Genomic DNA, 115343 nt, shown 5'->3' on the forward strand with positions numbered 1-115343 from the left:
TTCTGAAGTTCGAAAATATTGTATTCCTTGCTGATCCCGATATGATTTTCAATAATGGTTCCGTCCAGCACCTCATCTTCCTTAAGGATGATTTTCAGCTTGTTCAGTTCATTTGCAATTCTGGAAAGATCGTTTCCTAAATATTCCGCCAATAGATGGGAAATATTGGGTGCCGTTTTAATCTTAAGCTTTGTACATTCATCGGCAATCCATTTCGGAAGATTACTTTCCTTTACCGATTCACTCAGAAAAAGGGCTTTTGCCTTTTCCAGGGCTTTGGTTGCTTTTTTCCTGCTGTCCAGCTTTTTATGCTTATGGGCAAAAACCAATACTGTAGAAGGGACAGCATTTTCTACATAGGACTCAAGAATTCTGTTTTCCTCCTCATTGAATTTAAGATCCTGAGCTTCTTTAACGATGATTACCTGCTTGTCTCCCATCATTGGAAACTGCCTTGCCAGAGACAGAACCTCCTGATAAGAAGTATCTTTTCCATAAGTAACGGTTTGGTTGAAGGCTTTTTCATCTTCTTCCAAAAAGTTGTGTTCAAGGGCTTTTACAGCGACATCAATAAAGTAGGCTTCTTCTCCGTGGAAAAAATAAATCGGTAAAACTTCTTTATTTTTAATATTTTTGAGGATTAAATCTAATTCTTTCATCTTATTAATGGAACTTCCAAAACTGAATTTTCAGGAAACTTTTGATTTTAAATTCAAGAAAGACAAAGATAAGTTTTTTATTTATGATTTGGTTCGTAAAACTTATCTTCTGCTCACTCCCGAGGAATGGGTCAGACAGCATTGGATTCATTATTATCTTACGGTAAAATCCTATTCTACTTCGGCACTGATCACCGAAAAAAAAATTGTTCTGAATGGTTTGACCAAAAGAATCGACCTTCTGATCACTGAAAAAACAGAGCCCGTAATCCTGATCGAATGCAAAGCACCCCAGATCAAACTGACGGAAAAAACCTTCGAACAAACCGCCAGGTATAACTCCATCATCGGAGCCAGAGAGATTATTCTGACGAATGGTCTCCAGCATATCAATGCATATTATGAAAATGGACAGTATCAGTTTTATAGACCTGAGTAAAGGCTAAGATTAAGACTGAGCAAAAAATTCTGTTTCACAAATATTACAGTTGAAGAGATGATAATTTTCCGCCACAAAAGGATGATAAAACAAAGATTTAACGGAGTAGTTTACTAAACAACAGGTAAATTCAACACAACAATACATATGAAAATAAAAAACATCATTTTCGACTTCGGAGGTGTACTGATGGACTGGAATCCGAGATATTTTTTCAAAGATTATTTCAACGATGATGAGAAAATGGAATATTTCCTTGAAAATATCGCACAGGATGAATGGAATATTGAACAGGACAGAGGAAGGGCCCTTACAGAAGGAACCGAAATCCAGGTGAAAAAATTTCCTGAATGGGAAAAAGAGATCAGGGCCTATTATGACAACTGGACGGTAATGCTGAAAAGTGATATCCCTCAGAATGTAGAAGTCCTGAGAAAGCTTAAAAATACGGATTATCAGTTATTCGGGCTGACTAACTGGTCTGCAGAAACGTTTCCTTATGCTTTGGAAAATTATGATTTTTTTCAAATTTTCGATGGTAAAATTGTCGTTTCGGGAACAGAAAAACTGATCAAGCCCGATCCTAAAATATGGCATGTATTATTAGACCGGTACAACATACAGGCAGATGAATCTGTTTTCATTGATGATAATCCCAAGAATATTGAGATCGCTCAGTCCTTAGGTTTTGAGACGATTCATGTGACACCGGATACCAATCTGGAGCAGGAACTCGCCGGTTTAGGGATTAAGATATAAGATATTCCAAATAAAAATATAAATCTCCTCAATTAAGTTATTTTTAATTAATTTAGTTGAGGATTTTTTGGTTGACAGGAGGAAAATTTTTCTTTTACCGGTTTTCGCAGATGACAAAAACTAATTGGAGGCTGTGATCACGTCAGCAGAAAATGATTTAAAACCATTACCCAATAGAATATGATACGTTCAATCTTATTAACCACATTGATTATGGCTTCAGGAGCTCTTTCCAGTCAAAAACTTAAAACAGTATCCTATCAGGACGGTTCTCAAAAGCTGAATGGCCTGATCACTTCCAATGCCGGGAAAAAACTTCCGGGAGTTTTGATCCTTCCGGCATGGAAAGGAATAGACGAAGAGGCAAAAACTGCAGCCATTGAACTTGAAAAGCAAGGGTATATTGCTTTTATCGCTGATATTTACGGTAAAGGAAAGATTCCGGCTGACAATGAAGCGGCTTCCAAAAGTTCAGGCTATTATAAACAGAACTATCAGGAATACCAGAAACGGATTTCCTTAGCGTTGGAGCAATTGAAAAAAAATGGAGCAATCTCTGATAAAACGGCAGTCATTGGCTATTGTTTTGGAGGTACCGGAGCATTGGAATCCGCAAGAGGAAATTTACCTGTAGCCGGCGTTGTATCTATTCATGGAAGCCTTGCCAAAGACCAAAGCAGAAAAAATGAAAAAATAACCGCTAAAATCCTGGTTGAAAATCCTGCTGATGACAGAAGTGTCACGCCTGAAGATTACAACAACCTGATCAAAGAAATGAATGAAGGAAATGCAGACTGGCAGATTATTACTTATGCTCATTCCAAACATACCTTCACCGATCCGAAATCACCGGATTATAATGAAGTAATGGCTAAAAGAGCATGGAATCACACGCTGATGTTCCTGAATGAAATTTTGAAATAATAATTCAATGTAACAGTGTATCAATATACCAATGTACCAATCCGGAATCATTGGTACATTGGTATATCGTCTGATTGTTATATTATATTAATCCATTCCTTCTTCCTCTCTGTTTACCAGTTCCATAGAAAACGCAGGAAGACAAATGGCAAGATATTCACAAGGTTCTGAAAACGGATTGCTGTAGCGGATTCTGGCTCCTTTTTCAACAAGGATGCTCTGTCCTTTTTCCAGGACTATCGTCTCACCATCTATTTCAAACTGCTTTTTTCCTGAAATGATGTAGGTAAATTCATCAAACTCTGGCGTCTGATGGGGCTCACTCCAGTCCGGAGGAGCTACCATATGAGCGATCGAAACATTGGAATTTCCTGTAGAATTTCCCCAATGTTCCTCAATAAACTTCCCGTCATGAGTAGGCACTACAAACGGAGACTGCTGAATTCTATATTTTTTCATACCCAATCTTCTTTTTTGATTTCATATACAAAGTTGGTCCGTGTAGGTTCTCCGAAATAAGCCACTTCTTCTTCAGCAATCTTATTCCCACCAAGCCTCTCCAAAGCCGTTTGTGAGCGGAAATTTTCTTTCCCGATATGAAAATGAACCTTATCGACAAACTGGAAAATATAATCCAGCATCAGTTTTTTAACTTTTGGATTGATCCCTTTTCCCCAGGATTTTGTTCCGTAAAAAGTATACCCAATGAAAATATGATGGTCATCTTCATCGAAATTATAATAACGGCTGCTTCCCAATACATCACCGGTAGCTTTCTCTACAATTTTAAAAGCTCCCCCACTCTCCATGGCGCCTTTGAAAAAAATCTCAAAAACCTCTCTTTTATACCGGTCTTTATTAGGATGCTGCTCCCATACCTCAGGGTCCGACGCCACCTCATATAAAGATTCAAAATCCCCTTGCTGTAAGGGGATTAATTGATAGTCTTCATTCTCTAAAACAGGCTGAACAGAAAAATTCATTTTAGCTTTTTTTAGTAGAGTCTGATTCTATTTTTTTGATTTCTTTCAATTTATCAGAAATCTTGATCACCGTATCCAGCTTGGATGGCTTCAATGGGACTTCGGCCTGGGCCATATCCCACTTGATCACTAAGTTTCCTGAGTTTTCATCTGTAGGGTTAAGGGTAATTTCAAACCACTCCTGCTTGTCTGCCAGTTTACTAACCGGTACGGTAACATCTACCACATCCTGCTTAGGATCATAAGTATAAGCTCCCCACTGCTGGAAATCTTTATTCAAAATAACCTTCCATTCTTTTTCCGTAGGCACAATGAATAGTCCATACGTTCCTGCCGGAACCGTTTTTCCTCCGAAATTAACGGCCTGCCCGAATGTGATTTTTGTAGATGAGTTCGCTCCTGCTCTCCAAACCTGGCCATAAGGAACCAACTCTCCAAAGATTTTACGCCCCTTCACTCCCGGTCTTCCGTAATCGATCGTAATCTTGGACATTGAAAACTGCTGCTCCACTTTCTGGCGCGGACTTGCTGCCGGTACAGAATAGTCCTGTGCAAAACTGAATGCTGAAACTGAAATGCAAACTGCTGCTAATAACTTTTTCACGTGTAAATTTTTGCTTAAAATTACAAAAATCAAAACAAAATAGCTTTCTCTAATTCCAATAATTTTTGCTTTCTCCAGATTCCACCCGCATATCCTACGAGATCTCCATTGGAACCAATCACACGGTGACAGGGTATTAAAATGGCTATTTTATTAATTCCATTAGCTGTTCCTACGGCCCGGATCGCTTTCGGATTTCCTAAAAATTCAGACTGCTGCTTATATGTTCTGGTTTCCCCCATCGGAATTTCACGAAGGAGCTGCCATACTTTTTCCTGAAACTCAGTGCCGGTAGTATATAACGGTACATGAAACTGTTCTCTATTTCCTTCAAAGTATTCTTTAAGCTCATCTTCCAGCTGTCTGAAATGGATATGCTCTTCTGCTACAATTTCCGCATTCAAGGCTTTTGATAAAGATCTGAACTGCTTTTCAACATCTTTCCGGTCTGTAAATTCAAGCAGACAGATTCCCTTATCCACCGCACAAGCTATCATTTCTCCCAGTGGAGTCTGTATCGTTTTTTGATATATAGTTTCCATTAGATTAAAATTAAGCTTTTTTTGGAAATCGGATCTGCTTTTTATCGGTTGGCCCAAACTCTTTTCACTTGTTCTATATGTCTTGCATTATGATAAATTATAAAACGGAGAGTATCCCCGAGTTTAAGCTTGATGAGTTTTGAGATGCTGATGCCTGTTTTTGTCTTTTCCAGATCAACATTTCCTGCCTTTTCCAGTAGCTCAAGCAATTGCTTTTGTTGTATGATAAATTCTTCTATCACATTTCGGTTCAATTGGCTATGAATAGGGTTCATGGCTTTCAGGGTTTTCATCTTGTTGAGCTTTCCCTTTGGAAGCATGCTTTTAGCAAAGTAGTTCCCTAGAATTCCAGGCTTGAAGAAAGGCTGTGAAGCTGTTCCGGAACCTGATATTTTATTGGTGAGTTCCGGAATATAGAAGTCTCCGTAGCGGTTAAGATGTTCCAGGCATTCCAATGCACTCCAGCTGTCCGGTGAAATTCTGAAGTTCAGATCATTCTCCGGCTTATGTAAGAGAGTCCCGGCATATTGCATGTGCTCCCGGGTTCTGTTTTTTAATTCATCTAACAAATCTGAGGTTGAAATTTTCATCTGTTTATTATATTTTTAAAGTCAGATCAAACTTCACATGTCATTCCCAATACAGGAAATTGATCATGCTGTGTTTCATTACACTTCTTTGATGCAAAGTTCCTGATCTGTTTACTTTTAAATATTGACTGAACTCAAGATTTTTTAAGTCTCGATAAAGTTTCCGGTGACATTCGCAGATAATTGGCAATGTATTTATTGGGAACTTCCTGAAACAGCTTAGGACTCCGCTTTAAAACACGTTTATAACGTTCTCCCGGAACATTGATCAGCAGATCCTTTTCTCTTTCCAGCTGTTGAAGCACCAGGTCCTCCAGAACATTCATCCAAAATTTCATCTGCTCTTCACCGGATCGGATGAATTCATAAAAATCTTTTTTAGCAGCCACTCTCACAGTTGTTTTCTTGATAGCCTGAATATAAAGATCTGAAGGTTTTCCGGAAAGGAAAGAATCCAGAGCAACAATAATATTCCCGGTATATCCGAAGCGGATAATCCTTTCTTCGTTTTCATCCGTCATAAAGATCCTTACGCTGCCCTTTTCTATAAAATAAATATGTGTATCCGTGCTTCCTGAGATCTTCAGGAACTCATACCTTCTGAATTCTTTCTTTTCCCAATGAATGCCGCTTTGAAGCAATTTTTCAACCATTTCATTTTATTATTTGCTGTTCCAAAGATAATGGGTAATTTTAAAGGGATAAACACGAATCACTATAATGCTCAAAAAAACAGTTCTTTTTCTTCTTTCTGCCGGGTTTTCCGGAGTGAAAGCGCAGCAAACAATTCCTTTCAGGATCACAAAACATAATAGAAAGCTTATGAAGATCAACACAGCCATAGCGCTTTTATTATTTCCACTGGCTATTCTCAGCTGCCGGAAAGAAGAAAAAAAGACCGTTGAAAGTCCTGCAAAACCTGCTACAGATTCTGTCAGAACCACAAAAGTTGAAGATAAAATAGACTACAGTAATTTTAATATTTACAGCATCGGCCTCATTTCTTCTGCACAGAAAGACGCCCTGTCAGATGTCTTTATTTCCGTATCGGATATCTATAATGATCCTCATTCTATACAGGAAGACATCTTTAAGAAACAGAAGAGCATTCCTTTTGATCAGCTGCAGTATCTGGAACTCGACCCAAAGCACAGAAAAAAGATGCTGGATGGTCTTCATCTTACTGAAAGAGATTCACTCTATCTCTTCAATTATGAATTCAACAAACTTCAGAAACTTCCATTAAATAAGCTGAAAGCGGTTGCGTATTTAGATCCTTATTCTATGGAGGGTGAAGATTTGGATCCGGGGTATTACATGCTGGGATTTCAGCTTGAAGCTCAACAAAGCAATGAGGTCTATGACAAATATAATAATGCAATTGCTTATTTTGGAAATAAAAATCCTTTCATTGAGGGTAAAATGCAGGCTATCGCATGGAAAAAAGCAGGCGCTGATATTGCAAAAAAGTACTTTACCCATTCAAAGCTGAAACCCGGAAATACCTACCAGGCCCAATATGAGAATCAGACCTATTATATGCAGGACTACCTTGAAAATGAAATCATTATGGAGCGTAAACTGGTGATCGTCAATGACCATAATGAAAAGACATTTGAAAAAACAATCACAACGGCCGGAGGTGATGGTGCGGAATTCACTCCACTTAACGGAATAGAAACTGATGCTGCCAATGCAATGCAGTGGACAGGTTATCTTTTCAAGGGGAAACCTCCTGTAATATTTGGATTTATCAGCCATTCATTCGGATGCCCTTCTATTACATTTTTGGGTAAAGATCAGAAAGATATGCCGATTAATTGTGATAACAGACATTAAGGGGCAAAAGAGCGAAATTGCAAAAAGGCGAAATGGGTTAATCTGCGTAATCAGCAAAATCTGCGAGAATATATAATTCAATAGCAATAGTCTTTAGCCCGTTTTTATTTTATAAACTATCCATTGGGTTTAGCCAAAATTTATTATAAGGTAACAAGAAATTCAGTACTTAAAAACCTATAGTTTTCATTGCTGACTTTAACTTAACATCTAAACCTAACAGGTTTTAAAAACCTGTTAGGTTTGCTACCTTAAACACCCTTAAGAACATTAAACAAGTTCTCTATCTAAAAATAACAAAACCATAAACAATCTGAAGTTTATGGTTTTAATTATATAGAGAGTAATGATTGATGCTATGAAAACGGTTTTGCCTTGGGATACAACCTGTTTTTCATATTGATGAAATAGGTCTCGGATTCTTTAAAGTCATTTCCTTTCATAAATTTAAGAACAACATTCAGATAGGTTTCCGAAGGGATGAAGTCTGTACCCATTTTATCAGAAAATTGTTTATAATCCTCTTCAAGCAGCTTTGGATTTTTGGCAAGCTGTTTTATATCTGTCCGGAAGCCTTTAAATATAAACTTCAGTGCTTCATAATTTCCGGGATATGAAACTGTTCCATGTACTTCCCCTTCAAAAAAACGATGCTTATAATTCAATGAACCGTTTTTCTCAACGACGGCTTTAAATTCATCGATCGCCTGTGTCATATCAGAATTCCAGTTTTTCTGCTGTTCTTCATTATCTGCCTGGGAAACATACAGAGATTTCTTTGCCGGAAAAGATTTATTTTTCGCTAAATAGTCTTTTGTTTTGGAAATCAGAACCTTGTTGTCCCACCATAAGCTTGGATCATTGGCAACATAAGCGTTGAAATATTCCGGATGAGTAAGAAAAGTATGGATTGAAAACAGTCCTCCGAAGGAATGCCCTACCAAAACAGAGTAATCCTGAGCTCTGTAATTCTTTCCAACAAAAGGTTTCAGCTCTTCCTGTATAAATTTTACAAAATTTTCACTTCCGCCACTGTCCGCAAAAAGAGTGAGACCCGGGTTTACCGGACTTTTCTTTTGAGATTTTGTGGGAGTAAGATCCCTCGTTCTTTCTGTATTTTTAATTCCTACCACAATACATTCCGGAATATCCGCATATGGAGCTTTCGACAGGAAATCCGTCATTCCCGCATAATATTCAAAATTGATCTCCCCGTCTAAAAGATAAATAACCGGATATTTCGCAGGATTGATGCTGCTATCGTGATATGTTTTGGGAAGATGTACCCAGATTTCCCTGTTTTCATTTAAAACCTTTGAAAACAAAGTCTGCTTTTCTCCTATCGTTACCTTTTCCTGGGCATTATTTGGTATAAAAACCAAAAGCAGGGAAAAACATAAAAATTTAAACCAATTGTTCATGATGCTCTTCTTTTCTGTGCTGATGAATATTTTTAATTTCTTTTGTCTTTTTAGGTGACTTGTTTCTTCTGCCCCACCATATCAGGAACCCTGTAACCGGGAGGCTTGTACAGATGATCCCGATAACGAAAGTAAAGATCTTACCGAACATTCCACCCCAATAGCCCACATGCAGATCAAAATTCATATGCTCGATGACTTCATGCATCTGAACTTCCTTCGGATATTCGATCTCATTTCCTGTATACTTATTGGTTTCCATGCGTTTTCCGTTGACAAGGCTTTTCAGTCCGATAAATTGAGCCGCCACCATATGATATACTGTTGCAGAGTCATTTCTCGGAATGCTCATCCTGAGCTGCTTGGCATCAGGGAATTCTTTGAACTTCCTATCTGCAAAATCAGCATATGACAACGCCTTTTTATCAGGATCAAACTTTGGTTCATATTTTTCAGCGATCTTATGGGCATCCGGGGTTCCTCCGAAAGCCTCCTGGGTAAGATCCGTCAAAATTTCATAAGCCATAATAAGCCCGGTAACCGTTATAAATACAGCCGGTAATAAGGAATAAAACCCGAACACATTATGGAAATCATAATTTTTTCTGCGCCATTTGGTTCCTGATTTTATTTTAAATGCTGCGGTTCTTGTGGTTTTGTTCCACTTTTTCGGCCACCAAAGGATCAGACCACCTATCAGCTGAACAAAAAATATAATGGAAGCGACACCTACCACTGTTTTCCCGAATTTTCCTGCCAGCAATTGGGCATGAATGTGGGCAACCACATAGAAAAATTCATAGCTTTTGGTGGAGCCCATTACTTTTCCGCTGTAAGGATCCAGATAATGATAGGCAAATACTCCCCTGGGGCCTCTTCCTTTAGGCTTTCCGGCTTTTTCAGCACTTTTATCTTTAGGGGGTTGGGTGGCAGAAGCTACCCGGAAGCTCCGGTCCGCTTCTTTATAAGTATCGAAGTAAAATGCTTTTCTGTCCGGCACCTGCTGATGGAAATGTACCAGCAGTTCTTCGGGTGTCATCTTCTTTGCATGGGCTGGTGCCTGAACGTATTTTGCATTTCCCCCACACAGATCGATAATTTCGTCGCAGAAGACAAATACGGTCCCGGAAAGCGTCACAGTCAGGACAATAATCCCGGAAACAAGTCCGAGCCAGAGATGCAGCCATCCTGTGATTCTTTTGGTCAGGGATTTTCCCTGCTTTTTCTTTTGATTAGCTTTTTTATTATCCATATCTCATAGTGTAAGGCTGTCTCTAAGGTCATCGTTGTTGGAGAACACAAACCTTAGAGACAGCCTGTTTTTGTCTTTTAAAAAGTTTTAGAATTTAAATGCGAAATTGGCCAGAATTTCTCTTGGCTTCTGTGGCTGTCCGTAGAAATTCCAGTAAGTTGCATTCAATGCGTTATTCATCTTCAGGCCGATTCTGTATTTTTTCTTGTCATAGAATACAGTAGCTCCAACGGTTGTATAGGAAGGTGCCAGGAAATGATTGGTGATATTGATATAGGTTTTATCGACAAAGTTGAATCCTGCTCCGAAGCCAATCCCTTCATAGGCTCCGTCCATGATTTTATAGCTGGTCCAGAAATTAGCCACATGCTTGGGAGACCATGCGCTTCTTTTTCCGGCATCTTTGCTTCTATCATCAAATTTATTGTCATTATAGCCATAACCTGCAACGATATTCCAGCCTTTCACCGGGTTGGCTACTACATCCACTTCCAATCCCTGATTTTTAATATTCCCATCCTGAATATAAAGCCCGGTAATACCTGACGGGTCAGGCATCAGACGGTTTTTAATCTTCATATTGTAATAGCTTACGGTCGTCAGGAGCTTTTTACCAAACAAGTCTAATTTAAATCCTGCTTCAAACTGATTTCCCTGCTCCGGCTTGTATTCGATATAGGTATTTCTGCTTGAATCTCTTGGGTCCACCGTTGGGGCTACGTTCTTAAAGCCGTTGACATAATTGGCAAAGAATGAAACTTCATTTTTGATGATCTCGTACACCAATCCGAATTTCGGGGCAAATTGAGTCTGTGTATACTTTCCTTTCCCTTCCACACCATTGGTAATGATATTATCATTTTTATAATTATCCATTCTTAAGCTCGCCATTACCAACAGATTGTCCGTAATATTGAGGACATCGGAAGCATATACACTGAATGTTCTGAACTGTGTAATCTCATAGTTTGTCGGCTTTACATTACTATCCGGATTATTGGGAATTCTTTCCAGGTTTTCTACAAGGCTCCTGGATATCGGCTGCCAGGGAGAAGATTCATTTAGCTTAATTATATCATAGGGAGCAAAAACGGACCCCTTAGTATCATCTTTTGAGGTCTTAAACATCCCATACTGGTTTTTTGTAGTTTGCTGATAATAATCCAAGCCCACAACCAACCTGTTTCTAAGATTTCCTATTTTAAAGTCACCGATAAGGTTCTGTTGTATGTTATCCGTTGTTATCTTAAAATTATCAAAAGGGCGGATACTTCTGCTTATAGAGTTATTATTTAAATAGTTAAGCACTAAAAATATGGATTCATTTTCATTTGCCATTCCTCTTTGGTAGGATGTTCTGGAAATCCATTGGTCATTAAATCTGTGCGTGACTTCAGCCATGGTCACAAAATTGGTTCTTTTTGAACCGATATCGTTACTTGTAAATGACCTGTCATGAGCTCCTGCAAGATCTTTCATGGAATGAAGCGTTAATTTTTCCGACTGTCTTACATAAGCATTCAACGTCTTTTCCGGAGCATGGAACTCAGTGTCCAATGTTACTGTCGTTTTATCATTGACTTTATATAAAATACTTCCTGAGAAAAATAATCCTTTATTATAACCTGCATCCTGAAAGGAATCCTGGGAATACGCTGCTATGTTAAATCTGGCCAGAGCGGTTTTTTCTTTATTCATCGGCGCATTAATATCAGCTGTAATTCTGTTCATTCCCCAGCTTCCGGTGGTATAATTGATGATCCCCCCAAAGGTTTCCTGTGGTTTTTTGGTCACCACATTAACGACTCCTCCATAGTTGGCCAACGTTCCTCCAAATAAAGTTCCGGATGGCCCTTTGATAACTTCTACTCTTTCAATATTGGCGATTTCAGACTGTACCCTTGGATTCTGCAGCAATCCGTTTCTGAAATTGGCAGAAGAGCTGAATCCTCTCAGGAAAATATCATTCCCACTATCATTGACACTGTTATTCACCACCACTCCCGGAGCTGAAGCCATTGCCGTATTAAAATCTATGGCATTCATTTCACTGATGATCTCTTTGGGAACAAGATTATAAACTGTTGGGTTTTCAAGGTTTTCCAATGGAAGCCTCGCTACGGATTCTGATTTCTTCGTTCTGTAATTATGGGTCCCCTGAAGGGATACTGACTGGATTTCTGAAACTTTAAGAGTGTCTTTTTCTTGTGCACTGAGCATGGTAACGACCAATACAGATGCAGAAATAATAGTTTTTTTCATTTTTATAAGTAAGCTTAGTAATGCGAAATTACTTTATTTTTATTGATTCTAAATAAATATATGATAGAAATCATAAAATTTATTCGATGAAATAGCCCATAAATAAAGGGTTTCCGATAATCGGAAACCCTTTATACTAAACTGAACACTTTGTATTCTGTTTACTTATTTTTTACAATGGTACTTTCATTACTTCTCTACACTATGGCAGCCATCATCATAGACATATAATAATTGGCACAGTGTAGTGCATTGATCAATAGTATTTCCTTATGAGAAAAGGTCTCAAATTTTTCAGAAGTAATGATCTGATATTCATAATTCATGGAACTCCACTTCAAATGAGGCTTCATCACGAAAAGTTCAGCTCCCTGCTGGTCTGCAAGGACAAATGATTCTTTAAATATTCCCCGATGCTTAAAAAGAAAACCCTCCTTTACGCCATCAAAGTAGGTCTGTATTACAATTTCCCCATTCCAGTTCATGCGGAATTTAAGCAATACTCTTTCATGGTCTTTCAACTCAATGGTCGTTCCCCAAAATCCCTTAGGTTCAATCTGATAAAAACGGTTTAAAGTCTCTACTTCAGCATTAAATTGAAACCAATTCTTATAGATAAGTTTTCCTATAAACTGATCGTCCTTAGTGACTTCAAAAGACAAAGAATTGTTTGATTTTGCGTAATATTCTGCCATGGTCGTTTTTAGTTTGGTGAAGTTTTATCTATTTTTTTGATACGCTCAACAGCTTTTATTTGTAACGCTCTAATTTATAAATAAATCCGCAAAAAACATTTATTTTCTAATTCACTGAAACAAAAACCTACAGCACTAAATCTTAAACTATATTTTTAGTCAGTTTCTTCATTTACTTTATTCTTTTCCAGTCTCTGTCATAAAGTTTTTTCAGTTTATCCTTCAACTCAGATTGGAAAACTTCTTTTGGCGTTTCTGATTGGTTCAATACAATCTCAAAAGTTAAGATTTCATCTTTATCATCAAATGCGTTATTGTTATTGCTGTCTTTTGTCGCGGTCATAACGACTTTGTTTGATGCCTGAATATATTTCCAGGTATTCAGATTATAATTCGAAGGTGAGATTTGTCTCAGATTTTTTCCCAATTTGTCAGAAACAAACAGATAAACCGGGTCTTTTTCATTGAGCAGCTTATCCTTATTATAATCCAGGCTTCTTACATTATAAAAAATGTGATCTGTTTTTTTGGAAAGATTAATGCCTTCTTCAGAATTGTATTTGTAATTATAGTCCAGTATCAGAATTTTCTGTTCTGTAAGTAAATGATATTCATTTGTTTTTGAATTCAGGAAAATGATATTCCAATATCCATTATTAGGCATCTCTTTGTAGGAATAACTTCCATCTTTTCCAGGATTTTGCCCCATTTTCAAGGGAAACATCAGGACACCCGTACTGTCTATTTCAGTAAAGGAGTCTGTCTGAATGTTTAAATTTTCAATGGGAGCTGAATTTCCCGGAGTATCTGATGAGCTTTCAAAGCTTTCAGGATTTTTTTTACAGGAAAATAAACATAAGAGTAATGCTGGAAATAATGCAGTTTTTTTCATGGAATATTTTTGTTAATGATTACACAAATATGCACAAAAAAGAGAAAAGTGTACAAACCATTTTTCTCTTTTTAATCAGAGCTAAATTTTAATTGGTAGCAGTCTTAAGACTAGCTTTTGCTCATAATTCGCAATTCTCTATTGAACAGATAGATAATAATTTTAAATAATCTTTCAAAAAATCTTATTTCGAAGCTTATAGAGGGAAAAATACAGACAGCTATAATACTTTAGTTGGTATTATTTGCTTCCAAACCAATAATCCCATTTTTCGTTATCAATACCAAGTCTGCAAACTGCACAAATCTGTTCATTGGGTTCCGGACTCGCTATTGTTTTAAGTAAAATTTTTATTGCCTTTTGTCTATCTTCTAGCACTGATTATTAAAATATTTCTTATAAAACCATTGGTAATACCATGGTTAATTACATTGATTTCAATCATAATGTCCAACCTTCTTTTGAACAGATTTAATATAATTATTTTCAAATATAATTAAATAATGGTCTCCCGTTGTCATAGAATACTCTGCAAAAGGGTTTCCTAAAATTTCTGCCCTGAGGGAGTCATTTTTGATTTCTGAAAAATAAATATAACGTAAGGGACCATGAAATCTTTTTAATTCATCAAACGTTAATATTTTATATTTCCTGTCTATTCTCCAATTCGCCTTTGTATATTTTTTGGAAACTTTTTTTATTGTAGGATTTGAAAAGGAATTTTCATTTTTGAAATACTCACTTCTATAAACTGAATAGTTCTTAATTCTATAAATTTTAGGAATGATTTTCACTCCGGAAGCATCAGAATGATATTCTTCCCAATATGGTTTTCCCTGATTTAATTTATGAGTAATAGCATGATAGGCTATTTCATATTTTCTAAGCTCTGCATCATTCTGAGGATCATTTTTTGCAGTACAGGAACAAATAAAAATCAATATAAAAAATAAAATATTAAATCTCATATACAGCTATATTATACAAACCTAACAGGTTTTAAAAACCTGTTAGGTTTACTACCTGAAATATCACTAAATATAAATAAAATAATTTCCATAAAGTAAAAACGCACCTTATTTTTAAGGTGCGTTTTCAAAAATATTTTAGTCGAAATTACATCGTCTCCATTTTGAAGCTCATGCTTTCGATCACTTTTAAAATAGCTTCAACCGTATCCATCGACGTCAGACAAGGAACACCGTTTTCCACACTCATCCTTCTGATCTGGAATCCGTCTCTTTCAGCTTGTTTTCCTTTTGTAGTCGTATTGACAACATACTGAACTTTCCCTTTCTGGATCAGGTCGATAAGGTTTACACTTTCTTCTCCGATCTTGTAGCCGATCTTGCAAGGGATTCCTTTTTCTTCGAAGAATTTTGCAGTTCCTTCAGTGGCCCAGATTCTGAAACCTACTTCATGGAATCTTGCCGCCAGATCAGCAGCTTCCTGCTTGTGCTTATCCGCTACTGTGAATAAGATAGAACCATGCATAGGAACTTTTCTTCCTGCGGCCACCAATCCTTTGTAAAGGGCTTTTTCAAGAGTTGTATCTTTACCCATAACCTCTCCTGTAGACTTCATTTCCGGTCCCAGGGAGATATCTACCTTAGTCAGCTTGGAGAAAGAGAATACCGGAACTTTTACAAAGACTCCTTCTTTGTTTGGAACCAGTCCGTTCTCATAGCCTAAATCTTTCAGTTTTTGTCCTAAGATCGCCTTTGTTGCAAGGTTAGCCATCGGAACCTCCGTGATTTTGGATAAGAAAGGAACTGTTCTTGAAGAACGTGGGTTTACCTCGATCACATAGACATTTCCTTCGAAAAGAACGTACTGGATATTCATCAATCCGATAACGTTCAGTCCTTTAGCCAATCTCTTTGTATAGTCTACCAAAGTTTCAATTTCGCTTTGGGAAATATTCTGTGGCGGATAGACTGCGATAGAGTCTCCGGAGTGAACTCCGGCTCTTTCAATGTGCTCCATAATTCCGGGAATCACCACTGTTTCACCGTCGCAGATGGCATCCACTTCGATTTCTTTTCCTACCATATACTTGTCAACCAAAACAGGGTGCTCAGGGCTTGCATCTACCGCATGCTCCATATAATGTGCTAATTCTGCTTCAGCATATACGATTTCCATGGCTCTGCCTCCCAAAACGTAGCTTGGACGAACCAATACCGGATAACCGATCTCATTGGCAATTTTTATCGCTTCTTCTTTTGAAGTGGATGTTCTTCCTTTCGGCTGAGGAATACCAAGTTCCTGAAGGGCTTTTTCAAATTTATCTCTGTTTTCCGCTCTGTCAAGGTCTTCCAATGAAGTTCCTAAAATCTGTACTCCGTGAGAAGCCAGTTTGTCTGCAAGGTTGATTGCGGTCTGCCCACCGAACTGTACGACTACTCCTTTAGGTTTTTCAAGCTCTATGATGTTCATTACATCTTCTTCTGTAAGGGGCTCGAAGTATAGTTTATCAGAGATTGAAAAATCTGTAGAAACCGTTTCAGGGTTGTTGTTGATAATGATCGCTTCGTACCCCATTTCCTTGATCGCCCAAACTGAGTGAACCGTTGCATAGTCAAACTCAACTCCCTGTCCGATTCTGATAGGTCCTGACCCCAGTACGATGATCTTTTCCTTATCTGAAACGACACTTTCATTCTCTTCTTCATACGTTCCGTAGAAGTATGGCGTTTCACTTTCAAATTCAGCAGCACAGGTGTCTACCATTTTGTACACCGGCATCACCCCGTTTTCTTTTCTGAAGTTGAAAACTTCACGCTCCGTTACATCCCAGAGAACAGCAATATTGATATCTGCGAAGCCTAGTTTTTTAGCTTCAATCAAAGTTTCTTTATCAAATTTATTCTCAGCGATTATTTTTTCGAAATCAACCAGTTTTTTAAGCTTCCAGATGAAGAATTTATCGATCTTACTCCATTCTACGATCTGTTCCCAGTCGTACCCCCTTCTTAAAGCATCCCCGATGATGAATAATCTCTCATCGTCACACACTCTGATTCTTCTTTCGATTTCCTCAGCGGTAAGTGCCTGAGCCTGTTTTGTTTTTAATCCTAAGTGCTTGATTCCTGTTTCCAACGAACGGATCGCTTTCTGTAAAGATTCTTCAAGGTTTCTTCCGATCGCCATAACTTCTCCTGTAGCTTTCATCTGGGTAGAAAGTCTTCTGTCCGCTGTTTCGAATTTATCGAACGGGAATCTTGGGAATTTTGTCACCACATAATCCAGCGCAGGCTCGAAACATGCGTATGTTTTTCCTGTTACCGGATTCATGATTTTATCCAATGTCAGCCCTACAGCGATTTTTGCAGCAATTTTTGCAATCGGATAGCCTGTTGCCTTACTTGCCAATGCTGATGAACGGGAAACTCTGGGGTTTACCTCGATGATATAGTAGTTGAATGAATGTGGATCCAATGCCAGCTGTACGTTACATCCTCCTTCGATTCCCAATGCTCTGATGATCTTTAAAGAAGCGTTTCTCAGCAACTGATATTCTCTGTCTGAAAGCGTCTGAGAAGGTGCCACTACAATTGAATCTCCGGTGTGAACTCCTACCGGATCTATATTTTCCATGTTACAAACCACAATAGCATTGTCGTTTGCATCACGCATTACCTCATATTCTATTTCTTTGAAGCCGGCAATCGATTTTTCAATAAGACATTGTGTAACCGGACTGTGCTTTAATCCTAATTCAGCGATTTCTTTCAATTCAGCCTCTGTGGCAGCGATACCACCTCCTGTTCCTCCCATGGTAAAGGCAGGACGAACAATCACAGGGTATCCGATCTCATCGGCAAAAGCCAATGCTCCTTCTACCGTGTTGACAATATCAGATTCAGGAACCGGTTCATTCAATTCTCTCATCAGCTCACGGAAAAGGTCCCTGTCTTCTGCTCTGTTGATTGCAGAAAGCTTGGTTCCCAATACTTCTACTTTGCATTCTTCAAGAATTCCTGATTTTTCCAGTTCTACCGCCATGTTCAGACCGGTCTGGCCTCCAAGCGTCGGTAATAACGCATCCGGACGTTCTTTTCTGATAATGTGGCTTACAAACTGTAATGAAATCGGCTCGATATATACTTTATCTGCGATTTCCACATCCGTCATGATCGTCGCAGGGTTCGAGTTGATCAAAATTACCTTATAGCCTTCTTCCTTTAAAGACAGACAAGCCTGCGTTCCTGCATAATCAAATTCAGCTGCCTGACCAATGATGATAGGTCCTGAACCGATTACTAAAATTGTTTTTATATCTGTACGTTTTGCCATTTTTCTTTTTTATTAGAGTCAAGAATCAAGAGCCAAGAGCCAAGATTTCCAGACTTTATTTTAAATTATTTTTAAATGAGTAAATCATTCTTTGAATTTCAGATACTTCGCTAAGCAAAGTATTTACTTTTTCTTCTGATAAAAGACTCAGCTCTTTCACCAAAATCAATTGAGTTTGCAATTCAAATGCAGAGCCTAAAGCAATAGCAAGAAAATGATTAAATTCTTTACTGCTATTTCTCCCGGAACCTTCAGCAATATTAGACGGAATAGAAACGACACATCTTTTAATCTGAGAAATTAAACCATACTTTTCATCATCGCTGATCTCTTGACAAATAATGTAAATATTTTTTGCCAATACTATGGATTTTTGCCAGAAAAATAGTTTTTCAAAGTTGTGCATTTGTATACTTTTTCGTTTTAAGTCTTGACTCTTGGTTCCTGGCTCTTGATTCTTACCTATTAAAGTCCTCCATCATTTGAATAAACTCATCAAACAGGTAGTTTGCATCTTCCGGGCCTGGGCTTGCTTCCGGGTGGTACTGAACGGAGAAGCAAGGGTGGATTTTGTGTCTTAAACCTTCGTTTGTCCTGTCGTTCAGTGCGATATGGGTTTCGATAAGGTCTGTTCCTTTCAAACTTTCCTGATCTACTGCATAGCCGTGGTTTTGAGAAGTAATGGCTACTTTGTTTTTCTCCAGGTCCAATACCGGGTGGTTTCCTCCTCGGTGACCGAACTTTAGTTTGAACGTTTTTGCTCCACAGGCAAGACCAATTAGCTGATGTCCTAAGCAGATACCGAAGATCGGAACTTTTCCTAATAATCCCCGGATCATATCCAAAGCATGCGGTACATCTTCCGGATCGCCAGGACCGTTGGATAACATGATTCCATCAGGATTCATCAACAGGATATCTTCAGCTGTGGTATCCTGGGAAACTACGATGATGTCACAGTTTCTTTGAGACAGTTCTCTGATAATTCCCAGTTTTGCTCCGAAATCTACCAACACTACTTTGAAACCTCTGTTTGGATTCGCATACGGTGTTTTTGTAGAAACCGATTCTACCTGATTGATCGGGAAGCTTGTTGATTTTAGTTCTGCAACTATGGCTGCGTCATCAGCATCAGCATTCACGATCTTTCCTTTCACTACTCCATGGTTACGAAGGATTCTTGTCAGCTTTCTGGTGTCGATCCCTGAAATCCCTGAAAGGTTTTTCTTTTTAAATAATTCATCTAAAGTAATCTGAGTACGGAAATTGGAAGGAAGATCGCAAAGCTCTTTTACGATAAGCCCTTTGATTGCCGGCTCGATACTTTCATAATCATCACGGTTAATACCATAATTCCCGATAAGCGGATAGGTCATACAAACTATCTGACCACAATAGGATGGGTCTGAGATCAATTCCTGATACCCTGTCATTCCGGTATTGAAAACTACTTCTCCCGCAGTCTCCAACTCTGCCCCGAAACCTTCTCCATGAAACACTTCACCGGACTCCAGTATTAATTTTTTCTTCATTTTTAAAATTAGATTTTCTATTATTCTTTTTTGTACAATGTATTCACGTATTAATGTATTCATGAATACTTTTTACATTTTACTTTTTACAATTTATTTAAAGGTAAACCCTTTCTCTTCCAATGCATCCTTTAAAATGGCCATTCTGGCGAAGACTCCGTTTTGCATCTGTTTGAAGACTCTTGATCTTTCACATTCCACCAGATCTGAATCTATTTCCACTCCTCTGTTGATAGGTGCCGGGTGCATGATGATCGCTTCTTTTTTCATAGCCCGCTCTCTTTCTTTGGTCAGTCCGTATCTTTTATGATATTCTGAGGCAGAGAAGCTCATAGCGGCGTCATGTCTTTCGTGCTGTATTCTTAATAACATCAGAACATCCACTTCAGCGATCAGCTCATCAACCGAAAGGTAGGTTCCGTTGATCAGAGCTCCTTCATCAAACCATTGTTCAGGTCCTGAAAAATATACCTTAGCGCCCAGCCTTCTCAACGCTTCCGCATTTGAATTGGCAACACGGCTGTGTTTTACATCTCCTACAATTCCTACTTTCAGCCCTTCAAACTTTCCAAATTCCTGATAGATCGTCATCAGATCCAGCATACATTGTGAAGGATGGTTTCCCGTTCCGTCGCCTCCGTTGATCACAGGAATATGTATGTTTTTTAATTCTTCAAAGTATCTGTCCTTTTTATCCCGGATCACAACCAGGTTTACTCCTAAGCTTTCAATGGTCTTCACCGTGTCATAAAGACTCTCTCCTTTATTTACAGAACTGTGTGACGCATCAAAAGGAACTACCTGAAGTCCTAATTTTCTTTCTGCAATATCAAAACTTGTTTTTGTTCTCGTACTGTCTTCGAAGAAAAGGTTTGAGCAAAAAACTTCTCCTTCAATCTTAGCAGTTTTACCGTTTGCAAAAGCCAATGCTTCTGCCAGTAGACTGTTGATTCTCTCATTGCTTAGTTCTGTAATCGTAAACATAATTCTTATTTTTAGGCATAAAAAAAAGCGAAGACAACTATCTTCGCTTAATAACAATAAATATCGTAAAGGGCGCTTTCGCCCGGTAAATCTAATGATATAAATGCTTTTTTATTCATTAGGTGCAAAGATACAAAAATTTTACGAACCTACAAAAACAAAGTTTTAAATAAATTTAAAACCCCAGTACTTCTTTATTCTCACTTAAAATTAATATTTTTGTTAAAACTCAAATTTATCCTATGGATCTAAAAGACAAAATGATTCTCAGCATTATACAGGAAGACTCCACTTTATCCGTTAAGGAAATTTCAGAAAGGATCGGTCTTACCTTTACTCCTACGTATGAAAGAATCAAACAGCTGGAGAAACAGGGGATCATTCAGAAATATGTTGGCCTTTTAAACCGTGAAAAACTGGGTTTGAATATTGTAGTCTACTGTAATGTGCGCCTTAAGGAACAATCCAAGAAAGTATTGGAAACCTTTGAGAAGAACATCGGGAAGTATGATGAAGTACAGGAAATCATCAGTCTTTCCGGAGAGTATGACTATATGCTGAAGATCATTGCCAAAGATATCAATTCTTATAATGAATTTGCGGTCAATGTCATTTCAAACATTCCCAATATCGGGCAGTACCACAGTTCTATTGTACTTCATGAAGTGAAAAAATCCACTAAATTCAAGATTGATCTTGAATAATCCTTTTAGCTTTATGCCATTGCAGATATTCTGAATTTATCTTAAAACCTTTATATTCCTGAATAGTCCAAACCTTCCGTCAAATTTCCGAATAAAACAAAACCATTAAGGAAGCTTAAGCACTCAAGATTAAAGATCCGCAAACGAAACATAAGGCAGTACTAAAATAATTTTAGATTTTATATCTGCTTAAACTTTTGTATCCTTAATGGTTTATATTTTATTCTAACCCAATAATTTGTTTTTCAGCTTATTGAACTGATATTCTATTTTATCCAGGCAAAGATTGCCTATGCTTCCCTGGTGGGTATGGTCCAGATTTCCAGGTTCAAAATCAAATTCATTGTTCTCAATCTCCTGTCCTACTTTTACATAAGCATCACGGAATGAACTTCCGCTTTTCACTTCTTCATTGATCTTTTCCACACTGAACAGGTATTTATACTTTTCATCTTCCAGGATTCCATCTTTCACCTGAATGTTGGGCAGGGTATAGCTTAGAATCTCCAGACATTCTTTCAGCGAATCGATCGCAGGGAAAAGAATTTCCTTAGTCAGCTGAACATCCCGGTGGTATCCTGAAGGCAGATTATTCGTCAGCAAAATGAGCTCATTCGGAAGAGACTGGATTCTGTTGCATCGTGCACGTACCAGCTCAAAGATATCCGGATTCTTTTTATGCGGCATGATGCTGCTTCCCGTAGTAAATTCCTTTGGAAAGCTGATAAAATTAAAGTTCTGATTCAGGTACAGACATACATCATAAGCAAATTTCCCCAGCGTTCCCGCTAAAGCAGCCATTGCCATCGCCAGTAATTTTTCAGATTTGCCACGGGTCATCTGAGCGTATACCGAATTATAATTCATTGACTGGAACCCTAAGTTGTAAGTCGTACTTTCACGATTGATCGGAAAAGAAGAACCATATCCCGCTGCCGAACCTAATGGATTTTTATTAATGATATTCTTTACCGAAAACAGCATTTCAACATCATCCAAAAGGGCTTCTGCATAAGCTCCGAACCATAATCCGAAAGAGGAAGGCATAGCGATCTGCAAATGGGTATAGCCCGGAAGCAGAATATTTTTATGCTGATCTGCCAATTGAATCAGGATCTGGAAAAACTCATCGGTAAGCACCGTAATCTCACGGATCTCATCCAGCAGATACAGTTTAATATCCAGCAAAACCTGATCGTTTCTGGATCTTGCCGTATGAATTTTCTTTCCTGTATCGCCCAGTTCTGCAATTAATATCGCTTCTACCTGAGAATGGATATCCTCAGCTTCTTTATCAATTTCAAAAGTCCCATTCTCAATAGTATTTAAAATATCGTTTAGAACAGACAGCATCTGCTCTGATTCTTCCCGGGAGATAATTCCGGTTTCTGCAAGCATCTTGCAGTGTGCCATCGAACCCTTGACGTCGTATTTTGCCAGACGCTCATCAAAATCGAGATCCTTCCCGACCGTAAAATTATTGACTAATATATTGGTGGCAAGGTCATCCTTCTGCCATATCTTTTTCATATGTAATTATCTATTTTTTCTAAGGTCATATGCAATCACCACTTCCATCTGTTTGTGTACCAGAAAAATTCGTTGATGGTAATTTCATACAATCTGATTTAAATATTGATTGGTTTTGACATGCTCAGCAAAGCATTTCTTATTATTAACTATAAAAAAACATTTCCTTTAAAAGTCTTCATTTCTAATCTTCTTTTTTGCATAAATCCTTATTAAAAACTAAACTTTACTGCCTGCTGAGCAGAGCCAAAACCTATTTTGCAGAGGTTAGAGATCAGATGTTAGAAGTTATTCTTGATCTTTCGGTAATTTTTCCGTTTCTAACTTCTAATTTCTCCCTTCTAACTTCTCTTTTATAACACTTTTTCCAAAATCCGGATATAGATCTCAATCCCCTCCTCTATTTCATTAATATAGATGAATTCATCCGCAGTGTGAGAGCGCCTGCTGTCTCCAGGGCCTATTTTCACTGATGTACATGGAATAATGGCCTGATCTGAGGAAGTTGGTGAGCCGTACGTTGTCCTTCCTATTTCCAAACCGGCCTGAACAAACGGATGATCCATTTCGATTTTTGAAGAGTTCAGCCTGAAAGATCTTGCCCTAAGTGTAGATTCCATCTGAGATTGTATGATTTCAAAAGCTTCTTTATTGGAATATTCATCCGTTACCCTTACGTCCAGCGTGAAATTACAGGACTCAGGGACTACATTATGCTGAACTCCGGCATGAATTCCCGATAAAGTCACCTTAACTTCTCCCAGGTATTCCGAAACTTTTGGAAATTTAAAGTTCAAAATATTCTGCAGGTCCCGCATACATTTTACAATTGAGTTATCATCATTAGGATGAGCAGCATGAGAAGGAGTCCCTTTCATTTCCCCGTCTATCACAAGCAGCCCTTTTTCTGCAATCGCCAGATTCATCTGCGTGGGTTCTCCTACAATGGCGAGCTCTATATTGGGAAGCTGTGGAAACAGAGCCTCAATTCCGTCAAAACCTGAAATCTCCTCCTCTGCCGTCAAAGCAATAACTAAATTATACTGTAAATCTTCTTTATCATAAAAATGTAAAAACACCTGCGCCATAGAAACCAGTGAAGCTCCCGCATCATTACTTCCCAATCCATACAGCTTACCGTCTTTCTCAATCGGTACAAACGGATCCAGCGTATAGGCTTTATTAGGCTTTACCGTATCATGATGGGTATTCAACAGAACAGACGGCTTAAACACATCAAAGTTTTTATTGACCGCCCAGATGTTGTTTTTAAAACGCTTGGTCGGGATCTGATGCCTCCTGAAGAAATTCTCGATTTCCACCGATGTATTGAATTCATCTTTACTGAATGAAGGAATTTCAATCAGACTTTTAAGCAATCCAACCGCATTATTCAGCAATTCTTCTTTATTATAAACAGATTTCAGTTCCTGCATGATGATTCTCTATATGGTTTTTCAGTTCGGTTTCTTTGATCAGAAACACTTTATTTACATTATTTTTTATCGCACCGAGCGCATTTTCCAATTTGGGCAATATCCCTTTATGCAGTTTTCCTTCTTGTTTCAATACGGTAAATTCTTCTTCGGAAACGCTTTTGATCACTGATTCAGGATTATTTACATCTTCTAAAACACCTTCTTTATCAAAACAGTACAGCAGCTCAACTTCATACTTCTCTGATAAGGCCTGTGCCATCACTGACGCAATAGTATCCGCATTGGTATTGAAAAGATTTCCCTTCCTGTCATGTGTGATGGCAGAAAATACAGGAACAAGATCAAGCTTCATCAGCTTTGAAACCAGCTTTCTGTTCACACTTTTCTTATTGATATCCCCAACAAATCCGAAATCTATTTCAGGATGCTCTCTTTTTTTAGCCTTAATTAAATTCCCATCTGCTCCGGAAAATCCGATGGCATTACATTTTTTCTGCTGCAGCTTTTCAACAATATTCTTATTGATCCCGCCGGCATAAACCATTGTTACAATATCCAATGTATCTTTATCCGTAATCCTCCTTCCATTGACCATCTTCTGCTCTATACCGAGTTTATCAGCCAATGTAGTAGCCAGCTTACCCCCGCCGTGAACAAGAATTTTCTTTTCTTTTATTTCTGAAAACTGTTCCAGGAACTGATCCAGTAACCGTTCATCATCAATGAGCGCTCCGCCTATTTTTATGATGTATAATTTGTTTTTCATTAAAAGATTAAAGGATTTAGAGATTAAAAATCATATATTGCCTGTTCTTGTAAAATTTTATCGGATAGAAACCTGTTAGGTTTATTGCTATTTAAGATCCAATTCATTTAAAATTTCTGAAAAAACCGCTTGCGCTGAAAAAATACGGTTCTTTGCCTGTTGGTAGATGATGGAATTTTCTCCGTCCATTACCTCATCGCTTAGCTCTACATTACGACGAACAGGTAAGCAGTGCATTACTTTTGCCTGATTGGTGTTCGCTAATTTCTCATTCGTCAGCATCCAGTCTCCTTTCACTTCGGGCATCGCTGCATAATCATCAAAAGAAGCCCAGTTTTTCACATAGATAAAATCAGCATCTTTCAAAGCTTCGTCTTGGTCATGGATTACTTTCACATCCTTTGTGAAATTCTGATCCAGATCATATCCTTCAGGATTGGTGATCACAAAGTCTACATCCATTTCCTGCATCCATTCTGCAAAAGAGTTTCCAACAGCATGAGCAATGGGTTTGATGTGCGGAGCCCAGGTCAATACTACTTTTGGCTTATGGTCTTTCTTCCAGTTTTCTGTAATAGTAATACAGTCTGCCAGGCTTTGCAGCGGATGACGTGTCGCAGATTCCAGGGAAACAACGGGGACTTTTGCATGTTGCTCAAATTGGCTCAGAATACTTTCATTAACATCGTCCTCTTTGCTTTTCATTCCGGCAAAGCAACGTACTGCAATCACATCACAATATTGATTCAGCACTTCAATAGCATCTTTGATATGCTCTACAGTATCTCCGTTCATCACCGCTCCATCAGCAAATTCAAGGTTCCAGGCTTCCTGCGCGGCATTTAAAGTCAAAACATTTAAGCCTAAGTTTTGTGCGGCAATCTGGCTGCTCAAACGGGTTCTTAAGCTTGAATTTAAAAATACAAGGCCAATGGTCTTTCCTTTCCCTTTTTCAGGTTCTGAAAGTGGGTTTTCTTTGATCTGTAGCGCTTTTTTTATGATATCCTGTAAGTTTTCTACATCACTTACAGAGGTGAATTTTTTCATTTTGAATTAATTTTAAAGATTTTGTTTACCCATTAAGGTTGTTTTTTAACGCAGCGAACACTAAGTTTTCTTTTAATCATTTTTTCGTTCGCAAAGGCGTCTCACTCAGCAATGAAATAGTATTTTTACCATTACGCAGCTTTGCGATTTTACCTTTTCGCCTTTTAAATATTCCCCAATACCTCTTTCAGAGCATTGATAAAAATATCCGTTTCCTCTTTCCTTATATTAAGTGCCGGAAGAATCCTTAATACACTTTTATCATTTGAGTTTCCTGTAAAGATATGATGGTCATACAACAGGCTTTTCCTCACCTCCGAACAGTCTCTGTCGAGTTCTATTCCGATCATCAACCCTTTCCTTCGGATTGACTGAATAGGCGGTAAATCTTTAATTTCATTTTCTATATAGTCTCCCATTTCCCGGGCATTTGCGATAAGATTTTCATCTTTCATCACATCCAAAACTGCGATTGCCGCTGCACAGGCTAAATGATTCCCGCCAAATGTGGTTCCCAACAGACCGTTGCTTGCTTCAAATTTAGGATGGATCAATACGCCTCCCACCGGAAAACCGTTCCCCATTCCTTTTGCCGTTGTGATGATATCCGCTTCAACTCCAAATTCCTGATGGGCAAAGAAATACCCGCTTCTTCCATATCCGGACTGCACTTCATCCAAAATCAGCACAGTATTATATTTCTCACACAACTCTTTAATCTTGGATAAAAATTCCGGTGTTGGAATCATAATTCCTCCTACTCCCTGAATTCCTTCGATGATTACTGATGAGATTTCATTTCCATAGCTCTCAAAGGTCTCTTCAAGCTGCTTTACATCATTCCACGCTGATTTGATAAATCTTTCCGAAAAGTTTACAGGAGCAACAATCTTTGGGTTATCGGTTACTGAAACCGCCGCGGATGTCCTTCCATGGAATGAACCTGAGAAATAAAGCACCTTATTTTTCCCGTTATGAAAAGATGCCAGCTTCAAAGCGTTTTCATTGGCTTCGGCTCCGGAATTACACAGGAAAAGGTTGTAATCTTCATATCCTGAAAGTTGTCCTAGTTTCTCAGCCAGCTCAGTCTGCAATTCATTCTGAACAGAATTGGAATAAAAAGATATTTTTTCCAGCTGATCTTTTAATTTATTTTGATAATACGGATGATTGTGCCCGATGGAGATCACCGCATGACCACCGTAAAAGTCAAGGTACTGTTCTCCTTTGTCATCCCAAAGAAAAGATCCCTGAGCTTTAACCGGATTTATATTGAATAATGGATATACGTTGAATAAATTCATTGTTAGTTGCTAATTGTTAGTTGATGGCTGGAAGCTTACAGGTTCAAATAGTTATTCTTCATACTACCTGCAACCTATCATCTGCGACCTTCTACCTCATAAATACATTTTACTTTTTACATTAATACATTTAAAACGCTACCGGCTTCAAATCCAGTCCTGCATTTTCTTCCCATCCCATTGCGATATTCATATTTTGTACCGCCTGCCCTGAGGCTCCTTTCAACAAATTGTCAATCGCTGAGTGAATGACCGCTACATTTCCACTTTTTTCAATCTGAATCACACAGCGATTGGTATTGACAACCTGCTTTAAATCAATTGCTTTTTCACTTACCCTCACAAAAGGCGCCTCCGCATAAAAATCCTGATACAACTGATAGATGTCAGAAAGTCCCAAATCTGTTTTCACCGTAGAACTTGTAAAAATCCCTCTTGTAAAATCTCCTCTCCATGGTACAAAATTCAGGCTGACCTCTTTATGATTAAATCTAACTATATGTTTTAAAATTTCGTCTACATGCTGATGGGTCAGTGTTTTATAGGCCGACACATTATCATTCCTCCAGGTAAAATGCGTCGTTGCCTGTAATGACTGCCCGGCTCCCGTAGATCCGGTAATTCCTGTTGTAAAAACCTCATCCAGCATTCCTTTTTCAGCCAAAGGCAAAAGGCCCAACTGAATAGCTGTTGCAAAACACCCGGGATTGGCAATGCTCTTCGATCCCAACAATTGTTTTTTATTGATTTCAGGCAATCCGTAGATAAAATTTCTGTTTCCAAAATTCTCTTCCAGGCGGAAATCATTTCCAAGATCGATCACCAGGGTTTCCTTGTTAACAGGATTTTGGGTCAACCAATTCCGGCTTTCCTTATGCGGAAGACATAGAAAAAGAATATCCGCCGCTCCAGGCTGATCTGTTAAAACCTGATCACAAACCGCCGTTAAATCCGGGTACAAATCTGATATTCTTGTCCCCGAATTCGAACGGCTATATAAAAAACTCAATGTCACATGGGGATGAAATGCCAGCAAGCGTATCAACTCACTTCCTGTATAACCGTTTGCTCCTACAATTCCTACTGTTTTCTTCATATTTAAATCGATAGAATCGAATCCTACCTTTAGTTAAATCGTTCCTTCGGAACTTTAGTTGATATTTTGGTTGATCTGGTGATATATGTTTAAAGAATTGCTTACAATTTTCGTGTATCCTTTCACATCTTCCCCGGTCCAGGCTCTGTTGGCCTCACCATAGCTTCCGAATTTATCGGACATCAGATCATGATCGGATTCAATTCCGTTTAAAATAAATCTGTAAGGATGAAGGGTAACAAAGACCTTTCCGCTCACTGTTTTCTGAGAATCCGTCAAGAAAGACTCAATATTCCTCATCACAGGATCCAGAAAAAGTGCTTCATGAAGCCAGTTCCCGTACCAATCTGACAGTTGGGACTTCATCATCTGCTGATATTTTGAAAGGGTATGCTTTTCCAGTAAATGATGCGCTTTAATGATCACAGAGGCTGCCGCCGCTTCAAATCCTACTCTTCCTTTAATTCCCACAATGGTATCCCCTACGTGAATATCACGTCCAATTCCATAAGCAGAAGCCAATTTTTCTATTTTCTGAATCGCATAAACAGGATGATCGAAACTTTCACCATTAACTGCTACAATTTCACCGTTCTTAAATTTTACTTCCAGTTCAGAAGGCTGAGTTTCCTGTATTTGTGACGGAAAGGCTTCTTCAGGTAAATAGTTTCTGGATGTCAGGGTTTCCTTACCTCCTACAGAAGTTCCCCAAAGCCCTTTATTCACAGAATACTGCGCTTTATGAAACTCCATTTCATAGCCATGATTTTTCAAAAATTCTATTTCTTCTTCACGGGACAAAGCCATATCACGGATCGGAGTAATAATCTCAACCTCAGGACACATCACCTGAAAAATCAGATCAAAACGCACCTGATCATTTCCAGCCCCTGTACTTCCGTGGGCAATTGCATCTGCATTCACCTCAATCGCATATTTTGCAATTTCCTGAGCCTGGATGGTACGTTCAGCACTTACGGAAAGCGGATATGTATTATTTTTCAATACATTCCCAAAGATCAAATACTTCACGCAAGAATTATAATAGTCTTCCTGAGCGTCTACGCACCTGTACTCTTTCACTCCAAGGTTTAAAGCTTTTCTTTCCAACTCTTTTTCTTCTTCTTTTGAAAAACCTCCGGTATTTACAGTGACCGCATACACATCATATCCTAGTGTTTCACTAAGATATTTAGCACAGTAGGAAGTATCCAAACCTCCGCTAAACGCTAAGATGACTTTCTTTTTCATTGTTATATTTAATTTCTGGCTGCTTATTCGCAACACCGTTTACTTTATTATTTTCATTATTTTCAGGCTGGTCATTCACAGCCTTAGTTTCTTTTATATTTTCCGGAACAAACAACATCGCCGTACACAGGCAGTTCTTACGTTCTTTTTTCATCAGGATCTCATAGTTGACACAGTTCTTACATCCGTTCCAGAATTCTTCGTCCTGAGTCAGTTCTGAATAGATCACCGGCTTATACCCCAGATCGCTGTTGATTTTCATCACGGCAAGACCTGTTGTCAGTCCAAATACTTTCGCATCCGGATATTTTTCTCTAGATAACTGGAAAACCTTATGCTTAATCTGAGTAGCAACACCTCCGTTCCTGAATTTCGGGGAAACGATCAGTCCCGAATTGGCCACAAACTTCCCATGCGACCAGGTCTCTATATAGCAGAAACCCACCCACTCTCCGTTTTCAGTGGCCACCACAGCATTGCCCTCTGAAATCTTCTTACTCAAATATTCGATGGAACGTTTTGCGATCCCCGTTCCTCTACGCTGTGCAGAATCATACATTTCCTGCTGTATTTCACTCACATACATCAGATGCTCGCATGAGGAAATTTCTATTTCCATTTATTTATCTAAATTTTTTGGCAAATTTAAAATATAATTTCTTTAAAAACCAAATTAAAAAGATATTTTTTTTGTTTTAAAAATTTATACAGGTAAAATTATCTTTATGCAAAAATATATATTTGCTAATTTATTATATATTTGCTAAAAAACTATAGTTATGGAAAATACATGCCCTAAATGCAAGGGTAATAAAGTAGTAAAAAGCGGTATTATCAACGAGAAACAGCGTTTCCACTGCAAAAGCTGCAACTATTATTTCACTGTCAAAAAGCTGGGTAAACAAATTGATGATTACTATGTAACAAAATCGCTTCAGCTTTATCTTGAAGGGCTAAGCTATCGTGAAATAGAACGGATCATCGGAGTTTCTCACGTCACGATCAGCTCCTGGATCAAAAAATACAACATTACAAGACCTCCTCATTCAGAATTCCATCCGGTCTATAAAATCCTGAAACAAAATGAGCTGATCGAATACATTGCCCAGGAGGAAAACATTAAGAATTCAGGAATCATCATCACCCAGTTCGCTGATAAGTATATGCTGATCAAGTGGGAAAGGTTTAAGAAGTAGATGAGAGAGTCAGAGTCAAGAATCAAGAACCAAGAGACAGGACTTTCGGTGACGGTCAATAACTCATAAACCGGCATCTTTTAATTAGGTAACTATATTATTACCACTAATATATATTAAATTTTCGTAAATAAATTATTAATTCCAATTTGGCATTCATAAAAAACAACGCCAAAAATTGATAATTTATGAAGAAATTACTCACATTCATTGGAGCAGCCCTAATCAGCAGTTCTCTATATTCACAAGGTTCTCCTGATTACGGCAGCGGCTTAAAAGTAAACCTCAATCCTGAGGGAGACAAATTCGTCAGATTTATCTTATGGGACCAGCTCTGGCTGAGAAATACCTCCATGAATCCCGGTACGATGGTCGGCGGAGAACCCACAGACAATTCCTGGAATATGGGAAACAGGAGATTACGTGCTTTAGCGTATGCTCAGGTTTCTAAAAGATATATGATTCTCCTCCATTTTGGGATCAACAACCAGACATTCATCAATGGCGGTGCTACAGGCACTTCAGGAACAGGAGGGTATGGAAATGGAAAGAAAACACAGCTGTTTTTCCATGATGCCTGGAATGAATATTCCGTTCTTTTACCTGGAGAAGCGGGAAAATTCAGTTTATCTTTAGGGGCAGGGCTTCATTATTATATGGGGCTTTCCCGTATGACCATGGCTTCTACTTTAAATTTCCTTACTCTGGACTCCCCGGTTTTCTCATGGCCTTTGATCGACAACTCTGACCAGTTCGCAAGGCAACTAGGGATGTTTGCCAAAGGAAAATATGGAAAATTAGAATATCGTTTCAGCTTAAATAAACCTTTTGCAACCGATCTGACTCCGGTAGATGTTACTGATCCATCCAAAGCGGTTGCCGTTGACAATAACGGAAACCCGAGTTTTTCAAAAGCTGGATATCTTGAATATCAGTTCCTTGATGAAGAATCCAACACGCTTCCTTTCAAAGTGGGGTCTTACCTGGGAACCAAAAAAGTATTTAACGTAGGAGCCGGCTTTTATCATCAGGCAGACGGAACGAGAACTTCCGTGAATTCAACTGTTGAAAAGCACGACATTACTCTTTTGGCAGTGGATGCATTCGCAGACATTCCATTGGGAGAAGCTAAAAACAAAATGGCGGTTTCTGCCTATGCCGGATATTACAATTATAATTTCGGCCCCAACTACGTAAGAAACCTTGGAACCATGAATATTGGTGCTAACGATCCTAATTTTATCGGTAATAAAGCGATCGCAGGCCCGGGAAATCTGCAGCCAACCATCGGAACAGGTAATATTATCTACGCGCAGGCCGGTTTATTACTACCTAGCCAGGCAGAAAAGCCCAAAATCAGAATACAGCCTTTTGCAGCTTATACCCACAAAAGCTTTGAAGCATTTGAGAAGTCTTCCTCACAATTTGATGTAGGCGCCAACTGGTTCATAGACGGACATCATGCTAAAATCACCACACAGTATTCAACCAGACCTGTTTATACAAATCCTACAGAAAGTCCATCTTCAAAAGGGGAATTCATCGTACAGTTCCAGATCTACTTATAAATTTCTGTTTAATAGATAAAAAAACAATAAGCCATTAAGCATAATGAAGGCATTAAGATAAGGTAAGCCCATCAAAGACGGACTTCAGCAATGATCTTAACACTTCTTAAATCCTTTTAAAATCTCTTAATGGGTAAGAATCAATCTTCAAACCAGTAAAAATTTTGGATGAATTAATATCATTTTTCATTAACATCAAAACTAATCAATATGAGCGAAAATCACCACGAAAGCTACGAGAATATGACCGACAGGCAGAAAAACCGCACCATTTGGAGCGTTATCACAGCCTCATCACTCGGAACCCTGATAGAATGGTATGACTTCTATATTTTCGGAAGTCTTGCCGTTGTTCTGGCTACTAAATTTTTCCCTGCCGATAATCCTACCGCGGCATTTTTATCTACGCTGGCCACCTTCGCGGCCGGATTCGTGGTAAGACCTTTTGGCGCTTTATTCTTTGGAAGGCTGGGAGATCTTATCGGAAGAAAATATACCTTCCTTGTGACTCTACTGATCATGGGATTCTCCACTTTTCTTATCGGATGTATTCCCAGCTATGAAACCATTGGATTCCTCGCGCCAGTTCTGGTTTTAATTCTAAGACTATTGCAGGGGCTTGCACTTGGAGGGGAATATGGAGGTGCCGCCACTTATGTTGCTGAATACGCACAACCTCACAGAAGGGGTTACTGGACTTCGTGGATCCAAACAACCGCAACAGCAGGACTTTTCATTTCACTGATCGTTATCCTGATCACTAAAACGTCTCTTTCTCCTGAAGAGTTTGATGGCTGGGGATGGAGGGTGCCTTTCTGGATCTCTATTTTAATGGTGGGAGTATCCTACATCATCAGAAAGAACATGAAAGAGTCTCCGCTTTTCGCCAAGGCTAAAAGTGAAGGAAAAACTTCAAAAAATCCATTAAAGGAAAGTTTCGGAAATAAGTATAACTTCAAATTTGTATTGCTTGCCTTATTCGGGGCAGCTATGGGACAAGGGGTAATCTGGTATACAGGACAATTCTACGCCATGAGCTTCCTTCAAAAGGTAATGAATGTAGAATCAGCCCAGGTTGACTCCCTGATGGCTACCGCCCTGTTCTTAGGCACTCCTTTCTTTGTCTTTTTCGGATGGCTGTCTGATAAGATCGGACGAAAGGCCGTAATGATGACAGGAATGCTGGTGGCTATTTTAGCTTACCGACCTATCTATGACAGCATGTTTAAAAGCGTAAGCCTTGACAACAAAACGGTTGCAGCTGACGGAATTTCAGAAAAAAGAACAGCAAAGATCCACGCCGACATCGCAACCGACAGCCTGGTTACCTTCCACAAAGAAACTGTTTATACAGACGGAACGCTTATTAAAAAAGACAGCACGGTTCACTGGTCTGCTGCAGGTCCTGTCATGAAAGAAGGAAAAGCTGAAGAAGCCAAAGTCTCACAATCTTTAAGACTGAGCGATGACACCAAATGGTACATTATCTTCCTTGTGTTTATCCAGGTGATATTTGTAACTATGGTATATGGACCTATTGCCGCATTCCTTGTTGAAATGTTCCCGGTAAGAATCCGGTACACCTCTATGTCACTTCCTTATCATATCGGAAACGGGGTATTTGGAGGGCTTCTTCCTGCCGTAGCAACATATCTTGTAACAGTGGGTAAAGATGCGGGCCATCCTACATGGTATCTTCAGGGACTCTGGTACCCGATCGGGGTTGCTGCTGTCTGTCTGATCATAGGATTGTTCTATCTTAAAAATAAGAACAATAATCTTCACGATTAAGCATTGAATCACTCAAATTTTTATTAATTTTAAAACTACTAAAATGAACGGACTAAAAAAAATATTAGGTGTACTCTGGATCGCAATAGCCTTAGTTGTGGGATATTTCGGAATTACAGTTCTTGGAATTCCAAAGATCACCTCAGGAAAGCAGGAGGATCTGGTTTTCGGAATCATCATTCTGTTTGTACTGATGCCGATCATCTCCGGAGGAATGGCTGTTTTCGGATATTATGCATTAACAGGAGAATATTCTGACGATAAAATATAAAAACAAAAATAATATGGATAATTGATGAATGCGGCATTCATCAATTATCTTTTATCAATCATGATTTATGAAAAAGAGACACGAGCAAAAACTGATCATTCTGAGCATCGGATTAATGATTGCTTTCAGCATCCCTATTTCACTTCTTTTCAACAGTGAAAAAGAAGTTTTAGGCTATCCCATGATCCTGATCTACCTGTTCGCGGTCTGGATGGTTTCCATCGTGATCTCGTTTGTAATTGTAAAAAGGTATGATGAGTAGTTTTGCATTATTTTTCGTAGTCCTGTTTTATCTGGCTCTCCTTTTCTTAGTTGCCCACCTGGCAGAGAAGAAAAGAAGCAAGCTCTGGATCAACAATCCTTACATCTATGCATTATCTCTGGCTGTGTATTGCACGGCATGGACCTATTACGGAAGCATTGGTGTAGCAGCCACCAGCGGATTGAACTACCTGCCGATCTATATCGGTCCTATTATGATCATTCCTGCCTGGATCTACATCAACACAAGAATTGTACGAATTTCCAGGGTCAACAAAATAAGCAGCCTTGCCGATTTCATCGCTTTACGATACGGAAACAGCAGAAGTCTGAGCGCTATCATTACCATAGTCTGCCTTCTCGCCATCGTTCCTTACATCGGACTGCAGATCAAAGCGATTTCTGAAACTTTTCATTTGGTGACAGAAACATCAATGTCAAAAGATATCCTGACGGACAACGCGACATTTGTAGTTGTTCTGATCGCTTTATTCTCATCCTATTATGGTACCAGGTATGTAGATGCATCAGAAAAACGTCTGGGGATCATCTCTGCCATTGCCTTAGAAAGTTTTTTAAAGCTTTTCTTTATTATCATACTGGGACTTTTTGTGATCTATTATGTATTCGACGGGTTTTCGGATATCTATCAGCAGGCCAGCAAGTTTGAAGATTTCAAAGAGAAAAATACATTTAACGGGGTTGAAGGTGCCATGAACTGGATGATTCTGTGTATGATCTCCGCTACAGCGATCTGCATATTGCCAAGGCAGTTTCACACCGCCATCGTTGAAAACAGACAGGAAAAGCATATCAGGACAGCGATCTGGTTTTTCCCGCTTTACCTTTTGATATTCACCGTATTTATTTTTCCGATCGCCTGGGGAGGCCGGTTAATTTTTGACGGGCAAAAGGTCAATCCTGAGTTCTACTCTATTTTAATCCCTCAACATTTTGATAATACCCTAATTACGGTTTTGGTATTTCTTGGAGGACTGAGCTCATGTATCTCCATGATCATCATCTCCGCCATTACCTTATCCATTATGCTTTCCAACAACCTCATCATTCCTTACGGGCTGCTTGGAAAATTGAAATCTGAAAATGAAGAGCAAAATACAAGAATCATTACCAATATCAGGAAATTCAGCATTTTCGGCTTAATTATCATGGCCTATGTTTTCTATAAGTACTTTATTCTGAAAACATCGCTTGATTCCGTAGGCTTGATCTCATTTGTTGTGATCGCCCAGCTCGCTCCTGCATTTTTTGGGGCTCTATTCTGGAGAAGGGGAAGCTACAAAGGAGCTGTTGCCGGGCTGGCTGCCGGATTAGCGGTCTGCTACTTCGGACTCATCATCCCTCAATATTACTTTTCTTACAATCAGGAATTCAAGGGAGTTTTGAGAGAGATGTATGATGCTTTCGGATTCTTTACCATTCCTTACTTAGGAAGAATTCCTCAGATATTTTTCTGGTCAATTCTGATCAATACAGGATTGTTTACTATTATTTCAGTAAGCATCAAAGGGAATTACCGTGAAAGAAATTTCGCAGAACTGTATGTAGATATTGACAAATACATTCAAAACCATGAAAATGCCTTTATCTGGCGTGGAACAGCCTATATTTCGGATATTCAGAATATTCTTGAAAGGTTTTTAGGCAAAAATAAAACCGAGCAAGCCCTCAGGATCTTCAATTTAAAATACAATATCGACTCTAAAACTGAAACTGCTGATTCAAGGTTCATTAAATTTTCAGAAAACCTTTTAGCAGGAAGAATCGGAACCGCATCTGCCAAAATTTTAATTGAAGGTGTAACAAAAGAGGATAAAATATCTTTAAAGGAAGTTCTCAATATCCTTGAAGAGTCTAAAGAAAATATAAGCTTAAATAAGAGGCTTACCGAACAGTCTGAAGAACTGCAAAAACTTTCTGACGACCTCAGAACCGCCAATGAAAGCCTGATCATCAAGGATCGCCAGAAAGATGATTTCCTGGATTCCGTAGCCCATGAGCTGAGAACCCCCATCACTGCCATCCGCTCTGCCGGGGAAATTTTAGCAGATGATGACGATATTCCTTTTGAGATCAAACAGGAGTTTTTAAATAATATCATCACAGAGTCTGACCGATTAAGTGAGATCATCAACGATATCCTGTACCTGGATAAGCTTCAGCATGGTGAAATTTCCTTACATATTCAGCAGAATAATATTATTGAAACCTATAAAAAAGCATTAAACCCGCTCCTCCATCTGATACAGCAGAAAAACATCCATTTAAGCGAGGTCAATCTTCTGAATCAGGTTATCTTTGAATATGATGAAGCGAGAATGATCCAATTGTTTCAGAATATCTGGGGAAATGCCTTAAAATTCACAGATGAACAGGGAACGATACAGACAAAGCTCTTTGAAAAAGACCGTCAATTGATGATTTCCATCTTTAATACAGGGAAGCACATCCCTGAAGAAGATCTGGAAATGATCTTTGATAAGTTTTATCAGTCTAAAAACCAAAACATTTTAAAACCTACAGGAAGCGGGCTCGGGCTGGCTATTTCCAAAAAGATCATCCAGGCCCACGGAGGGAGCATAAAAGCGGAAAATAGTGGATTAGGCGTAACTTTTACGATAAGCATTCCCGAAAAAACTATAAAAGAGACTAAAAATGAAGTTGAACACCATTAAAACCCATTTATGAGAAAGATAATCATTGCAGATGATGAGCACAAGATATTAATGTCGCTGGAATACAGTTTTAAGAAGAACGGTTATGATGTGTATATCGCACGGGACGGAACAGAAGTTCTGGAATTTTTAAAAACCATGGTTCCGGATGTCATCTTACTGGATATCATGATGCCTAATCTGGACGGATACAGCACACTGGACATCATCAAACAGGATGAAAAGCTGAAAGACACTAAAGTCATCTTCCTCAGCGCCAAAAACAATCCGAGAGACATTGAAAAAGGCCTGGAAATGGGAGCCGATGCCTATGTAACGAAGCCTTATTCGATCAGAAAGCTGATGCAGCAGATTGAGGAGATGTTTTAGGAGTAGAGCCAGGAATCAAGAGCCAAGAGCCAAGAATCAAGAATCAAGATATAAGACTTTAGATTTGAGACAGTAAAAATCAGAATAAAGAGAAAAAGAATAAAGACTAATGACCAGCTGTTATTGTAAGTAAAGGGAAGTCAGATGAAGCATATGGCCAGGCTTATTATTCTTAAAAGCTAATTTAATCCTAATGGTTCAAAATCTAAACTTAAACCATTAAGATCAGTTAACAAGGTTAAGATGATGAACAGGCTGCTTCGTCGCTTTCGCTCCTCGCATGATATTACACAAAAAAATTAAAACAGGAAACACAATTATTGATATGGATGCAGATATGTTATTTAAACAAAGTATAGACAATAAAGAAGAATTCTGGAAGGAACAGGCAGAGGCAATACAATGGTTTGAGTTCCCAAAGCAGATCCTTTCGAAAGATAAAAATGGTTACCCTGAATGGTATTCTGACGGGCAGCTGAACATGTGCTATTTATGCATTGACCAGCATATTGAAGACGGCTTTGGCGATCAGACGGCCATAGTTTACGATTCACCTGTTACCAACCAAAAGAAGACTTACACATTCAGGCAGGCTCAGGAAGAGATTTCCAAATTAGCAGGAGGCTTGACTTCTCTGGGCTTACAAAAAGGAGATACAGCCGTTATCTATATGCCAATGATCCCGCAGACTCTTTTTGCCATGCTTGCCTGTGCCAGAATCGGGGTTATCCATAATGTGGTATTCGGAGGCTTTGCTCCTCATGAACTGGTGGTGAGAATCGACGACTGCAAGCCCAAGGTCCTGATCACAGCAACAGCAGGAATAGAAATCGCCAAAAGAATCCCTTATCTCCCATTGGTAGAAAAGGCAATCGAACTGGCACAGGATAAAGTAGACCATATCATTGTTTACAACAGAAGACTTGTTGACAATCAGCATGAAATGTTTGACGGGCTGACCGACTACGAAGAACTCATTCAAAAGTCCGAACCCGCTGATTGTGTATCTGTAGAATCCACTCACCCACTCTATCTGCTTTATACTTCAGGAACCACAGGAAAGCCTAAAGGAATAGTCCGTGATACCGGAGGCTATGCCACAGCCCTGAAGTTTTCTATGAAATATGTATATGGAGTGAAGCCCGGAGAAACCTATTGGGCGGCTTCGGATTTCGGCTGGGCTGTAGGACATAGCTTTTCTGTCTATGGACCTTTAATTAACAGAAATACCACGATTATTTTTGAAGGCAAACCTATCATGACTCCTGATGCCGGAACCTTCTGGAGGATTATTTCAGAATATAAGGTCTCTGTCATGTTCACTGCTCCTACAGCTATAAGAGCGATCAAAAAAGAAGATCCCAACGGTGAGCTGGTAAAGAAATATGACCTGTCTCATTTCAGAAAACAGTTTCTCGCCGGCGAAAGGTGCGACGTAGCGACGTTAGACTGGTTCGCAGAACATATCGGAGTTCCCGCCATCGATCACTGGTGGCAAACGGAATCCGGATGGCCGATGCTGGGCTTAATGACCTTTGATGATCAGTATAAGATCAAAAGAGCCTCTGCCGGAAAGCCGATTCCCGGATATGACATTAAAATATTCGATGAAAACGGACTGGAACTCGATCCGCATCACGAAGGATACCTGGTGATCAGACTTCCTCTTCCGCCGGGAGCCATGCTGGGAATCTGGAATGACTATGAGCGTTTCCAAAGCAGCTACCTGTCCCAATACAATGGATATTATTTCTCAGGAGATGGTGCTATACAGGATGAGGACGGTTATATTTTCATCACAGGAAGGGTGGATGATGTGATCAATGTGGCAGGACACAGGCTCTCCACTTCCGAAATGGAAGAGATCGTCTCATCACACCCTGATGTTGCTGAATGTGCGGTCGTAGGCATTGATGATGATCTGAAAGGACAGGTTCCTTTTGCTACGGTTGTTTTGAAAAACGGAACGCTCATTTCTGAGGAACAAATTGAAAAAGATATCATCCGGATGGTACGGGAAAAGATCGGGGCAGTCGCCTTCTTAAAAAATGCAATGGTTGTCAAACGATTACCTAAAACCCGGTCCGGAAAAATTTTAAGAAAGCTTATCAGAACATTACTGGATGGAAAAGATTTTCAGATTCCGTCAACGATAGATGATGAAAAGATCATTGACGAAATCCAGGAAAAAATCAGGATTTATAAGGCTTAACCCAGAAATTAAACATATATTTAAGTATCATTTTTAAGCACTTTCAGCTACTTCTAAGCACAACTTAATGCATGAAAGCTCCCAAAGTATTAAAATCAGATATTTTCAATATAAAACCTGCTCAATCTGCATAATCTGCGAGAGCAAAACATGAATAAGACATAAACAATTATCAAATAAAATTTCAAAAAAACGAAAGGGATATGAGAAATTACTTAATAGAAGATTTACCCCATTATTTTGAGGAATATAAAAAATCGATCAAAAACCCTAAAAAATTCTGGGACAATGTAGCCGATCAGAACTTTGTGTGGTACCAAAGATGGAGCAAGGTTGTTAAGTACGACATGAACGAAGCGAAGATCACGTGGTTTAAAAACGCAAAACTTAATATTACCAAAAACTGTCTCGACAGGCATCTTGCGATCAGAGGAGACAAAACAGCCATCATCTGGGAACCGAATGATCCCAAAGAAGAAGCTCAGCATATTTCCTACAACGAATTATACATCCGTGTTAACAAAACCGCCAACATTCTGCGTGACATGGGAATCGAAAAAGGAGACAGGGTCTGTATCTATCTTCCGATGATCCCCGAGCTGGCCGTTACCATGCTGGCCTGTGCTAAACTTGGGGCTGTACATTCCGTGATTTTTGCCGGATTCTCTGCTGCTGCTGTTTCTTCAAGAGTTAATGACTGTGAGGCTAAAATGGTAATCACTTCAGACGGAAGCTACAGGGGAAGTAAAGTTCTTGACTTAAAGAGCATCGTTGACGAAGCCCTGGAAAAGAGCCCAACTGTTGAAAAAGTATTGGTCGTAAAAAGAACCCGCAACGAGATCAAAATGAAAGAAGGGAGAGATTACTGGATGACTGATCTCTATGAAAAAGCGTCTCCGGATTTTGTAACCGTTATCATGGATTCTGAAGATCCTCTTTTCATTCTGTATACTTCTGGATCTACAGGAAAACCTAAGGGAATGCTTCATACCTGTGCAGGATATATGGTGTATACAGCTTACACCTTTAAAAATGTCTTCAATTATAAGGAAAACGATATCTATTGGTGCACTGCCGACATCGGATGGATCACAGGACACTCTTATATTCTATACGGACCACTGCTGAACGGTGCTACTACGGTCATATTCGAAGGCGTTCCAACCTATCCGGAACCGGACCGTTTCTGGGAGGTCATTGAAAAGCATAAGATCACTCAGTTCTATACCGCTCCTACCGCTATCCGTTCCTTAGCAAAAGAAAGCACTGACTGGGTAGACAGACATGATCTGAGTACATTAAAGGTAATCGGGTCTGTAGGTGAGCCTATCAATGACGAGGCATGGCACTGGTTTAATGACCATGTCGGAAAGAAAAAATGTCCGATCGTAGATACATGGTGGCAGACGGAAACAGGAGGAATTATGATTTCACCTCTTCCTTTCGTTACCCCTACAAAACCAACCTATGCAACCCTTCCTTTACCGGGAATACAGCCCGTTCTGATGGATGACAAGCGTAATGAAATTACAGGAAATCAGGTAACCGGAAATCTTTGCATCCGTTTTCCATGGCCGGGAATTGCAAGGACCATCTGGGGAGACCACCAAAGATATAAAGAAACCTATTTCACTGCTTTTCCAGGGAAATATTTTACAGGAGACGGTGCGTTGAGAGACGAGGTAGGTTACTATAGAATCACCGGTCGTGTGGATGATGTGATCATTGTTTCCGGCCACAATCTGGGGACTGCACCTATCGAAGACAGCATCAACCAGCACCCTGCCGTAGCAGAGTCTGCAATTGTAGGCTATCCGCACGATATCAAAGGAAATGCCCTGTATGGCTATGTTACCCTTAAAGAAACAGGAGAAAGCCGTGATAAAGAAAACCTTAAGAAAGAAATCAACCAGCTGATCTCAGATCAGATCGGGCCTATTGCCAAGCTGGATAAGATACAGTTTGTTTCCGGACTTCCTAAAACGCGTTCAGGAAAGATTATGCGTAGAATATTGAGAAAAATAGCAGAAGGTGACTTCAGTAATTTCGGAGATATCAGCACCCTATTGAATCCTGAAATTGTAGAGGAAATCAAGAATGAAAGAATTTAATTAAGATTTAAAATCTATAACAGAACTTGTTTAAAGTTTCCTAAAAATTTTAAGGATATTTGAGGTAGTAAACCTAACAGGTTTTAAAAACCTGTTAGGTTTATATGTTAAGTTAGAATTTTTAAGCTGCCATTTACTTTAAACAAGTTCACACAATAAAAACCTTAGAAGCAACTTATTTCTAAGGTTTTTATTTTTCATGTGCTTATCAAGCCTGCTTTAAAAAAGTTAGACGCAAAATCTTTGAATATTAGTGTTTCATTTAAGTCGATAAAGATAAGCCGATTAAGGTTTAAAAAGAATCAATGCAGCAGATTCTGTCTTCACAGCCTTTAAAATAACCGGATCAAATTCTAATTTTTAACACTGAACAGCTAATTACAGTCAATTTTTTAATCTATTATTGAATAAACTATAGCCGGCTTTTATCTTTATAGGAAATCACAAGATCCCTATTGGTTTAGCCAAACCGGCAACATCAAAAAATTAGAGTTAAATAAAAAGGTCATTCCTGCTTCTTTTTAAAATAAAGACATTTAGAAGATCTGATTTTCTAAATTACAGATTTTATTTTTTTATTATATCATAAAAACCAAACACCCGTTCAATAGATTTTTTCAAATATTTTAATATTATATTATAGATAAAATAACAATAGATGAATTTTATTGAAAATAAATTAGGAACATAACAGAATTATTATTAACTTTAGTAACAACTTTAAAACCCACCAATTATGTCAAATATATTAGCTGGGCTATTTGAGCATCACAGCGATTACAAAAAGCTAGAGGATGATCTTGAAAATTCAGGATTCCAAAATTCAGATTACATCATATACCTTAACAGTGAGAATCATAGTACGCAATATTTAGCCAGTGTTGCTGTGAAAGATGACAGCCAGGCTGATATTGCCCGGAGTGTTTTCACTAAAAATGAAGTTCTAAAAACATATTTGTTTGAAAATATGAGTATTGAACAGGCCAATTATGACACTGTTAAAAAATATATTGATGCCAGAAACCGGGCTGAAATTCATAACAGTCCTGATATTAAAATCAGGACAGCAAGCGATGGTATGAATTCAGAAGTAAAATTCTAATCGGCATAAAACCTAATAACCATAGATCCGCAGACTATTCTGCGGATTTTTTATGTTTGAAAAAACTAAAAATTTTCGTATTTTCGTCCTATTATAGGCATGTGCACAAATGAGTTACGATTTAGAACAAGAGAATAAAGAGATCCTTGCCAGATATAAGGACCTGATTTCTAATACATACAGAACATTGGATGAGGAAAATAACAAGCTCATCCGGAAAGCATTCGATATTGCATTGGATGCTCATAAAGATCAAAGGAGAAAGTCTGGAGAACCTTATATCTATCACCCTATTGCCGTAGCTAAAATTGTGGCAACAGAGATCGGTTTGGGTGCCACTTCCATCGCCTGTGCATTGCTCCATGATGTCATAGAAGATTCTGATTATACCTATGAAGATCTGAAAAAGATCTTTGGGGAAAAGATCGCCAATATCGTGAATGGATTGACCAAGATCTCCATCATGAACCATCAGAATATTTCCGTACAGTCTGAAAACTACAGAAAACTCCTACTGACCCTCTCTGAGGATTTCAGGGTGATTCTTATCAAAATTGCAGACCGCCTTCACAATATGCGTACCCTGGAAAGCATGGCTCCCGACAAACAGAAGAAAATCGCTTCGGAAACCGTGTATATCTACGCTCCCATGGCGCATCGTCTTGGACTTTACAACATCAAATCTGAGCTGGAAGATCTTTCTTTAAAATACAACAATCCCGAGATATACATTGAGATCACAGAGAAATTGGAACTGGCTAAAGAAAGCCGGGAAAGATATATTGAGGAGTTTAAAACCGAAGTTTCGGAAAGGCTGAAGGAAGAAGGTCTGAACTTTACCATCAAAGGCCGTGCAAAAGCTATTTCTTCCATTTACCGGAAGATGCTGAAGCAGGGCGTTTCCTTTGAGGAGGTTTTTGACAACTACGCGATCAGAATCATTTATAAATCTGATGCCAAAAATGAAAAATTCCTTGCCTGGAAGATCTACTCTATCGTTACCGATGTCTATCACAGCAATCCGTCCAGAATGCGTGACTGGATCACCCAGCCTCGCTCCACAGGCTATGAAAGTCTCCATTTAACGGTTCTGGGACCTGATAAAAAATGGATCGAAGTCCAGATCCGTTCAGAGCGAATGGATGAGATCGCTGAAAAAGGGGTGGCAGCACATTACAAATACAAGGAAGGTTACAAACAAAGCTCCGATGACCGTAATTTTGAAAAATGGGTCACTGAGATCCGTGAAGTGCTTGAACAGCAGCAGAACCTTTCTACGTCTGAACTACTGGATAACATCAAGCTTAATCTCTATTCAAAAGAAGTATTCGTTTTTACGCCAAAAGGAGAAATTAAAATTCTTCCCACCAATGCTACAGCTCTTGACTTTGCTTTTTCCGTTCACTCTGATCTGGGAATGAAATGTCTGGGTGCTAAGATCAACGGTAAACTGGTACCGATCTCTTATGTCCTTCAAAACGGGGATCAGATCGATATCCTTTCTTCACAGAATCAGAAGCCAAAGTCTGACTGGCTGGAATTTGTGGTCACCTCAAAAGCCAAGTCCAAGATCAAAAGTTATCTGAACTCCCAGAAAAACCAGCTGGTAGAGGAAGGTAAAGAAACCCTGCAGAGAAAGCTCCGTCATGCGAAAATCAATTTCAATGATGAAGAGGTGAATAAGCTTCAGAAGTTCTTTAATCTGAAATCTTCTCAGGAGCTGTTCCTGAAATTCCAGAGCAATGAGCTGGATGCGAGCAGCCTTAGAAAATATATAGAAAGTAAAAACGTATTCAACAATTTACTTTCCAGGTTCAGAAAATCTCCTTCCAAGAACCATCACTTTGAAGAACCGAAAGAGCAGAATCTTGATATGATCGTCTTCGGAAAAGATGAGGAGAAGCTGAACTACAGCTATGCAAAATGCTGTACTGTAATCCCTGGAGACAAGATCTTCGGATTTATTACCATCTCAGACGGAATCAAAGTACACAGTGACAACTGTCCGAATGCTATTAACCTTAGAGCACAATACGATTATCGTGTCATCCCTGCCAAATGGGTAAATGCCGAAAGCTTCAAGAACAGAGTAAAAATTGAGATTGAAGGACTCGACAGAATGGGAATGATCAACGATATCACCACCGTCATCAGTGGAAGCATGGGAATGGATATGAAAAGCATGTCCATTGAATCCAACAACGGCGTTTTCACCGGAAATATCAACCTGGAAGTAAAGAATAAAGGTCAGCTTGAAGAAACCTTTAAAAAACTTAAAAATATCAATGGTGTTTCAAGAGTGAGGCGATTACAATCTTAATTATGAATTTATCTCTTTATTTTAAAAATTTTTTCAACAACAGCCAATCCTCGGGAATCATCCTTATTTTCTGCGTGCTTATTTCATTATTAATTGCTAATTCAGCAGCAGCAGAAGCTTTCCAGCATTTTTTAGATAAGGCAGTAGGGACTCACCTTTTCGGGCTGGAATACCCGGTCAGCATCTGGATCAATGACGGATTGATGGCTGTATTCTTCCTTTTGGTGGGTCTTGAAATAAAAAGAGAGCTTGTAGAAGGTGAGCTTTCATCTTTTAAAAATGCCTCATTACCTATTTTTGCAGCTGTAGGCGGGATGCTTGTTCCAGCCGTTATTTACACTCTATTCAATGCCGGAACTGTATACGGCAACGGATGGGGAATTCCTATGGCAACAGATATTGCATTCTCACTGGCTATCATTTCCATGTTGGGAAAGAAAATTCCTAATTCCATCAAGATATTTTTAGCCGCATTGGCTATTGTAGACGACTTAGGCGCTATTCTTGTGATTGCGATTTTCTATACAGAGCAAATCCACTGGACCTATCTTCTTCTTTCTGTTGGAGTAACGGCCTTATTATTTGTTTTAAATTTTTTAAAAGTTACCAAAACCATATTCTATATTATCCCGGGCCTGTTTTTATGGTATTTCCTTCATCATTCCGGAATTCACGCAACGATAGCAGGCGTTTTGCTGGCCTTCTCTATTCCTACCAATGCGTCGAATGTGGAGATTTCTCCTTTAGAAAAACTGGAACATCAGCTTCACATTCCGGTAAGCTTCCTGATCATGCCGATATTTGCCCTTACGAATACCAATATTACTTTTTCAGGTGATATGGTTTCAGGCATCACAAGTACTCTGGGAATGGGGATTATTTGCGGACTTATATTAGGAAAGCTCATCGGGATCAATGTATTCTCTTTCATTGCTATTAAATTAAAGCTTAGTTCTTTACCTCAAAACAGCAATTGGTTTCAAATGATCGGTGTAGGACTGCTGGCCGGTATCGGGTTCACCATGTCTATCTTTATTGCGCTTCTGTCTTTTAAAGATGAGATTCATATCCAGGATGAGGCTAAATTTGCCATTCTGATAGCTTCTTTCATAGCAGCCGTTTCAGGATTCGTGATCTTAAGTATGAGCTCCAAAGAAAATCCGGAGCAGGAAGAAAATTAGTCTTTTTCCCGGTCATCCAGCTTTCTCCGATGCTGTTCATCTCCCTCAAAGTCAGGCTCTGAAAAATGGGGATGATACTGAACGGTTTCTTTTTGAATCTCATCAGACAGCAGCTTTTCTATTCTGAGCTTTCGGATCGCCATATTCAATTCATTTCCGAACAGCAGAAGATATACGTTCACATTGACCCAGACCATCAACAGGATCATACTTCCGATGGAGCCGTAAAGCACGTTATAACGGGCAATATCTTTTACATAAATCGCAAAGATATAAGTCGTCACCAGGAATAAGACCGTAGTCAGAACCGCTCCGGGAATTGCCTGTCTGAATCTGGTAATCTTCACCGTTCCCAGCCAGTAAAACAGCGTTAACAAGATAAAATAAAACAGCGGAAATGAAACAAATCCGATGATCTTGGAAAGGTTATTGACCAACCATGAAATATCATAAGCCGGGGTGAAAGGTTTCATCACAACCTCCGCATAATATACCCCGAAAAGAGCAAAAAATACAATGGTAATAAATCCGATCGTGATAAAAAATGAAAGAATAAATTCTTTAACATCACTAAGTTTTTCATCTGAATTTTCATTAAACCCACTGATAAGAGAAAAAGTTCCATTCGTAGCAAAAATCAAAGCCAGCACAATAGTCAGGTTACTGATTCCTTTCATATTAGGAACAATATTAGCCTCAATATACCCACGTATATCCCCTTCCATAACGGATGGAAATACATTATGCATCAACACTTCAAAAATATAAAACTGCAGCTTATCATAATGCGGCATATAGGGCAAGACTGAAAGCAGGAAAAGAAGAAATGGAAATAAACTGATGGTAAAACTCCACGAAATGGCGGCAGCCTTTCTCCCGATATTCCCTTTGAAAATCCCGGAAATATAGATCTGAAACATCTGCCAGAGCGATATTCCCAAAACAGGAATATGGATACCGTCAAAAAAATCTTGAATCTTCAGGATAAATCTGGGAACTTTTATCTTCATCTATTGTTGCAATTACACAATTAGTAAAAGATTTCATCTCTGAAATCATTATCATTTTCAGAGATTCTATATATCTTTCCTTACAAATATAAATATTTTCTTCCTCCTATTTCCAATGCCAAATTACATAAAATACATCATGACAAGTCAAAAGTATAAAAAATCCTGATCTTTTTATCTTTATCATGGTAATACTTTTTGTATTAAACAGAAAACAGTGGAAATTAGATAACTTTAAAAAGTGGATCAAGAATCAAGAATCAAGAATCAAGAGCCAAGACAGGAGACATAGAGATACTACACTTGCGGCAAGAACTGAATAACCAGTAACTTTAAACTTCGAATACCCAATCTTAAACTTTGAGCATAAAAGCCCTATCTTTGTCCTTTGAAACTTTCATCAATGCGAATCAGCTTACTTTGTATCGGCAAAACAGACGATAAGGAAATCACGTCTTTAATCAATTATTATCTCAACCGTCTACCCAAACACTGGAATTTTGAAATTACAGAGATTCCTGACGTCAAAAATGCCAAAAACTTATCTCCGGATCTTCTAAAAAAGGAGGAAGCAAAGCTGTTTCTGAATCATATAGACAAAAATGATCTTGTTGTGCTGCTTGACGAAAAAGGAAAACAGTTCACCAGCCGTGAATTTTCTCAAAAAATTGATGCATGGATGAATTCTTCCGTAAAAAAAGTTCATATTCTGATAGGAGGAGCTTACGGTTTTTCTGAAGAAATGTACAGCAGAGCCAACGAAAAGATGTCATTGTCTAAAATGACATTTACCCATCAGATGATCCGTCTGTTCATTGTAGAGCAACTGTACAGAGCCGACCAGATCCTTCAGGGAAAGCCTTATCATAATGACTAATACTGAAAAATGGCCCTGTAAAGGCCATTTTTACATTTATATAAATCAAATTATCTATCCATTTTTTGTGAAAGGTTTAAAGAAGCGGTCTACTTCTTTACACACTTAGCATAATACTCTCCCAGTACAGCTTTTTCATATCCCAAACTCACCGCTTTATCAAGGTTCCCGCAAGCTTCTTTAGGTTTGGCTGTATCAAATAGTATTAGTGCTTTTGTCACATAGGACTGTGAAAATTTCGGGTCAATGGAAATTGCTTTATTAACGTCTGTAAGGGCTTCCTTATATTTCTTCATTTTTAAATAAACATCTGCCCTGCCATTGTATAGTAAAGACTCCGGCTTTTCTGAAATAAGCTGATTGTAATCTTTCAGGGCTCCGTCAAGCTCACCGTTGTTCTTTTTCAGATTGGCCAGCCCTGTCTTAGCAAAAATATTATCAGGTGCAAAGGTCAGGATCTGATTAAGGTCCTGGATAGCAAGATCTTTTTTGCCTTGTGCATCATAAATTTTGGAACGTGTAAGGTAAAGATCAGGATTCTTATCATCTACCTGAAGTCCTTTCGCTATGTATTCCAATGCCTTTGTTTTATTTCCTTTCTGGCTGTGTAGTGAAGCGAGATTCGCATATACGGAAACTGACATGGGATTAGTCTTTAAAGCAGATTCATAAGATTTCAGGGCGAGCTCTGATTTGCCAAGCCTTCTTTGAGCGGTTCCCAGATAATCATAATATTCTGACTGGAATTTCTGGATCTGTTCTTTTTCTGCCAGCCTGGAATACTTTTCTTCCGCACATTTATAATCTGCTTTTTTAAAACAGTCTTCTGCCAGTTTCTTATCCTGGGCATAGACATTCAACGAAAGACAGACGGAAACTGAAAATAACAAAAATTTTTTCATGAGGTTATATTTTGCTTGTTGATCACTTTTCTGGCGAGTGCACCAAATAACACTCCCAATAAAGATCCAACAAACGCCCCCACCAAAATATCAATTGGAAAATGCACTCCTAAATATATTCGGCTGTAGGAAACCACTATAGCCCATACAAATATAACATATGGGAACCACTTAAGTTTATTTTTCAGCAAAATACTTAAAAAAGATGCTAAAAAGAAGGTATTGGAAGCATGCGCGGAATAAAATCCAAACTGTCCGCCACATTTCACAATTCTTATGTGATGTTCCAGAGTTGGGTCATGGCAGGGCCTTAACCTCGCCACTCCATATTTGAAAACACTTGCCAGCTGATCAGAAACCGTTGCTCCAAGTGCTAGAAATATAAGAATAAAAACTAAAGATCTTAGTTTGTAATTTTTGTATAAAAAATAAAGAAATATAATATAAAGGGGAACCCAGATCCATGTACTGGAAATCAGCATCCAGAACTGATCGAAAGAGGAGTCTCCCAAATTGTTAAGGTACAAAAATACCTTTTTATCTTCCTGAATGATTTCCTCCATACCTTATCTGCTTACAGGTCCTTCATAAGTTTCGTCTTCAGAAGGTTTCGGTTTTGGAGGTTCATTGGATGAAGATGCTGGCTCTGTCAAAATATCTTTTTTGATATCATTCACAGGGTTGAAATCTTTGGCAGCATCTTTCACCTTTTCAATTTCACGTTTGATTTCTGAAACAGGATTGTCTGTTTCTTTCATAATCTCCGTTTTGATATCTTCCACTGCCCCACGCATTTTTCTTACACCTGATCCCAGATCACGTGCAATTTGAGGAAGTTTATCCGGTCCGAATAATACAACGATTGCAATGGCAATGAGTGCCATTTCTCCAATGCTTAATTCCATCCTGTAAAATTACGAAAAGATTATACATGTATTTACCGTGAATTCAAAATTTAAATAAATTTTAAGATTTTACGAGAACAAATTCAGAATTCTAAGGTTAAGGTTGTTGGTTATTCAGTTCTTGTCTCAAATCTCGTATGTCTACATCTCCTGTCTGGGCTCTTAACTCTTGGTTCCTGGCCCTTGATTCTATTTCCCAAACCCCTTTCATCTATCATAATTTATCAAAAAATACAATTTATTAACAAATATTTAATTCAAATTATTGAGAATTATGTAATGATTATGTATATTTACAATACACAACCTAAAAGATTTAATATGAAAAAATTAGTAACTACTTTTAAAGTTTTTGCCGTACTGTCGGTATTGGCACTTAACAGCTGCCGTGATGAGAACAATGAAATTATCCAGCAGGAAACAGCCCAGGCTAGGGTAACCCTTGCAGATCTGAAAAAAGAGACGACTCCACTCTCTTCACAAATTGTTCCTGAAACGGTACAAGCGCAGCTGAATGAATCCGGAAAAAATCTTGAAACCTTTCTGAAAAGTGATCTGCAGATCGCAGAAGTAAGTGTAATCGGGAAAATCTCAACACAAAAAGGAATCGAACTTTCTCAAAACCTGATTTCTGATAGAGATCAGTTTATTGCATTGGGAAATATTATGGATCCATCTTCTGTAAAGATCGGAAAGATCGGTGATCTGTATACCGGAGAAGATCTGGTGACGGCCCAAACAGGACTGAAAGAAACCATTACAGAGGCAGTAAAGACCGGCACAAATGTAATGGAAGTAACATGGAACAGCAAAGACGGAAATTTCAAGACCCTATGCTTTTACAATGATTCAGGAATTATCTGGGATAACATCTTTGGCGGATTGGTCATGATGGATACAAGAGGAAACAGCGAAGCATCCAACGACCAGGCATCAAGAGCAGTTTCCAAATGGTACAAGCAATGGTGGACAGCCAACTGGCTTTGGGGATCTAAAAGAGGTGAGATCGGATACCAGATCACCATTTATTATTCAGGATCTACCGTTTCAAATGCTGATGTAAGCGACTGGGGCTCCATCAGTTTAGGAAAAGCGAAAAGTGAAAGCAAAATCCTTAAAAAAACAGGGGCATACGGACAGTGCAGATATGCATTGGGACTTTGTACTCCAACCGGTTCTTTAAGCTTTAATGCAAGCAAATTCTCCGTATCATTCTCCGGACTGGGAAGCAATATCGTAAGCAACGGAACCAAATCTCTTTATCCTTAATCTTCCTACAGATTTAATTTTTCAAATAACAAAGAGGTTGTCTCATTTTTGAGATAACCTCTTTCTTTTTTTGACCATTAGTACACTAATAAAAAGATCGTGTAATGGTTAAAACGGCAATCTTCAATCTGAACGATTGGTTAACTTTCTATTTTTTTCTCCAAAGCTTCGATTGCATTTTCCTTCAGTCCAAAAGTATTTTTAAGCATTTCAAACAGCTGTATATTATTTTCTATGGATATGGATTCTTTCATTCCTTCATTAGGCCGGATATTCAGCACATGACCACTATAAGTGTACCGGGCATTTTCATCGACTTTTGAAAGAACAAGATTTTTCCTGAAACCTGATTCCGGATGAGTAGACAGATACCAGTTGGCAATTTCCAGATCAGCCGGTTCCACCTGCTCTAAGGCAAAACGGTAAACCGGAAGCCATTTTTCCCGCCATGTCCAAAGCACATATCTTCCGTCTTTATGTGAAATCTTAAACAATCCATTAGGAGTTTGCTGCGGCTCTTTTTCATTCAGGATCAAAGGACATGTAAGAGTGACAGTTCCAAATCCACAGTCTGCAAGGTACTTTTGTCCTTCCAGATCAACAATAAGCAATAAATGGGTTCTGGCAGCGCTGCTGTTTTCATCTCTTCTCCATACAACCCTTCCCAATTGCAATTGAACACTGAAACCCCAGTATTTCAGCACTTCACTTAAAAGCAGATTTTGTTCGTAACAATATCCGCCTCTGCATTCAATAACAAGTTTCTGAAAAACATCATCTGCATCCAACGAAGGTACTGTTCCGGTGTAGGGATCAATATTTTCAAAAGGAATATACCGGGGATGAAGCTGATGAATTTTTTTCAATGCTTCCATACTCACTTCCCTAATTCCGGAATAATGAATTCTTTCTAAATATTTTTCTAATTTTGACTGATTCATATTCTAAATTTTATTTTTGTTCATTGTTTTTTCTGAATAACCACAAGTCTATTGACCATTTCCCGCCTCCTTCGAATAGTAAAGCCAGGGCAATTCCTATGGCCAGAATATCAAACTGACAGCCCTCTCCTTTCTGGGTACCCAACCAATTCATAAAAAAGCCGTTTTCAAAATGAGCAGTCAACATGATTCCGATCATCAATCCTATAAAAGACAAAGCCCATACCCTTGTCAACCATCCCAGTAATAACAAAAAGGAACCTGCAAACTCGACCAAAATTACGGTAAAAGCAATAACCAATGGCAGATGTAAATCTCCTGTGAGCAGATCCATCGTTCTCTTAAATCCCGTTCCGCCAAACCATCCCAGCGTTTTCTGAATTCCGTGTGGAATAAAAACGATACCTAAAGCCCATCGAAGTACTGTTCCCGTCCATGTATCTTTCGACTGAAAAATAAAATGTCTCATAATAAATGATACTTATAGTTTAAAAGATTGTATTTAATGGAACAGCCTGATGGCTGCAAACACTCCGTAGTTCTGCTTGCTTTCTTTAAATGGTCCATACTGATCGAAATTCGCTCCTAGTCCAAAAGTTACCGGTCCATAGCTGGCTCCCAGCCGGAGCATCAGATAGCTGCGGGCATGCTGTCCGTCATTTAAAGTTTCTGAATATAATGCCTGGACCCGTGAATATCCTTTCCAGTTTACGCTAATCGTTGGCTGATATTCCAGTAATGCAAAGCCTTCCGCAATACTATTCTTTGAAAATCCTATAAACCGGGGATTAACCACCAAAAGAAAATCATTAAAATGGAGAGAATATAAAAATCCTGCGGTAGGTCTCAGACCTGTTACCGGAGTATAATGCATACCGCCCAGTAAACGAAAGTTCTTAAAAATCTCATAAGTCAGATTAGCCTGAACCATTGCATCCTGAGAGTGATCTTCCGACCATTTTGAAGATATATTGGCAACACTGAGAAACCCCAGCCTTTTATTATTTTCAAATCCTTTATTGATCATCATCTGGGATGCAATCCCGTTATTTCCTGCCAATGCTTCAAACGATACAGGCGGATTTCCGGATGATGTACCGCTCTGAGAGAAAAATAACAAGGGCATCAACCCTACAATAAAAAATACTGTCCGTATCATATTCATGTCTTACTATTACATCTACAAAATTCTGAAATGCAATACAATAAGGTTAGAACATATACATCCATTAATAGGACAAATCAATCCCTTTCCGGTAATCTGAAGGACTCATCCCCGTATGTTTCTTGAAAAAACGGGAAAAATAAGAGATATCATCCATTCCAAGCGCCAAAGCCACTTCAGAAACAGTAAAACCGGGCAGTGATAATAAAGCTTTGGATTCCATCACGAGCGCTTCGCTGATGATTTCAGAGGCTGTTTTCCCAGTCGATTTCTTTATGATTTTATTCAGATGATTAGGAGAAATATGGAGCAGGTCTGCATATTCCTTTACAGAATGGATATTCTGAACCTGACTGGTTATCAGTTTCCGGAAACGTAATGCTACCGTTTCATTAACGGATAATACCTGTTTTGGCAGTTTTTCTATAAAATACCGGATCTCTCCCAATAAGGTAAACAGATAAAGCCTGATCAGCTCCGGATTATTCTGACTTTTATAAAGGCTTTCCACCTGGTGGAGAATAAGATCAATTCTTTTACTGTGCTCATCATCCAGGCAAAGTCTAGGGTCATTTCTGAGGTCTGTATCATTTAAAATATCCTGCAGATATTTCAGCCCGGGGCCATCTGCAATAAAATCATCGGAGAAATGACAATAAAATCCTTCCACATCGGGGGTATTACCAAGAAATGTCCGGATCTTATGGGGAGGTAACAGAATCACCATATTGGCCTGCACACCAAAAACATCTGAACACACCATTTTTTCAAGAGATCCTTTCCTGATAAAAACAAAATCATTTACTGTTTTACGATGAGGCAAAGAAGGAGTTATTGCATCTTTAAGGATGTGGAGCGGTTCTATAAAAAAATCGTTCAGATCTTTTTTCAACAGACTTCTCCCCGCCCAATCCAGGTGAAGGATTGGATTGAATTCTTCCGGTTTGTACTGAGGAATACGGCTCATATTTTACAAATTATCCCCCTAAAGGAATGGTAAGTAACTTTCATCACAATTTACGTAAATATTTAAGATTAAACAGCAAAAAATAAGGTTAAGAAATGAATTCATCTTAACCTTATCTATTTTTATCCTGAATATTTTTTCTTTTTAAGATACAGCCGTTTTAAATTTTTCTTTTTTTATGGAAAGCAGAATACGTAATGACTACACTAACGGCCATTAAAATAAATGCTAAAAAGAAGGGCGCCCCTGAAAACTCAAACGGAGCTTCATCATGGGTGAAAAAGTAAAAGAGGTTCGTCATCATCGGAGGTCCGATGATTGAAGTGGCACTCATCAGACTTGTCAACGCACCCTGAAGTTCTCCCTGTTCGTTGGAAGGAACACTTTTAGTAATGACAGACTGTAAGGCCGGACCACAAATTCCTCCTAAACAATAGGGAATTAAGAAAACAAACATCATCCAGCTTTCTGAAGCGAATGCAAACAACAGCATTCCTACGGCATACAGAGCCAGCCCATAATAAATACTTTTCTGTTCCCCAAGCCTTGGAGTTGTCCATCTGATCAGAAGTCCCTGCACCAGCCCAACCAACAATCCTACAACTCCCAATGAAATTCCTACCATTCTTTCCGTCCAGTCGAATTTATACATCGTGAAGAAGCTCCAGTTACTTTGTACAGCATGGCCTGCGATATAAATTAAAATTAAGGCAACGATCAACCCCGAAATTTCAGGATGCTTCCCTAAAAATTTAAATGAACCTACAGGATTGGCACGTTTCCAGTCGAATTCTCTTCTTTTATCTTTATCTAAACTTTCCGGAAGAATGAAATATCCGTAAAGGAAATTAAGCAGGCATAATCCTGCTGCTGCATAGAAAGGAACCCTGGCACCATAATGTCCGAGAACTCCTCCCAAAACCGGTCCTATAATAAACCCAAGACCAAATGCCGCTCCTATGAGTCCAAAATTTTTAGCCCTGTCTTCATCCGTAGAAATATCTGCAATATAAGCACTCGCAGTGGTGACACTTGCTCCGGTAATCCCTGCTATTACTCTTCCTAAGAACAGCCACCAGATCGTTGGAGCCAATGCCAGGAAAATATAATCTACGGCAAATCCGAAAAGGGAAATCAGGATAATAGGTCTGCGCCCATATTTATCACTCAGGTTTCCAACCATCGGAGAAAAGATAAACTGTGTAAACGCATAGGCAAATCCCAACCAGCCACCATATTTTGCAGCTTCACTGATATCTGCATGGATCAGTTCCTCAATCAGCTTCGGAACAACAGGAATGATGATCCCCCACCCTGTAATATCGATCAGTAAAGTGATAAATATAAAGCCTATGGCTGCTTTTTTCTTTGAATTTTCCATTATGGTGCAAAATTAATCAAATCTTAAAAATAATGATTCTAAATTTCATTCTATTAGAATAAGCATACTATTGAATAATAGCTCCCTGGTAAAAATCTTCTGTCCGGATCTTCTATCAAATAGAATCAAAAAAATAAATATCCAGCAATATAAAAAAACCTGTTTCAGAATGAGTTTGAAACAGGTTTTATTATATGCTTGGATTTATTGTCTAGTTGCTGTTAAGCTTAGTATAAATCATTCTGTTGGTTATGATACACTTGATGAGGCAATTTTGCTTGAAGGTTACTGTAACCACATTACTGTATTGGTAACCGGTAGTATTACCGTTGAGAACAGATCTCACTCCCCGACGATAATAAATGGTCTGTGTAACAGGAGGCGCATCATAAGTTGCAGAAGTTGCATTTGTAATATTTGTAAATGTAACATTATCCGTAGAACTCTGCCATTGGTATTCTACAGAGCCATTTACCTGTGCGGTAGCAGTCTGGCTGAATGCAGCCGGATCATTGCTGATATCCATACAAACCGTCTGGTCTGCGGCAATGGTTCCGGGATTATTAACAGCATTAACAAAAAGTCTTCCTATGTTCGATATTGTCTGAAATGAACAGGTATGAAAACTCGAGTTGGCCACTACCCTATATTGATTATTATGAAAATTGGCCGGAATGTTGTTAATATTGAGTGTTGAGCTGGTAACGTTGCTATAGTTGGCATTGTTTGACAGGTTTGTCCATGTACCTCCATTAAGCACCTGCCACTGATACGTAATATTATCCGGGATCTCGTCTGTATTGTTGATAACAGCCGTCATCGTTGTAGAGGCTCCCACGGAAACCGTTTTGTCTGAAGGCTGAGATTGGTATACCATCGGGCCAATATAATATTCTGAAAGAATATTATAAACCCTCATTTCATTAAAGGTAAAACCAATACCAAAATCAGAATAAGACAACCTAACTTCATCCCAAGCCGCAGTAGGCAATACTTTAATAATCTTTCTACTCTGGCTATCTCCAAAATCAAAGAAGAAGTGTCCACCCACTGAAGTTGAATACACCTCCGTACCATTATTGTAAAATTTAAAACTGGCGTCGTTGAAACTTGCATTAAAGTTAAATCCTTCTGAGGAAAAATCTATGTAAACAGGTTTATTGGCAGGGAAATCACTTCCTGTTGTTCCTACTCCTATATAAATAGGACATACACCAGCTCCAATACCGGGTTTCAGTGTTCCATATGAGTTCACATTTGTATCTGTCATATTGTTAGGATTGATAGCTACAGCACCAATCTTTGCACAGGGTGGCCATATAGAAATAATATTACTGTATTGGGTTGAAGTATTAGTATCCAATAACCTCCCGCAGCCACCCATTGGCAGGGAAACCATTTCCTGGGATATCATTCTGTTTGAAACAAAAAGACATAAGGCTATAAGAGCATAACGTAATATTGAATTTGTTTTCATCATTAATAATTTTAAGTAGTTAATTATACATGGAAGAATACTCATCCCAGAATAAGGATGATCACAATGACTCTATGTCACTTAAAATTATTTGATTACAAATACAATATTAACGAAAGAGCAGGCAGTAGCAGTTGTAGCTACGTCATAACGCAGTATTCCGCTTGCATTAATGCTTACATTCTTTAAAACATTGCCATCAAAATCAGTTACATAATAATACAGGTCCGAAGCATTCACAAAGAAAGGAATGGCTGCCGGAGCGCCTGTACTCGAAACTTTCGGGGTAGAAAACTGAGTCTTATACATTTGGTATAGATCTATAGTCCTTCCCGTACCGATAGTGGAAGTATCAATACTGATGGAGGGCATATAGAAGAACTTAACAATATTACCGCTGATCGGAACCCAGTTGGGACTGGAAGGTGTTCCAATATTCTGAGCCAATGCCTGTCTTGTAAGATCATAGACCAACAACCCGTTAGCCGGAGTTACTACTGTTGACAGATCGGAAATTCTGGGGATTAATACACCTTTATTGGTGCCGGTAACATCTAATGCAGAACTCTTGTCAGGATTTGGAGTGCCAATCCCCGCTTGTGCACTAATAAGACTGCCAGCACATAGTGCCGCAGCAACGAATAATTTTTCGAATTTCATTTTTGTTTTGTTTTTTTGTAAATATATAATAATTTACTACATAATCTCTTATTTTTCGGTTTTTTTTCCAATAAAATAAATATTTTAACAGAGCGTGTAAAAATTCTTTATTATTCGGCAATTGCACGAAATTTTTAATCTCCAAAATTTGATTTATTAAAAAATAATTCTACTTTTTGGCAATATTTAATAATTAATAACCTCCAAAAAAGGGAAGAAAAACGGAATTGAGGAAAAACCGGCAAAAAATGATGAATAATAAATAACGGCAATGAGCATTAGATGATGAATAAAAGTAGTCATAGAATGACATAAAGTTTCATTCATTTATAAAACCATGCGTAAACATCTGTGAGCATTTCACTGTCTACAGCTAATTCAGATATATAAGGGAAAGGATTCATTACCCTCAGATAAATATCCATAAAAAAAGAGACTGTCTCACTTTTGAGACAGCCTCTTTTACTTATTTATTGTAGTTCTATTACTTTGAAGCAAGTACTTCTTTATTGGAAGTGGTCTTTCCGTGCACACCATCTTCTTTTCCTTTTTTAAGGAAATCATAAGCAATTGCTGATGCAATAAAGATAGATGAGTACGTACCGAATCCAATACCGATCAACAAAGCAAACATAAATCCTCTAAGGTTATCACCACCGAAAATGAAAATCGCAAGGATTACCAGGATCGTGGTGAATGAGGTATTGAATGTTCTACCCAATGTACTTGAGATAGAGTCATCAAATAGACCCGCCAGTGTTAATGATTTCTTCTCTCTCAGATATTCCCGGATTCTGTCGAAGATAATTACTGTATCGTTGATTGAATACCCCAATACCGTAAGAATCGCAGCGATGAAATCCTGGTTGATCTCCATATTGAACGGCATATATTTGTGAAGCAACGAATAGGTCCCCAAAATAATAACCGCATCGTGGAATAGTGCCGCAACAGCACCTAAAGAGAACTGCCATTTTCTAAATCTGAATAGGATATAGATAAAGATACCACCCAATGCAGCTACTACCGCAAGAATACCATGCGTCTGAATGTCGTCTGCCACTGTAGGACCTACTTTTTCAGATGAAATGATCCCTGCATGATCTTTATCTGCAGATTTAAAATCATTCAATGTAATATTAGCAGGAAGATCTCCTTTTAATCCTTCATATAATTTTTCCTCAATAGTCTGGTCAGCTTTTAAAGACTCATCTTCGATCAGGTAATCTGTAGAAATTTTCAGCTGATTGGCATTTCCGAAAGTTTTAGCTTCTACAGAAGAGTTTTTCCCGTCTTCAGTTTTGAAAAGCTTAACTAATTTTTCTTCAACGTCATTGGCATTAACTGCTTTATCAAATCTTACAACATAGTTTCTACCTCCTGTGAAGTCAATACCATATTTGAATCCGTGAGTTACCATAGATATAATACAGATCACTGTAAGAACAGCAGAAACGATATATGCATATTTTCTCTTACCAATAAAGTCGATCCAGATATTTCTGAACAAGTTCTTTGTTGGAGGAGTCCATACAGAAAGGCTCTTACCTTTGTTCAGCCTGCTGAAGATCATTACTCTTGATAATAATACAGAAGTGAACAACGTCATGATAATACCGATCATTAACGTTAAAGCAAATCCTTTGATAGGTCCTGTTCCGAAGAAGAATAACACAATAGCAGTCAATAATGTCGTCAGGTGACCATCAATAATTGCACTTAAAGCGTGCTTGAACCCGTCTTTATAAGCTTCTAAGATACTCTTACCGGCAAATAATTCCTCTTTCGTTCTTTCATAGATAATTACGTTCGTATCTACCGCCATCGCCATCGTTAATACGATACCTGCGATACCAGGAAGGGTCAGCGTAAAGTCTCCGGAATCCATAATTCCGAAAATATAGAATAAGTTGATTACCATTGCAATTACAGCGTACACACCGGCACCACCATAATAGAAAATGATATAAACAATAATGATTAAGAATGCAATAGCAAATGAAATCATACCTGCGTTGATAGATTCCTGCCCCAGAGAAGGACCTACCTGAGTAGCCTGAACTACTTTCGCTCCGGCAGGTAATTTACCAGCTCCTAAAACATCTACCAATTCTTTGGCCTCTTCCTGAGAGAAGTTACCGGAGATTTGAGTTCTACCGTTAGGAATAGCATTTACAACGTTTGGTGCGGTATACACTCTGTTATCAAGCGTTACAGCCACAGGCTTCCCTACGTTCTTTTCAGTTAAAGTTTTCCATTCTTTCGCTCCTTTAGAATCCATCTGCATGTCTACCACTACTCTTCCAAGTTCATCGTAGCTGATGTTTGCAGTTTCTACTGCACCGTCAACCGGAGCTTTTTGATTGATGTTACCTCTGATCGCATACAATACCAGGTCGTCCGGGCTTGTCGCTTCAGGTTTGTAACCCCACATGAACTGTGTATATTTAATGTTAGCCGGACGTAAAGCCAAACCTACTTTGCTGTTCAGAATTTTGTTTACAGCAGCAGTATCAGATAATTTTACGTTGGCTACACCATTCGTTCTTAATTTGTCAAGCTGTAAAAGATTCATGAAGTTCACATTCTTTGCTACTCCCATAGAATCTCCTTTTGCAGCAACCATAGTTGTCAAAGTCTGGAAATAAGGTGCAATTTCATTAATCTGCTGTACTTCCCAGAATTGAAGTTTTGCAGAAGTCTGAAGCATTTTCTTCACTTTGTCGATGTCTTTCATACCAGGCATCTCTACAGAAATTCTTGCTGTTCCAGGCACTCTCTGAACGTTTGGCTGGATCGCTCCAAGCTTGTCAATTCTCGTTCTGATTACCTCGAAAGCTGTACCTACGGAAAGATCAATTCTTCTTTTAACAATACTTTTTACCTGCTCATCAGTAGTGTTGTACTTGATTTCAGACAGGTTGGTATTTCCGAAAAGTTCCGGATCAGCAAGCTTAAGGTTGGTTCCCTTTGCTTTGTTTACCGCATCGAACTGTTCGAAGAAGTTGTCGATGTAAGATTTTGTTGAGTTTTTCTGAGCTTCATCAGTATTGTTTAAAGCCTCAATAAGAACAGGATTGGTAGAATAATTTGTCAGATCATTCACCAGATCTCTCTGATTGATCTCCAATAGAACGTTGATCCCTCCCTTTAAGTCGAGACCAAGTTTCATTTCCTTGTCTTTAGCTTTCGAATAATAAAGCTTCGTATACCCAAGATTAAGAGTATCTTCCTTGATTCGTTTGATCTCTTTCTCGTTTCCTTTCGCAGCTTCAATCTGCGATTCAATTTTGCTGGCGTACCAGGTTGGTAATAGCTCGTTTAAGCAGATCAACCCCAGGACAATAGCAACAATTGTAATAAGTCCTTTTCCTTGCATTTTGTTATAACTACGTTAAATTAAGTCGGCAAATATAATGATTTTCTTGTATTTTATGAATTTTTAACAACAGAAATGGTTTATTTTCAGATATATTGGTATTCTGATTTCTATTTAAGATTTAACAATTTTTTCCTAGTATGATAATGAAGTCTTCAAAATTTGATTGGTATAAAATTTTCATTCTTATTTCAACACACTAAATATCAAAATATTATGAAAAAGCTACTTTTTACCATTAGTATTCTTTCTTCCTTAATTCTTAATTCTCAAAGCATTAATTTGGAGGAATTTGCCACCGGACTTACCAGCCCGGTCGAAATTACAAATGCCAATGACAGCCGTCTGTTTGTTGTACAGCAGGACGGTATCATTAAAATTGTCCAGCCCAACGGAACCATTAACACAACCAACTTTCTGAATATTTCTTCAAAGATTGTTTTCGGTGGTGAAAGAGGACTTCTGGGGCTTGCATTTCATCCGCAATATTCTACCAACGGGTATTTCTTTGTGTATTATAACAATCCGTCCGGAAATATCATTGTAGCAAGGTATACCGTCAGTTCTACAGATCCCAATGTAGCAGATCCCGCCTCTGAAAAAATCCTACTGAATATTCCCAAGCCTTTTGCAAATCATAATGGAGGAAGCATTCATTTTGCTCCTGATGGAAAACTCTGGATCATCACAGGCGATGGAGGAAGCGGCGGAGATCCGAACAATAATGCCCAGAATAAAAATTCTCTGCTGGGAAAAATGTTGAGAATAGACGTGGACGCTACCGGTCCTTATAATATTCCACCGGATAATCCTTTTGCAGGAGCCGGCGTGGATGGCGCAGATGAAATATGGGCCTATGGTCTCCGAAATGCCTGGAAATTTTCTTTTGACCTGACAACAGGAAGTGCCATGATCGCTGACGTGGGCCAGGGAGCCATAGAAGAGATCAACAAAATGCCCATTACCCAAGCCGGTCTAAATTACGGATGGCGTTGCTACGAAGGAAATGACCCCTACAATACCACAGGATGCCCGGCACAGTCTACGATGACTTTTCCAATTGCAGTTTATGATCATTCCGGAGGAAAGTGCTCCATCACCGGAGGATATGTCTACAGAGGAACCCAATATCCGGCTCTTCAGGGAAAATATTTTTTTGCAGACTATTGCTCCACCCAGATCGGAATATTGGATACCAGCAATACGATCACATGGACACCAGCCTACAGCGGAAATAATTTTTCCACGTTCGGGCAGGATTATCAAAAGGAACTGTACGTAGCAGCGGTAAACAGCGGAAAGATTTTTAAAATTACGACAGGAACCTTAGGTACACAGGACAATAATCAGCCAGGAAGCATAAAAATCTATCCTAATCCTGCTTCCAGAGAAATCTTCATTGACGGAATCAAGGATAAAAGAACGACAGCGGAGATCATCAGCGCGGACGGAAGGAAGGTTTTGGAAACAGACCAGATTATCAACGGCAGGAGCATTGATATTTCCGGGCTATCATCGGGAGTTTATTTTATCAATCTGAAATCAGGAGATTTGAAATCCTATAGCCAAAAATTAATTGTTAAATAAGATTGATATCAAGAAAATTCATCAATGAGTATATCCATACTTTTTAAACTTAAAAGGCAGCAAAGGTTTTTACAAATAATCCCTATGAGAGAGTTCGCAAGAGCGTTTCACTTAGCCAGGAAAAGTTCTATTTGCCGCACGAAGTGCCACTTCTGCAACATAAACTTTGCAGGCATTGCGTTTTAAAGTATGAAGAAAAAACATCACAAGACAAACCCTAAAAGAATCAACTAAGATTTTAAATTTAATAAAAAAGCGGTTCAAAATTTGAACCGCCTTTGTTTTATATCGTCATTGAGAAAATCCTCGTTTCAGGTTTATTTCTCATCATTCTGAGATCGAAAACCATGGCTACATTTCTTGTGAATGCTCTTCCCGCTTCTGTAATCTTTATTTCATTACCGCTGATCTCCACCAGACCGTCATTTTCCATCTCTTCCAGCATATCCAGCGCATTTTCAAGCTCAGGGAAAGAATTACGATCATTGAAAGTGGTTTCAAGCTGGCACATCAGATTCAGAATATGTCTTCTCACGATCAGGTCTTCCTCATTCAGCACATGTCCCTTTACTACAGGAATCCGGCCTTCTTCTACCATCTTCTGATATTCCTCCACTGTTTTTACATTCTGGGCAAAAGCATACCATGAGTCAGAGATCGCAGACATTCCAAGTCCTACCATCAGCTGGGTATTGCTGGAGGTGTATCCCATAAAGTTTCTGTGAAGCTTTTTATGGATCAAAGACTGATACAGGTCATCATGCTCAAGGGAAAAATGATCCATCCCTACCTCAATATACCCCAAATCCTGAAGCAGTTTTTTACCATCTTCATACAGACGGCGTTTTTCTTCACCACTTGGCAGGTCATTTTCATCAAATCCTCTCTGTCCCACACCTTTTACCCATGGAACGTGTGCATAAGAATAGAATGCCAGTCTGTCCGGCTTCAGTTCCATTGTTTTTCTGATGGTATGCTCCATCGCTTCCCAATTCTGATGTGGCAATCCGAAAACGAGATCATGACTGATCCCTCTGTAACCAATTTCTTTGGCCCACTCCGTTACCGCTTTTACATTCTCAAAAGGCTGAATTCTGTTGATTGCTTTTTGCACTTTAGGGTCATAATCCTGCACACCGAAACTTACCCTTCTGAAACCAAGATCATATAACGTTTGAAGATGCTCTTTTGTAGTATTGTTCGGATGTCCTTCAAAAGAAAATTCAGGATGTTCCGCGATATCTACTGTAGAAAAAATTCCTTCCAGCAATGTCCTTAAATTTTCAGGAGAGAAAAATGTGGGTGTACCGCCTCCTAAATGAAGTTCTTTCAGCTTAGGCCTTTCGTTGAACAATTCAAGGTAAAGCTTCCACTCTTTCAAAACACTTTCCAGATAAGGAATTTCAACGCTATGCTGTTTTGTAATTCTTTTGTGGCATGCGCAGAATGTACACAAAGCCTCACAGAAAGGCAAATGGATATAAATAGAAATCCCCTCCTCTGCATTAGTCTCATGAAAAGACATGATCACCGTCTCCTTCCATTTCTCCTGGGAAAATGTTGATTCATCCCAATATGGAACAGTAGGATAAGAGGTGTAACGAGGTCCGGGAATATTATACTTATCTATTAAAGAGTTCATTTGAAAATTAAAATTTTATAAGGTCATGAAATTTAACATAATCAAAATTTCATCCTACAAAATTAACCATTAGTTATGAATTTTAACCTATGAATTATATTAGGTCGTATTTTATAATGAGTCTAAATACGTATGATCAGGTGTTTGCCAAATAGTGATAAATTCTATACCTGATATTTAAAATTTTAATTTCATTACTGCAATTCTGTTATTTCCCGCAAAAACAACGCTGCTGCCATCGATCCACCCGCAAACGAAAAACCCTTTTTCATCTGAAATTTTCTTCCAGGTCTTTCCAAAATCTGAGGAATAGCTGATGTGCTGATCTCCCACTGCAATGATCTCTTTTCCTTTCGATCCCGGTTTAATTTTCACACAGGTCATATATCCTGCATTTTGACCTGAAGCCTGAATCTGCCAGGTTTCACCGCCGTCATTGGTGGTCGCAATAGTATTGATATTAGCATCCTGCCTGGTATAATCCCCTCCCACTGCAATTCCAAAACGGTCATCACTAAAGTCTATGGAATACATTCCCTGAGAGGATTCCCCCTGAATAAAAGGAGTTGGGAAAGCTTCTATCCTTTCATCCTTAAGATCCATTCTTAAGATCCTTGAAGCTTTACCGCCAGTCGCGATCCACATATACTTTTTAGTTGAAGAGATATTGGTATTACTGGCTGCAAAAGCTGCTTCACCTTCGTTTAATTTTAAATTGCTTTTAAACATACTCCATTTTCCATTTCTATAGACCGCCAGCTTCAACAAAAGATCTTTATCCGCATCACTGAAGGCATATGCAAGATGATCATTGACAAAATGCAAAGCATCATAAAAAGCCGTTTTCGCTGTATCTTTAAAAATAACCTGTGATTTCAGCTCTTTTTTATCTATTGTAAAGAAACGGGCAGGGCTTTCAATATTGATGGCATAAAAAAAGTTCTTATCCTGCGCCAATGTTCTGAACTGGAGTTTTTCTTCTGATAATCTTATCTGTTTTTGATCTTTATCATTTTTAAGATCAACATACCCAAACTTAGATTCCGTGCCACTGTACCAAACTTTATGGTCGTGCAGCTCCAGCGCTCTGATGCTTATTTTATCATTCAAGATCGTTTCAAAACTTTCTACTTGTTGGGAATACATACATATTCCTGCAGACAAGAGTAAAATAGAGAATATTTTTTTCATGGGATATACAAAAAAAAACCGCCGAAGCGGTTTATATTAATATTAATCGATGTTTTTATACTTTTCAGGATTGTTCAGTTTACTGTTTGATTTGCCATAAAGGAAATATACCAAACCTCCAAAGAACAGCCATATAGCAGAAAGCTCCAATGCATGGGCGCTTAGGTTAATTATTAAATACAGATTGATAACCACTCCTAATCCCACCACAACTTTATAAGCAGGCACTTTGAAAGGCCTGATCAGCGTAGGCTCTTTTTTTCTCATCACCCAAACTGCAATACAAACCAACGTAAATGCAAACAGGGTTCCGAAACTTGTCATATCCGCTAAGGTAGAAATGGGTGTAAAGGCTGCAATAAGCGCCACCACAATTCCTAACAAAATAATTCCTTTGTAAGGTGTTTTTGTTTTCGGATGAAGCTCACCGAAGAACTGAGGGATCAATCCATCTTTTGCCATTCCGATAAAAATCCTTGACTGTCCCATCATCATTACCATTACTACAGAGATCAGTCCTACAGTAGCGGCGATCGTTACCACATTACTTGCCCAGTGCTTTCCTGCAATTTCAAAGGCATATGCTACAGGTGCTTTGATAGCATCCGGGAACTTCCCTTCCGGATTAAAGTCTGTATAATGCATCATACCTGTCAGTACAAGAGATACACAGATATACAAAGCCGTACAGATCAATAATGAAGCAATAATCGCAAAAGGCACATCCTTTTTAGGGTTAATAGCTTCTCCTGCCTGAGTGGAAACCGCATCAAAACCGATATAGGCAAAGAAAATCGCTGCCGCACCTGAAATAATACCTTTAATACCATAAGCGGAAACCATATCACCCTCAGAGTTTTTGATCTTTACCGGATCAGGTATAAAAGGGTTCCAGTTCTTAACACCATCTACAGCATTGTACAGATCAGTATTGGAAAAAATAATATATACTCCTGCTATAATTACGAAAATAACCGCAGACGTTTTCATCAGAACGATCAGATTGTTAGCTCCGGCAGCTTCTTTAGTTCCTTTTACCAATAATGCTGTAATCAATAATACAAGGATGAATGCAGGCAGGTTCATTGAAAACCCTTCTCCGGTATAACTTGCAGGATCTGATGTAAGATAAGCCGGCAAATGAACCCCGAAGATCTTTAAAAATTTGGTAAAATAACCGGACCAGCTCACCGATACCGCCATACTGGCCATGGCATACTCGAGGATGAGACACCATCCCATTGCCCAGGCAAAAATTTCCCCCACTGTTCCGTATGCATAGGCATAAGCAGAACCTTCCACAGGAATAATAGAGGCAAACTCCGCATAGCATAATGCTGCAAAAACGCAGGCGATACCTGCTATGATAAAGGAAATTGCAAGTGCCGGACCTGCATGATAATAGGCTCCGGTTCCCGTAAGAACAAAGATTCCACCTCCGATGATAGCACCTACTCCTATCGCTGTTAAACTCCATTTTCCAAGGACCTTCTTCAGCTCACTTTTCTTCATATCTGCCTCATAGGCACTTAGCGGCTTCTTAACCCAAATTTTCGACATGTTTTTTTATTTATTTAAGGATTTACGAAAATATAAAAAATTTAGCAACTCCTACGTTTATCGTCAAAATTTCATCATTTATTTTACATTAAAATCTTTAAAAACCTGAACAACACCTCATTTAAAGTATTTCTCCGGGTGTTAAATTTTGTTTATTTTTGATCACATGAATTTATATGATCTTTTTGTAAAGCCCTATGAGAACTATGATGCTTTACAGATTATGCTGGAAGCTTCGGGAGCGATCTTCGGAACTTTGAGTGTCTACTTTTCCATCAGGAAAAATATCTGGGTATATCCTACCGGTATCGTCTCTACATTGATCTATGTTTATATTCTTTTTAATTTCGGATTGCTCGGTGACTGCCTGATCAATGTATATTATTCGGTAATGAGTATCTACGGCTGGGTTTTATGGGCAAAGAACTCTGAAGATCATGTTCATGTGGACGTTACCTGGGCCACCAGGAAAGAATGGTTCTACGCCGGTATTCTTTTCATCCTGAGTATGGCATTGGTTACTCTTATTTATTATTATAAACCCTATATTGATAATCAATTTTCAATGGAGGGAACCAGTCTCGGATTGTATCATCTGGATTGGGCCAATTGGATGGATGTAGGGACCACATCAATATTTTTAGTAGGAATGTGGTTGATGGCCAAACAGCGCATTGAGAACTGGATTTTCTGGATTATCGGAGATCTTATTTGCATTCCTATGATGATTTTTAAGGGTTTGGGGATCACTTCGGTTCAATATTTGGTATTTACTATAATGGCTATCTTAGGATACCTCAATTGGAAAAAAAGTTTTAAAGAAAAAAGTACAATAAAGTCATGAAAAATTTATTAAAAATAGCATTCAGTATTTTGGCTATTAGTAGCTTAACATCTTGTTTAGCATATACAGACGGATATGCCAATAATGGATACGGCTATGGAGACCCCTATTATAATAACGGATATTATTATGCGCCTTCCGGATATTATGGAAATGGCGGATATTGGGGCAATGACGGATATTATTACAGAAACAACGTAAATTATTATTATGATAACGGTGTTCCTTATTATTACTACAATTATAATAACTCCAGAAGAAAAGTCTATGTGGAAAGAAGGTCTTCTACCATAACGACTCAGAGACCTAACAGTGGTTTCAATAATAGCGGAAACTCATCCAATAATAATAGCGGTGGATTCAATAATAACAGGAACTCCAACAGCAACAGCGGTTTCAGAAATCAGAACAATAACAGTGGATTCAGAAACCAAAACAAGAGTAACCAGAACAATCAGGGAAACCAAAACAATAGCGGTTTCAGAAATCAGAACAGTAACAGCGGATTCAGGAACCAAAACAACAGCACCCAGAGCAATCAGGGAAGCCAGTACAATAGCGGTTTCAGGAATAACTCGAGCAACAGAACAGAATCATCGTCCAGCGGGTTCAGAAATAATTCAAGCAACCAAAGCAGTGATTCCAACAGGCAGAGCAGCGAACGGGGCTTTAGATAAAACGATTATAAATAAGGAAACGAACAGCTAACACTGTTCGTTTTTCATTTTAAATATATTAATTTTGCTTCTTTATTTCAAGAGAAAAAATATGGAATTTTATAAATATCAGGGAACAGGAAATGATTTTGTAATGGTAGACAACCGTGATCTTCAGTTTCCCAAAGACAAAAATATCATTGAAAAACTATGTGACAGACGTTTCGGAATAGGTGCCGACGGACTTATCCTCCTTGAAAACGATCCTGATTATGATTTTAAAATGGTATACTACAATTCTGACGGTGGAGAAAGTACAATGTGCGGAAACGGCGGAAGGTGTCTCGTTGCTTTTGCCTTTTTTCTTGACATTTTTGAAGATAAATGCAAGTTCATAGCAACAGATGGTGAACATGACGCAGAAATCCACAATGGGATCATTAAACTAAAAATGATCGATGTAGATACTATTTCTCATGACGGAAATGACTTTGTTCTCAATACCGGATCACCTCATTATGTAAAATATGTGAATGACCTTCCGGATTATAATGTTTATAAGGAAGGAAACGGGATCAGAAATTCAGAAAATTATAAAGAAAAAGGGATCAATGTCAATTTTGTAGAAAAAATCTCTGATAATGAGATCTTTGTAAGAACCTATGAACGAGGTGTTGAGGATGAAACTTACAGTTGTGGTACCGGAGTTACAGCTTCCGCTTTAACTTTTCTTGAAAAGCATAATCTAACCTCTGTAAAAGTTAAAACTTTAGGGGGAAACCTTAAAGTATATGCAGAGAAAAGCGGTGATTCTTTCCGGAACATCTGGCTGGAAGGCCCTGCAAAGCAGGTTTTTAGAGGTAAAACGGATCTTTAAAAACAAAACTTTTAATCAACATTTATTAATAAAAATGAAAAAGGCAATTCTCATTATCATTCTGCTGGTTATTGTAGTCGCAGGATTTTTTGGTTTGAGATTTTATAATAAATATTTTGGGAATAACGTAGAAAAGGAAGGGTATGTTCTGATTCCTCACAAAGCAGGTTTCAGACAGATCCTTGATTCTATTGCTCCTTATATCAAAGACAGGGAATCTTTTGAAGCCGTGGCTAAAGATAAAGGTCTTGAGGGTAATTTTAAAGCCGGACGTTACCATATCCAGAGCGGTACCGGAAATACGGATCTCGTCAATATGATCAAAGCGGGTAATCAGACTGCCAATTCTTTCAGGATCGGAGATTTTGGAGATATGTATCAGATGATCGGCAAAGTGAGCAAAAAAACGGAGCTGGATTCTTTACATTTTGTCAATGATCTGGATATCGTTGCTCAGGAGAAAGGCTATAAAAATGTGGAAGATTTAAAAAAATATTTTTTCATAGATACTTATAATTTCTTCTGGACGGTAAGCCCCAAAGAGTTTTTTGCAAAGTTCGAAGATCAGTACAATGATTTCTGGACCAGTGAAAGAAAAAGCAAAGAGCAGCAATCCGGCCTTACAAGAGATCAGATCTATGCACTGGCTTCCATTGTTTATAAAGAATCCGGAGGAAAAAAAGATGAAATGAGGACAATTGCAGGGTTATATCTGAACCGTTACAGAAAAGGAATGAAGCTTCAGTCTGACCCTACGGTAATATATGCGATCAATAAACAGACTAATTTTAAAGAACCTATTAAAAGAGTATTATATAAACATCTTTCTACTCCATCCCCATACAATACCTACGCCAATGCAGGTATTCCTCCGGGACCTATCTGTGTGGTGGATAAAAATTCAGTAGATGCTGTTTTAAATGCGGAAAACAATAATTATATATTCATGTGTGCCGATCCTGCCAAGTTTGGATATCATAAGTTTACGGCAAGTGCCGAAGAGCATGCTGTAAATGCAAAAGCTTACCAGGACTGGCTTAACTCAAAGAATATAAAATAGCTTAACAGGCACCTAAAATTTTATACAGTTAGAAAAACAATAAACAGATCATAATATTTTGAAGATCAGATCAATATGGATATTCAAAATATTAGGGGTTATCCTTTCACGATTTTATACAAAAAAATAACCTATGAAGAATAAGACAGAAATTGTCAATATTTTCACCAGAAAAACTTTAGGACTCACCTTAGTACTTTCAGCGGCAGCAATGGCTTTTGCTCAGGAGAAAGCAGGAGTTTCAGGAACTATTGTCAATAAGAAAAACCAGCCGGTTCCTTATGCCTCTGTAACTTTTAGCAATAAGGTGAATTCAACATTAAGCGATGCGGTGCTTACCGATGAAAAAGGACAGTACAAAATTCAGCTAGCTCCCGGAGATTATGACATTACCGTAGAAGCTATCGATTACAAAACAAGTGTAGTCAGCAAAAACATTGCATCAGCGGGTAATATCGGAGCATTATCTATAGAGCCTGAGGCTACCTCTACTATTGACGGTAAAACAAATGAAATACAGGGGGTTGTTATCACCGCAGCAGCAGCCAAAGCTTATAAAGTAGAACTCGATAAAAAGACCTACGATCCTTCACAGGATATCGTAAGCAAAGGAGGAAATCTTCAGGACGTCTTAACGAATGTTCCTTCAGTTTCCGTAGATACGGACGGAACCGTTTCTATGCGCGGAAACTCCAATGTAAAATTCCTGATCAACGGGAAACCTTCTTCCCTTCTTGGCATTGATGACGGTTCAAATGCTTTACAGAGTATTCCGGCTGATCAGATTGAAAGAATTGAAGTGATCACTAATCCTTCGTCAAAGTTTGAAGCCAGCGGAACAGCAGGTATTCTGAATATCATCCTGAAAAAGGATAAGAAAATGGGCTTCAACGGAACTGTAACCGGAACTTTGGGCTACCTTCCGAGAACCAACCTTAACGCCAACCTCAACTGGAGAAAAGGAAACTGGACCTGGTTCCTGAATGGCGGCGGCGGCTATCAGAAAAACCAAAGTACTTCCAGAAACCTTACGATTAGAAAGGATAACATCAGCGCTTTGGATCCTACCGAGGCATTTCCTTTTACGCAATACTCTAATCAGGATGGAAAAAACAAAAGAGAAAGTGACACCTATAATGTAACAGCAGGTTTTACTCATGATTTCAATGATAATACCTCTATCAATTTCTCGGGAATGGTCAGAAGCTTCGATACCGACCAGAATAACCTTAATAGGTATGACGAAATTGTATATAAAAATGCCAATGAGTCCAATAACGTCATAAGAAACAGAAACAGCTCTGGTAATAATAAGAACCTGGCGACTCAGTTTGATTTAGGACTTGATCAGAAAATAGGTGATAACGGACAGTTATTATCCGCATCTGCCAGCTACCAGACCAATAAGACTGACGGAATCAATCAGATCATACAGCAATCCTTCATTAATAACATATTACAATCGGAAGGAAACTCCTCAAACAACATCAGCACAGATTCTAAAACAGATACCTTTATCGGGAAAATCGATTATGAGCTTCCGATAGGAAAAAAGTCTAAACTGGAAGCAGGGGCACGCTATGATTACAACAGAAATACTTATAATTATTTTGTAGATCAAAGCGACAATGGCAGCCCTGTTTATACAAGATATGACTTTACCAGCAATACGGTATATTCTGAAAATATCCTGGGAATCTACGCTCAGTTTAAGAGCAAGATTGGAGAAAAGTTTGCCTATCAGCTGGGGTTAAGAAGTGAAACTTCAAAAATTGATATCAATTTCCAGAATTTTGACCAGAACGGAAATCCCGCGAATACACCGGAGGTAAATAAAAATTATACAAAGCTCTTCCCTTCCGTATTCTTAAGCTATGATCTGGCAAAGAACAACCAGATCCTGTTAAATTATTCAAGAAGGATCAACCGTCCGAGAGCTTTTTCACTGATCCCTTTCATGTCTTTTGATGATGACAGAAATTATTTCAGAGGAAATCCCAACCTTAACCCAACCTACGAAAACTCTTTTGAGCTTGGATACAATCTTTCTAATAAGAAGATTACCTTCAACCCAACTTTATACTTCAAAAAATCTGAAGATGAGCAAAACAGATATCAGTATGTGGATGAAAAAGGAGCTGTCAACACCATTCCTTTCAATGTAGGAACAGAAACAAATTACGGTTTGGATCTGAACGGAACCTACGATCCTTTCAACTGGTGGAAAATGATGCTTTCTGCTGACATTTACGGGTATAAAAACACAGGAAGCTATAACTTATTCCCTGAAGATCCGAAAAAGCTAAATGATTTTTCAGGTTCAGGTTTTTCATACAGAATACGTTTCAACAATACCTTTAAGCCAACAAAGACATTAAGCCTTCAGGTTCAGAGTTTCTACAGAGCGGCTGAAAAAACAGCTATGAACAACAGAAAAGCGATGTACGGAATAGATTTAGGGGTAAGCCAGACCATCTGGAAAGGAAACGGAATTATAGGGTTCAATATCAGAGACATCTTTAATACCAGAAGGATGAGGAATTATACAGATAATGCCCAGTTCACCAGAGAAGCAGAAATGCAGTGGCAACCAAGACAGGCTGCTTTATCTTTCACTTACAAATTCAAACAGGGTGAAAAGATCGAAACCAAGCCAAAAATTAAAAAAGATATTAACTCCAATACAACAGGGGACGACGAACAAGGTGGCGGCCCGATGTAAAACAATAAAAATCCCGAAAATTACTTTTCGGGATTTTTTTGTTATTATTTTCTTATTTTACGGGTTCTGTTTTCGAGTATTTCTCTTTTTCAGCTTCGTAAATTCTTCTTCTCAGGTCACTGGTGGAAAACCTGTGATCTCTTTTGTTATAAAAGATCTCAATTCCTTTTTCTTCACAGTACTGCTTACCTGTAAAATCTCTGTCCATATAATCGTCACCGATGATTCTCACATCAATTACGAACGATTTTAAAATATCCAGCAGATCTTCTTCCGTATAATAAGGAACGATCTCATCAACAGCATTTACCGCTTTCAACTGAATATACCGCTCAACGATCGTCTGGCTTGGTCTATTCTTGTTGGGACGGTCATGAGACGGGTCGATCTGAAGTCCTACGATTAAATAATCACATACGGTTTTAGCTTCTTCAAGCATTTTGATATGTCCTGCGTGTAGCAAATCAAATGAGGAAAATGTAATACCTATTCTCTGTGTCTTCATATTAATTTAAATTAATTAAAACTTCGCTGAAATAAACGTTCTTTTAAATGGATAAAAGACCGGAGATCCAGGGAAGATATTTTGTAATTCGCTTTTATAGTCGTTTTTAAATTGTTCTTTCATTTCATCCGGAAGGTTTTCTATATCCGGAAGCATAGCTGTTCCTGAAGCCCGGGTAAATACTGCCTCAGCATTTTCAAGAACATGCAGGAAGGCGCTGAACGCTCTTCTTTAAACAGGTCGTATACTTCAGGATACAGGCCATCATTATTTATTTTATGAGTTTCTGGTGTCCAGATACTGCTGCCATTCCCAAACCGTTCTTAAAGATTCTTCCAGAGGCGTTTCAGATTTCCAGCCAAGCTCTCTCTCCGCTTTTTGAGGATCGGCAAACGCAATGGTAATATCTCCCTCTCTTCTGGCACAGATCTGATACGGAACCTCTACACCGTTAGCTTTTTCGAAAGCTTTCACGACTTCCAAAACTGATGAGCCTTTTCCTGTTCCAAGGTTATAAGTATCGATCACAGTGTCTTCTGATGAATCTTCCATGAGTTTCTTTAACGCTGCCACATGCGCTTTGGCAAGATCAACAACATAGATATAATCCCGGATCGGTGTTCCGTCCTCTGTATCATAGTCATTCCCCCACACGTTTAATTTTTCACGGATCCCTGCAACTGTCTGCATGACGTAAGGTACTAAATTATTAGGAATTCCTAGCGGCAATTCTCCGATTTTCGCTGATGGATGGGCTCCTATCGGGTTAAAGTATCTCAACAACGATATTTTTCGGTGATAGGCTTTTGCAAAATCAATCAGGATCTCTTCACCCATCTGTTTTGTTTTCCCATATACGCTCTCGGGCATTTTTAAAGGGGTATTTTCATTGATCGGCATCACATCTGCCTGTCCGTACACGGTACAGGATGAGCTGAAAATAAAATTGGAGAGCTTTCTTTCTTTAAATTCCTGAAGAATATTAATCAATGTAAATAAGTTATTTTCATAATAGTCTACAGGTTTTAGCTGGCTCTCTCCTACCGCTTTAGAAGCCGCAAAATTGATGCATCCGTCAATCTGATGGGCATCAAAGACCTGAGTAAGAAGCTCTCTTCTTCTTAGGTCAAAAGGATAAAAAACAGGTTTTTTACCTGTAATATCCTCTATATTATTTAAAATAAATTTTTCTGAATTGGACAGATCATCTACAATAATCACTTCAAAGCCATTATTGAGAAGTTCTACCACAGTGTGGGAGCCAATATATCCAAGCCCTCCTGTAACAAGTATTGCCATTTTTTAATCTTCGTGTTTTCCTATATTTTCTATTTCGTTTTTTTCTATTTCCTTATGGTTTAAATAATAGATATAAAAAAAAATAAAGCCTATAACTGATGTATTAAAAATAATTACAAAGTTATAATATGAGTTGTTAATGTAATTTTTAATTAAGGTATAATTGGCAAAACAAACTAAAATAAGCATCAATACTGCAAAAAAATTGAGAATAGCCTTTGTATATTTTATTTTGCAAAAAATGATAATCCCTGCAACTAAATTTACCCCTATATAAAAAGAGTACTTCAGAATATTTTCCATGATACTCCCTTTATCATATCCAGAATAAGATAAGGAATTATAGGACATCACTGTATTTATTAAATAAAGTGAATAAAGTCCCACAATAAAAAGGTGAAATCCTAAAAAGATTTTATATTTCTTGCCTTTTAAAAAAAATTCCTTCATATTTCTTATCCCATAAACTCAAGCACGGCATCGGTAATATACTTCAGCTGTTCCTCGTCTAATTCCGTATGCATCGGTAGAGAGATCACCTGATCCAGAAGCTTGTCTGTATTCACAAAATCCGCATCATTGCTTTCCTGAAAGTAAGCTTTCTGCTTTCTCAACGCCACCGGATAATAGATCATTGCAGGAATGTCTTTTTCTGCCAGAAACTTCTGAAGCTCATTACGTTTTCCGTTCAGGATTCTTAATGTATACTGGTGAAATACATGGGTAGAATTCTCAGATCTTTTTGGAGTAAGAATGTTCGGATTTCCTTCAAATGCTTCATCATAATAGTCTGCAGCCTTTCTTCTTGCTTCATTATAAGAATCAAGGTGAGGAAGTTTTTTTCTTAGAACAGCTGCCTGAATGCTATCCAGCCTTGAGTTCACTCCTACCTCATCATGGTAATATCTCTCATACATCCCGTGGTTTACAATTCCTCTCAAACGGTGCGCCAGTTCATCGTTATTGGTAAAAATAGCTCCTCCGTCACCATAGCATCCCAGGTTCTTTGAAGGGAAGAAGGATGTGGTACCTACAGTAGCCATTGTTCCGGCATACTTTACCGTTCCGTCAGAGAACGTATATTCTGCTCCGATAGCCTGCGCGTTGTCTTCGATAACGTATAGATTGTGCTCTTCAGCAATTTTCAGAATTTCTTCCATATTGGCGCACTGTCCGAATAAGTGTACCGGAATGATCGCCTTTGTTTTTGGCGTAATCGCTTTTTTCAGATCTTCAGTTGAGATCGTAAAGGTATCGTAATCTACGTCTACCAAAACAGATTTCAATTTAAGCAAATGTATGACTTCTACTGTTGCGGCAAAGGTAAAATCAGCGGTGATGATCTCATCCCCTTCTTTCAGATCCAGCGCCATCAGGGCAATCTGTAATGCATCCGTTCCATTCGCACACGGAATCACATGCTTTACATCTAAATAAGACTCCAATTCATTCTGGAAAGACTTTACTTCAGGACCGTTGATAAAAGCTGCCGAATCCATTACATTTAAAACTGCATTGTCTACATCATTCTTTATTTTGTAATACTGACTTTGCAAGTCAACCATCTGAATTTTTTTCATATAACAAATATTTCTGTAAAAATAAGGAATTTAATATCCTATCAAAAATTTTATTGATTTTGTTTTTATCTTTATACAAATTAATATTATGAGAAAACTTTTACTCTTTTGTTTCCTAACAGGTTATATCAGCCTGTCTGCACAGACTGAGCTTGTTTTTGTATATTTTACAGATAAGCCCAATAAAGCCGCTTTCTATGCCGATCCGCTTTCAGAACTCTCCCAAAAGTCACTCAACAGACGCACAACGCTGGGAATCCCTCTCAATGATCAGGACGCGCCTATCGAACCGTCTTACCTTCAGAATCTTCAGAATTTAGGCTTTACGGTTACTGATTATTCCAAGTGGCTCAACGGAGCTGCTGTGAATGCCACTCCTGCCCAAAAAACGATACTCCAGGCCCAGCCTTTTGTATTGTCTGTGGAAAGCTTTGCCAGAAACGGCTCAACCGGAATAAAAGCAATACCCGGCAAATGGAAGGATAATGCAGACATCAATAAAACGCTCACCAACTTTAATTATGGCTCAGGCTCCGCACAGATCGACCAGGTCAATATACGGCCGCTTCATCTGGCAGGATATACAGGAACCGGGATCTCTATCGCTGTCATCGATGCCGGATTTCCAACAGTGAACACAGGAACTGCTTTCTCACGATTATGGACCGGAAATCATATAAAGGCCGCTTATGATTTTGTTACCAAAACCGGAGATATCTATAATACAGCTCTAAGCCCGCACGGATCTGTGGTACTGGGAGCTATCGGCGGTTACCTGGAAAATACATTTGTAGGATCTGCACCTGATGCGGATTTTTACCTGTACCGCAGTGAAAACGCTGCCGTTGAAATTCCTGAAGAAGAGCTATATTGGATTGAAGCTGCAGAGGAAGCAGACAGAAAAGGTGTAGAAATTATCACCTCATCATTAGGATATAGCGTATTTGATGATTCCCGTTATAATTATACTTATGCTGATATGAACGGCAGCACTTCTTTTATCGCCCGCGGAGCACAGATCGCTGCTGAAAAAGGAATTTTTGTTCTTGCGGCTGCCGGAAATTCAGGATTACAGCCATGGCACTATCTTGTAACTCCATCTGACAATACTAAAGTATTCTCTATCGGTTCTGTAGATGCTGCCGGAAATGCTTCGGATTTCTCTTCTTACGGTCCCAATTCCCTCGGAATGGTAAAGCCTGACGGAAGTACCCAGGGAACCGGTACCACAACGGTTTATGATAACGCCACCCTCATCGTAAACGGAACTTCTATCGCTACCCCCATTGCGGCAGGTGGTGTGGCATGTTTTATTCAGGCCTTTCCGACAATGGACAGGGAGCAGATCAGAACAAAACTGAGGCAAACCGCTTCATTGTATCCCAGCTATACGGACCAGATAGGATACGGAATTCTTAACTTCGGAAGCCTGTATAACTCTGTTCTTACTACTTCCGAAACGGTAAAAAAGGAAGGCTTCAAACTTTTTCCCAACCCTGTTAAAAATATCCTGAATGTTGCATCAGAAAAGGAAATTCAGTCTCTGGAAATTTATGATAACCTGGGAAGGCTGGTCAGAAAGAACAACAATCAGAAATCTATAAAGGTGGAAGATTTTGCAAAAGGAACGTATTATCTTAAAATTCAGATGAAAGACAAAGTTTCTTATGAGAAATTTATAAAAGAATAACCTATCCTGTGAAATCCAATACGGATTTCATGGTTATTGATTAGTTATTGATTAAAATGCTTTAAAATCCAGTTTAGACATTCTTCAGGATCCATGATGCTCCAGGAATGCGGATGCCTGAACCCTTCCGGTCTTACTCCTCTGTCATTAACAATGACCAGATCTGCATTTTTATGTCCTTTCAATTTTAGCAGATTCATCATTGCCGTGATACTGATGCAATTGGTATCATATAGATCTCTGCCCCTGTTGTTCATCTGCCACATAATTCCTGGTTCCGTATACATCAAAATGGGAATATTCATCAGATATTTTGCATTTCCTCCATCTTTTTCAGTGTATAAAAACATGGATTCTTTAATGTAATTTTCTTTATTTTTATCGGGATAACCAATAGCTTCAATCATCTCTTTGTTAAAATATCTGGCTTCATTTACAGCTATTTCAGAAAAATTCCTTTCTATATCGCGATTTAGCTGATAATACATTTTTTCGTAGTCGAGTGGCGGATCAAGCGCAAAAATTGAATTCGGAATAAAGTAAGTATCCTGGTCTCTTACGGCCGTTTCAGCATATTTAACGGCCAACATTCCTCCGTATGACAATCCTCCGATTGCAATTTTATCCTTCGAAATTTTGTGCTTTTCAACAATATCTTTTGCAATTCTGTCTAAAAATTTTCGTTCAATATTCATTTTAAAGTCACCATCTTCAAAACCAGGAAAAACAACAATTAAATTTTTCTGAACAGCCAGTTCGTCCAGATAAATCTGATTCATAACTCTTTCAGGGCTTTCCCCTCCACCAGGTAAAACAATGATCATCCCAACCGGCTTTCCTTTAGGTATTATTTTATAATAAAAATTAGGGGTATCTTTAAAGGTAACTTTTTCAGGTTCCTGAGCAAAAATTTTAACTGAGAACGCTAACAAAATTAAAACGAAAAATTTACTGTTCATGTGTTATTAGTCTAAGATTAATTTATAAAATAACTACTCAAAAATATGAGTAGTTATTTTATAAGGAACGTTGAATATAATTAATTATTTTATGCCGAATTCCTGCTCGCATTAATGTTCCCAAACAACGATCTGGTCACCAGCTTTTCATAAGCTTCTTTATTGCCTTCCCCTTTCTGGATCTTCATCAGCGCATACTGCTGAATGCTCAACAACGGAAGTACGATCTTTTCACGGATCTTCACCGATTTTCTGGAAAGCGGATCTTCTTCCTGAAGCATTTTGAAGCCTGTCAGTTCCAGCATAATTTCTCTGGAAAGCTCATATTCATCGAAAAGAACATTCCAGAAAGATCCGAACTTAGAATTCTTTTTGATATAATAGGTCAGAGGAAAATAAGACTTGTTCATACTCATCATAGAATTCAAGACTAAAGTTTTAAAGAAATCCGAACCCTTATACAATTCTCTCACTTCCTCAAATCTTCCCTGTTCTTTCATCTGCTGCATCGCATAGCCAAAACCGAAAAAACCCGGTACGTTCTGCTTTAGTTGTGACCATGATCCTACAAACGGGATCGCCCTTAGATCTTCGAATTTCAGCTCACTCCCATTTCCTCTCTTAGAAGGACGGCTCCCGATATTCGTCTTCCCATAATATTCCAGGGTGCTCATTTCCTGAAGATAAGGCACAAACATAGGATGTGCTTTCAGGTCTGAATACTTCTGATAGCTGATATCGGCTAACTCAATGATCAATGCCCTTTCCTTGTCTGTAAGGTCTTTTTTAGCATTCTTAAATACATCATTCTCAACTCCCGCAGTCAGGAGCTGCTCAAAGTTGTATTTCGCCTGTTCTTTATTTCCAAAAATACTGGTAATGGTCTGTCCCTGAATGGTCAGCTCTATTTTATTATTGGCAATTGTTCTTCCTTGTGAAGCATAGAAATCGTGGGTCTTTCCTCCTCCTCTTGCCGGCGGACCTCCTCTGCCATCGAAGAACACCACTTTGATGTTATTCTGCTCAGAAAGTTTCGTCAGCACTTCTTTCGCTTTATAGATCTCCCAGTTGGCTTTTAAGTAACCTCCGTCTTTGGTTCCGTCTGAGAAACCAAGCATAATGGTCTGCTGCTTTCCTCTTCTTTCAAGATGTTTTTTATAGACAGGATTCTGATACAGCTCATTCATCACATGTTCAGCATTGGCAAGCCCTTCCATTGTTTCAAAAAGCGGAACAATATCCATGTTGATCTCTTCATCCTGATAGCCGCAGATCTTAAAGAACGCGTATACATTCATTACATCTTTCACGGCATCGGAATTGGAAATGATGTAACGGTTCATTCCTCTCAGTCCATTCAGGTTCTGAATTTCCGAAACCTGAGAGACAGTCAGCAATGTATCTCTTACAATATCTTCAAAATCATCGGCATTCACTTTCTCTGAAATCTGAATCAGCTTATTGAATTTCTGCTCATAATCCGCCTCTTCGTTACCATATACCTTGATAAAAACCTCATCGATTACTTTCTGGTGAATTCTGCTGTCCTGACGGATATCCAAAGTAGCAAAGTGGGTTCCGAAGATCTTCACCCGGTCCCTGAAATTGGCCAAAAGATCCAGGAACAAAGCATTATGCTCATTGATCAATATGCTCTCCGCCTCATCCGCCTTCTTTAAAATATCTTCTGCTGTAATACCATTCCCGTTAAAAATTGCAGCATACAATTCTTCACTCAGCTGCGTTAAGACTTCAGAAACTCCTCTGAAGCTTAATCTTCTTCTGATGAATTTCAAATGACTGTAATAAGACTTCAGAATTGCTGAACGGAGCTCTTCGGCTACTCTCCTGGTAACATCTGCTGTTACAAAAGGATTTCCATCCCTGTCACCTCCCGGCCAGAAGCCCAGCTGAATAATATCTTCATGCAGATGGAAATGTCCGTTTCCGAAAGTTTTCTTGATCTTCGTAAAAAGCTCTCCGATCGTATCATAATATACATATCTCAGATATGAAATAATGCTCAGCGCCTCATCTATTGGTGTGGGTTTTTCTTTATTGACGAAAGGAGTTTTTCCCAGCTGCTGCAAAAGCATATCAATCTGAGTCACGGAATCACTGGTAATTGCTCCTCTTAGATCCTGAATAATCCTCTGTACTGAGCTTGGATAAAACTGAGTCGGGTGTGCTGTAAATACGACCTTTATACTGAAGTCTTTTAATTTTTCACGTACTTTTTCAATCTTATGATCCTGAAAAGAACGTTCAAAAAGATTTGTTACAGTACCGCTGTCACTTTCGGAATGAAGGTTCGGAAAGGCAGCGTCTTCAATACTGTCAAACAAAACCACCTGCCTTTCGATATACTGTATGATCTTAAAAAGCAGTTCAAGCTTCTGTTCTTCGGTCTGAAGATCCGTATGGTTCTTAAAAAATTCTTCGACGATTTCTTCAGGGGTTTTTCCAGCTTCATAGCCGGTCCTGCTTTCTTCATAAAGAAACGGGAGCAGCATACCGATATTCGTCATTTTATCATAAGGCAGGCTCATAAATAATGAATTATAGATCTGGAATTTGTTCTCCACGATCTGCCTGAATTTTTCTGCGCGTTGGTCGTGTATCATAATAACAAATGTAAGTGATTTTGGAATTAGTTGAATTGACAAATGACAAAAAATACAGGATTAAAAAACAAAAAAATATATTCATTTTTGTTGAGGAAAATTATTTAGTTTTGGCATCTGTTTATAATAACTATGATTAAATTCAATTTCAACGCCAAATATTTAGAGCTCGTTTTAATAATTCAGGTGTAATATAATTCTGATTACAAAACAATCATTAATTTTACTCTTCACACCATTCCCATGCTATATGAAAAAAACATTCATTTTCCTACTCTTAATAATACTGTTCATCTCTTGTGAAAAAGATTGTTACAATGCACCGCAAACCATCGTTTTTGAATTCGTAAATTCCAATAATGAAAATCTTATTACCAACGGTACATTGACCACCTACTCAGTTCAAGACGAGAATAATGCCAACATACAATTAACCAAAACATCCGACAATAAAGTTATTTTAGAAAATGTAGGCGCATATAATGGAACAAAAAATTATAAATTTTATTCTAATATTAAAAATCTGGATTTTTCCATCCAATCATCTGAATTTAAAGGAGGCTGTGATGGCTTTCAAATCAATAAACTAACGTTCACGGGCGTTGGAATTGACGTAACAGACGAAAAAGGCTATTACAAAATTGTCCTGCAATAAATCTTCTTAACTTTGCTAAATTTGTAAAAACAATTGAATGAGAGTATTATTTCCGGCTTTATTGTTATTATGCGGCATGGTTTTCGGTCAGAAAGCTGTTCCATCCGATTTCAAAAAAATCCCGGAAATTCTAGATAATATCGATCTACTCTATCCGTTCATTGTACCGGATAAAGACTATGCTTACTGGCGGGTACTCAACAATGACACTGATTATGAAAAAGCTGTGATCTATGAAAGCCAGGCCCCGGATTTTATGACCATCAATGAACCTGCTCCTGAAAGAGGTTTCTTCCAGAAATGTGTAGGCAACAACTGTTTTTCATACATCCTTGCTTGCAAAAATGAGAGATCTGTTTATTTTTCCAGCGAGCAGCAGCTCAGAGATTTTATCGGGACTGTAGACAATCTTCCTGAAGCTATTTTACTTGCCAAAACCTATGGATACTCAGTCGATACCCAAAACCTTTTCACCGGATCTTATAAAATTGATGACCGTCATATCTCCATGTATGTTTTACAGGCTAAAGGATGTCCTGTTGTTAAAGAATCCTTTTTAGTTAAGATCAATAGAAAAACCGGAAAACTGGAGGCGAAAAGCAACGGAATCTATTCAAAAAGTGAAGACTGTTCTACTCTGTGACCAATCTGGGGCACAAAGCTTTCACTTCCATAATGCCGCATAATTTTAATTGCCACGAATGTACGAATCCCTTTATTCGTTTATTCGTAGCAATATATCAATATTTGATTCTCCTGCGCCTTACAATTCTGTGTAATACACGATAGTTTTATGACCTTGTACATTTATCAGCTCATCGATAGCTGCGAGACCAGAATTCGTACAATAGCTTTCATGAAAATCAGTCATAGTAATTTTAAAGTTTCATTAACTCAAATTTACTTTTTCATTCCGTAAATTTGAATAAAATAAATTTAGAACAATGCTTAATTTCGAGTTTAAAAATCCGACTAAAATACTTTTCGGGAAAGGTGAAATTGCTAAAATTTCCAATGAAATTCCCAAAGATGCCAGAATATTAATGATCTACGGGGGCGGAAGCATCAAAAACAATGGTGTTTACGATCAGGTGAAAGAGGCTTTAAAAGATCATGATCTCTATGAATTTGGAGGGGTTCCTGCCAACCCGGAATATGAAGTCCTGATCAATGCATTAAGCTTTATCAAAGAAAATAACATCACCTATCTTCTTGCCGTGGGAGGCGGATCCGTCATTGATGGTACCAAATTCATCTCTGCAGCAGCCAATTATGATGGTGAACCCTGGGAGATTCTCAGAAAACAGGTAAGAACTTTTGAAGGAGAAGGAATGCCTTTCGGCAGCATTCTGACCCTTCCCGCGACCGGTTCTGAAATGAATTCAGGATATGTGATCTCAAGAAGGGAAACCAATGAAAAGCTTTCTTCAGGAGGTCCCGGGCTTTTTCCACAATTTTCCGTTCTGGATCCTGAAGTGATCAGATCTATTCCTAAAAATCAAATTGTAAACGGAATCACAGATGCCTATACCCATGTTTTGGAACAATATATGACCGCTCCTTCTTCTGCTGATCTCCAGGAAAGAATTGCAGAAAGCATTCTGATCAGCCTTCAGGAAACAGCTCCTAAAGTACTGGCTGACGATTTCAATTATGATGCTGCCGGAAATTTTATGTGGTGCTGCACAATGGCCCTGAACGGACTTATCCAGAAAGGAGTTATCACAGATTGGGCAGTGCATGCCATGGGACATGAGCTAACCGCTTATTTCGGTATTGACCATGCGAGAACTTTAGCAATCATCGCTCCTTCCCACTACCGTTACAATTTTGAGGATAAAAAAGGGAAACTGGCTCAGTATGCTGAAAGAGTCTGGGGCATCAAAGACGGAACAATAGAGGAAAAAGCGGAACTGGGAATCAGAAAGCTGGAAGAATTTTTCCACAGCCTTCACATCAAAACCAGGCTTTCTGAATATACAGAAGACTATAAAGGCACTGCTGAGAGAGTAGAAAAAGCTTTTACAGACAGAAACTGGGTTGGACTTGGTGAATATAAAAAGCTGACTCCGCAGGATGCGTCTAAGATCGTAGAAATGAGCTATTAAAACCAAAACAGAATTAAAGTTTAAGATATAACATTTCAAGTTTTGGCTAAAGCCAATAGATTTTTTAAAATGAAGAAAGCGGGCTAAAGCCCGCTTTCTTCACATCCAGATGTTTACAACAGAATATAGATGCTTAATGACAAAATCTTTTAATAATTTCTTAATCTCTTAATTCCTTAATTCCTTAATTTTAAAAAAATCCCACGCTCTCTTTCAAGAATCACCTTATTTATAAACATTCGTTTAAAAAATAGTGATTTCATTACGGATATTTCAAATTTATTTATATTTTAGCATATTCTTAAATTTGTGAAAATGAAAAAACAGCTACTTTTATTTGCCTTTTCAGCCCTGGCACTTACTTCTTGTAAAGATGATGATCTTCAAGCATACGAAATGGATATAATGAAGGGAGATTGGAAGGAAGTTAAGAGGGAAATAATTTCCGGAAAAGATAATAAAACAGTGCTTAATACTGAGGTTTTAACAGGATGTCAGACCAAGAACACTCTATTCTTCAGAACAGATTATTATATAAGCTATACGGCTTATACAGGAGAAGGAGCAGATTGCCAGCCTTCTGAAAAGAATGAAGGAAGGTATACCTATGATACAGAAACAAAAGTTTTGGGAATTAAGTTTGATGAAGAGGGAAGCATGAACTACAAGATTGATATTTTAACAAGCAAGGATCTCAGACTTGCTCAACAATTCGGAAACTTTGATATCGATGGAGATAAGATTCCAGACGTCACTTATATTACCTACAAAAGATAAATAAATCATAAACTCCCGTTAACCGGGAGTTTTTTTATTATAATTCAGTACTATGTCACGAGATTTTATGATCTTATAATCGTACGATCGTGAGCTGATAGACTCTTGATACATTACCTCTGTTAGTGATGGTATATGTATTGGCAGTAGGTTTTATCACTGTAAAATTGAACTGAGTATCATCGCCTCCGTCTGCACATTGAATGACATTGGCAAAGTTGACATTCCATGTTCCTGAGGTATTTGATCCAACTGGAATAGGGTTGATAGTCGCCGCTCCTATTCTATCCCTGGCTACTCCGGAAACATAACCCAATGTTATACTATAATACACGAAGGTAGATACCATGGTTCTGCCACATCCGTTTGCAGACCGTATGATCATATATCCACTGGGAATATCTACCGTTGATGGTATGGTAATCGTTGACTGTGCTCCTGAAGCAATTGTAACGGTTGCTGTATAGCTGTAAGAGGTTGCATATACGTCACCATTGTCTATACTTCTTGATAAAATATCATAATTACCGGGAGTTTGTCTTAATAAATTTGTTATTCTAAGACTTCCATTTCTGGCCTCTATATCCAGAGCTTTTTGGGGATTGACATTACCAATTCCTACATTTCCGGATGAGGTGACCACAAAGTCATTCAATTGCTGTGTCGCCGTTGGAGCCCCGGTTGCAGGATTATCTTTAGCTCCGTCAACATGGAAAGATGCCTGCGGACTCGTTGTATTAATCCCAACTTGAGAAAAAAGATGAGTAAAACTAATCAATGCGCTAAGAAGAATAATTTTTGTTTTCATAATTAAAATATTGTTTGAATGGCCTGAGCTGGAATATAAAAACAGCTCCGTGAATTGCATTAAGCATCATCATACTTAATGTCTAGTGTTGTGTTGAGAAATTGTGTTCTTAGAATCCTTTAGTAGGTGTGCCTGATGATTTCAGAATTCATGATACTTGAGGTTTTTAATTTTTGTTAATGATAATTGCATTTGTTTCCCGGAAACGATATAAACTAGTTTACTTCCGCAAAGTTATATCTCTTAAACCAGCTTTGCCTGCTTCATTCGGCCTTTGTGTATCAGTATTCGTAATAGTACAATATAAATTCAGATCAGATATCGGGCTTCTTTTCCTTTGACAACCGGGCAATGAAATCTGAAGGGGAAATACCAACTTCTTTTTTGAAGATATAGGTAAACCTGCTATGAGAGGAATAGCCGCAGACATCTGACAAATGACTGATTTTATAATTCAAATATTCGGGATTTTCCTGTAAAAGTTTGATACAATATTTTATCCGCAGAGAATTAATGTAATGGCTGAAACTTTTTTGACGATAATTCTGTAAAATATAATTAATATACCTCGAGTTGGTTTCAAGAAGTGTTGCCATGTTGGCTATTGTAAAATTGCTCTCCAAAAAATCTTTCCCGTTTTCAAATTCGCAGATCTTATTCAACAACGCTCTTTCTTTTTCATCTGACATGATCCTGCCGGTCTGTTTATCATTATCCTTACTATTTTCTTTCTGCAAATTATTAAGAGGTAAAATACTGATAGCAGGAAGCTCATTATTTTGAGTCATCTTTTCAAGTTCGTCCCCTGGTCTTCCTATCCTTTTATAATACAGGTTATAATAAAGAAAAAAGACCAAAACAAAAATAGACAGCAATAGTAACCGGCTATTCCTAATAGCAGCAATGTTATTTTTCTTTTGTTCACAAATTAAAATTACTCTGGCAGCTTCTTCTTTCTTTTTTTGTTTCAGTTGTTTGAGCTTACGGAATAACTGAACATGCACATCAGAATCATCAATATTATTTCCCAGCCTTTCTTCCAGTATCTGTGTAATCTGGATCTGTGAATTGTTCTTTTGAGCTTCATCCAGTGACTTGTCAAACCAAAAAAGAGATGCTTTTCTATCATTGTCCACCCTGATTGCACTGAAACCTTTCACCATATAGTAGGTTGGGGTTACCGGATTATTCTCTTTTTCCATGTTTTTAAAAATCTCATCCGCCTTTTTAATGTAATAATCTGCCTTCTCGGGCATATTGCATTTCAGATAATTATACCCAAGCCGGCTATAGGAGTTTATTAGCAGAAACTGATCATTGAATGTCAGAATATCTTTATTCAGTCGTTTTTCATCAGACATTAAAATATCCAACCTGACAGGTATTGCTTCCTTATAGAAACCTGATTCTTCCAAAAAAGTAGCTTTCTGCTGCTTAATCATGTAAGCAGGAAAGTCTTTATTGATCTTCTTCGATAATCTATTTACTTCTTTTAAACCTTCATTTGTCTGAATGACCAGTCCTGCCTTTTGATAAATGCCAGTGATAAAAAGATTCGCCATGAACTTATCCTCCCAATCCTGCAGAAATGTTGTGATGGAATCAACCTTGTTATAGTATTTCAGTGCTTCGCTCAAACGCTCCTGCTTATATAATCCATCTGCTATTTTAGAATAAGCTTTAGAAAAATCCCTGCTGACCTCAGCTAATTCCAGCATCTTTAATCCTGTCCTATAGATTTTCTCAGCATTGGAGATTCGCATATTGTTCAGACTGTCGATCTTTTTTGAAGTGCCCTGTGTATGGAATAACGGACTGATGAATATGCATAAAAGGATCAATAGCCATGATCCCTGTTTGTTCCTTACAAAAAAAAGTATGCTTATTTGGAATGGCATTTTAATCATTCATTTATAGAGTTTGCCTGACTGCAAAATAACTATATATATATCCAAAAAAGGTGAAATTTGTAAAAAAAATATATCACTATTGCGAAAAACAATATAAATTCTATTTACAGAAGCTCTAAATTTTAGTTATTTTAACTTAAAATCAAACATTCCAAATAAATTAGCTACCAAGCCAAGGATTTCAGGAATGCATAGCCACGAGATTAATAATTTTCTTTGATATTTTTCTTACAATTACCAAAATTATTCCGTAATTTGCTTTCAGGTATTCATTTGTAAGAGTTTTATGATAAAAATAATCTACTGATTTCAGCCAATGAATGACCTTTCTTTTTGGATACAGAATCGTACAACGGATTACCCTTAAAATTTGATTATAATGAAGAAGATCCTTACAGTATTTTTATTGCTATGTTTTACCTTTTCTTTTTCACAGGAAAAAAAGCCAATGTTCTGGCAGGACATACAAAATTTCAAAAAAGCAGATCAGGAAACTCCTCCGCCGAAAGATGCCATTTTATTTATTGGAAGCTCATCCTTCACCAGATGGACGGATGTTGCTGATTACTTTCCTGATAAAGTGATTATCAACAGAGGATTCGGAGGTTCAAGGCTTACAGATCTTAATTATTTTGCGGATGATCTTTTAGCTCCTTATCAACCTAAGCAGATCATCATTTACTGTGGTGAAAATGATTTTGCTGATAATCATCAATTGAAAGCACAGGAAGTGGTCAACAGATACAAAGCCTTTTACAAGAAAATACGTGAGCGATTTCCTGATATTGAGGTTGACTATATCTCGATCAAGTACTCTCCGAGCAGAGAAGTTATCTGGCCGCAAATGAAGATCCCCAATAAAAAGATCGCTGCTTTTATGAAAAAGGAAGCCAATGCGGAATTTATTGATGTGACTAAGGCCATGCAGGATGCCAATGGGAATGTAAGAAGAGATATTTTTGTGGAAGATATGCTTCACTTTAAGCCGGAAGGATATCAGATCTGGAAAAAAGTGATCTACCCTTATTTGAAATAATCTATAGAGCCCTCATTTGAAGGGCTTTATTTTTACAAACTGTTTAGAAGGTCCTTTTGATGAGATCAATTGAATGTCATTATCAGCTCCTTATCACTATTCCTGAAATTTACTTTTCCCAATTTGAAGCTTTTATTCAATTTGTTTTTTGTTTTTAACCGTAGTTCTTTTATGCCAGATATTTTATTTTGAGCCAGGATAATGGTAAGCCGGACCGAACCTATCTGAAAAACAGAAGAGTCTTTAAGTTGGGTGATAGGTATTATCCCAAAGCTGTCCAGCTCTTTCGCCAGCTTATGATAATCTTCAGCAGTACATTCCAGAACGATGGCTGAGAGATCGGTAACTTCTCTTTTTTGATCAAATGCTTTTTCCAGAAAAGCTTCCCTTGTAAAGAACGGATACTTTTTATGGTATAACTGGGTTAAAAATTCAGGGTTATAAAAAGCATACCATGTGGCTATACTTCCTTCTAAAGCAGTATAATAAGCAGAATACCACAGCACTTCTTCCCCTGCAAAATTCCACATCGCATTATTTCTGCTGAATGTAAGATCATTGGTTTTTAATTTTTTCCCTATATCATCAGAAAATGCTCCCGGCGTATCCCAGGAAAAGCCGATTCCTACAGATCCTACTTTTTCCCCGAATCTGTTATCAGGTCCCATTACTTCAATATATGTCGATTTTCCACGTAAATATAATGTAGTACTTTGCTGATCTATCGGCAGAAAATCAGGAAGCCCTTTATCCAGACTGCTCCATTTCGCCAATTGCTTACTGCCCCTGATTTCGTTAAAGGAAACAGAATCCAGTACAAAATAAATATGATTCACTTTTAAAGCTTCTTCCTGTCCAAAGACTTTGTTTCCTAATGCAATAAGAAAAATTATAAAAAAGTACCTGCCCATATTACAATCAATTATAAATCATTATTTTTCAAATACATAGGCTAATATACATAAAAAAGCAGGAATTACGTCCTGCTTTAAGAGTGCTTTATAATGATTATTTCTTTCTCTTTGATTTAGATTTTGCTTTCTGCTGAGCTCTGTTGGCCCCGAATTTCTTAGGTGCTTTTCTTTTTGAAGGTCCACCCCAGTTTTCTTTTGTATTTTTTGCCTTTTTCTCGTGGAAAGCGCTCCCGCCTTCATTCAGTTTTACCTGCGCAGGGTTTTTCATGACCACTTCATCTTTCTCAGAGGCAATTTTATTAGGATTGATCTTAACGCCTTCAGGGAAGTTATTGAACTTTAAATCCTTATCCATCAACAGTTCGATATTAAGAATCAAAGGTTCTTCTTTTTTCGTTACAAAAGTGACGGCTTTCCCTTCCTTGTCCGCTCTACCTGTTCTACCGATCCTGTGAATATACTGTTCCGGAATATCCGGTGTCTCAAAATTGATCACATGGGTAATATTTGAAATGTCAAGACCTCTGGCCATTACATCTGTCGTAATCAGTCCTCTGATCTCTTCATTTTCAAATCTCTTCATCGCCTTAAGCCTGTAGTTTTGAGATTTATTGGAGTGTATCACATCGAACTGCTCAGGGAAAAGCTCATCGATCTTGGTAAAGAGCAGATCAGCATGCTTTTTATTGTTATTGAAGATCAATACTTTGGACATATCCTTATCATTCTTCAATAAGTTTTCCAGTAAATTGATCTTTGTATTGAAATTTTCAACTTTATAAGCAGTCTGCTCAATTTTTTCAAGCGGTGTTCCGGATCTTGCCAATGAAATTTCCACCGGACTGGCAAAATATTCATCCAGCATTTCATCCACCGCCTCTGTCATGGTTGCAGAGAAAAGAATATTCTGTCTCTTCTCTTTCATCATTTCAAAAATATGGGTAAGCTGTGGTCTGAAACCTAAGTTAAGCATTTCATCAAACTCATCAATGATCAGCTTCTGAACTTCTTTCAGGGAAATAGCATTATCGATGGAAAGGTCCATCACCCTTCCCGGAGTTCCCACCAGGATATCACAGCCATCGTTGAACAGCAGCTTTTGAGTGTTGATATTTTTTCCACCATATATTCCAATGACTCTTGCAGTAATATTTTCTGTCAGTTTCTCAATGATTTCCGTTACCTGTACCACCAGCTCTCTTGTAGGAACAAGCACCAAAACAGTTGGATTTCCTGTCTTGCTGTATTTCCAGGTTTTCAGTACGGGCAAAAGATAAGCTAATGTTTTTCCGGTTCCTGTCTGTGCAATTCCCATTACATCTCTTCCGGAAAGGATAGGTTTCAAGCTCTTCTCCTGAATAGGGGTAGGCTCAAATAATTCCATATCCGCTAAAACATCAAGAATTTTAACCGGCAGGTCAAAATCTGCAAAAGTGAGTTTTTCCATTTTGCAAAGATAGGTATTTAATTAGAAGTTAGAAATCAGAGGTTAGCCAATAGTGAATTTTGCTTCGCAAGTGAATGGTGAATTCTTTAGGATATAAGAATCAAGAACCAAGAATCAAGAAACTAGACTAGAGATATCGGGGAGAGAACTGTACACTCAACTTTATATTCTCAACGCTGAAATTGGTAATTCCTTTTTAATTGATCTTTACGCTTTTGCTGCTGATTTTAATATCATCATCTTTCCATTGGCTGGTCGTGATAATGACATTTCCTTTCTTTTCCGGGTCCTTTTTAATTGGAAATTTGTCTTCTTCCCACTGATTACAATGGGTGGAAATAGGAGAAACCAGTGGTTTCCATCCTGTTTTATTGGAGGTATACACATGGAAAGGATGCCAGCAACTGGTGCACCAATTGGGATAAAAGCCTATATCATCCTTACCGTCATTATTGAGGTCTCCCAGGTTATATAAAGTTCCGCCTTTGGCTGGTGAGATAATGAAAGGCTTTATATTTTTATCGCTAAAATAAATGGTGGTTTCACATTTCCCTTCACATTCATCACCACAATCACTGACTTTTGTATAGGCATATTCTTTTGAACCGTTTCCGTCAAAATCTCCCTGGATTTTCTCTTCACTTCCTTCCTGCGCCATAATAAGCGTGCAGCAGAACATTGAAGTTGTTATGATCAGTTTTTTCATGATTATATCTGTTGAATTGATGTGCGTGGGGATTTCAGGTTAGAAGTTATAAATTATGTGGAGACAAATTATAGCATCATATAGTTCCCTTTCAACCTGCGCCGCTAACTTCTAACTTCTAACTTCTAACTTCTAACTTCTAACTCCCATCACTTTCTCGTCACCCTCAACAAAAGTATTAAAACTAAAATTACTGAAAAAATAAAGCCTAAAACAGCAACCAGAGACAACTCTCCTATTCTAGGTCCTGATTCTGAAACAAATACGATCGCTGTCGCAATGATATTGGCTCCCAGGATCATCGCTAAGATCAAATTGGTTACGCTGGATTTAATCAGCTGGTTCGTTTTTTCTATATTTTTGATCTCACTGGAAACGGTAAACTTATTTTCATCCAGCTTTTGAAGAACCGAACGAAGTTCTTTCGGGATTTCATCCACATTATCTGTGAAATTCATCATTCTGTCCATCCCTGTTTTTAAAAGGTTTTTCGGACTGATTTTTCTGGTGAAGATCTTTTTGGTATAGGGATGAAGACTTTTTACAATATCCAGGTCAGGGTTGATATTTCTGCCGACTCCTTCTATCAGGCTGATTCCTTTGAATAAAAGATAGAAATAATCCGGCATATAAAGTCTGTTGTCCTTTAAAATATCTTTCATTTTGTTGATGATGACCTGGACGTTGATTTCCTGCAGGGACGAGCTATGCACAAAGTTCAGAATATCTTCCACATCATTCTCAAATCTTCTTTCATCAGGAATTTCATAGCTTACCGCCATTTTTTTGAGATAACGGACGATTTTATGCGGGTTTTTCGCCACAAAGCTTACAATCAGGTTTTCAAGGATCTCCTTATCATTAGGCTGGATTTTTCCTACTGCCCCAAAGTCAATGAAAACAATTTTTCCGTCTTTTTTTACCAGAATATTTCCTGCATGCGGATCAGCATGGAAGAATCCATAATCTAAAATCTGAGAGACAAAGAGCCTTAATCCGGTTTCGGAAACTTTTACCGGGTCAATATCATTGGCGAGAAGAACAGACTTATCCGTTACCTTTATTCCATCGATGAATTCCATACAGAGAATATTGTTGTTGGAAAACTCATCGTACACTTTAGGAACATAAGTTTCTTTATTGTTTTTAAAATTGAGACGGAACTGCTGGATATTATTCTTCTCATTGATCAGGGAAACCTCTTCCAGCAGGGATTTTTCAAAAGTGGAAATGGCCTGTTTCAGATTAAGCTTCTCTCCTATTTCCGAATAAGCAGATATCAGCCTTTCAATATCCTTGATCAAAAGCAGGTCGTCTTCAATGACAGACTGTACATCCGGTTTTCTGAGCTTCAGGATTACAGGACTTCCGTCTTTTAACACAGCTTTATATACCTGTGCAATGGAAGCGGTAGCCAAAGGTTCTTTCTGAATTTCCCGGAAATGGTCTTTCACAGAAATATTGAATTCATTTTCCAGCGCTTCTTCTACATTCATATCTACCATATCCACCTTATCCTGAAGCTTCTGCAGCTCCTGGATCAATTCCGGTGGCAAAAGGTCTTCCCGGTTGCTGAATGTCTGCCCAAGCTTTACAAAGGTAGGCCCCAGTTCTTCCAGAGCCAGCCTGATCCTTTCATAAACCGTCCCTTTTGAAATAACTTCATCAGAATTCCCGGACGCCTCTTCCTGTTTATTTCCTCCGTTCATTCTTGCCAACAGATCTTTAAAACCGTATTTGCTTAATACGGAAATCAGCCTGGCAGATCTTTTCAGTTTTCTTTGTTGCTTGTCAAACATAATATATCAATAGTAGGTGCAATTTACTCCAAAAAGTGTTCCTAATGCTATTTTTATGCCGGGAGCCTTTTAACTCGTATGTAAGCCATTAACAACCTTAATACAAAATCAACATATTACACCATTACACCCAAACATAATAATAAAAACATTACATTATTAACAACATATAATATATTTTTCTATATTTACACCGTACAAACATTAAAACAAACAAAAATATTACATCATGAAAAATTTACGTAACAGCAAACTTTCAAGAGAGCAATTAAAAAGTATTTCAGGAAACGGGATCATCATTGGAAACTGTTCAAACCAATGCTGCCCTACTGACGGAAGACCAAGATGCCCGAAACTGATATGTCCTGCGGTAGTATGCCCACAGTACATGTAATTTATTTTAAATTAAATTTTAGGTAACAATAAAAAACAGAATGCAAATGCATTCTGTTTTGTTATTTAAGGTAGGTTTCATACAAATCCTTTCTGCGGTCTTTCATCACCTGAACAGAGCCGTTATGGTGCAGATCTTTCAATAGGTTCAAATCTACATCTACAATTAAAGTCATTTCGGTATTAGGGGTAGCCTCTCCTTTTACCGCATTGGACGGAAAGGCAAAATCGGAAGGAGTAAATACGGCAGCCTGCCCGAACTGGATATCCATATTATTAACCTTCGGGAGGTTCCCCACACAGCCGGCAATGGCGACATAACATTCATTTTCTATCGCTCTTGCGGCGGCACAGTGACGTACTCTCATATAAGCATTCTGGGTATCTGTAAGATAAGGAACAAACAGAATCTTCATTCCCTGATCAGCTAAAATTCTGGGTAATTCCGGGAATTCTACATCATAACAGATCACAAGTCCTATTTTCCCGCAATCAGTATCAAAGACTTTTATTTCATTGCCTCCTTTCATTCCGTAATATCTTTTTTCGTTCGGAGTAATGTGGATCTTCCGGTACTCATCTATACGTCCGTCACGGTGAAGAAGATAGCTCACATTGTACAGATCATTGTTTTCAAAAACAGGCATACTTCCTGAAATAATATTCACGTTGTAACTGATGGCCAGCTCTGAAATTTTTTCTTTGATCTGTTCGGTCAGTTTTGCCAGCTCTATCATACTATCACGCTCTGAAAGTTTATTAAAAGGAGCCAGCAAAGGAGTATTAAAGAGTTCCGGAAACAGCACGAAGTCTGATTTATAATCTCCCATTACATTGACAAAAAACTCTACCTGCTCATAAAAGACCTCTATATCTTTGAAAGTCCTCATCTGCCATTGTACCAGGCCAAGACGGATAATGCTGTCCTGCATGGTATTGGGCCGTTTGCTGTAGTAAATATTATTCCATTGCAAAAGGACGGCATTTTCTCTGGAAGCCTCATCTTCGGGAAGGTATTTTTTCAGAACTCTGATCGGAAGAAAATTATTGGAAAGCTGGAAAGACAATACAGGATCATAGATCTCTTTATCTCTTACTTTCCGAATATATTCTCTTGGAGAGAGCTCATGGCTGTATTTGTGATAGTTCGGAATTCTTCCGCCCAGAATAATGGATTTTAAGTTTAATAATTCGCACAGTTCTTTGCGTGTATCATAAAGCCTTCTTCCAAGGCGTAGCTCACGAAATTCAGGATCTACGAAAACTTCTATCCCATACAGAACATTTCCTGTAGAGGAATGGGTATTGAACGTATAATTTCCTGTAATATCACTATAGGTATGGTCATCCCCGAATTCTTCATAGTTTACTATAATAGAAAGAGCCACAGCAGCCAGTTTTCCATCTACTATAATACAGATCTGTCCATTGGGAAATATTCTTGTCAGTTTTTCAATACTTTTTTTAGACCAAATGGATTCCGACATTTGCGGATAGGCCCGTTTCATCGTTTGTGCCAGTTCATCATAATCCTGAAGGGTCAGGTTCCTTGTTTCTATTTGCATTTGATGTAATTTTACTTAAATTTAGGGAAAAATTGTATTAACAGGCAATTACTAAGCAAAACATTAGCCAAAATATCAATTAGAAGTGGCAATAATTTTTCTGAATCAAAGTGAATATCCTATTTGTAAAAAAACTTTAAACAAAGGACAAGATGTTGTTTTATTTCCATCTTTTACTTCGGATAAGAATAATAAGTTTTACCTATTTAATGATGAGGGGATTCACCGTTCTTGTTTGCAGAAAACAGAAATTGGTATAAAAGCATTAAAGTTTTTAGAAACAAAATTTCCAATATAAACAAAAAAATCCCACCCAAAGCGGGCAGGATTTATATTCTAAATTCAAGTCAAAATTATTCCCACTCAATGGTTGCAGGCGGTTTGCTTGAAATATCATAAGCGACTCTGTTGATTCCTCTTACTTCGTTGATGATTCTGCTGGAAACAGTATCCAAGAACTCATAAGGAAGTCTGCTCCATGTTGCTGTCATAAAGTCTATGGTATTGGCAGAACGTACTACAGCGGTGTATTCATAAGTTCTTTCGTCTCCCATTACTCCTACAGATTTTACCGGAAGAAGGACTACGAATGCCTGAGATACTTTTTCGTAAAGGTCATTTTTATATAATTCTTCGATGAAGATATCATCAGCTTCCTGAAGGATTCTTACTTTTTCAGCATCTACAGCTCCCAATACCCTGATTCCTAATCCAGGTCCCGGAAAAGGGTGCCTGTATACCAAGTGGTGAGGAATACCTAATTCTTCGCCTACTTTTCTTACTTCATCCTTGAAAAGCTCTCTTAGTGGCTCTAACAGTTCAAATTCCATATCTTCAGGAAGTCCTCCAACATTGTGGTGAGACTTGATCACCGCAGACGGTCCGTTTACAGACTGGCTTTCGATCACGTCAGGATAGATAGTTCCCTGAGCCAAAAACTTAGCGCCTTCAATTTTATGGGACTCTTCATCAAAAACATGGATAAATTCGTTTCCGATGATCTTTCTCTTAGCTTCAGGATCGTCTACTCCTGCTAATTTTGAAAGGAATCTTTCTTTAGCGTCAACCATTTTAATGTTCATATGGAAATGCTCTCCATATTGATCCATGACTTTTTTACCTTCATCCTTTCTCAATAATCCCGTATCTACAAAGATACAAGTCAGCTGGTCACCAATTGCCTTATGGATCAGAACTGCCGCGACAGAAGAGTCTACTCCTCCTGAAAGCCCAAGGATCACTTTATTGTCTCCTACTTTCTCACGGATTTCTTCAACGGTTCTGTCAATATAATTCGTCAGCTTCCAGTTTCTGTCTGCATTACAGATTCCGAACACGAAGTTTTCAAGCATTTTCCCTCCTTCTTCAGTATGGGAAACTTCCGGGTGAAACTGAACACAGTAGATTTTACTGTCTTCATTAGAGATAGAAGCAATTACGCCTGATTTTGCATTCAATTCAAAACCTGCAGGTAATTCCCCTACTTCGTCAAAGTGGCTCATCCACACGACAGAGTTCTGAGTAACTCCCTTTAATAAAGAGCTTTCTTTAACGATTTCAAGGTTAGCCTTTCCGTATTCTCCTTTTTCTCCCTTGTTTACTTTTCCTCCTAAAAGGTGGGCCGTCATCTGCATTCCGTAGCAAATCCCCAACACAGGAACTCCCTGTTCATATAATGCTTTTTCTACCAGGTGGGCGTTTTCCGCATTCACAGAGCTTGGTCCTCCGGAAAGGATAATCCCTTTTGGCTGTTTTGCTAAAATATCTTGTAATGGTGTATTGTAAGGTAAGATTTCAGAATATACTCCCATCTCACGGATTCTTCTTCCGATAAGCTGGTTGTACTGGGATCCGAAATCTAAAATAATAATACCGTTGTTCATTTTTGATGATTGATAAATGATGATTAATAAATGATAGAGCTCTTGGCCGCTGGCAAATAGCTTCTGGCTTGGAAAACAGGTCTAGTATCCACCTCTAGCAGCTAACTTCTAGCCTCTAAGTTCTAACTTCTTTATATATTAACTGTCTTACAAAAAAAGACTTGGAATGTCTCCAAATCTTTTTTCGTGATTTTTATTAAAACTTTCCGATGTCTTCTCTGTAGAAGCCGTAATCGAAATGTACGTGACCTGCGTCTTCGTAAACTTTTTTGCGGGCCTCTTCATAGGTAGCTCCCGTAGCCACAATGTTCAGTACTCTACCGCCATTGGAAACTACTTTGTCACCTCTTCTGACAGCACCGGCATATAATAGTTTGCTATGCTTTAATTTGTCTTCTCCTGTAATTTCAAAGCCTGTTTCTATGTTTCTCGGATAACCTCCTGAGCACATTACAAGACAAACCGCTTTTTCGTCCTTGAATGTAAGCTCAATGTCTCTTCCTTCCATACAATCCTGGATCACATCCAGAAGATTGTTTTCCATAAGGGCCATCAGTACCTGAGTTTCAGGGTCTCCGAATCTCATGTTGTATTCAAGAAGATAAGCTCCGTTTTTCGTTACCATCAATCCGAAGAAGATGATTCCTTTGAATCCGAAACCTTCAGCTTTAAGACCTTTAATGGTAGGTTCCAGGATATTTTTCTCAAAATCCGCATAGTGCTCCTGAGTAAACTCCGGGCTTGGTGCTACTGAACCCATACCTCCTGTATTCGGTCCCGTATCTCCGTTTCCTGCTTTTTTATAATCTTTTGCCGCTACACAAGGGAAAAGTTTTTCACCATTAGAGAAAGCAATGATAGAAGCTTCAAAACCTTGTAAATATTCTTCGATAACTAAACGGATACCGGCATCACCATAAATTCTTCTGATCATGAAATCATGGATGGTAGCTTCAGCTTCTTCAAGGTTGTCACAGATAACAACACCTTTTCCACCTGCCAAACCACTTGCCTTGATCACTAAAGGATATGGCTGTGTCTGCACATATTCTTTAGCTTCGTTATAGGAATCAAATACCACAGCTTTCGCTGTTTTGATATCATAGGTCTGCATAAATTTCTTAGAGAAAGCTTTACTTCCTTCAAGACTTGCCACTTTCTGGGTAGGGCCAAAAACTTTAAGATCGTGTTTCTTAAATTCGTCCTTCAAACCAGCTACCAACGGAGCTTCCGGACCTACGATCGTAAGATCAACCTTTTCTTTAATAGCGAAATCTCTAAGTTCTTTGATTTCTGATAAATGAACATTTTTCCCTATTGCATCGGTAGTAGCATTCCCGTTGGCAAAAAACATTTTAGTAATTCTGGAATCATTCTGAAGCTTTGCCGCTAAAGCAGATTCTCTACCGCCTTCACCTATGATTAATATTCTCATACTTTATTTATTATCTAGTCTTATTTTACAAATATATAATTTTGAATGCTAAAAATACAATCCCTGATTATTTTTTAATTCTATTTTAATTAGTGGAAAAAGTGTCTCACTCCTGTAAACATCATTGGTATACCATGCTCATTTGCAGCCTCTATACTGTCCTGATCTTTTACACTTCCACCCGGCTGGATAATTGCCTTGATACCTTCCTGAGCACAGAAATCTACTACATCACGGAAAGGGAAAAAAGCGTCTGAAGCCAATACCAGATCTCCGGAGAATTTTTCTTTTGCTCTTTCGATAGCCTGCTGTGTTGCCCAGATTCTGTTGACCTGTCCGCCCCCGATACCAAATGCCTGGATCCCGTTGGAAACAACAATTGCGTTTGACTTCACATACTTCACAACTCTCTGAGAGAAAAGCAATGCTTTTTTCTGCTCTTCCGTAGGCTGTACTTCCGTAACCACTTTGATATCGTCAGAGAAATGAGTATCGTTATCCTGAACCAGAATACCACCGTCAACCTTCACCCAGGTCTGTTTGTCAGAAACAGGGTTTACGATCTTAATGATTCTCAAGTTCTTCTTTTTTCTTAAAATTTCCAGCGCTTCTTCATCGAATTCCGGAGCCATTACGATCTCAAGGAATGTCTTATTCAGTTCTTCAGCTGTTGCTGCATCAATTTTATAGTTCATTGCAACAATTCCGCCAAAGATGGAAACCGGATCACATTCGAAAGTTTTCTGGTAGGTTTCCAAAGCTGAAGTTCCAATTGCCACACCGCAAGGGGTAGAGTGCTTTACGGCACAACAAGCCATTTCTTCTTTGAACTCATTGACTACTTTCCAGCAAAGGTCCATATCACGAAGGTTGTTGAAAGAAAGCTCTTTACCTCCAAGCTGCTCGAAATCTTTCATTGCACCGTTCTCAAAAGTAGAAACGTAGTAAGCCGCTGTCTGGTGAGGGTTTTCACCATATCTAAGGTCAGAAACCTTTTTGTAAGAAGCATTTAAGTACGTCGGGTATTCTTCATCTAAAAGCATTCTTGAAATAGCAGCATCATAAGCTGATGTAAGATTGAATACCTTTCCTGCAAGCTTTTTACGGGTTTCGATATACGTATCTCCGTTTTGCTCCATTTCCAGCCTTACTGTTGTATAATCTTCTACGTCTGTAATTACGGTAACAGAGTCAAAGTTTTTCGCTGCAGAACGTAGCATTGACGGTCCGCCGATATCGATAAACTCAACTTTCTCATGTAAAGAAATGTCTTTGTTCACGTTTTCGAAGAAAGGATAAAGGTTTACGATCACCATGTCGATCAGACCAATGCCGTGCTCCTGAACTGTTTTCATATGTTCCTCATTAGCACGAACAGCTAAAAGTCCTCCGTGAACTTTAGGGTGCAATGTTTTCACTCTTCCGTCCAGCATTTCAGGGAAATCGGTTACCTCATCAATCTGAATAGGATTTAAACCAGCGTCTTTCAAATGTTTGAACGTTCCTCCTGTGGAGATCAGCTCATAATTCTGAGCTTCTAAAAACTGTGCAAATTCTGTTAATCCGCTCTTGTCAGAAACACTGATTAAAACTCTCTTTTTACTCATTTTACTTTCAATTTTTTACTTTTCACAGCTATTTCAAACTGTCTCCGGGTCTTTCACCTCCGGGCTTACTTTTATTTTACTTAGATTTTTTTATTAATGTAACAATGTATCAATCTAGCAATGTAACAATACCTTTAGCATTGGTAAACTGTTACACTGGTACATTGTTATATTTATTAATTTCCCAGGACCTTACTGATCGCTAAAGGAAATATCTCATATTCGATCTGGTGAACTTTCTGTGCCAAGGTTTCAGGAGTATCATCAGCGGTCACTTCAAAAGATTTCTGAAGAATAGCTTCTCCTTCATCAATGCCTGGAGTTACAAAATGTACCGTTGCTCCACTCTCTTTTTCTTTAGCTTCAATCACGGCGTTGTGAACATTCATTCCCCACATTCCTTTTCCTCCGAACTTCGGAAGCAATGCAGGATGAATATTGATAATTTTCCCATTCCATTTTTCACAGAACTCAGGTTTTAAAATGGATAGGAATCCTGCCAGTACGATCAGATCCGTATCTGCCGGAATTACTTTCGCCAATTCACTGCTGAAATTCTTCCCTCTTGGAATCAGAATGTTTTCTATATTATGGTTCTTCGCTCTTTCCAATCCATAGCATTCTCTGTCAGCGATTACCAAAGCTACTTTTGCATTCTGAATTTCTCCGGCCTCAATAGTATCAATGATCCTCTGCAGATTGGTTCCTGAACCGGATACGAGTACAACGATGTTCTTCATATTTTTTGTAAAAGGTAAAATGTATTCATGTATTAATGACTTCCAACATCATGAATACATTTTACGTTAATACATTTATACAGTTAAGTTTATTTTCTCCGCTCCTTCCGTGATCTCACCGATTTCGTAAGCATCATCCAAAAGGTGTAATACTTTTTCAGCATGTTCAGCATCTACAACGATGACCATACCTACTCCCATATTGAAAGTACCGTACATTTCTTCACGGGCTACACCACCTCTTTTCTCCAACTCAAGCATAACACCAGGAATTCTGATCTTAGATCCGTCTATAGAAGCACAAAGTCCTTCAGGGATGATCCTTGGAACATTCTCATAAAGACCTCCTCCTGTAATGTGAGCGATTCCGCTTACTGCCACTTCTTCCAATACTTTATGAATATCTTTATAATATAGTCTTGTAGGTACTAATAGGGTTTCGTATAAAGGCTTTCCTTCAAACTCCTCTTCGAAGTCCGGGAATACTTTTCTTACTAAAGAGAATCCGTTTGAGTGGAACCCAGAGCTTGGCAATGCAATAATTTTGTTACCTGCCTTGATCCTGGAACCGTCAATGATCTGGTCTTTTTCTACAATTCCCACACAAAATCCTGCCACATCATAATCTCCCGGCTGGTACATTCCCGGCATTTCTGCAGTTTCACCACCAATCAGCGCACAGTTGTTATCTTTACAAGCATTCACCATTCCTAAAACGATTTCAGCCGCGATTTCAGAATCAAGCTTTCCGCAAGCCAGATAATCTAAGAAAAACAGAGGCTTGGCTCCATGGCAAAGAATATCATTGGCACACATTGCAAAACAGTCTATACCGATAGAGTCATATTTTTTAGTATCCAAAGCTACCTTCAGCTTTGTTCCTACTCCATCCGTTCCTGAAACAAGAACCGGATTTTTGTATCCTCCGATCTCATAGAAAGCACCAAAACTTCCCAAATGATTCAATACGTTGGAATTGTGGGTTTCACCGACCGCTTTTTTGATCTTGTCAACCGTTTTGTATCCTTCTTCTTTGTCTACTCCTGCTGATTTGTAAGTGTTGCTCATGTTTAATAATTTATAATAATCTAGCAATGTAACAATCTAATTAATATAACAATGAGTTGAATTGTTAGACCAGTACATTGATAAATTGATACATTACATATTTACTTTTAATACTCGATTTAGAAAACAAAAAAGCCGACAATCTTTTCAGATTATCGGCCGTTATTTTATCTCAGAATTTCAGAGCCCACAACTTTCCCTTTATGAGAAAAACATTGTTTATAGGAGGTCTGAATTTTCATCTCTTTTCTTTTTGCAAAAATAGTAATTTTAAATGAATATTCAAATTCTATTTTTCAAGGATGGTTTCAATAGCCGCAATCTTCTTAATTTTCTCCTTCAATTCACTGTTTTTCTCTTCATTAGAAATTTTCTGAGCTGCTTTGTCAAAGTTATCATTAAAGAAAGGAAGGGAAAAAGTTTCTACCACATTTCCTCCGTGAGAAGGGAAACGCTTCGACGCTGCTTCCAAAACTCCTGCTCCGCCTCTCCCTCCGGGAGATGTAGACATCAATAGCATTGGCACTTCATTCCAAACGGTTCTGTCCTTGATTCTGGATACCCAGTCGAATACATTTTTGAATGCTGTAGAGTAAGTTCCGTTATGCTCCGGAAGGGAAACCAACAATACATTGGCTGCATCAATCTTAGCTGCGAAGTCACGTGCTTCCTGAGGAACCCCTCCTGCTAATTCTCTTTCATGTTTATAGATCGGCATTTCGAAAGGATTCAGATCCACTACTTCTGCTTCTGCATTTTCAAATAATGTAGATGCATAGGCTACCAACTGCTTGTTCATTGAAGCTTCTGAGTTACTTCCTGCTATTGCTAAAATTTTCATACGTAGATATTTATTTTTTTATTAACTGCAATCATTCTATAAGGGGTATTCCGCTAATGAAGATCACATTGTAGGTTACATTTAAGGATACAAATTTAGTTTTTTATTTAAGATATGACGGCAATTCCATGGGTACTTCCATCAATAATATTTCAGTGTCTTCCACTGCTTCAATATTAAAGCTTTGGGTGTCCCATATTCCCAACCCGTCTCTTTCATTGAGAATACGGTCTCCTACTTTTGCACTTCCTTTCAGAACAAAGGCATAGACTCCGTTTCCTTTTTTGTTGAGCATATAGTTTTTACCATTTCCTTTCTTGAAATTAGCCAGATTAAACCATGCATCCTGATGGATCCAAACCCCATCATCATTTTTATTGGGAGATAAGATCTGCTGAAATCCATTGATCTTTTCTCCTTCTTTGATGCTTTTCTGATCGTATCGCGGCTCAACATCCAATTCTCTCGGGAAAACCCAGATCTGGAGAAATTTCACCTCTTCATCTTTATTTTTATTGTATTCGCTGTGCTTAACACCGGTTCCTGCACTCATCACCTGGATTTCTCCTTTTCTGATCACCGCTGTAGTTCCCATAGAATCTTTATGTTCCAGATCTCCTTCTAAAGGAATGGAAATAATTTCCATATTCCTGTGCGGATGTGTTCCGAATCCCATTCCCTGAGAAACGGTATCATCGTTCAATACTCTCAATACCCCGAAATTCGTTCTGTCGTTGTTTTGATAATTGGCAAAACTAAAGGTATGGTAAGAATTTAACCACCCATGGTTGGCATGGCCTCTTGAATCTGCTTTATGATATACTGTTTTCATTTTTGTGATTATTTATGGTACAAATGTACATCTAATGGGGATTAAAAAAGTTGATATAGGGTAAGAAAGGATATTGTGTTGGGTATAAAGGCTAAGAAAGCAAAGGAAGCTGAGAAGGCTAAGATGGAGAAGATAGCTAAATACGGAAGGTAAATTATTACAAGATGTAGTAGGAATAAGAGTAAGTTTTGGATAAAGGCAACAACAATCAACATTAAAAGAAAAGCGGGCTAAAGCCCGCTCCTATTAATTTTTACATTATAGCATTTTCATATTGTCGTTAACTGATTCAGATCTAAGTTCAAATTTACAGCGCAACTTCTAAAAGTGTACCTGCTTAATCTCCTCTTCTATCTCCTTAGGCGTTTCATCCTCTGACTTAACAAAGATCATGGTGACTACCGCTCCAATCAACATACAAACACCTCCTACTACTACGTAATCCATAGCTTGCTTACCGAAAACACCGCTTACAATAGGTCCTCCAAACAGACCATTGATGATCTGGGGAATCACAATAAAGAAGTTGAATATCCCCATATAAACTCCCATTTTCTTTTGCGGGATCACTTCAATCAGCATAGCGTAAGGCATAGCCAGGATACTTGCCCAGGCAAATCCTAATCCAATCATTGAGATCCATAAGTGGTCCACATCTTTGATAAAATACATCGAGATCAGCCCCAATCCTCCACACAAAAGAGCTAAAGCGTGAGTCTGCTTTTTACCGATCCATTTTGCAATAGGTGTCAGCAGAAATGCAAACGGGATGGCCCACAGGTTGTACATTCCGAAAAGCTTACCGGTTAAATCTCCTGCATCATTAAAAGCCTTTGAATGGGTATCATCCGGGGATAAGCCCATATGATGGGTAGCCAGAGCACTGGTTGTAAAAACCCACATGGTAAACAACGCAAACCATGAAAAGAACTGTACGATTCCCAGTTTTTTCATCTGCGCAGGAATCTTTGCAAAGTCTTTAAATATATCTGAAAATTTAGATGGTTCTTCAGCTTCTTTTTTATCTTCTTCAAATTCTGCAAACTCCTGTGGTGAATATTCCCTGGTAGTAATAATTGTATACAAGATAGACAGAAGAAGCAATCCGGCTCCTACATAGAAAGAATAGATCACATTATCTGCAACAAAACCTTCTGGGGCTTCATTAGAAATTCCAAGCTGTGTAAGCCAATCCGGCAAATAAGATCCTAAGACGGCCCCGATTCCTATCAGAATAGTCTGAACAGAAAACCCTATAGTACCCTGATGCTTTGGCAGCATATCTCCAACCAGAGCTCTGAATGGCTCCATCGCAATATTCACAGAAGCATCCATCATGGCAAGGAAAATCACGGCTAATAACAGTGCACTGGCAGCAAACATATGGGTTACAGATGCGGCATTCGGAAGTAACACCAACCCTATGGCACACAGAACAGCCCCAATCAGAAAGTAAGGTTTTCTCCTTCCGAGCGGACTCCAAGTATTATCTCCCATATGCCCGATAATAGGCTGGATGATAAGTCCTGTAACAGGTGCTACCAGCCAGAACCATGATAATTCATGAACATCAGCTCCTAAATTGGCAAGAATACGGCTTGCATTTCCATTCTGTAATCCAAATGCCATCTGGATTCCTAAGAATCCCATACTCATATTGATGATCTGAGTAAGTGAAAGTTCCGGTTTTATTTTTTTGGTCATTGCTGTCTTTATGATTATTTTGTTTTTAATTTCCGGATCAAGGCATCTTCAAGTGCTGCTTTTTCAGCGACTACTTTGTCCACTACATCATTAGGAACGGTCATAGAAAGCACATATTGCTTTATTTTCCAGCTTCCGTTGATTTTCTCTACAACCCCTGACCCTCTGCAGATCTTCATCTGGGTATCCAATAGTTCATCAAACCAGGCTAGTTTTCCATCTTTACTGAAATAAATATTTCTTTTAAGAGCGGTAAAATTCCAGGTCTTTTTTTTATCAAAATGAGGTTTTGCCCAGATCATGAATTCTTTTTTATCCCATACTTCTGTGGCATCAGTTCCGATGAAAGTAGACTCGTTCGCAAAATAATTAAAATAGGTATTATAATCTGCTTTTGCAGCTGCTGCATTAAAGCCGTCAAGCATGGTGCTGATCTCTGTTCTTTCTTTTTCAAATACTTTATTTGACTGTGCTGAGAGTACTGAAAATCCTAATAAAAAAAGGATGAAGGTATGAACAGTTATTAATTTTTTCATAGGTACATTATTTTTCAAGTTCAATGATAAACGGAGTTTTTGCCGGAATTGTTATCGTATTCTGTAGATTTAAATCCTTTCCTGAAAGAACTTCCTTCCCTCTGGAAAATCCTTTTAACGATTCTTCAAAATATTTCAGGTCTATGGTCTGATCTTTTTCATTATTATTGAGAATTACCATTATACTTTCTTTGTCATTGTATCTGAAATAAGTGAATACTCCATCTTTAGGAACGAAATTTTTAGTTTTTCCGGTGTGAATCACCTCCTTTCCTTTTCGCCAGTTCAACAGCTTCTGAGTAAACTGGAAAAATTCTTTTTGTTCCGGAGTTTGTGCTGATGGGTTAAAAGCGTTCTGCTTATCAGACTTCCAGCCTCCCGGAAAGTCCCTGCGGATATCAGCGTCTCCTCCTTTTGTCTTATCGCCACGCATTCCTATTTCTGAACCGTAATAGATCTGTGGAATTCCACGGACTGTTGAAATCAGAGTCAGTCCCATTTTATAGGCCTTAGGATCTGCATTGAAGATCTCATTCCATCTTTCGGTATCATGATTTTCAAAGAAAACCAACAGATTATTGGTATCCGGGTAAAGGAAATCGCTGGTGAATGCATCATAGATCCTGTTCATTCCGGTACCCCAGTCCTGTTTTTCCTGAAAGGCTTTAGGCATTTCACCGTATAATACAAAATCCATTACAGACGGTAGGTTAGAATTATATCCTGCCGCTTCTCCTGTTTTAGAATCCTTCTGCCAGGCTGAGATATGCCCCGCAGTCGAAAGCCATGTTTCTCCTACAATATTAAACTTCGGATATTCATCGGTAATTGCTTTGGCCCATTTTGCCATGGCTTCTTTGTCATTGTAAGGATAAGTATCTACACGGAATCCTCCCAGCTCGGCATATTCTATCCACCAGATCGCATTCTGGGTCAGATATTTTAAAACCAATGGATTTTTCTGGTTAATATCAGGCATTGTTGTATCAAACCATCCGTCCAATGCGTATTTTTTATCAATTTCCGAAGCATTGGTATCGAATTGAGAGGTTATTTTATAATTGGATCTTTTGAAACCGTTCTCTCCTTCACTGAACCAGTGGATCCAGTCTTTCGTAGGAAGGTCTTTAATCATCCAGTGGGAAACGCCCCAGTGATTGGTCACGTAATCCATCACCAGCTTCATATTTCTTTTATTCAATTCCTGAGAAAGGGTCCTGTAATCTTCATTGGTTCCATACCGGGAATCTATTTTATAAAGATCGGTCTGGGCATATCCGTGATAGGAATAGACTTTTTCGTTATCTTCATTTACAGGCGTTAACCAAACCGCAGTTGCACCCAGATTCCGGATGTAATCAAGGTTGTTAATGATTCCCCGCAAATCGCCTCCATGTCTTCCGTTGGGTAAGCTGCGATCAGCCTTTTCCGTTAAATCCGGAGTGGAATCATTCTTTTCGTCGCCATTGGCAAAACGGTCCGGCATGATCAGATACATCACATCCTTTGAGGTATACGATTCCCGGTCTGCTGATCCGGAATTTCGCTGTTTAAGTTCATAGGTGTAAGACCCCAGATTCTTTTTATTTTTTTTAATGTTGATGGTAAACTTCGGAACGTTGATCTCATTGGTATTGACCGTAATAAAAACATAGTTCGGGTTTTCTACCTTCTGAAGGTCTTTAATCTGTATACCATCCGAAAGGGTAATTTCATTACTGGCAATTCCTTTTCCATAGACAAGGATCTGAAGTTCCGGGTTTTTCATTCCTTTCCACCAGAAAGCAGGCTCTACCCTTTCCAGCGTTTTTTGTGAAAAAGCGACAGAAGCTGCTGACAATGCCATAACAAAATATAATTTCCTCATAATCATCTAATTATTTTATTTTTGAATATAATTTTCCTGCAAACTCATTGACATTGAGAATACAATGGTCTTAAGAATAACTTTCATAGATTTAAAGATAATGAAATATATTTTATTCCTTGATTTTTAAAGACTTTTCTGCAATTTTACCTGCCAGCCAGCTTACATAAAACAGCTGAAAGCTATGATACACCATTACCGGTAATAAAAACAATACTTTCTGCTCATCAGGAACATTTAAAACCAACAGGAAAAGACTCCCATGTACCAGCGATTTTTTTGACCCGCAGAATGTGACCGTTATTGTATCCTGAACATTGAATTTCATTTTCCAGCAGATCCGTTTAAGAATATTATACACTGCAAAAAACAGAAATACCACACTGAAGGCCAGAATCAAAAAGGTAACCGGAGGAACGGAGCTGAAAATATTTTCGAGAAATGCTGTCGAGAAACTTTCATAAACAATCAATAAAATAATCAGCCGGTCAAATTCTGCAATAATATTTGAGTATTTAATGATCCATTTTTTGAAAACAGGATTCAGTAAAACCCCTAAGATAATGGGCAATAAAACTTTAATTAAAAGCTGCTGTACAATTTCGCCATGGTTTCCCGAGCCTGAATCCGAAGTTAAGAAAAAGCTCATCAGAAGAGGGGTCATAATAATCCCGATCAGCCCGGAAACAGAAGCATTAAAGATCGCAGAAGTGACATTTCCTTTCGCAATGGAAACCATTACCACCGATGATGAAACGGTAGAAGGCAGAGCAGCCAGGAAAAATACGGACAGCCAGATAGTATAATACTCCGAATCTTTCACCAAAGGATAAAAGATCAAAACCAAAAGAGGAAAAAGAATAAACGTTCCGGACTGGATCAGCAAATGCAGCTTCCAGTTGGATATATCTTTTACAACTTCCTTTAAATTGAGCTTTAGCCCATACAGTAAAAAGATCCCAGCAATACCCCAGTCTATAAAGGCTGAAAGGTTAAAATACCTGTTGTAAGATTCCTGAAACGGGATCAGCTTTGCCATTAATACCATCAGGATCAGCAGGAGAAGAAATACATTTTGCTTATTAAAGATTTTTGCCATCAACATTGGAAAATAGAATATTTGAACATAAAAAAATCCTTAAAGGCTTTTGCCTTTAAGGATTATAAAGTTAAGAAATATTTATTTTACAGGCCTGATAGAAATGGCGAAACCACCGCTTCTTGCCATTTTAAAATTAATTTTTGATTTGCTTGTAATTTCTTTCTTGTAGATATTATAGCTTTGGGGATTGTCGATATAATCAGCATCCTTTCCATCTTCATAGATCGTTGCCTCATATTTTTTTCCTTTGTCCAGGAATGAGAAATCTACCGTGTACTCTCGTTTGTTTTCATCAGTAATTCCTCCTACAAACCAGTTTTCACTTCCTTTTGCTTTTCTGGCAGTGATCACATAGTCTCCCGGCTCTGCGGATAAGATCTTCGTATCATCCCAATCTGCGGCTACATCTTTGATAAACTGGAAAGCATCCATATGCTTTTTATAGTTTTCAGGAAGATCAGCTGCCATCTGTAGCGGCATATACATCGTTACGTATAATGCGAGCTGCTTTACCAAAGTAGTTTTCACAAAACGGTTATCTCCAGGGAAATAATAGTCCAGCTTAGTTTGGAAAATTCCCGGTGTGTAATCCATAGAACCTCCCATCCATCTTGTAAACGGAAGTACGGTCTGATGATCCGGCTTGTTGCCTCCAAATGCTTCATATTCTGTTCCACGGGCTGCTTCTGCAGAGATATAGTTCGGATAAGTGCGGCTCTCTCCTGTAGGGCGTACAGATTCATGAGAATTGACCATGATCTTATAATCGTTTGCTTTTTCAGCGATTCTGTAATAATGGTTGATCGTCCATTGAGAATAATGGTGCTCCCCTCTAGGAATGATATCTCCTACGTAACCTGTTTTCACAGCATCGTATCCATACTTATTCATAGTCTGGAATGCTTTATCTGCCCATCTTTCATAGTTCGTTGCAGAACCTGAAGTTTCATGGTGCATGATCAGCTTGATTCCTTTAGAATGCGCGTAATCATTCAGCATTTTGATGTCAAAATCCGGGTAAGGAGTAATGAAATCAAAAACATATTCTTTAGAGTGGCCGAACCAGTCTTCCCAACCAATATTCCATCCTTCGATCAACAGTCCCTGGAATCCGTTTTCAGCAGCGAAATCGATATATTCTTTTACTTTTGTATTGTTCGCGGCATGTTTTCCGTTCGGGGTAAGTTTGGTAAAGTCTGTTTTTCCTAAATGAACATTTTCTGCTGTTGAATAAGCCCACTGAGATTTTCCAATGATCATTTCCCACCAGACTCCCATGTATTTCGTAGGATGAATGTAAGAAGTATCGGTATACTTCGTTGGCTCATTCAGGTTGAAGATCATTTTGGAATCCATCACCTCTTCCGCTTTTGGTGCAACAATGATCGTTCTCCAAGGGGTTACAGAAGGAGTCTGTATATATCCTTTTGCTCCCTGTCTGTCAGCTGTCAGATGCGTTTTGAACTTAAAGTTCTGCGCATCCACTTCCAGATGTGAAGCCGGATAATCCAATACTGCCGCTTCTGCAACATTGATGTATAAAGGTGTTTTTCCTTCTTTTTTAAGCATCAATGGAGACTGAACCGCATTTTTCACCAAAGTCTGTGAAGCATTGGCATCATATGCTTTGTCCCATTTCGCCGGAATTTCAGAAACTTTTGTTTCCTGGTACTGATATTCCTGAGAGTCATAATCTGCTACGATCCACCAGGCCTTCATATCCGTTGGAAAATCAATTTCAGAATCTTCTTCCCTGATTACGAAATAATTAAGGTTCTTTTGCTGTGGAAACTCATATCTGAACCCAAGACCATCATTGAACAGTCTGAATTTCACGACAATGCTTCTGTCTGTAGAAGCCTGATTCAGCGTTACCGCCAATTCGTTGTAATGGTTGATATAATTTTTCTTTTCTCCAAGAACCGGCTGCCAGGTCTCGTTTTTGGAGTCTCTTTTTTCATCTACCTTTGCAAAACCGTTGTTCAGGTCGTATTTTGCATCTTCTGGTTTGGCAATTTCAGAAGCAAATTTTATGGCTGTGTCTTTAAATAATCTCAATCCCAATTTAGAATCTTCCACCACTACTGCACCATTGTATTTCAGGTTATAGTACGGCACTCCTTCTTTCAGCTGAAAGTTCATTTCAAACTTTCCATCCGGAGATTTTAAAGATTGTGCTTTCACACCTACAAACATCATTGAGAGCAAAAGCGCTCCAACTGTAATTTTCTTCATAATGACTATTTATTAACTTTTTAAAAATAGACAAAGTGCTGCGGTAAAGCAGCACTTTGCTTTATTTTCAATTTGACTTTTATTATTTTAGAATACCGGAATTACTGAGAATTCTTTTGTAATATCATTGAAATATACATCATAATTGAAAGCTTCACTTACCGGAATATTCCCTCCATTCAATTCTGCTACTCCAAAAAATTCATTAGCAACACCCCAGTTAGTTCCCCAATCATGATTAACTCTGAATTTAAATTCTCCTGAATTTAAAACTACTTTTTTCTTCACCCAAATATGAGGATCGAACGTTGACACCTCTAAGTCTACATCTGTATTCCAGTCTCCTGAAGCTGATCCGATCATTGAAATCGTAGTATATGTTACTGTTGGATCACCCATTGGGGTAAGAGTATACTTCAGAGTATTTATATCAACTGAAAGTTTATAATATCCTGCTGCCGACACTGAAATATTAGAAGATCCTCCTCCCGCTAACAACATTCCTGCTGAAGCTCCTAATCCGTATTGTATATCCCAGCTTCCAGGATTCTGAATAAGCTTAAATCCTCCGGCTGCAAAATATCCGGTATAAGAATATATTCCTGCTGTCGCCGTTTTCTGTAGAGGGTAAAGCTTTTCATTGGTTACCGAATTGTCCCAGCCTCCGGCAGTTGCATCACCAACCAGGTAAAGGTCTGTATAATTATATACAGGTCCTAAGATATAAGGAGTTACTGTAATGGTCATTACATCAGAATAATAATTTCCGTATCCCACTGTAGTTTTCAATCTTACTTCTATTTCATTAGCTTGATCTCCGGCTGCTCCCATACTTAATACCAGTGTGTTAAGCTGCTTATTGGTCATAGTATAAGGAGAAGTTACTACATCTATAGTCTTGCTGTTCTTAAAGTTTTCTCCTTTAATGCCAAATTCAATTTTTGAAGAAGCAACTATAGGTTGATCAAAAGTTGATTTTGCCCAGGTAAAACTTATTGCTGTAGCATCCTGATTATCTTTATCCAAAATAACTTCAGTTTTATCTGATGAGATTTTACTTTGGACTGTTTCATTAAGGATTACCTGATCGTCATCTGTACAGGAAATAACCAAAAGGCCGATAAAGGCTATTGTCAATATTTTTAAAAAATGTTTCATTTTCAATTTCTGTTTTTAAGATTAATAGCCAGGATTCTGAGTCAAATTGGGATTCGCTGACAAAGCTGAATTCGGAATAGGAAACACGTTGTAATTAACAGAAATTGAAGTTCCGTCTTTTACTCCGCCTTTCCAAGGCCATAAATATGAACCTCCGGTAAATTTTTCAAATCTGATCAAATCTGTTCTTCTCTGACCTTCCAGATTAAACTCTCTTCCTCTTTCTGCTAAAATGAAATCCAGCGTAAGGTTGCTTGCAGTGATCTGAGATGCGGTTCTTTTGGTTCTCAGCTCATTAATATATGTCAAAGCCTGCCCCAGGTTAGCAGTTGATGCTCCTCTTAAAGCACATTCCGCATAAGTAAGATACGCTTCCGCCAATCTGAATACAGGGAAATCTGAACCTGAGAAATCTGTTGCTTCTGAGTTTCCTGTTGTTCTCAGGTTTCTGAATTTTGTTGAAGGATAGCCGTCCGTCCAAGTTTTATAATCTGTCATTTCATATTCATGACCGGTTTGCCAGAACAGCTTTCCTCTCTGATCCTGAGTATTGGTTACTGCAGATGCACTTCCTCCGTTATAATCCGTCAGACTGCTTCCAAATAATCCGTACCATGCTTTTGTAGCCCTGTGGCCCCCCCATCCATCACCTTTGATTCCAAGAATAGCAGGATTAAGAGTGGACGGGCTTCCCCCTGTGCTACCATTAATGATATAGGTGGAGTTCCCGTAACTTTGAGTTCCGATAGGGTCAGCAATTAATGGGAAAATGATTTCAGATGAAGTATTATTATCAGCAGAAAATATTTTAACATAATTTGTGTCTAATGAATATCCTCCTTCGTCAATGACTTTTTTAGCATAGTCAGCAGCATCATTCCATCTGGCTGTACCTGTATACACCTGAGCGTTAAGATATAATCTTGACAACAACATCTGTACAGTTGCTTTGTTTACGTGACCATATTCTGTTGTCTTTGCTATTGTAGGTTCGATTGCCAGCAATTCACTTTCCACATAGTCAAACAACTCTTTTCTTGATGCCTGACCTTTTGGAACCGGATTGGCAAGATCTTTCTCTGTAACGATTACCCCTTTCCCAAAACAATCGATCATATAGAAATAAGAAAAGGCTCTGATAAATCTTAATTCACTAATGTACTGATCCTTGTTATCAATATTCGCTTTTCCAAAAGCATCGATCAATGCATTAGCCTGAGGTACTGTATAATATACTCTGTCAAAAAGATATCTGAAGAACTTATTATCTGCTGTCCAGTTAGCTGTTGTAGTCAGCTGATCCAATCCATTGTCTCCCCATCTGTTTTTCATTCCGTCAGCGGTAAAATCTTCAAGATTGATAATCCCTCTAAGGAATACGGTTTCACCTTTATCATCTCCGGTAATATCTGCCTCTCCAGGTCCTTTTGCACTTGACATTGACAAGGATGCGTATACCTTAGCTAAAAGACCGTTTGCGGCATTAGGCTGAGATTCCAGAAGCTGCTCTAAGGTCAAAAGATATTCCGGTTCTGTATTTAATTCATTCAGACATGAAGTTGTAGAAACCAGTGCGAATGATAATAGTATTATTTTA

Annotated in this window: 99 protein-coding genes (2 of these 99 cut by a window edge); 32 read left to right on the forward strand and 67 right to left on the reverse strand. The window is 38.4% G+C overall.

Features of this window, described 5'->3' with window-relative positions:
- On the reverse strand, nt 1–659 hold the 5' portion of the coding sequence (gene holA, locus AC4IF5_RS00255) for a DNA polymerase III subunit delta (protein ID WP_490730639.1). Its footprint begins 379 nt before the window's first position; the window shows 659 of its 1038 coding nt (coding positions 1–659); it begins with the start codon at nt 657–659; its stop codon lies off the left edge, out of view.
- A gap of 7 nt (nt 660–666) precedes the next feature.
- On the opposite strand from holA, the gene AC4IF5_RS00260 reads away from it, so the two are divergent.
- The 3 genes from AC4IF5_RS00260 (at nt 667) to AC4IF5_RS00270 (ending at nt 2781) form a co-directional block, all read left to right on the forward strand.
- Nucleotides 667–1098: a type I restriction enzyme HsdR N-terminal domain-containing protein gene (locus AC4IF5_RS00260; RefSeq protein WP_490730640.1), complete on the forward strand. Its 432-nt coding sequence runs from the start codon at nt 667–669 to the stop codon at nt 1096–1098.
- Nucleotides 1099–1245: 147 nt separating this feature from the next.
- On the forward strand, nt 1246–1857 hold the full coding sequence (locus AC4IF5_RS00265; RefSeq protein WP_490730641.1) for an HAD family hydrolase: 612 nt from the start codon (nt 1246–1248) through the stop codon (nt 1855–1857).
- 180 nt (nt 1858–2037) lie between these two features.
- A complete protein-coding gene (locus AC4IF5_RS00270; RefSeq protein ID WP_490730642.1) occupies nt 2038–2781 on the forward strand; it encodes a dienelactone hydrolase family protein in 744 nt (247 codons plus the stop codon).
- Between the two features lie 87 nt (nt 2782–2868).
- On the opposite strand, the gene AC4IF5_RS00275 is transcribed toward AC4IF5_RS00270, so the two are convergent.
- The 6 genes from AC4IF5_RS00275 to AC4IF5_RS00300 all read right to left on the reverse strand — a co-directional run bounded on the left by AC4IF5_RS00275 (nt 2869) and on the right by AC4IF5_RS00300 (nt 6153).
- On the reverse strand, nt 2869–3240 hold the full coding sequence (locus tag AC4IF5_RS00275) for a cupin domain-containing protein (RefSeq protein WP_490730643.1): 372 nt from the start codon (nt 3238–3240) through the stop codon (nt 2869–2871).
- The gene (locus AC4IF5_RS00280) at nt 3237–3764 is read right to left on the reverse strand and encodes a GNAT family N-acetyltransferase (RefSeq protein ID WP_490730644.1); all 528 of its coding nucleotides are present in this window, start codon (nt 3762–3764) and stop codon (nt 3237–3239) included. The genes AC4IF5_RS00275 and AC4IF5_RS00280 overlap by 4 nt, the downstream gene beginning before the upstream one ends.
- A 1-nt stretch (nt 3765) precedes the next feature.
- Nucleotides 3766–4368: a DUF2911 domain-containing protein gene (locus AC4IF5_RS00285; protein ID WP_490730645.1), complete on the reverse strand. Its 603-nt coding sequence runs from the start codon at nt 4366–4368 to the stop codon at nt 3766–3768.
- Nucleotides 4369–4397: 29 nt separating this feature from the next.
- Complete coding sequence (locus AC4IF5_RS00290; protein ID WP_490730646.1) at nt 4398–4910, reverse strand: methylated-DNA--[protein]-cysteine S-methyltransferase; 513 nt, start codon at nt 4908–4910, stop codon at nt 4398–4400.
- A 41-nt stretch (nt 4911–4951) separates the two neighbouring features.
- Nucleotides 4952–5500, reverse strand: a complete 549-nt coding sequence (locus AC4IF5_RS00295) for a DinB family protein (protein ID WP_490730647.1) — start codon at nt 5498–5500, stop codon at nt 4952–4954.
- Nucleotides 5501–5634: 134 nt separating this feature from the next.
- A complete protein-coding gene (locus AC4IF5_RS00300) occupies nt 5635–6153 on the reverse strand; it encodes a Crp/Fnr family transcriptional regulator (RefSeq protein WP_490730648.1) in 519 nt (172 codons plus the stop codon).
- Between the two features lie 67 nt (nt 6154–6220).
- Here AC4IF5_RS00300 and AC4IF5_RS00305 point away from each other — a divergent pair, with 67 nt between their 5' ends.
- Complete coding sequence (locus tag AC4IF5_RS00305) at nt 6221–7339, forward strand: hypothetical protein (RefSeq protein ID WP_490730649.1); 1119 nt, start codon at nt 6221–6223, stop codon at nt 7337–7339.
- Nucleotides 7340–7695: 356 nt separating this feature from the next.
- Here AC4IF5_RS00305 and AC4IF5_RS00310 read toward each other — a convergent pair whose 3' ends face one another.
- The 10 genes from AC4IF5_RS00310 to AC4IF5_RS00355 form a co-directional block, all read right to left on the reverse strand.
- Entirely contained in the window at nt 7696–8760 is a 1065-nt protein-coding gene (locus AC4IF5_RS00310; protein ID WP_490730650.1) for an alpha/beta hydrolase, read from the reverse strand.
- Entirely contained in the window at nt 8744–10012 is a 1269-nt protein-coding gene (locus AC4IF5_RS00315) for a PepSY-associated TM helix domain-containing protein (RefSeq protein ID WP_490730651.1), read from the reverse strand. Before AC4IF5_RS00315 ends, AC4IF5_RS00310 begins: the two co-directional genes overlap by 17 nt.
- Before the next feature lie 87 nt (nt 10013–10099).
- Entirely contained in the window at nt 10100–12274 is a 2175-nt protein-coding gene (locus AC4IF5_RS00320; protein ID WP_490730652.1) for a TonB-dependent siderophore receptor, read from the reverse strand.
- A 197-nt stretch (nt 12275–12471) separates the two neighbouring features.
- A complete protein-coding gene (locus AC4IF5_RS00325; protein WP_490730653.1) occupies nt 12472–12969 on the reverse strand; it encodes a hypothetical protein in 498 nt (165 codons plus the stop codon).
- Between the two features lie 172 nt (nt 12970–13141).
- Nucleotides 13142–13861: a hypothetical protein gene (locus AC4IF5_RS00330; protein WP_490730654.1), complete on the reverse strand. Its 720-nt coding sequence runs from the start codon at nt 13859–13861 to the stop codon at nt 13142–13144.
- Between the two features lie 437 nt (nt 13862–14298).
- On the reverse strand, nt 14299–14829 hold the full coding sequence (locus tag AC4IF5_RS00335) for a hypothetical protein (RefSeq protein ID WP_490730655.1): 531 nt from the start codon (nt 14827–14829) through the stop codon (nt 14299–14301).
- A 148-nt stretch (nt 14830–14977) separates the two neighbouring features.
- Entirely contained in the window at nt 14978–18160 is a 3183-nt protein-coding gene (carB, locus tag AC4IF5_RS00340) for a carbamoyl-phosphate synthase large subunit (protein WP_490730656.1), read from the reverse strand.
- Nucleotides 18161–18215: 55 nt separating this feature from the next.
- Nucleotides 18216–18566 carry a four helix bundle protein gene (locus AC4IF5_RS00345; RefSeq protein ID WP_490730657.1) on the reverse strand — a complete coding sequence of 117 codons (351 nt, stop codon included), beginning with the start codon at nt 18564–18566 and terminating at the stop codon, nt 18216–18218.
- A 52-nt stretch (nt 18567–18618) separates the two neighbouring features.
- Entirely contained in the window at nt 18619–19692 is a 1074-nt protein-coding gene (locus AC4IF5_RS00350; protein ID WP_490730658.1) for a carbamoyl phosphate synthase small subunit, read from the reverse strand.
- 93 nt (nt 19693–19785) lie between these two features.
- On the reverse strand, nt 19786–20676 hold the full coding sequence (locus AC4IF5_RS00355) for an aspartate carbamoyltransferase catalytic subunit (RefSeq protein WP_490730659.1): 891 nt from the start codon (nt 20674–20676) through the stop codon (nt 19786–19788).
- Between the two features lie 242 nt (nt 20677–20918).
- Between AC4IF5_RS00355 and AC4IF5_RS00360 the strand changes: the two genes are divergently transcribed.
- Nucleotides 20919–21380 (forward strand): Lrp/AsnC family transcriptional regulator, encoded by a 462-nt coding sequence (locus AC4IF5_RS00360; protein ID WP_490730660.1) that lies wholly within the window; start codon nt 20919–20921, stop codon nt 21378–21380.
- 225 nt (nt 21381–21605) lie between these two features.
- On the opposite strand, the gene argH is transcribed toward AC4IF5_RS00360, so the two are convergent.
- The 8 genes from argH to AC4IF5_RS00400 form a co-directional block, all read right to left on the reverse strand.
- A complete protein-coding gene (gene argH, locus AC4IF5_RS00365; RefSeq protein ID WP_490730661.1) occupies nt 21606–22910 on the reverse strand; it encodes an argininosuccinate lyase in 1305 nt (434 codons plus the stop codon).
- A gap of 353 nt (nt 22911–23263) precedes the next feature.
- Entirely contained in the window at nt 23264–24346 is a 1083-nt protein-coding gene (locus tag AC4IF5_RS00370) for a M20 family metallo-hydrolase (protein WP_490730662.1), read from the reverse strand.
- Nucleotides 24321–25115 (reverse strand): acetylglutamate kinase, encoded by a 795-nt coding sequence (gene argB / locus AC4IF5_RS00375; protein ID WP_490730663.1) that lies wholly within the window; start codon nt 25113–25115, stop codon nt 24321–24323. Before argB ends, AC4IF5_RS00370 begins: the two co-directional genes overlap by 26 nt.
- An 87-nt stretch (nt 25116–25202) precedes the next feature.
- The gene (locus AC4IF5_RS00380; protein WP_490730664.1) at nt 25203–26162 is read right to left on the reverse strand and encodes an N-acetylornithine carbamoyltransferase; all 960 of its coding nucleotides are present in this window, start codon (nt 26160–26162) and stop codon (nt 25203–25205) included.
- A 164-nt stretch (nt 26163–26326) separates the two neighbouring features.
- Nucleotides 26327–27466: an aspartate aminotransferase family protein gene (locus AC4IF5_RS00385; protein WP_490730665.1), complete on the reverse strand. Its 1140-nt coding sequence runs from the start codon at nt 27464–27466 to the stop codon at nt 26327–26329.
- A gap of 130 nt (nt 27467–27596) precedes the next feature.
- The gene (gene argC / locus AC4IF5_RS00390; RefSeq protein WP_490730666.1) at nt 27597–28562 is read right to left on the reverse strand and encodes an N-acetyl-gamma-glutamyl-phosphate reductase; all 966 of its coding nucleotides are present in this window, start codon (nt 28560–28562) and stop codon (nt 27597–27599) included.
- Nucleotides 28563–28616: 54 nt separating this feature from the next.
- The gene (argG, locus tag AC4IF5_RS00395; protein WP_490730667.1) at nt 28617–29813 is read right to left on the reverse strand and encodes an argininosuccinate synthase; all 1197 of its coding nucleotides are present in this window, start codon (nt 29811–29813) and stop codon (nt 28617–28619) included.
- On the reverse strand, nt 29785–30432 hold the full coding sequence (locus tag AC4IF5_RS00400; RefSeq protein WP_490730668.1) for a GNAT family N-acetyltransferase: 648 nt from the start codon (nt 30430–30432) through the stop codon (nt 29785–29787). The genes argG and AC4IF5_RS00400 overlap by 29 nt, the downstream gene beginning before the upstream one ends.
- A gap of 160 nt (nt 30433–30592) precedes the next feature.
- Between AC4IF5_RS00400 and AC4IF5_RS00405 the strand changes: the two genes are divergently transcribed.
- The 12 genes from AC4IF5_RS00405 to nhaA all read left to right on the forward strand — a co-directional run bounded on the left by AC4IF5_RS00405 (nt 30593) and on the right by nhaA (nt 46891).
- Nucleotides 30593–31009, forward strand: coding sequence for an IS1/IS1595 family N-terminal zinc-binding domain-containing protein (locus AC4IF5_RS00405; RefSeq protein ID WP_490730669.1), 417 nt, complete (start codon nt 30593–30595; stop codon nt 31007–31009).
- A gap of 188 nt (nt 31010–31197) precedes the next feature.
- A complete protein-coding gene (locus tag AC4IF5_RS00410; protein ID WP_490730670.1) occupies nt 31198–32577 on the forward strand; it encodes a porin in 1380 nt (459 codons plus the stop codon).
- Between the two features lie 210 nt (nt 32578–32787).
- Nucleotides 32788–34368 (forward strand): MFS transporter, encoded by a 1581-nt coding sequence (locus AC4IF5_RS00415; RefSeq protein ID WP_490730671.1) that lies wholly within the window; start codon nt 32788–32790, stop codon nt 34366–34368.
- A 43-nt stretch (nt 34369–34411) separates the two neighbouring features.
- Nucleotides 34412–34639, forward strand: a complete 228-nt coding sequence (locus tag AC4IF5_RS00420) for a DUF6814 family protein (RefSeq protein WP_490730672.1) — start codon at nt 34412–34414, stop codon at nt 34637–34639.
- A 67-nt stretch (nt 34640–34706) separates the two neighbouring features.
- Complete coding sequence (locus AC4IF5_RS00425) at nt 34707–34901, forward strand: hypothetical protein (protein WP_490730673.1); 195 nt, start codon at nt 34707–34709, stop codon at nt 34899–34901.
- A complete protein-coding gene (locus tag AC4IF5_RS00430) occupies nt 34894–37596 on the forward strand; it encodes an ATP-binding protein (RefSeq protein ID WP_490731332.1) in 2703 nt (900 codons plus the stop codon). Before AC4IF5_RS00425 ends, AC4IF5_RS00430 begins: the two co-directional genes overlap by 8 nt.
- Before the next feature lie 9 nt (nt 37597–37605).
- The gene (locus AC4IF5_RS00435; protein WP_490730674.1) at nt 37606–37965 is read left to right on the forward strand and encodes a response regulator transcription factor; all 360 of its coding nucleotides are present in this window, start codon (nt 37606–37608) and stop codon (nt 37963–37965) included.
- 325 nt (nt 37966–38290) lie between these two features.
- Nucleotides 38291–40177 carry an AMP-binding protein gene (locus AC4IF5_RS00440; protein WP_490730675.1) on the forward strand — a complete coding sequence of 629 codons (1887 nt, stop codon included), beginning with the start codon at nt 38291–38293 and terminating at the stop codon, nt 40175–40177.
- A 176-nt stretch (nt 40178–40353) separates the two neighbouring features.
- The gene (acs, locus tag AC4IF5_RS00445) at nt 40354–42288 is read left to right on the forward strand and encodes an acetate--CoA ligase (RefSeq protein WP_490731334.1); all 1935 of its coding nucleotides are present in this window, start codon (nt 40354–40356) and stop codon (nt 42286–42288) included.
- Between the two features lie 736 nt (nt 42289–43024).
- Entirely contained in the window at nt 43025–43390 is a 366-nt protein-coding gene (locus tag AC4IF5_RS00450; protein WP_490730676.1) for a hypothetical protein, read from the forward strand.
- Nucleotides 43391–43499: 109 nt separating this feature from the next.
- Nucleotides 43500–45710 carry a RelA/SpoT family protein gene (locus AC4IF5_RS00455; RefSeq protein ID WP_490730677.1) on the forward strand — a complete coding sequence of 737 codons (2211 nt, stop codon included), beginning with the start codon at nt 43500–43502 and terminating at the stop codon, nt 45708–45710.
- A gap of 2 nt (nt 45711–45712) precedes the next feature.
- Nucleotides 45713–46891 (forward strand): Na+/H+ antiporter NhaA, encoded by a 1179-nt coding sequence (gene nhaA, locus AC4IF5_RS00460; protein WP_490730678.1) that lies wholly within the window; start codon nt 45713–45715, stop codon nt 46889–46891.
- On the opposite strand, the gene AC4IF5_RS00465 is transcribed toward nhaA, so the two are convergent.
- Nucleotides 46888–47901, reverse strand: coding sequence for a YihY/virulence factor BrkB family protein (locus AC4IF5_RS00465; protein ID WP_490730679.1), 1014 nt, complete (start codon nt 47899–47901; stop codon nt 46888–46890). The two genes, nhaA and AC4IF5_RS00465, sit on opposite strands and share 4 nt — an antisense overlap.
- A gap of 403 nt (nt 47902–48304) precedes the next feature.
- On the opposite strand from AC4IF5_RS00465, the gene rlmH reads away from it, so the two are divergent.
- A complete protein-coding gene (rlmH, locus tag AC4IF5_RS00470) occupies nt 48305–48778 on the forward strand; it encodes a 23S rRNA (pseudouridine(1915)-N(3))-methyltransferase RlmH (RefSeq protein ID WP_490730680.1) in 474 nt (157 codons plus the stop codon).
- An 89-nt stretch (nt 48779–48867) separates the two neighbouring features.
- On the opposite strand, the gene AC4IF5_RS00475 is transcribed toward rlmH, so the two are convergent.
- Genes AC4IF5_RS00475 through AC4IF5_RS00485 form a run of 3 tightly spaced genes read right to left on the reverse strand, consistent with a single transcriptional unit; the run spans nt 48868 to nt 50585 of the window.
- Nucleotides 48868–49680 carry a tetratricopeptide repeat protein gene (locus AC4IF5_RS00475; RefSeq protein ID WP_490730681.1) on the reverse strand — a complete coding sequence of 271 codons (813 nt, stop codon included), beginning with the start codon at nt 49678–49680 and terminating at the stop codon, nt 48868–48870.
- On the reverse strand, nt 49677–50243 hold the full coding sequence (locus tag AC4IF5_RS00480) for a phosphatase PAP2 family protein (RefSeq protein ID WP_490730682.1): 567 nt from the start codon (nt 50241–50243) through the stop codon (nt 49677–49679). The genes AC4IF5_RS00475 and AC4IF5_RS00480 overlap by 4 nt, the downstream gene beginning before the upstream one ends.
- A 3-nt stretch (nt 50244–50246) precedes the next feature.
- A complete protein-coding gene (locus AC4IF5_RS00485; RefSeq protein ID WP_490730683.1) occupies nt 50247–50585 on the reverse strand; it encodes a Sec-independent protein translocase subunit TatA/TatB in 339 nt (112 codons plus the stop codon).
- 321 nt (nt 50586–50906) lie between these two features.
- Between AC4IF5_RS00485 and AC4IF5_RS00490 the strand changes: the two genes are divergently transcribed.
- A complete protein-coding gene (locus AC4IF5_RS00490) occupies nt 50907–51854 on the forward strand; it encodes a hypothetical protein (RefSeq protein ID WP_490730684.1) in 948 nt (315 codons plus the stop codon).
- A 140-nt stretch (nt 51855–51994) separates the two neighbouring features.
- Here the strand turns inward: AC4IF5_RS00490 and AC4IF5_RS00495 are convergent, their stop codons facing one another.
- The 8 genes from AC4IF5_RS00495 to secD all read right to left on the reverse strand — a co-directional run bounded on the left by AC4IF5_RS00495 (nt 51995) and on the right by secD (nt 61824).
- Entirely contained in the window at nt 51995–52795 is an 801-nt protein-coding gene (locus tag AC4IF5_RS00495) for an arylamine N-acetyltransferase family protein (protein WP_490730685.1), read from the reverse strand.
- Between the two features lie 10 nt (nt 52796–52805).
- A complete protein-coding gene (locus AC4IF5_RS00500; RefSeq protein WP_490730686.1) occupies nt 52806–53264 on the reverse strand; it encodes a DoxX family protein in 459 nt (152 codons plus the stop codon).
- Between the two features lie 33 nt (nt 53265–53297).
- A complete protein-coding gene (locus AC4IF5_RS00505; protein ID WP_490730687.1) occupies nt 53298–53954 on the reverse strand; it encodes a hypothetical protein in 657 nt (218 codons plus the stop codon).
- A 70-nt stretch (nt 53955–54024) separates the two neighbouring features.
- The gene (locus AC4IF5_RS00510; RefSeq protein ID WP_490730688.1) at nt 54025–54927 is read right to left on the reverse strand and encodes a helix-turn-helix domain-containing protein; all 903 of its coding nucleotides are present in this window, start codon (nt 54925–54927) and stop codon (nt 54025–54027) included.
- Between the two features lie 160 nt (nt 54928–55087).
- Nucleotides 55088–56308: a TCR/Tet family MFS transporter gene (locus AC4IF5_RS00515; protein WP_490730689.1), complete on the reverse strand. Its 1221-nt coding sequence runs from the start codon at nt 56306–56308 to the stop codon at nt 55088–55090.
- A gap of 211 nt (nt 56309–56519) precedes the next feature.
- A complete protein-coding gene (locus AC4IF5_RS00520; RefSeq protein ID WP_490730690.1) occupies nt 56520–57785 on the reverse strand; it encodes a DUF8696 domain-containing protein in 1266 nt (421 codons plus the stop codon).
- 87 nt (nt 57786–57872) lie between these two features.
- Nucleotides 57873–58445 carry a phage tail-like protein gene (locus AC4IF5_RS00525; protein WP_490730691.1) on the reverse strand — a complete coding sequence of 191 codons (573 nt, stop codon included), beginning with the start codon at nt 58443–58445 and terminating at the stop codon, nt 57873–57875.
- A gap of 484 nt (nt 58446–58929) precedes the next feature.
- Nucleotides 58930–61824, reverse strand: coding sequence for a protein translocase subunit SecD (gene secD, locus AC4IF5_RS00530; protein ID WP_490730692.1), 2895 nt, complete (start codon nt 61822–61824; stop codon nt 58930–58932).
- A 216-nt stretch (nt 61825–62040) separates the two neighbouring features.
- On the opposite strand from secD, the gene AC4IF5_RS00535 reads away from it, so the two are divergent.
- On the forward strand, nt 62041–63411 hold the full coding sequence (locus tag AC4IF5_RS00535) for a PQQ-dependent sugar dehydrogenase (protein ID WP_490730693.1): 1371 nt from the start codon (nt 62041–62043) through the stop codon (nt 63409–63411).
- A 283-nt stretch (nt 63412–63694) separates the two neighbouring features.
- Here AC4IF5_RS00535 and hemN read toward each other — a convergent pair whose 3' ends face one another.
- The 3 genes from hemN to AC4IF5_RS00550 form a co-directional block, all read right to left on the reverse strand.
- Nucleotides 63695–65053, reverse strand: a complete 1359-nt coding sequence (gene hemN, locus AC4IF5_RS00540; RefSeq protein ID WP_490730694.1) for an oxygen-independent coproporphyrinogen III oxidase — start codon at nt 65051–65053, stop codon at nt 63695–63697.
- A 177-nt stretch (nt 65054–65230) separates the two neighbouring features.
- Nucleotides 65231–66244, reverse strand: coding sequence for a WD40/YVTN/BNR-like repeat-containing protein (locus AC4IF5_RS00545; protein WP_490730695.1), 1014 nt, complete (start codon nt 66242–66244; stop codon nt 65231–65233).
- A gap of 42 nt (nt 66245–66286) precedes the next feature.
- A complete protein-coding gene (locus AC4IF5_RS00550) occupies nt 66287–67804 on the reverse strand; it encodes an amino acid permease (protein WP_490730696.1) in 1518 nt (505 codons plus the stop codon).
- Between the two features lie 166 nt (nt 67805–67970).
- On the opposite strand from AC4IF5_RS00550, the gene pnuC reads away from it, so the two are divergent.
- From pnuC to AC4IF5_RS00575, 5 genes are all read left to right on the forward strand, one after another.
- Nucleotides 67971–68648 (forward strand): nicotinamide riboside transporter PnuC, encoded by a 678-nt coding sequence (pnuC, locus tag AC4IF5_RS00555; RefSeq protein WP_490730697.1) that lies wholly within the window; start codon nt 67971–67973, stop codon nt 68646–68648.
- Nucleotides 68645–69325: a hypothetical protein gene (locus AC4IF5_RS00560; protein WP_490730698.1), complete on the forward strand. Its 681-nt coding sequence runs from the start codon at nt 68645–68647 to the stop codon at nt 69323–69325. The genes pnuC and AC4IF5_RS00560 overlap by 4 nt, the downstream gene beginning before the upstream one ends.
- A gap of 91 nt (nt 69326–69416) precedes the next feature.
- The gene (gene dapF / locus AC4IF5_RS00565) at nt 69417–70181 is read left to right on the forward strand and encodes a diaminopimelate epimerase (protein ID WP_490730699.1); all 765 of its coding nucleotides are present in this window, start codon (nt 69417–69419) and stop codon (nt 70179–70181) included.
- Between the two features lie 34 nt (nt 70182–70215).
- Nucleotides 70216–71241: an endolytic transglycosylase MltG gene (mltG, locus tag AC4IF5_RS00570; RefSeq protein ID WP_490730700.1), complete on the forward strand. Its 1026-nt coding sequence runs from the start codon at nt 70216–70218 to the stop codon at nt 71239–71241.
- A gap of 133 nt (nt 71242–71374) precedes the next feature.
- A complete protein-coding gene (locus AC4IF5_RS00575; RefSeq protein ID WP_490730701.1) occupies nt 71375–73963 on the forward strand; it encodes a TonB-dependent receptor domain-containing protein in 2589 nt (862 codons plus the stop codon).
- A 52-nt stretch (nt 73964–74015) separates the two neighbouring features.
- On the opposite strand, the gene AC4IF5_RS00580 is transcribed toward AC4IF5_RS00575, so the two are convergent.
- The 4 genes from AC4IF5_RS00580 to AC4IF5_RS00595 all read right to left on the reverse strand — a co-directional run bounded on the left by AC4IF5_RS00580 (nt 74016) and on the right by AC4IF5_RS00595 (nt 77347).
- Nucleotides 74016–74468 carry an adenylyltransferase/cytidyltransferase family protein gene (locus AC4IF5_RS00580; protein ID WP_490730702.1) on the reverse strand — a complete coding sequence of 151 codons (453 nt, stop codon included), beginning with the start codon at nt 74466–74468 and terminating at the stop codon, nt 74016–74018.
- 276 nt (nt 74469–74744) lie between these two features.
- Nucleotides 74745–75767 (reverse strand): UDP-glucose 4-epimerase GalE, encoded by a 1023-nt coding sequence (gene galE, locus AC4IF5_RS00585; RefSeq protein ID WP_490730703.1) that lies wholly within the window; start codon nt 75765–75767, stop codon nt 74745–74747.
- Nucleotides 75768–75770: 3 nt separating this feature from the next.
- Nucleotides 75771–76217, reverse strand: a complete 447-nt coding sequence (locus tag AC4IF5_RS00590) for a hypothetical protein (protein ID WP_490730704.1) — start codon at nt 76215–76217, stop codon at nt 75771–75773.
- A 5-nt stretch (nt 76218–76222) separates the two neighbouring features.
- Nucleotides 76223–77347, reverse strand: coding sequence for a DegT/DnrJ/EryC1/StrS family aminotransferase (locus tag AC4IF5_RS00595; RefSeq protein ID WP_490730705.1), 1125 nt, complete (start codon nt 77345–77347; stop codon nt 76223–76225).
- Between the two features lie 88 nt (nt 77348–77435).
- Between AC4IF5_RS00595 and AC4IF5_RS00600 the strand changes: the two genes are divergently transcribed.
- A complete protein-coding gene (locus AC4IF5_RS00600) occupies nt 77436–79037 on the forward strand; it encodes a S8/S53 family peptidase (protein ID WP_490730706.1) in 1602 nt (533 codons plus the stop codon).
- Nucleotides 79038–79081: 44 nt separating this feature from the next.
- On the opposite strand, the gene AC4IF5_RS00605 is transcribed toward AC4IF5_RS00600, so the two are convergent.
- Nucleotides 79082–79996 (reverse strand): hypothetical protein, encoded by a 915-nt coding sequence (locus tag AC4IF5_RS00605; RefSeq protein WP_490730707.1) that lies wholly within the window; start codon nt 79994–79996, stop codon nt 79082–79084.
- An 89-nt stretch (nt 79997–80085) separates the two neighbouring features.
- Nucleotides 80086–82620, reverse strand: a complete 2535-nt coding sequence (locus tag AC4IF5_RS00610; protein ID WP_490730708.1) for a phosphoenolpyruvate carboxylase — start codon at nt 82618–82620, stop codon at nt 80086–80088.
- A 250-nt stretch (nt 82621–82870) separates the two neighbouring features.
- Between AC4IF5_RS00610 and AC4IF5_RS00615 the strand changes: the two genes are divergently transcribed.
- The 4 genes from AC4IF5_RS00615 (at nt 82871) to AC4IF5_RS00630 (ending at nt 86160) form a co-directional block, all read left to right on the forward strand.
- On the forward strand, nt 82871–83275 hold the full coding sequence (locus tag AC4IF5_RS00615; RefSeq protein WP_490730709.1) for a hypothetical protein: 405 nt from the start codon (nt 82871–82873) through the stop codon (nt 83273–83275).
- Nucleotides 83276–83312: 37 nt separating this feature from the next.
- A complete protein-coding gene (locus AC4IF5_RS00620) occupies nt 83313–83918 on the forward strand; it encodes a hypothetical protein (protein ID WP_490730710.1) in 606 nt (201 codons plus the stop codon).
- Between the two features lie 301 nt (nt 83919–84219).
- Nucleotides 84220–85383, forward strand: coding sequence for an iron-containing alcohol dehydrogenase (locus AC4IF5_RS00625; protein ID WP_490730711.1), 1164 nt, complete (start codon nt 84220–84222; stop codon nt 85381–85383).
- Nucleotides 85384–85698: 315 nt separating this feature from the next.
- On the forward strand, nt 85699–86160 hold the full coding sequence (locus tag AC4IF5_RS00630) for a lipocalin-like domain-containing protein (RefSeq protein ID WP_490730712.1): 462 nt from the start codon (nt 85699–85701) through the stop codon (nt 86158–86160).
- Between the two features lie 73 nt (nt 86161–86233).
- On the opposite strand, the gene AC4IF5_RS00635 is transcribed toward AC4IF5_RS00630, so the two are convergent.
- Both AC4IF5_RS00635 and AC4IF5_RS00640 read right to left on the reverse strand, forming a co-directional pair.
- Nucleotides 86234–86968 (reverse strand): hypothetical protein, encoded by a 735-nt coding sequence (locus AC4IF5_RS00635; RefSeq protein WP_490730713.1) that lies wholly within the window; start codon nt 86966–86968, stop codon nt 86234–86236.
- 314 nt (nt 86969–87282) lie between these two features.
- Nucleotides 87283–88866 (reverse strand): helix-turn-helix domain-containing protein, encoded by a 1584-nt coding sequence (locus tag AC4IF5_RS00640; RefSeq protein ID WP_490730714.1) that lies wholly within the window; start codon nt 88864–88866, stop codon nt 87283–87285.
- Between the two features lie 391 nt (nt 88867–89257).
- Here AC4IF5_RS00640 and AC4IF5_RS00645 point away from each other — a divergent pair, with 391 nt between their 5' ends.
- Nucleotides 89258–89914, forward strand: coding sequence for a GDSL-type esterase/lipase family protein (locus AC4IF5_RS00645; protein ID WP_490730715.1), 657 nt, complete (start codon nt 89258–89260; stop codon nt 89912–89914).
- Between the two features lie 65 nt (nt 89915–89979).
- Here AC4IF5_RS00645 and AC4IF5_RS00650 read toward each other — a convergent pair whose 3' ends face one another.
- The 4 genes from AC4IF5_RS00650 to AC4IF5_RS00665 form a co-directional block, all read right to left on the reverse strand.
- Nucleotides 89980–90825, reverse strand: a complete 846-nt coding sequence (locus AC4IF5_RS00650) for a DUF5829 family protein (protein ID WP_490730716.1) — start codon at nt 90823–90825, stop codon at nt 89980–89982.
- Nucleotides 90826–90922: 97 nt separating this feature from the next.
- Entirely contained in the window at nt 90923–92275 is a 1353-nt protein-coding gene (locus AC4IF5_RS00655) for a DEAD/DEAH box helicase (protein WP_490730717.1), read from the reverse strand.
- 196 nt (nt 92276–92471) lie between these two features.
- A complete protein-coding gene (locus AC4IF5_RS00660; RefSeq protein ID WP_490730718.1) occupies nt 92472–92981 on the reverse strand; it encodes a hypothetical protein in 510 nt (169 codons plus the stop codon).
- A 149-nt stretch (nt 92982–93130) separates the two neighbouring features.
- On the reverse strand, nt 93131–94780 hold the full coding sequence (locus tag AC4IF5_RS00665) for an ABC1 kinase family protein (RefSeq protein ID WP_490730719.1): 1650 nt from the start codon (nt 94778–94780) through the stop codon (nt 93131–93133).
- Nucleotides 94781–95009: 229 nt separating this feature from the next.
- On the opposite strand from AC4IF5_RS00665, the gene AC4IF5_RS00670 reads away from it, so the two are divergent.
- Nucleotides 95010–95174: a hypothetical protein gene (locus AC4IF5_RS00670; protein ID WP_490730720.1), complete on the forward strand. Its 165-nt coding sequence runs from the start codon at nt 95010–95012 to the stop codon at nt 95172–95174.
- A 61-nt stretch (nt 95175–95235) separates the two neighbouring features.
- On the opposite strand, the gene AC4IF5_RS00675 is transcribed toward AC4IF5_RS00670, so the two are convergent.
- From AC4IF5_RS00675 to AC4IF5_RS00745, 15 genes are all read right to left on the reverse strand, one after another.
- Entirely contained in the window at nt 95236–96738 is a 1503-nt protein-coding gene (locus AC4IF5_RS00675) for a carbon-nitrogen hydrolase family protein (protein ID WP_490730721.1), read from the reverse strand.
- A gap of 353 nt (nt 96739–97091) precedes the next feature.
- On the reverse strand, nt 97092–98621 hold the full coding sequence (gene guaA / locus AC4IF5_RS00680; RefSeq protein WP_490730722.1) for a glutamine-hydrolyzing GMP synthase: 1530 nt from the start codon (nt 98619–98621) through the stop codon (nt 97092–97094).
- Nucleotides 98622–98817: 196 nt separating this feature from the next.
- Nucleotides 98818–100056: a phosphoribosylamine--glycine ligase gene (gene purD, locus AC4IF5_RS00685; RefSeq protein ID WP_490730723.1), complete on the reverse strand. Its 1239-nt coding sequence runs from the start codon at nt 100054–100056 to the stop codon at nt 98818–98820.
- Between the two features lie 89 nt (nt 100057–100145).
- The gene (gene purH / locus AC4IF5_RS00690; protein WP_490730724.1) at nt 100146–101663 is read right to left on the reverse strand and encodes a bifunctional phosphoribosylaminoimidazolecarboxamide formyltransferase/IMP cyclohydrolase; all 1518 of its coding nucleotides are present in this window, start codon (nt 101661–101663) and stop codon (nt 100146–100148) included.
- Nucleotides 101664–101839: 176 nt separating this feature from the next.
- The gene (gene purN, locus AC4IF5_RS00695) at nt 101840–102403 is read right to left on the reverse strand and encodes a phosphoribosylglycinamide formyltransferase (RefSeq protein ID WP_490730725.1); all 564 of its coding nucleotides are present in this window, start codon (nt 102401–102403) and stop codon (nt 101840–101842) included.
- Between the two features lie 75 nt (nt 102404–102478).
- Nucleotides 102479–103471, reverse strand: coding sequence for a phosphoribosylformylglycinamidine cyclo-ligase (purM, locus tag AC4IF5_RS00700; protein WP_490730726.1), 993 nt, complete (start codon nt 103469–103471; stop codon nt 102479–102481).
- Between the two features lie 289 nt (nt 103472–103760).
- A complete protein-coding gene (locus AC4IF5_RS00705; protein ID WP_490730727.1) occupies nt 103761–104312 on the reverse strand; it encodes an NADPH-dependent FMN reductase in 552 nt (183 codons plus the stop codon).
- 103 nt (nt 104313–104415) lie between these two features.
- A complete protein-coding gene (locus tag AC4IF5_RS00710; RefSeq protein ID WP_490730728.1) occupies nt 104416–105144 on the reverse strand; it encodes a pirin family protein in 729 nt (242 codons plus the stop codon).
- 321 nt (nt 105145–105465) lie between these two features.
- The gene (locus AC4IF5_RS00715) at nt 105466–106848 is read right to left on the reverse strand and encodes an MFS transporter (RefSeq protein ID WP_490730729.1); all 1383 of its coding nucleotides are present in this window, start codon (nt 106846–106848) and stop codon (nt 105466–105468) included.
- A gap of 14 nt (nt 106849–106862) precedes the next feature.
- Nucleotides 106863–107384, reverse strand: a complete 522-nt coding sequence (locus tag AC4IF5_RS00720; RefSeq protein WP_490730730.1) for a nuclear transport factor 2 family protein — start codon at nt 107382–107384, stop codon at nt 106863–106865.
- Nucleotides 107385–107391: 7 nt separating this feature from the next.
- Nucleotides 107392–109251 (reverse strand): glycoside hydrolase family 13 protein, encoded by a 1860-nt coding sequence (locus tag AC4IF5_RS00725; RefSeq protein ID WP_490730731.1) that lies wholly within the window; start codon nt 109249–109251, stop codon nt 107392–107394.
- Between the two features lie 112 nt (nt 109252–109363).
- Complete coding sequence (locus AC4IF5_RS00730) at nt 109364–110350, reverse strand: bile acid:sodium symporter family protein (protein ID WP_490730732.1); 987 nt, start codon at nt 110348–110350, stop codon at nt 109364–109366.
- Nucleotides 110351–110431: 81 nt separating this feature from the next.
- On the reverse strand, nt 110432–112588 hold the full coding sequence (locus AC4IF5_RS00735; RefSeq protein ID WP_490730733.1) for a glycoside hydrolase family 97 protein: 2157 nt from the start codon (nt 112586–112588) through the stop codon (nt 110432–110434).
- Nucleotides 112589–112675: 87 nt separating this feature from the next.
- On the reverse strand, nt 112676–113746 hold the full coding sequence (locus tag AC4IF5_RS00740; RefSeq protein ID WP_490730734.1) for a SusE domain-containing protein: 1071 nt from the start codon (nt 113744–113746) through the stop codon (nt 112676–112678).
- Between the two features lie 21 nt (nt 113747–113767).
- Nucleotides 113768–115343 carry the 3' portion of a RagB/SusD family nutrient uptake outer membrane protein gene (locus AC4IF5_RS00745; protein ID WP_490730735.1) on the reverse strand. The gene runs 17 nt beyond the window's last position, so the window shows 1576 of its 1593 coding nt (coding positions 18–1593); its start codon lies off the right edge, out of view; it ends in the stop codon at nt 113768–113770.

The sequence above is a fragment of the Chryseobacterium sp. UF-290 genome (assembly GCF_058245615.1).

What these genes read in the sequence shown, in the direction of transcription:
- pnuC (WP_490730697.1), top strand. Translation starts at nt 67,971, where the DNA reads ATGAATTTATATGATCTTTTTGTAAAGCCCTATGAGAACTATGATGCT.
- AC4IF5_RS00425 (WP_490730673.1), top strand. Translation starts at nt 34,707, where the DNA reads ATGAAAAAGAGACACGAGCAAAAACTGATCATTCTGAGCATCGGATTA.
- AC4IF5_RS00520 (WP_490730690.1), bottom strand. Translation starts at nt 57,785, where the DNA reads ATGAAAACAAATTCAATATTACGTTATGCTCTTATAGCCTTATGTCTT.
- AC4IF5_RS00560 (WP_490730698.1), top strand. Translation starts at nt 68,645, where the DNA reads ATGAAAAATTTATTAAAAATAGCATTCAGTATTTTGGCTATTAGTAGC.
- AC4IF5_RS00410 (WP_490730670.1), top strand. Translation starts at nt 31,198, where the DNA reads ATGAAGAAATTACTCACATTCATTGGAGCAGCCCTAATCAGCAGTTCT.
- AC4IF5_RS00490 (WP_490730684.1), top strand. Translation starts at nt 50,907, where the DNA reads ATGAAAAAATTAGTAACTACTTTTAAAGTTTTTGCCGTACTGTCGGTA.
- AC4IF5_RS00740 (WP_490730734.1), bottom strand. Translation starts at nt 113,746, where the DNA reads ATGAAACATTTTTTAAAAATATTGACAATAGCCTTTATCGGCCTTTTG.
- purM (WP_490730726.1), bottom strand. Translation starts at nt 103,471, where the DNA reads ATGAGCAACACTTACAAATCAGCAGGAGTAGACAAAGAAGAAGGATAC.
- AC4IF5_RS00505 (WP_490730687.1), bottom strand. Translation starts at nt 53,954, where the DNA reads ATGATACGGACAGTATTTTTTATTGTAGGGTTGATGCCCTTGTTATTT.
- AC4IF5_RS00725 (WP_490730731.1), bottom strand. Translation starts at nt 109,251, where the DNA reads ATGAGGAAATTATATTTTGTTATGGCATTGTCAGCAGCTTCTGTCGCT.
- AC4IF5_RS00280 (WP_490730644.1), bottom strand. Translation starts at nt 3,764, where the DNA reads ATGAATTTTTCTGTTCAGCCTGTTTTAGAGAATGAAGACTATCAATTA.
- AC4IF5_RS00480 (WP_490730682.1), bottom strand. Translation starts at nt 50,243, where the DNA reads ATGGAGGAAATCATTCAGGAAGATAAAAAGGTATTTTTGTACCTTAAC.
- AC4IF5_RS00590 (WP_490730704.1), bottom strand. Translation starts at nt 76,217, where the DNA reads ATGAAGGAATTTTTTTTAAAAGGCAAGAAATATAAAATCTTTTTAGGA.
- argB (WP_490730663.1), bottom strand. Translation starts at nt 25,115, where the DNA reads ATGAAAAACAAATTATACATCATAAAAATAGGCGGAGCGCTCATTGAT.
- nhaA (WP_490730678.1), top strand. Translation starts at nt 45,713, where the DNA reads ATGAATTTATCTCTTTATTTTAAAAATTTTTTCAACAACAGCCAATCC.
- AC4IF5_RS00370 (WP_490730662.1), bottom strand. Translation starts at nt 24,346, where the DNA reads ATGCAGGAACTGAAATCTGTTTATAATAAAGAAGAATTGCTGAATAAT.
- argH (WP_490730661.1), bottom strand. Translation starts at nt 22,910, where the DNA reads ATGAAAAAGATATGGCAGAAGGATGACCTTGCCACCAATATATTAGTC.
- AC4IF5_RS00350 (WP_490730658.1), bottom strand. Translation starts at nt 19,692, where the DNA reads ATGAAGAAAAAATTAATACTGGAGTCCGGTGAAGTGTTTCATGGAGAA.
- argG (WP_490730667.1), bottom strand. Translation starts at nt 29,813, where the DNA reads ATGAAAAAGAAAGTCATCTTAGCGTTTAGCGGAGGTTTGGATACTTCC.
- purH (WP_490730724.1), bottom strand. Translation starts at nt 101,663, where the DNA reads ATGAGTAAAAAGAGAGTTTTAATCAGTGTTTCTGACAAGAGCGGATTA.
- AC4IF5_RS00385 (WP_490730665.1), bottom strand. Translation starts at nt 27,466, where the DNA reads ATGAATTTATTCAACGTATATCCATTATTCAATATAAATCCGGTTAAA.
- AC4IF5_RS00290 (WP_490730646.1), bottom strand. Translation starts at nt 4,910, where the DNA reads ATGGAAACTATATATCAAAAAACGATACAGACTCCACTGGGAGAAATG.
- AC4IF5_RS00615 (WP_490730709.1), top strand. Translation starts at nt 82,871, where the DNA reads ATGAAAAAAACATTCATTTTCCTACTCTTAATAATACTGTTCATCTCT.
- AC4IF5_RS00380 (WP_490730664.1), bottom strand. Translation starts at nt 26,162, where the DNA reads ATGAAAAAATTCACCTCTGTAAGTGATGTAGAAAACTTACAGGATATC.
- AC4IF5_RS00325 (WP_490730653.1), bottom strand. Translation starts at nt 12,969, where the DNA reads ATGGCAGAATATTACGCAAAATCAAACAATTCTTTGTCTTTTGAAGTC.
- AC4IF5_RS00655 (WP_490730717.1), bottom strand. Translation starts at nt 92,275, where the DNA reads ATGGAAAAACTCACTTTTGCAGATTTTGACCTGCCGGTTAAAATTCTT.
- AC4IF5_RS00335 (WP_490730655.1), bottom strand. Translation starts at nt 14,829, where the DNA reads ATGAGATTTAATATTTTATTTTTTATATTGATTTTTATTTGTTCCTGT.
- AC4IF5_RS00625 (WP_490730711.1), top strand. Translation starts at nt 84,220, where the DNA reads ATGCTTAATTTCGAGTTTAAAAATCCGACTAAAATACTTTTCGGGAAA.
- AC4IF5_RS00665 (WP_490730719.1), bottom strand. Translation starts at nt 94,780, where the DNA reads ATGTTTGACAAGCAACAAAGAAAACTGAAAAGATCTGCCAGGCTGATT.
- AC4IF5_RS00405 (WP_490730669.1), top strand. Translation starts at nt 30,593, where the DNA reads ATGGAAAATACATGCCCTAAATGCAAGGGTAATAAAGTAGTAAAAAGC.
- AC4IF5_RS00535 (WP_490730693.1), top strand. Translation starts at nt 62,041, where the DNA reads ATGAAAAAGCTACTTTTTACCATTAGTATTCTTTCTTCCTTAATTCTT.
- AC4IF5_RS00440 (WP_490730675.1), top strand. Translation starts at nt 38,291, where the DNA reads ATGGATGCAGATATGTTATTTAAACAAAGTATAGACAATAAAGAAGAA.
- AC4IF5_RS00420 (WP_490730672.1), top strand. Translation starts at nt 34,412, where the DNA reads ATGAACGGACTAAAAAAAATATTAGGTGTACTCTGGATCGCAATAGCC.
- AC4IF5_RS00595 (WP_490730705.1), bottom strand. Translation starts at nt 77,347, where the DNA reads ATGAAAAAAATTCAGATGGTTGACTTGCAAAGTCAGTATTACAAAATA.
- AC4IF5_RS00630 (WP_490730712.1), top strand. Translation starts at nt 85,699, where the DNA reads ATGAAAAAACAGCTACTTTTATTTGCCTTTTCAGCCCTGGCACTTACT.
- AC4IF5_RS00260 (WP_490730640.1), top strand. Translation starts at nt 667, where the DNA reads ATGGAACTTCCAAAACTGAATTTTCAGGAAACTTTTGATTTTAAATTC.
- carB (WP_490730656.1), bottom strand. Translation starts at nt 18,160, where the DNA reads ATGGCAAAACGTACAGATATAAAAACAATTTTAGTAATCGGTTCAGGA.
- AC4IF5_RS00515 (WP_490730689.1), bottom strand. Translation starts at nt 56,308, where the DNA reads ATGGAAAATTCAAAGAAAAAAGCAGCCATAGGCTTTATATTTATCACT.
- secD (WP_490730692.1), bottom strand. Translation starts at nt 61,824, where the DNA reads ATGCAAGGAAAAGGACTTATTACAATTGTTGCTATTGTCCTGGGGTTG.
- AC4IF5_RS00610 (WP_490730708.1), bottom strand. Translation starts at nt 82,620, where the DNA reads ATGATACACGACCAACGCGCAGAAAAATTCAGGCAGATCGTGGAGAAC.
- AC4IF5_RS00495 (WP_490730685.1), bottom strand. Translation starts at nt 52,795, where the DNA reads ATGAATCAGTCAAAATTAGAAAAATATTTAGAAAGAATTCATTATTCC.
- AC4IF5_RS00450 (WP_490730676.1), top strand. Translation starts at nt 43,025, where the DNA reads ATGTCAAATATATTAGCTGGGCTATTTGAGCATCACAGCGATTACAAA.
- AC4IF5_RS00310 (WP_490730650.1), bottom strand. Translation starts at nt 8,760, where the DNA reads ATGAACAATTGGTTTAAATTTTTATGTTTTTCCCTGCTTTTGGTTTTT.
- AC4IF5_RS00265 (WP_490730641.1), top strand. Translation starts at nt 1,246, where the DNA reads ATGAAAATAAAAAACATCATTTTCGACTTCGGAGGTGTACTGATGGAC.
- AC4IF5_RS00475 (WP_490730681.1), bottom strand. Translation starts at nt 49,680, where the DNA reads ATGAAAAAATTTTTGTTATTTTCAGTTTCCGTCTGTCTTTCGTTGAAT.
- AC4IF5_RS00465 (WP_490730679.1), bottom strand. Translation starts at nt 47,901, where the DNA reads ATGAAGATAAAAGTTCCCAGATTTATCCTGAAGATTCAAGATTTTTTT.
- AC4IF5_RS00730 (WP_490730732.1), bottom strand. Translation starts at nt 110,350, where the DNA reads ATGGCAAAAATCTTTAATAAGCAAAATGTATTTCTTCTCCTGCTGATC.
- AC4IF5_RS00295 (WP_490730647.1), bottom strand. Translation starts at nt 5,500, where the DNA reads ATGAAAATTTCAACCTCAGATTTGTTAGATGAATTAAAAAACAGAACC.
- purN (WP_490730725.1), bottom strand. Translation starts at nt 102,403, where the DNA reads ATGAAGAACATCGTTGTACTCGTATCCGGTTCAGGAACCAATCTGCAG.
- AC4IF5_RS00640 (WP_490730714.1), bottom strand. Translation starts at nt 88,866, where the DNA reads ATGCCATTCCAAATAAGCATACTTTTTTTTGTAAGGAACAAACAGGGA.
- AC4IF5_RS00315 (WP_490730651.1), bottom strand. Translation starts at nt 10,012, where the DNA reads ATGGATAATAAAAAAGCTAATCAAAAGAAAAAGCAGGGAAAATCCCTG.
- hemN (WP_490730694.1), bottom strand. Translation starts at nt 65,053, where the DNA reads ATGAACTCTTTAATAGATAAGTATAATATTCCCGGACCTCGTTACACC.
- AC4IF5_RS00270 (WP_490730642.1), top strand. Translation starts at nt 2,038, where the DNA reads ATGATACGTTCAATCTTATTAACCACATTGATTATGGCTTCAGGAGCT.
- AC4IF5_RS00360 (WP_490730660.1), top strand. Translation starts at nt 20,919, where the DNA reads ATGGATCTAAAAGACAAAATGATTCTCAGCATTATACAGGAAGACTCC.
- purD (WP_490730723.1), bottom strand. Translation starts at nt 100,056, where the DNA reads ATGAGAATATTAATCATAGGTGAAGGCGGTAGAGAATCTGCTTTAGCG.
- AC4IF5_RS00345 (WP_490730657.1), bottom strand. Translation starts at nt 18,566, where the DNA reads ATGCACAACTTTGAAAAACTATTTTTCTGGCAAAAATCCATAGTATTG.
- mltG (WP_490730700.1), top strand. Translation starts at nt 70,216, where the DNA reads ATGAAAAAGGCAATTCTCATTATCATTCTGCTGGTTATTGTAGTCGCA.
- AC4IF5_RS00720 (WP_490730730.1), bottom strand. Translation starts at nt 107,384, where the DNA reads ATGAAAAAATTAATAACTGTTCATACCTTCATCCTTTTTTTATTAGGA.
- AC4IF5_RS00650 (WP_490730716.1), bottom strand. Translation starts at nt 90,825, where the DNA reads ATGGGCAGGTACTTTTTTATAATTTTTCTTATTGCATTAGGAAACAAA.
- AC4IF5_RS00580 (WP_490730702.1), bottom strand. Translation starts at nt 74,468, where the DNA reads ATGAAGACACAGAGAATAGGTATTACATTTTCCTCATTTGATTTGCTA.
- AC4IF5_RS00710 (WP_490730728.1), bottom strand. Translation starts at nt 105,144, where the DNA reads ATGAAAACAGTATATCATAAAGCAGATTCAAGAGGCCATGCCAACCAT.
- AC4IF5_RS00645 (WP_490730715.1), top strand. Translation starts at nt 89,258, where the DNA reads ATGAAGAAGATCCTTACAGTATTTTTATTGCTATGTTTTACCTTTTCT.
- guaA (WP_490730722.1), bottom strand. Translation starts at nt 98,621, where the DNA reads ATGAACAACGGTATTATTATTTTAGATTTCGGATCCCAGTACAACCAG.
- AC4IF5_RS00660 (WP_490730718.1), bottom strand. Translation starts at nt 92,981, where the DNA reads ATGAAAAAACTGATCATAACAACTTCAATGTTCTGCTGCACGCTTATT.
- AC4IF5_RS00300 (WP_490730648.1), bottom strand. Translation starts at nt 6,153, where the DNA reads ATGGTTGAAAAATTGCTTCAAAGCGGCATTCATTGGGAAAAGAAAGAA.
- AC4IF5_RS00550 (WP_490730696.1), bottom strand. Translation starts at nt 67,804, where the DNA reads ATGTCGAAAATTTGGGTTAAGAAGCCGCTAAGTGCCTATGAGGCAGAT.
- argC (WP_490730666.1), bottom strand. Translation starts at nt 28,562, where the DNA reads ATGAAGAAAACAGTAGGAATTGTAGGAGCAAACGGTTATACAGGAAGT.
- AC4IF5_RS00525 (WP_490730691.1), bottom strand. Translation starts at nt 58,445, where the DNA reads ATGAAATTCGAAAAATTATTCGTTGCTGCGGCACTATGTGCTGGCAGT.
- AC4IF5_RS00320 (WP_490730652.1), bottom strand. Translation starts at nt 12,274, where the DNA reads ATGAAAAAAACTATTATTTCTGCATCTGTATTGGTCGTTACCATGCTC.
- AC4IF5_RS00545 (WP_490730695.1), bottom strand. Translation starts at nt 66,244, where the DNA reads ATGAAAAAAATATTCTCTATTTTACTCTTGTCTGCAGGAATATGTATG.
- AC4IF5_RS00415 (WP_490730671.1), top strand. Translation starts at nt 32,788, where the DNA reads ATGAGCGAAAATCACCACGAAAGCTACGAGAATATGACCGACAGGCAG.
- AC4IF5_RS00575 (WP_490730701.1), top strand. Translation starts at nt 71,375, where the DNA reads ATGAAGAATAAGACAGAAATTGTCAATATTTTCACCAGAAAAACTTTA.
- AC4IF5_RS00305 (WP_490730649.1), top strand. Translation starts at nt 6,221, where the DNA reads ATGCTCAAAAAAACAGTTCTTTTTCTTCTTTCTGCCGGGTTTTCCGGA.
- AC4IF5_RS00275 (WP_490730643.1), bottom strand. Translation starts at nt 3,240, where the DNA reads ATGAAAAAATATAGAATTCAGCAGTCTCCGTTTGTAGTGCCTACTCAT.
- AC4IF5_RS00735 (WP_490730733.1), bottom strand. Translation starts at nt 112,588, where the DNA reads ATGAAGAAAATTACAGTTGGAGCGCTTTTGCTCTCAATGATGTTTGTA.
- AC4IF5_RS00715 (WP_490730729.1), bottom strand. Translation starts at nt 106,848, where the DNA reads ATGACCAAAAAAATAAAACCGGAACTTTCACTTACTCAGATCATCAAT.
- AC4IF5_RS00455 (WP_490730677.1), top strand. Translation starts at nt 43,500, where the DNA reads ATGAGTTACGATTTAGAACAAGAGAATAAAGAGATCCTTGCCAGATAT.
- galE (WP_490730703.1), bottom strand. Translation starts at nt 75,767, where the DNA reads ATGGCAATACTTGTTACAGGAGGGCTTGGATATATTGGCTCCCACACT.
- AC4IF5_RS00430 (WP_490731332.1), top strand. Translation starts at nt 34,894, where the DNA reads ATGAGTAGTTTTGCATTATTTTTCGTAGTCCTGTTTTATCTGGCTCTC.
- AC4IF5_RS00620 (WP_490730710.1), top strand. Translation starts at nt 83,313, where the DNA reads ATGAGAGTATTATTTCCGGCTTTATTGTTATTATGCGGCATGGTTTTC.
- AC4IF5_RS00635 (WP_490730713.1), bottom strand. Translation starts at nt 86,968, where the DNA reads ATGAAAACAAAAATTATTCTTCTTAGCGCATTGATTAGTTTTACTCAT.
- AC4IF5_RS00675 (WP_490730721.1), bottom strand. Translation starts at nt 96,738, where the DNA reads ATGCAAATAGAAACAAGGAACCTGACCCTTCAGGATTATGATGAACTG.
- AC4IF5_RS00400 (WP_490730668.1), bottom strand. Translation starts at nt 30,432, where the DNA reads ATGGAAATAGAAATTTCCTCATGCGAGCATCTGATGTATGTGAGTGAA.
- AC4IF5_RS00510 (WP_490730688.1), bottom strand. Translation starts at nt 54,927, where the DNA reads ATGAGCCGTATTCCTCAGTACAAACCGGAAGAATTCAATCCAATCCTT.
- AC4IF5_RS00670 (WP_490730720.1), top strand. Translation starts at nt 95,010, where the DNA reads ATGAAAAATTTACGTAACAGCAAACTTTCAAGAGAGCAATTAAAAAGT.
- AC4IF5_RS00355 (WP_490730659.1), bottom strand. Translation starts at nt 20,676, where the DNA reads ATGTTTACGATTACAGAACTAAGCAATGAGAGAATCAACAGTCTACTG.
- AC4IF5_RS00330 (WP_490730654.1), bottom strand. Translation starts at nt 13,861, where the DNA reads ATGAAAAAAACTGCATTATTTCCAGCATTACTCTTATGTTTATTTTCC.
- dapF (WP_490730699.1), top strand. Translation starts at nt 69,417, where the DNA reads ATGGAATTTTATAAATATCAGGGAACAGGAAATGATTTTGTAATGGTA.
- AC4IF5_RS00600 (WP_490730706.1), top strand. Translation starts at nt 77,436, where the DNA reads ATGAGAAAACTTTTACTCTTTTGTTTCCTAACAGGTTATATCAGCCTG.
- AC4IF5_RS00435 (WP_490730674.1), top strand. Translation starts at nt 37,606, where the DNA reads ATGAGAAAGATAATCATTGCAGATGATGAGCACAAGATATTAATGTCG.
- AC4IF5_RS00500 (WP_490730686.1), bottom strand. Translation starts at nt 53,264, where the DNA reads ATGAGACATTTTATTTTTCAGTCGAAAGATACATGGACGGGAACAGTA.
- rlmH (WP_490730680.1), top strand. Translation starts at nt 48,305, where the DNA reads ATGCGAATCAGCTTACTTTGTATCGGCAAAACAGACGATAAGGAAATC.
- AC4IF5_RS00485 (WP_490730683.1), bottom strand. Translation starts at nt 50,585, where the DNA reads ATGGAATTAAGCATTGGAGAAATGGCACTCATTGCCATTGCAATCGTT.
- AC4IF5_RS00605 (WP_490730707.1), bottom strand. Translation starts at nt 79,996, where the DNA reads ATGAACAGTAAATTTTTCGTTTTAATTTTGTTAGCGTTCTCAGTTAAA.
- AC4IF5_RS00705 (WP_490730727.1), bottom strand. Translation starts at nt 104,312, where the DNA reads ATGAAAATTTTAGCAATAGCAGGAAGTAACTCAGAAGCTTCAATGAAC.